The sequence below is a fragment of the Nocardia neocaledoniensis genome (assembly GCF_003182135.1).
Classification (GTDB): Bacteria; Actinomycetota; Actinomycetes; order Mycobacteriales; family Mycobacteriaceae; genus Nocardia; species Nocardia neocaledoniensis.
In genome coordinates, this window is the sequence record NZ_QGTL01000008.1 from 114,344 (window position 1) to 228,098 (window position 113,755).

The window sequence follows — 113,755 nt, forward strand, 5'->3', positions numbered from 1 at the left end:
GAACAAGATCGACCGCCTCGGCGCGGAGGCGGCTCGCCCGCATCGGGTGACCCACCGCAAGCTGACCCGCGACTGACCTCGCGAAAAGCGCTACGGCCCGGCGGAGTTGATCGGCGAACGATCGGCCCCGCCGGGCCGTTCTCGTCGTTCGCCGAACGCCGGTCAAGTTACCGGCGCGGCAAGGCGGAAATCCCTCCGCGTGTCCATGTACCCCCGGCTAGTCTCGAAAATGCGTCACCGAAGTTGCGGAATCGAAGCGAACCAAATCCATGGGAGTGGGCGAAAACGATGACGGTCTCGTCGGAAATGTCGAGCGCGGCGTGGGCCGCGGGAATGCCGCAAAGCTTGCGCGGTGATCTCGCGACACTCGAAGGGGCGTATTTCCGACACGTGGACGCCGGCGACGCGGACTTCCCGGTCACCGGCATCAACCAGATCTTCCGCCGCCACATGGAATTGGCCGCTCGCCGCCCGGCGCACACCGCGCTGGTGCGGGTCTATCATCCCGACGACGGATCGGGGATGGGCGCGGCGGTCCAGGTGGTCACCGACGACATGGGGCTGCTGGTCGAGTCCATCACCGCGGCCCTGGGCCGCATGCAGGTGAACGTCTCCGAGGTGATCCACCCGATCTTCGAGGTCACCCGCGATGCCGACGGCGTGCTGGTCGGCGCCGCGCCGCACGAGGTCGACGGCAACAACGCGCCGGGCGAACCGGAGTCGTGGATGCATCTGCAACTGCATCCGTCCACGAGCCGGGCCCAGCTCGACGAGATCGAGCGCACCCTGCCGGAGGTGATCGCCGACGTCCGCCAGGTCATCGACGACACCGAGGCGATGACCGCGGTGCAGAGCTCGCTGGCCGACCAGCTCGACCGGGCCGCGGGCAAGGGCGCGGCGCCGTTCCCGGCCGCCGACCTGGCCGAGTGCGCGGACCTGCTGCGCTGGCTCGCCGGCGGCAACTTCACCCTGCTCGGCTACGCCCGCTACCGGCGCGAGACCGACCACGGCCACACCGTCTCGACCCCGGTCCCCGGGGCCAGCCTCGGCGTCCTGCGCGCCGACATCGGCACCGACTTCCAGGTGCCGATCAACGGCGGCGACCGGCCGCTGCTGATGCTCACCCAGGGGCTGGTCCGCGCGACCGTGCACCGCTCGGTGTACCCGTACTTCGTCGGCGTCGCCGACGTGGACGACGCGGGCGCCGTCGCCGGTGTGCACCTGTTCATCGGCGTCTTCACCGTCAGCGCCGTGCACGAGAACGTTCTCGACATCCCCGTCATCAACACCAGGGTCAGCAGCGCGATCGAGGCGGCCGGGTTCGACAAGGACTCGTTCTCGGGGCAGGCGATGCTCGAGGTGATCGAGTCCTTCCCGCGGACCGAATTGTTCTCCGCCGACACCGAGACCATGCGCCGCACCGCCGTCGCCGTGCTCGGCGTCGGCCTGCGCAGGCAGGTGCGCCTGTTCCTGCGCAGCGACAGGTACGGCCGCTTCGTGGCGTGCATGGTGTATCTGCCGCGCGATCGCTACACCACCGCGGTGCGCCTGCACATGCAGGAGATCCTGGTCAGCGAGCTGGGCGGGTCGGATATCGACTACTCGGCGCGGGTGAGCGAAAGTGAGCTCGCCAGTGTGTATTTCACCGTGATGCTGCCGGGGGAGGGTGCGGTGGCGCCCGACACCTCCGAGGACAACCGGCTGCGCTTGCAGGCCCTGCTCAACGCCGCGAGTCACACCTGGGACGACCGTATCGGGGAACAGGTCGCCACCTCCGCCGCGTTGGATCCCGCTGTGGTGACACGGTATTCGGAGGCCTTCCCGGAAAGCTACAAGGAAGACTTCGGGGCCGACCGCGCGATCGCCGATATCGGCAGGCTGGAACGGCTCACCGACGGCGGCATCGACCAGTACCTCTACCGCAGGCCGGAGGCCGCGCCCGGCTCGTGGCGGTTCAGCCTCTACATCGCCGGGTCCGGCGTCTCGCTGAGCCAGGTGCTGCCCGTGCTGCAGAGCCTGGGCGTCGAGGTCGTCGACGAGCGGCCCTACCAGCTGGAACTCGACGGTGGCGCGGAGCGCTGGATCTACGACTTCGGTCTGCAGGCGAGGCCCGAACTGCTGCGCAACGCCCTCGGCGGCGATCTCGACGCCGAACTGCTCGAGCAGGCCGGCCGCGAGGACGAGCTGCACTCCCGGTTCACCGACGCCTTCGAGGCGGTCTGGTACGACCGGGCCGAGGCCGACGGGCTGAACGAACTGGTGCTGCGGGCCGGGCTGCCGTGGCGCTCGGTGTCGATTCTGCGCGCCTACGCGAAATACCTGCAGCAGGCCGGTTTCCCGTACAGCCAGGTGAACATCGCCCGCGTTCTGCTGGCGCATCCCGAGGTCTCGCGCGCGTTCGTCGACCTGTTCGCGGCCCGCTTCGATCCGGACACCGTCTCCGCCGAGACCGCCGACGAGATCGAGGCGATGGTGCGCGCCGGGATCGACGACGTGGTGAGCATGGACGCCGACCGCATCCTGCGCGCCATCCTCGGCCTGATCAAGGCGACGTTGCGCACCAACTACTACGTCCTCGACGCCGAGGAACGCCCGCGCGACTACCTCTCGTTCAAGGTGGAGCCGCGCGAGATCGCCGAATTGCCCAAGCCGCGACCGCAATTCGAGATCTTCGTGTATTCGCCGCGCGTGGAGGGCGTGCACCTGCGGTTCGGGTCGGTCGCTCGCGGCGGTCTGCGCTGGTCGGATCGACTGGAGGACTTCCGCACCGAGATCCTGGGCCTGGTCAAGGCGCAGGCGGTGAAGAACGCCGTGATCGTGCCGGTCGGCGCGAAGGGCGGCTTCGTGGTGAAGCGTCCGCCCGCCGCCACCGGCGATCCGGCCGCCGACCGTCAGGCGAGCGTGGCCGAGGGCATCGCCTGCTACCGCACCTTCATCTCCGGGCTGCTCGACGTCACCGACAATGTCGACCTGGCCACGGGCGCGGTCCTGCCGCCCGCCAGGGTGGTGCGCCGCGACGGTGACGACACCTACCTCGTGGTCGCCGCCGACAAGGGCACCGCCAGCTTCTCCGACATCGCCAACGACGTGGCCACCCGCTACGGCTTCTGGCTCGGCGACGCCTTCGCCTCCGGCGGTTCGGCGGGCTACGACCACAAGGCGATGGGCATCACCGCCAGGGGCGCGTGGGAAGCGGTCAAGCGCCACTTCCGCGAGATGGGCATCGACACGCAGAGCCAGGACTTCACCGTCGTCGGCGTCGGTGACATGAGCGGTGACGTGTTCGGCAACGGCATGCTGCTCTCCGAGCACATCCGCCTGGTCGCCGCGTTCGACCACCGCCACATCTTCCTCGACCCCAACCCCGACGCGGCCACCTCCTACGCCGAGCGCGCCCGGCTGTTCGCGCTGCCGCGCTCCTCCTGGGCCGACTACGACCGCAGCCTGATCAGCGCGGGCGGTGGCGTCTTCGAACGGACCGTGAAGTCGGTGCCGATCTCGGCACAGGCCAGGGCGGCGCTCGGCCTGCCCGACTCGGTACAGGCGCTCTCGCCGCCGGAACTGGTGCGCGCGATCCTGCTCGCCCCGGTGCAACTGCTGTGGAACGGCGGCATCGGCACGTATGTGAAGGCGAGCACGGAGTCCAACGCGGAGGTGGGCGACAAGTCCAACGACGCGGTGCGCGTGGACGGAAACCAGTTGCGGGTCAAGGTGATCGGCGAGGGCGGCAACCTCGGCGCCACCGCGCTGGGCCGCATCGAGTTCTGCCGCAACGGCGGCAAGATGAACACCGACGCGCTGGACAACTCGGCCGGTGTCGACTGCTCCGACCACGAGGTCAATATCAAGGTGCTGCTCGACGGTGTGGTGAGCGCCGGCGCGCTGGCGCCCGCCGATCGCAACCCGCTGCTGGCCTCGATGACCGACGAGGTCGCGCGGATGGTGTTGCAGGACAACGTCGATCAGAACGTGCTGATCGGTATCGCCCGCACCGACGCACCGCAGATGGTGAGCGTGCACGCCCGCGTGATCGATGATCTGGAACAACGCCGCGGCCTCGACCGCGACCTCGAGGCGCTGCCGACCGATGCCGAGCTGAAGCGGCGCGCCGAGGACGGGCGCGGCCTCACCTCGCCCGAGCTGGCCAATCTGCTCGCGCACGTGAAGCTGGGACTCAAGGCCGATCTGCTCGACACCGACCTGCCCGACAGCGTGTACTTCGCACGACGGCTTCCGCTGTACTTCCCGACGCCGCTGCGGGAGCGCTTCGGCACCGAGATCAAGAAGCACCGGCTGCGCCGCGAGATCGTCACCACGATGCTGGTCAACGAGGTCGTCGACTACGGCGGCATCACCTACGCGCACCGGCTGAACGAGGAGGTCGGGGCCAGTACCTCCGACACCGTGCGCGCCTTCGCGGCGGCGACCGAGATCTTCGAACTGCACGACGTGTGGGCCCGCATCCGCACGGCCGACGCGCCCGCCGGGGTGTGCGATCTGCTGGAGCTGGAATCCAAGCGCACGCTCGACCGCGCCTCGCGCTGGTTGCTGAGCAACCGCCCGCAGCCGATCGCCGTCGGCGCGGAGATCAACCGGTACCACAGCCGGGTGCAGGAGCTGGCGCCCCAGGTGCCGGGCTGGCTGCGCGGACACCACGTCACCTCGCTCACCCAGGGCGCCGCCGAACTGATCGCGCGCGGCGCGCCGACCGATCTCGCGACCGAGGTGTTCGGTCTGCTCGGCCTCTACCCGCTGCTGGACGTGGTCGACATCGCCGACATCGCCGACCGCGACGGCGCCGAGGTGGGCGCGCTGTACTACGCGCTCAACGAGCACCTGAAGATCGACTGGCTGCTCGAGGCGGTGAGCCACCTCGAACGCGGCGACCGCTGGCACGCGCTGGCCCGGCTCGCGCTGCGCGACGACATGTACGGTTCGCTGCGCTCGCTCACCCTGGACGTGCTGTCCGCGGGTGACCCGGAGGAGACCGCCGACGAGAAAATTGCATACTGGGAGTCGAAAAACCAGTCCCGGCTGGGCCGTGCGCGCGCGGCACTGTCGGAACTGTTCGAGTCCGGGACCCACGACCTCGCCACACTGTCGGTCGCCGCGCGACAGGTGCGGAGCATGGTGAGCGGGGTGGGCGCCCAATCGGAGGTACCACGGTGACGAGTTCGCCTTTTCATGCCAAGGTCGAGATCCGCTGGTCGGACATGGACGTGTATCAGCACGTCAACCACGCGCGGATGGTGACCCTGCTCGAAGAGGCGCGGATACCGTGGTTGTTCGACGGGGACAAGCCGACGGCGTCGATGGGTCGGCAGGGCTGTGTGCTGGTCGACCTGCACGTGAAGTACCGCGGCCAGCTGCGACACGAGGACACCCCGCTCGACATCACCATGTGGATCAAGCAGTTGCGGGCGGTCGATTTCACGATCGGCTACGAGGTGCGGGCCAACGGCACGGCGCCGGATTCGCCGCCCGCGGTCACCGCGACGACCCAGCTGGCCGCGTTCGACATCGAGACCCAGCGGCTGCGCAGGCTCACCGACGCCGAACGCGACTACCTGGCCCTGTGGCGGATCTGACGACGTGAGCTCCGAACAGCGTGTGCTGCACGCCCCCGATCCGGCCGAACGCGAGAACCTCGCCACCTTCCTCACCCGGGCGATCCGGCTCGACCCCGCCGCCGTCGTGCGCCTGCGGCGGCGCGGCTCGAGCCTGGTTTCGGCCTGGGTGGCAACGGGTTTCGAGACGCTCGCGGTGCGCACGGTGACCGCCGAACTCGGCGTCGACGATGTCACCGTCGGCGCCGACGCCGTGCTGGCCGGCCTGCGCACCGGCCATCCGATCGATCTCGGCTACTCGATGGACTCGGCCTGGCGCGGCGCCCTGCCGCCGACCGATGGCTTCACCCATGTCGACGACGTGCCGGCCCGCGCCCTGGTCGAATTGGCCGAGCGCGGCGCCGATCTCGCGCGCGAACACGGCGGCGCCCATGGCCCGCCCGCGTCGCTGCTCGATCAGTCGGTGCTCACGGTGACCGGGGCGGACGAGCTGACCGTCGATGTGCCGATGCGGGTGGTCTTCGCACTCACCGCGATGGATTTCATTCCGCACGCGGGGGAGAAGACCGAGTCGCGCCGCATCCAGCCTGCCGAGCTCGTGCGCGTCCGCGCGACACGCACATGGTTGCGGCTGGACGCGCGCTACGGCTCGGTCGCGCGCCGCCTCGGCGGCGGAATCCCGTTGTCGCCCAGCTGAAGCCGGCGGTGGACGGCGGTGCCGCACGGCCCGGCAGTGCTGATAAGGCTAGCCTGACCTGCCTTGATTAGCGTTTGCGGCGGCCTAGAGTGATATCCGACACAGCGTGACCATCGAGCAGGTGAGAGGGCTGGATATGACTTCGATCGAAATGCCGCACGTCACCGAGTGCACGGTCGGCGATTGTTCCTACAACCACGACGGCTGCCACGCCTTCGCGATCAACGTCGCCGGGCACAACGGCAGCGCCGATTGCGAGACATTCGTTCCCCTGTCGGTGAAAGGCGGTCTCGACACCGTCACCAGCATGGTCGGCGCCTGTCAGCGCGCCGACTGTGTCCACAACCGGGACCTCGAATGCGCGGCGACCGAGATCCGCGTCGGCGCGGGCTCGGCCGAACACTCGGCGCGCTGCCTGACCTACCGGTCCCGCTGACGCGGTTCGCCGCGGCGTCGGCTCTGTCTCCGCGCGGCTGGTGACGGAGGCCGATGTGCCGCGTGGTGCGCTGAGCGCTGTCGGTCCGGGAGTGCGCCGGCGACTGTAGAGCGGTGGTTCTGGTAGTCGGCTCGGTGGGTTCGATGGTCCGTCGACGGCTGATCGCGCCTGCGGTCCGGCCGGGTGACGGGTGGTTCCGCTGCGCCTGTGCTCGCTGTGCGAGCCACGGGTGACGGGACGGTGCGGCGGGTCAGTGCACGCCCGCGAGCCTGAGCACCGCCGTGGTCGCGGCGGCGGCGATCACCGTGACCAGCAGCGGTGCCCGCCGCCAGGCCAGCACGCCGCCCACGCCGACGCCCGCGGGCAGGGCGACGCCGAGTTCGCCGGAGCCGGTGGGCAGAGTAGCGGTCGCCACCAGCGCGGCCAGCAGGATCAGTGCGCCCGTATCGAGCAGATGGATCGTCCTGGCCGACAGGCGGAGTCGATGCCGCAGTGCGGGACCCGTCCAGCGCAGGGCATAGGTGCCGACGGCCAGGGCGAGCATCGCGGGCAGCAGATATGGCGCGTTCACGACGTCCCTCCGATCGCCGCAGCCCCGTGCACGACGACATAGGCGCCGGTCGGACACGGCCGTAGCGGTCGGCGACGAATGCCGAAGCGCGGAGTGTCCTGTCCACTCGGTGAGTGGATGATCGCCGGGCGCCCGGTGCGTGGTTCGCGGCGGGACGCGCGCGGCAGGTGTCCGGCGCGCCTGCCGCCGGTCGGCTGAGTGGCCGTCAACTCGTCACCACCCTGTCGGCGTCCGCGGGCGCCTCCGGTGGGCGCAGTGCGAACACCAGGCCGAGCAGCGCGATCAGCACGGGCAGGCCGGCGGGGACGAACGGCGCGACCACCACGGCGAGCGCGGCACCGACCAGGACCGGGCGCAGGGTGGCGCGATCGCGCAGAGCGGGCAGGATCAGGGCGAGCAGGATCACCGGGAACACCGCGTCCAGGCCGAGTGCCGAGGTGTCGGGGACGAGCGAGCCGAGGGCGGCGCCGAGGGTCGCACCGAGCGGCCAGCACAGCGCGACACCGATGCCGCACGCCCAGTACGCGGCCCGTTTGCGCTCCTGATCGCCGGGCGCCGCCGCGAACGCGACCGATTCGTCGTTGAGCACGTGGACGCCGAGTACGCGGCGCCAGCCCCGGCCGAACACCTCCGGCGCGGACAGCCCGTACGGCAGATGCCTGGCGTTGAGCAGCAGCCCGGCGACCACCGCGGCCAGCGGGCTCCCGCCGGCCGCGACGATGCCGAAGAACAGTAGCTCCGAGCCGCCCGCGAGCACCGTCACCGCCATCACGATCGGCATCCAGACCGGGAAACCGGCGGCGATCGTAGACGCGCCGTAGGACACGCCGAAGAGGCCGACGGCCAGGCAGGCCGCGGCCACGGCAGCCAGCGTGCCCCGGTCGAGTGTTCGGTACATCGAACGCATGTTTTACATGGTGAACGGCGGCGCTGGGTAAAGTCAACCCGACATCGCCAGCTCCCCAGGAGGCGTAGATGGACCGGCAGGACCCGGTCGCCGGACCACCCCAAGCGGTGATCGCGGCGTCGCTGCGGCGCGAGCGCGCCCGCGCAGGTTTGTCGCTGACCGAGGTCGCGAATCGCGCCGGCGTCGCGAAATCGACACTGTCCCAACTGGAATCGGGCACGGGGAACCCCAGCCTGGAGACCCTGTGGGCCCTGTGCGTCGCGCTGGAGATGCCGTTCTCGCGACTGCTCGACCCGCCACGGCCCAACGTCCAGGTGATCCGCGCCGACGAGGGCGCGCCGGTGCCCTCACCCGACGCGGACTACCGGGTGACGTTGCTCGCAGCGGGGCAGTCGCACACCCGCTGCGACGTGTACCGGGTCGCGGCCGAACCCGGGCACACCCGGCGCTCGGACCCACACCAGATCGGCGTCGTCGAGCACGTGGTGCTCGCGGCAGGACGCGCGCTGGTCGGACCTGCGGATGAGCCCATCGAGGTGGGCCCCGGCGACTACGTGCGCTACCTCGGCGATCTGCCGCACATCTTCGAAGCGCTCGAACCGGGGACCTGGGCCTCGATGGTGATCGAGAGCCCCTGACTCAGGCGGCTCCCTCGCCGAGATACTGCAACCAGACCGGATCCAGATCGGCCGAGGTCGACAGCAGCCGCCAGTGCGGCCCCTTGGGGGAGACCAGCGGGTGGCGCAGGGTCCAGCCCAGCTCGGTGAGCATCTTGTCGGCCTTGCGGTGGTTGCACGGCGCGCAGCTGGCGACGCAGTTCTCCCACGAGTGCTCGCCACCGCGGCTGCGGGGGATCACGTGGTCGATGGTCTCGGCTTTGCCGCCGCAGTAGCCGCAGCGGTACCGGTCGCGGTGCATCAGCGCGGCGCGGGTCATCGGGACCCTGGCGCGGTAGGGCACGCGGACGTAGGTACGCAGCCGGATGACGGAGGGAATGGCCACTTCGGCGCCCGCGGAATGCAGGACCGGGCCTTCGGGATTGTCGTGCACCGCGTCGGCTTTGGCGCAGATCAGCAGGACGACCGCGCGGCGCGCGGACAGGGCGGTGAGCGGTTCGTAGGTGGCGTTGAGGAGGAGAACCCGGCGTTTGCGCCAAGCGGCGGCGTCGTGGTCTCCGGCGAGGTGCAGAGGCGCGGGGTGATGCGGCTGATGGTCGGACACGATGTGCAGCGGGATGGCCCCCGAGCCACGATTGTGGACGTCGGCGGGCTGGAGTTGTCGATGCGCTCGCGCCTCGTGTGACCGGGCGCTGGGTCGCTGCTTCATCTTGACCTCAATTTCATGATTGGCAGGATCATGTGGTATCTGGGGCCGATACTGCCCCCAGTTGACCATGGTTCGCCCCGTATTGCACGGCTATTTTTCAAACTATCGGGTGAACTGTGGCTGAAGGGCGACCACGCTCGTCCTGGAGGCACAATGGAGCCTGTGACTTCCGGTGAGCAGACAGCGACCTCGTTCTACGAAGCGGTGGGCGGAGCCGAGACGTTCCGTCGTCTCGTCTCGGTGTTCTACCGCGAGGTGGCCGCCGACGAGATCCTGCGCCCGCTGTATCCGGAGGAAGACCTGGGCCCGGCCGAGCGCCGGATGCGGATGTTCCTCGAGCAGTACTGGGGCGGTCCACGCACCTACTCCGACGAGCGCGGGCACCCGCGGTTGCGCATGCGCCACCACCCGTTCGCCATCGGTCCGCTCGAGCGCGACGCCTGGCTGCGGTGCATGACCATCGCGATCGGCGAGATCGAACCGTCGGTCCTCGACAACGAACACCGCAAGGCCCTGCTCGACTATTTCCAAATGGCCGCGGCCTCACTCCAGAACACGCCCGGCTGATCCGAAGCCGTGCACCGCATTCCCGCGGCCTCCCTCCAGAACACGCCGGGCTGATCCGAAGCCATGCACCGTATTCCCGCGGCCTCCCTCCAGAACACGCCCGGCTGAGGTCTGGGTGCCCCGCGTTCGCTGCTGACCCGCAGGTGGTGGCCCTTCCGTGACCATCGTTGGAGTTACCGCGACGTTTCGGTCCGGCGTGGCGAAACGCTGACGATTTGCCGGATTCCGAGAAAGTCTCGCGCCGGAGGAATATCCCGGGCAATCTTTGGCAATATTGCGGGTGTGACACAGACACCTGCCTCGCCGGTGCCGGGGGAAGCAAGCACCGCTCCGTGGTGGACAACCGCCGTGTTCTATCAGGTCTATCCACGCTCGTTCGCGGATTCCGACGGTGACGGAATCGGCGACCTTGGTGGTGTGCGCGAGAAGATGGGGTACCTGGAGCTACTCGGCGTCGACGCGCTGTGGATCTGTCCGGTGATGCGTTCGCCGCAGGCCGACGGCGGTTACGACGTGTCCGATCCGCGCGACATCGACCCGCTGTTCGGCGGCCTGACCGCGCTGGACGAGCTCATCGCCGAGGCGCACGACCGCGAGATCAAGGTGACGATGGATCTGGTGCCCAACCACACCAGCGTCGAGCATCCGTGGTTCACCGCGGCGCTGGAGGCCGCGCCGGGCAGCCCCGAGCGACAGCGCTACATCTTCCGGGACGGCAAGGGCGCCGACGGCGCCGAGCCGCCCAACAACTGGCCGAGCATCTTCGGCGGCCCGGCCTGGACCAGGGTGACCGAGCCGAACGGCGAGCCCGGCCAGTGGTACCTGCACATCTTCGCGCCCGAGCAGCCCGACCTGAACTGGGACAATCCCGAGGTCGCCGCCGATTTCGAGAAGACGCTGCGCTTCTGGCTCGATCGCGGCGTCGACGGCTTCCGGATCGACGTCGCGCACGGCATGGCCAAGCCGGAGGGCCTGCCCGACATGGCCAGGGTCGAGACCAAGATGCTGGTGCACGACGACGACGATCCCCGCTTCAACAATCCCGGCGTGCACGCCATCCACCGCCGCATCCGCACGGTGCTCGACGACTACCCGCACGCGGTGTCGATCGGCGAGGTGTGGGTCGACGACAACGTCCGCTTCGGTGAGTACGTGCGCCCCGACGAGCTGCACCTGGCCTTCAACTTCCGCCTGGCCGAGACCCCGTTCACCGCCGACGGCGTGCGCGAGGCCATCACGCATTCGCTCGAGGCCGTGAGCGGCGTCGGCGCGCCACCCACGTGGACGCTGTCCAACCACGACATCGAACGTGAGGTCACCCGCTATGGCGGCGGACGGACCGGCGTGGAGCGGGCGCGGGCGATGATGATGGTGGAGCTGGCCCTGCCCGGCGCGGTCTTCCTCTACAACGGCGCCGAGCTCGGTCTGCCCAACGTCGACGACCTGCCCGAGGACGCCCTGCGCGACCCGGTGTGGGAGCGTTCCGGCCACACCGAACGCGGCCGCGACGGGTGCCGGGTGCCGTTGCCGTGGGAGGGCACGCAGGCGCCGTTCGGTTTCACCGACGGCGCCGAGTCGTGGCTGCCCATCCCCGCCGAGTGGGCCGACCGCACGGTGGAAGCCCAGCTGGAGACCCTGCACTCGACGCTGTCGCTGTACCGGCTGGCGATCGACCTGCGCGGGACCCGGCCGGAATTCGCCGGCGACCGGATCGAGTGGTACGGCAGCCCCGACGGGTGCCTGGCCTTCCGCAGGCCGGGCGGGCTGGTGTGCGTGCTCAACGCCTCCGACGGGCCGATCCAGCTGCCGCCGGGCGAGGTGCTGCTGGCCAGCGCGCCCGTCTCCGACGACCGGCTGCCGGCGAGCGCAGCGGCCTGGCTGGTCTGAACCGGGCGGACACGCGGGCCTTCGACATGACCGGAGGATGAACTACTACACAGCATCGTCTACCGTTGGACCGTGAGCATTCTCGAGACAGTGCTGATCTTCGTCGGCATCCCGGCCGCGATCTACTTCGCGATCGCGGGTTTGTCCTATCTCGGTAAGCCATTTCCCGGTGATAAGCCGGCCCACTTCGCGCTCGGGCAGAAGTGGACCCACCGGCCGGTGCTGTGGAGCGCTACCGACGAGGTGACCTCCGCGGGTCACCACACCGCCGAGTCGCATGGCAGTCATGTGGCTCTCGAAGCCGCCAACGCGGAGCTGATCGGAGGCCGGGCAAGTGGCAAGTTCTAAGTGGCCCGCGGTGGTCGAGGCCGACCTGCCGCACGGATTCGCGCTGACCAGCAGCGGCCGCGTCTCGGGTGTGCACGAGCCGGGCGCCGTCTTCGACGAGGTGCCCTTCACCGATCGGGAGCGCGTCGCCCTCGACAACGCGCTCACCGACGCGACCCGCGCGACCAAGGTCCGCTTCAACATCTACCTCGGCGATCTCGGGTCCGACCCGGCGACCGGCGCCGACGCGCTGCTGCCGAACACGCCGGAGGCCGCCGACTCGGTGCTCATCGCGGTCTCCCCGAATCAGGGCGCGATCGAGGTGCGCTCGGGCGCGAATGTCGCCGAGCGCGCCAACGACCGGATCTGCCAGCTCGGCGTCACCGCCGCCCTGGCCTCGTTCCGGCAGGGCAACCTGATCGACGGGCTGATCTCGGCCGTCCGCGTCATGGCCGCCTCCATCGGCCGCTAGTTCGTTCTCCCGCCGAACGGCGCGTTCACCTCCGAAGGTGAACGCGCCGTTCGTCTTTCCCGGCACGAATTCTCGTACATCGGGAATGATCGGCTCGCTTCTAACTGTTAAAGCTGGTATGAACAGTTACATGGGAACGGGCGGTGCGGCATGACGGGCCACTACGCGCAGGTCGCGTTCACGCCGCTGGTGCGTGAACATCAGCGTGCGCACGGCAGCCTGCGCAGCTACGAGCGGATGGCGCAGGTTCCCGCCGAGGCGGATCGGATCGGGCCCGACGAGGCCGCGTTCATCGGCGAGCGGGACAGCTTCTATCTGGCGACGGTCGGCGAGACCGGGTGGCCCTACATCCAGCATCGCGGTGGCGCACCGGGTTTCCTGCGGGTGCTCGATTCCCGGAACCTCGCCTTCGCCGACTTTCGCGGCAACAAGCAGTACATCAGCCGCGGCAATCTCGATCACGACAATCGGGTCTCGCTGTTCCTCATGGACTACGCCGCCCAGGCGCGGATGAAGATCTTCGGACGGGCGCGCGTGGTGGAGGCCGCCGACGATCCGGAGCTGGTCGCCTCGCTCGCGGTCGACGGGTATCGCGCACACGTCGAGCGGGCGGTGGTGATCGAGGTCGAGGCCTACGACTGGAACTGCCGCCAGCACATTCCCGCGCTGTACCCGCGGGCCGCCGTCGCGGAGGCGATGGGGGTCCTGCGGGAGCGGATCGCCGAGCTGGAAGCCGAGAACGCCCGGCTCCGAACGGATCTCGCCAAAGGCTGACCGCTGACTCGGTTCGGTCTCGACCGAGGTGTGTCCACACGTAACCGTTAAAACCAATTTATATAGTTAGGACGTGACGGGATGCGACGCGAGCATCTTGCCTGGGCCGGTCTGGCTGCGATGACCGTCTCCTTCGGCTTGAACTTCACCATGGGCGTGTTCTTCGCGCCCACCGCCGCGGCCTACGGTGTCTCGGCGACGGCGCTGGCCGTCGCCGCCGCGCTCGGCACCGCGGTGACGGGTCTCGCCCAGCAGGGCATCGGCAGGCTGCTCGACCTGCTCGGGCCCAAACTCGTGCTGATCGGCGGACTCTCGCTGATCTCGGGCAGCTATCTGGTGCTGGCCACGGTCACCGAGACCTGGCAGTTCGTCGCCGCCTACATGGTGCTCGGCGGACTCGGCTTCGCCGCCTCCTCCACGCTGACCGTCACCACCCTGCTCGGCCGGGCGCACGGCGCGCAGGCCGGACCGGCCATGGCCAGGGCCGCGATCGGCATCAACCTGGGGCAGCTGATCACGCCATGGGCGGCGACCGCGCTGTTCGACCCGATCGGCGTGCGGGGCACCTTCGCGCTGCTCGGCGCGATCGGCCTGACCGCGACGGCGGTGCTGTGGCGGCTGCTGCCCACCGATCAGCGAGCGAATTCGCCCGCGGGCGCCGGGGAGTCGCTGGCGGACCGGTGGAAGGTGCTGGTGTCGTTCGGCTTCCATGCCGCCACCCTCTACGTCGTCGTGCTGATGCTGCCGAAACACGCTGTGGAACAGGGATGGTCGGTGGCCGGAGCGGGCAGGCTCGTCGCACTGGCCGCGCTGACAGCCGGTCTGACCTCGGCGGCCATGGTGCGCCTGCTGCGCAGCCATCCGCCGGAGACCCTGCTGCGAGTGCTGTTCGCGGTGCGGCTGGTCGCGCTGGCGCCCGCGGTGTTCGTGCCGGGACCCGAGGTCCTGGTGCTCGTCGCGGTGCTGTTCGGCATCGCCTCGTTCCCCGTCATCCCGCTCACCATGGCGATCCTGTCGCGCGGTCTCGACCCCGCCCGCATGGGCCGCACCCTGGCTCCGGCCTGGGTGATCCACCAGCTCTCCGCCGCCGCCGGACTCGGCGTCGCCACCCTCGTCCACGCCGTCACCGACGGCTACCGCGGCTACTTCGCGCTCGCGCTGCTGTTCACCGTCGTCGCCGCCGCGCTGATCTCCCCGGTCCGCCCCCGCGTGCCGGTCACCGCCTGACGAAACACCCCACCAGAAAGAGAGATCCATCATGAACCAGGTCCGCCACAACACCGTCCAGATCCAGGGTCAGTCCCTGTTCTACCGGGAGGCAGGTGACCCGAACGCGCCGACCATCGTGCTGCTGCACGGGTTCCCGACCAGCTCGGCCATGTTCCGCGCGCTGATTCCCGAGCTCGCCGCCGACTATCACGTGATCGCCCCCGACCACCTCGGCTTCGGCCAGTCGGCGATGCCGTCGGTCGACGAATTCGACTACACCTTCGACCATCTCACCGAACTCACCCTCGGCCTGCTCGACCACCTCGGCGTCGACCGGTTCGCGCTCTACATCCAGGATTACGGCGCCCCCATCGGACTGCGCATCGCCTCGGCGCACCCCGAGCGGGTCACCGCCCTCGTCACCCAGAGCGGCAATGCCTACATGGAGGGCTTCACCCCGTTCTGGGAGGTGCTGTTCGCGCACGCCAACGACCGGGCCACGCATGAGCCGGAGGTGCGTAAGCTGCTCACCCTCGACGCGACGAAATGGCAGTACACGCACGGTGTTCCGGCCGACCGGCTCGCGCTGGTCAGTCCCGACACCTGGACGCTGGATCAGGCGTACCTGGACCGTCCGGGGAACACGGAGATCCAGCTCCAGCTGTTCGCCGACTACAAGAACAACCTCGACGGCTACCCGGCGTTCCAGAAGTACTTCGCCGAGCACCGCCCGCCGACGCTGATCGCCTGGGGTGAGCACGACGAGATCTTCGGCGCCGACGGCGCCCGCGCGTACCTGCGGGATCTGCCGGACGCCGAGCTGCACCTGCTCGACGCGGGCCACTTCGCCCTGGAGACGCACGGACCGGAGATCGCCGCGCTCATCCGCGACTTCCTCGGGCGGGTAGCGCGCTGACCGGCCGACGGCCGGGCGTCCGCGCGACGCCCGGCCGTCGCGGCATCGAGTACCCTGATCGGCGGTCCATCGGCGTCACGGGGGGAACATGCGGACAGGAATCGCTCGGGTGATCACGGCGGCCGCGGTGGCCTGCCTGGCGCTCACCAGTTCGGCCTGTGCCGAGGATCTGGCCGACGCGGCCGGCGTCGCGGTCGGCACACCGCAGGCGGATTTCTATGATCCACCGGCGGAATCGATTCCGGGACAGCACGGTTCGGTGATCCGCAGCCAGCCCCTGACCGGCGCGCGGGTCGTTCCCGGCGCACGCAATCACCTGACGCTGTATCGCTCGGTCGACGCGCAGGGCAAGCCCGTCGCGGTCTCGGGCACGCTCGCGGTGCCGGAGGGCACGCCGCCCGCGGGCGGCTGGCCGCTGATCACCTGGGCGCCCGGCACCAGCGGGGTCGCCGACGTCTGCGCCCCCTCGCGTTCCAGCGGGTCCTCGCCGAGCATCGACGAGCAGGCACGTTGGGTCGCCAAGGGGTACGCGGTGGCCAGGACCGACTATCAGGGCCTCGGCACGCCGGGCAACCACGGTTACCTGATCGGCGAGACCGAGCAGCGCGCGATGGCCGACCTGGCCACGGCCGCACGGGAAGTCGACAAGTCCGTGGGCGCACGCTGGGTGGCGATGGGGCACTCGCAGGGTGGTCACGCCGCCCTCTTCGCGGCGGGCGCGGCGACGGCGTGGGCGCCGGAAACCCCGCTGCTCGGCGCCGTCGCGCTGGCCCCGGTCTCGCACATCGCCGAACAGGTGCGGATGGCGAAGTGGACGGTGTCGAACCCGCTGGGCAAGCTCGGCGTCGGCGACATCGCGCTGTTCGTGCCGCTGCTGGTGCGCGGCGCGCAGACCGTCACCGACATCGACCCGAGCCGCTTCCTCACCGACCGCGCCGTCGCCCTGCTGCCCAGCGCCGACACCGAGTGCGTCGCGGGGCTGCGTGATCAGACCCGTTGGGGCGGGCTCTCGACGCGCGAGGTGTTCAGCAAGGACGGCGACCTGTCCGGCCTGCTGCGGGTGCTCGACGACAACGATCCCAGCGGCGTCCGGTTCACCACCCCGGTGCTGGTCCTGCAGGGCCGCGACGACATGACCGTGCCGCTGAAGTCGACCGACGCGATGGTCGCCGAACAGCAGATGCGCGGTCAGACGGTGGACTATCGCAAATACGACGGCACCGACCACAGCGAGATCATCGGCGCCTCTTTCGCCGACGCCCTCGGCTGGGTCGACAGCCGCTTCGGCATCACCCGCTGAGGCGATTACGCCGACAGCAGAAGAACCGGGTGTGTCGGCACGCGAGTCCCTACCCTCGCAGTATGGGCGAGCACAACGGGTTGCGGGTGATTCCGGGCGGGCGCGGTGACGGGCGGACGCGCCCCGAACCACTCTGGCGGGAGGCGCTCGGCGAGCGGCTGCGCGCCCTGCGGCTCGAGCAGCGCTCGACCCTCGTCGACACCGCCGGGCGGGCGGGGATCTCCCCGCAGTACCTGTCCGAGGTCGAGCGTGGCCGCAAGGAACCCTCTAGCGAGATGATCGCGGCACTCGCCGGGGCCCTCGGCACCTCGCTGAGTGAGCTGGTCGCGCAGGTCGCCGAGTCGATGCGGCCGGTCGCCGCCCGCGCGGTCGTCCTCGGCGGCGATCGCCGCCTGAGGACCCCTGTGCGGCCCGCCCAGGTCCAGAACTTCACCGCCCCGAACGCGGTCCTGCTCGCCGCCTGAGCTCTCGGCGTACCCCGGCGCGACGCATCCGCCCGCCACGGCGTTCGCCCGCCGGGGAACGAGTCGGGGCGGACGCGTTCTCGCCGGTGCCGGTGGCAGCGGACCCCGCGTGGCCGAGCGACGCGCGTCTTTCGCCGGACGGCGACAGCTCAGCCCGCGCGGACCGCGTCGACCAGGCCGCGGAGCATGTCGACCAGCGCGCTCACCGGCATCTCCGGATCGATCGCGCGCTGCACGCCGAGACCGATGCCGAGTGAGAGCAGTTGCAGCGCCGCGTCTTCGGCGGGGATCGGCAGCTCGAAGCCCATCTCGTCGGCCTGCACCTGCACCAGTGAGCCGAGCAGGGCGGTCATCGATCGCCTGCGGGCGGCCAGTTCGGTGCGGACTTCGGGCAGGTGCCGGGTGCTCGTCGCGAACTCGACCTCGAGCGCGGTCCAGCCGACGTCGCCGATGTTCTCGTCGGCCCACCGGGCGAACGCCTCGATCCGCGCGTCCATGTCGTCGTGTCCCATGACTGCCTCGGACAGCGACTGGGCCCGTTCCACGTGCACGACATCGATCACGGCCAGGCCCAGCTCGTGTTTGGTCGCGAAGTTCGAGTAGACCGCACCCTTCGAGAAGCCCGCCTCGGCAGCCACCTTGTCCAGCGACGTCACGTTGTATCCGTCGCTCAGGAAGAGCCGTTTGGCGGTCTCGATCAAACGCTCGCGGGTGAGTGCGTGCGACTCCTTACGTGTCATCCGGGCCACGACGGAAGTCTAGCAAATTCGGGGTACCGTCAGAACTCGAATACCGTTAGTATTCGAATCATGACTACACGACGACGTGGACTCGCCATCGGATGCGGTGGCGTCCTCGGGTTCGCCTGGACTGCGGTGGCCCTCGACGCCGTCGAGCGGGCGCTGCACTGGGACGCCCGCTCCGCCGACGTGCTGATCGGAACCTCCGCCGGCGCCGAGATCGTGGCCGCGCTGGGCGCGGGCCGTACGCCCGGCGACCTGCTCGACGCGCTCGACCAGGCGCCGGCCGCCGATCCCCTCCTCGCGGCGCATGTCGCGGTCGATCCCGGCGCGATGCCACCCCTGCCGCGACTCGGGCTGCCGGGTCTGGGGCTGATCGGCGCCGGTGTGCGGCGCGGCTCGGTCTACACCGCGCTGTCGGGCGTGCTGCCCACGGGCCGCGGGGACGCGAACTGGCTGCGTGCCTACGGCCGCGCGCTGACGCCGCGTGGCGGCTGGGTCGAACACCCAGCGACCTGGCTGGTGGCCGCCGACGCGCGGACCGGCGAACGGGTCGCCTTCGGCTCGCCGCGCGCGCCCCGCGTCGACCTCGGCTCGGCGATCGCGGCATCCTGGGCCATTCCCGGCTGGTTCCCGCCGGTCCCGATCGACGGTCGCGCGTTCGTCGACGGCGGCGCGGTCTCGTCGGTCTCGGCGGATCTGCTGGTACCGCTCGACCTCGACGAGGTCGTGATCATCGCCCCGATGACCTCGGCGGGCGGCGCCCCCGCCACCGGGCTGAGCCGCGTCGAGCGGCTGTTGCGCGCCCAGATGACCAAGGGTCTCGACGCCGAGGTGGCCGCGCTGCGCGCGGCGGGCACGCGCGTGATCCGGGTCGAACCCGGCCCCGCCGAACTCGCGGCGATGGGCCCCAATTTCATGGATTCCACCCGGCGCCCCGCCACCTTGGCCGCGGCCCGCCGTGCCGTCCCCGCCCGGGTCGCCGAGGCGATCCGGGCGTCCGTTCGCGAAGGAGAGAACGTATGAGCAGCCACCACGAAGTGGTCGTGATCGGGGCGGGAATCTCGGGCATCTGCGCCGCGATCAAGCTCGCGGAGGCGGGCGTCGAGGACGTCGTGATCGTGGAGAAGGCCGAGACCTTCGGCGGCACCTGGCGCGCCAACACCTATCCCGGCTGCGCCTGCGATGTCCCGTCGGGTCTGTACTCGTACTCGTTCGCGCCCAACAGCGAGTGGTCGCGGCTGTTCGCGACCCAGCCCGAGATCCTGGCCTACGTCGACGGGGTGGCCCGCGAGCACGGGCTCGCCGCCCGCACCCGGTTCGGTGTCGAGGTGTTCGGCTCCCGCTGGGACGACGCCGACCGGCGCTGGCACCTCGACACCAGCGACGGCGCGCTGACCGCCCGTTTCGTCGTCTCCGCGGCAGGCCCCTGGAACGAGCCACGCTTCCCCGACATCCCGGGCCTGGCCGAATTCCCCGGCGAGGTCTTCCATTCGGCGCGCTGGAACCACGACTACGACCTGCGCGGCAAGCGCGTCGCCGTGGTCGGTACCGGCGCGTCGGCGGTGCAGTTCGTGCCCGCCATTCAGCCCGAGGTGGCCGAGCTGCATCTGTTCCAGCGCACCGCGCAGTGGGTGCTGCCGAAGCTGGACCACCCGGTGCCCCGCTTCGAGAAGCGGGTGATGCGGCGACTGCCGTTCGCGCACAAGGCCTTGCGCTCGGTGGAGTACGCCCTGATGGAGGGCCTCGGCGTCGCGTTCCGCCACCCGCGCCCGCTGATGCAGACGGTGCAGACGGTGGGCTCGGCGTATCTGCGCGCGGTGGTGCGTGATCCGGAGTTGCGCGCCAAGCTGACCCCCGACTACCTGCTCGGCTGCAAGCGGATCCTGTTCTCCAACAGCTACCTCCAGTCGCTGACGAAGGACAACGTCGACGTGCACGCCACCGCCGTCGCCGAATTCCGCGGCAGCACCGTGGTCGGCGCCGACGGGACGGCCGCCGAGGTGGACGCCGTCATCCTCGGAACCGGCTTCCACATCCTGGACACCCCGCTGGCCGACATCGTGCGCGGCACCGACGGCCGGACCCTGGCCGAGCACTGGCAGGGCTCACCCGAGGCCTACCTCGGCACGGTCACCACCGGGTTCCCCAACGCGTTCAGTGTGCTGGGGCCGAGCCTGGGCACCGGCCATTCCTCGGCCTTCGCGATTCTCGAGGCCCAGGTCGACCTGCTGGTTTCGGCGATCGCGAGCGCCCGTAGACAGGGTTGGGCGATCCTGGACGTGCGCCCCGAGGTGCAGGCCCGCTACGTCGAGCAGGTGCAGGCGGCACTGCAGGGCACCGTCTACAACGCCGGCGGCTGCCAGAGCTACTACCTGGACGCCAACGGCCGCAACAGCTTCAGCTGGCCGTGGTCGACCGGCGAGCTGATCCGTCGGGTCAGCGCCTTCGATCCCACCGATTTCACGATCACCCACGACGACGAGATGGCGGTCACCGCATGAGCTACCCACGGATCGACCTCAACGGCGCGCTGGTCGCGATCACCGGCGCCGCACGCGGCATCGGGCTGGCCACCGCGCGGGCCTTCGTCGCAGAGGGAGCGCATGTCGCGCTCGGCGACCTCGACGAGGCGCTGGCCGTGCAGGCCGCCGCCGAGCTCGGGGACCGGGCGATGGGGCACGTCCTCGATGTCACCGACAAGTCCTCGTACGCGGCGTTCCTCGACGCTGCCGCGGCGTGGCGTGGCCGCCCGCTCGACGTGCTGGTGAACAACGCGGGCGTGATGCCCAACGGCGCCTTCCTCGCGCAGTCCGACCGGATCGACCAGCTCACCATGGACGTCAACGTCTACGGCGTGATCCACGGCATGCGGCTGGCACTGCCCGGCATGGTCGAGCGCGGTCGCGGCCACGTGGTGAACGTGGCCTCGCTGGCGGGCAAGTTCCCGATCAAGGGCCTGGCCGTGTACAACGCGAGCAAGTACGCCGTGGTCGGGCTGACCGCGGCGACCCGCCTGGAGATGGACGCGACCGGGGTGAGTGTGAGCGCGGTGCTGCCCTCGGCCGTGCGCACCGAACTCAGCTCGGGCATCGACTACGGCATCCTGCCCGCCGTCGACCCCGAGGACATCGCGGCCGCGGTGGTCCGCTCCGTCAAGACCAGGGCGGCCGAGACCTCGGTGCCCGGCTATGTCGGGCTCGTGGCCAACGCGGCCGGGCTGGTCCCGGAGCCGCTGCTGAAGGTCGTGCGCAAGGCCGCTCACGACGACGCCGCGATCACCCGCGTCGACGACAAGGTGCGCCGCGCCTACCTCGACCGCATCGAAAAGCAGTGAGCGCGGGCTGATTCCGGGCGCGCCTCACCCGCCGGGGTCGAGGCGCGCCCGTTATCACTCCCGCTCGTGCAGCACCTGATCGACCAGGCCGTATTCGAGTGCGGTCTCGGCGGTGAACACCCGGTCGCGGTCGGTGTCGCGGCGCAGGGTCTCCGGTGTCTGGCCGGTGTGCTTGGACAGGATCGCCTCGATGGCCGCGCGCATCCGGACGATCTCGTCCGCCTGCAGGATCAGGTCGGGGATGGTGCCCTGGCCGCGAGTCGCCGGCTGATGCAACACGATTCGCGTGTGCGGCAGCATCGATCGATGCCCTGCCGCGCCGCCGGCCAGCAGCACCGCGCCGACCGCGATGGCCTGGCCGACGCAGGTCGTGTGCACCGGCGCCTTGATGAAACTCATGGTGTCGTACACGGCGAGCATGGCCGACAGGTCGCCGCCCTCGCAGTTGATGTAGAGGCTGATCGGCTGGCCGGGGCTGTCCGACTCCAGGTGCAGCAGCTGGGCGATGAGGGCGTTGGCGACGCCGGAGTCGATGGGGGTGCCCAGGTAGACGATGCGCTCGCTCAGCAGATGCGAGTAGATGTCGGTGATGCGTTCCCCGCCGCGATGCTGGGAGACGACGTTCGGGATGGTGTAGCTGGTCATCGGAGCTCCGTCCGGATCAGGGGCGCGGCAGCGGCTTTCACGCCGAGATGCCGATGCGGTGGCGGTTGGGGATCACCTGGTCGAACGACTCGACGATGTGGTCGATGAAGCCGTACTCGCGGGCCTGGGCGGCGGTGAACCAGCGATCGTGCAGGGAGTCCTCGTAGACACGCTCGAACGGCTGACCGGTGTCGGCGGCGATCAGGCCGAGCACGGTGTCGACGGTGTAGCGCAGGTCGTCGGCCTGCACCTCGACCTCGACCGCGCTGCCGCCGATCCCGGCCGAGCCCTGGTGCATGAGGATGCGGGCGTGCGGCATCGCGTAGCGGCGGCCGGGCGTGCCCGAGGACAGCAGGAATTGCCCTGCGCTGCAAGCCAACCCGAGTGCGAGGGTGGACACCTCGCACGGGACCAGCCGCATCACGTCGCGGATGGCGAGCATGGAGGGCACCGAGCCGCCGGGGGAGTGGATCCACAGCGAGATCGCCGCCTCCGGCGACTGGGCGGCCAGGGTGAGCATCTGGGTGATGAGCAGGGTGCCGTTGTCGTCGTCGAGCGCGCCGTCCAGGACCAGGATCCGGCGGCCGAACAGCTGCTCGCGCGCCCGCCAGCTGAACATCGGAGTCTTGTCGTCGTGTGCCATGTCTCCACGGTGCCGCGCCCGCACCGTGTTCCGCGCCCTTTGCTGCCGTCAGCGGATCCGCTCACAGCAGCAGGCGGCCAGCCGGTCCGATGGCCGCAGCGCGGGCCGCACGGTCCATCCGTCGCCGAAGCGGCCGATGGCCCCGATCCGGGGGGATCGGGGCCATCGGGGTCCGCGGCTACTTGGCGTCGAATTCCCGTGCGCGCAGCGAGCGTTCGATCCCGGCGCGACCCTCCGAGACCAGGCGGTACAGCGCGGGCGGGTGGTCACCGGCGAGGAACTCGTCGGCCTTGGCGACGGCGTCCTCGGTGATCGCCCAGTGCGGGTACAGGCCGACGACCACGGTCTGGGCCACCTCGCTCGAGCGGCGTTCCCACACGGCGGGGATCTCGGCGAAGTACTTGTCCACGTACGGCGCCAGCAACTCGGCCTGACCCACCGGGGCGAAGCCGCCGACGATGGCGCGGGCGGTGATGTTGGGCACCGAGTCGTCACCCATCACCGTCTGCCAGGCCTCGGCCTTCACCTCGGCGATCGGCCGCGCGGTCGAGGCGGCGGCGGCCTGCCGCTTGCCCGCCGCGGTCGGATCACCGGCGAGCTCGGCGTCGATGGTCGGGGAGTCGACACCGTCGGCGTCGATCTGCCCGGCCGCCGCCAGCGCGGTGACGATGCGCCAGCGCAGATCCGTGTCCACGGTGAGCCCGGCCAGTCCCGCCGCGGTCGGATCGCCGTCGAGCAGCTGGGCCAGCGCGCCGGTGTGCCGCGGCTCGAGCTTGGCGCCGGTGAGCGCGTTGACGAAGGCGAGCTGATGATCCGAGCCCGGCACCGCGCCGCGGGCCAGTTCCAGCAGCCGGTCGGCGAACCCGGGCCAGCCCTCCTGCTCGGCCCACACCGGATCGGCGTAGCTGGAGATGGCGGTGGCCGCCTGCATGAGCAGCCGCTGCACCACGCCGATCTCGGACTCGGTGCCTATCCCGCGCTGCACCAGCGCGACGAAATCGCGGGCCTTCAGCTCGGCCTGGCGGGTCATCTCCCAGGCCGCCGACCAGGCGAGCGTGCGCGGGAGCGAGTCGGCGATGTCACCGATGCGCTGCACGGCGACCTCGAGCGAATCGGGGTCCAGACGCAGCGAGCAGTAGGTGAGATCGTCGTCGTTCACCAGCACCAGCTGGCCGCGCGGCACCCCGACCAGTTCGGGCACCTCGGTGCGCCCGGCGGCGTCCAGATCGATCTCGACGCGCTTGGTGCGCACCAGCTTGCCGTCGACGTCGTCGTACACGCCGACCGCGATCCGGTGCACGCGGTGCTCACCGGCGCCCGGCGCGGCGCCCTCCTGCACCACGGCGAAACTCGAGAAGGTGCCGTCGGGGGCGACGAGGAAGTCGGGGCGCAGGATGTTGAGGCCGGTGGTCTTGAGCCACTGCGCGCCCCAATCCGAGAGGTCGCGGCCCGAGGCCTTCTCCAGCGCTGCCAGCAGATCGTCGAAAGTGGCGTTGCCGTACGCGTGTTCGGCGAAGTAATCGCGCAGACCGGCCAGGAACGGCTGCAGCCCCACGTAGGCGACCAGCTGCTTGAGCACGCTCGCGCCCTTGGCGTAGGTGATGCCGTCGAAGTTCACCTCCACCGCGTGCAGATCGGGGATGTCGGCGGCGATCGGGTGGGTCGAGGGCAGCTGATCCTGGCGGTAGGCCCAGGACTTCTCCACATTGGCGAAGGTGGTCCAGGCGCTGGTGTATTCGGTGGCCTCGGCCTGGCACAGCACCGAGGCGAAGGTCGCGAACGACTCGTTGAGCCACAGGTCGTCCCACCACTTCATGGTGACCAGGTCGCCGAACCACATGTGCGCCATCTCGTGCAGCACGGTCTCGGCGCGGCGCTCGTAGGACGCGCGGGTCACCTTGGACCGGAACACGTAGTCCTCGAGGAAGGTGACCGCGCCCGCGTTCTCCATCGCGCCCGCGTTGAACTCCGGCACGAACAGCTGGTCGTACTTGCCGAAGGCGTACGGCACGCCGAAGTTCTCGTGGTAGAAGCCGAAGCCCTGCTTGGTCTCGGTGAACAGCCGCTCGGCGTCCATGTGGTCGGCCAGCGAGGCGCGGCAGAACAGACCGAGGGGGATCTCGCCGTGCGAATCCTGGTACACGTCGGTCCATTTCGCGTACGGACCGGCGATCATCGCGACCAGGTAGGTGCTCATCCTCGGCGTGGTGGCGAAGGTGTGCCGGACCACGGCGCCGATCTTGTGCTCCTCGGCGGTGGCACCGTTGGACACGACCTGCCAGTCGGCGGGCGCGGTGGCCACGACGTCGAAGGTGGCCTTGAGGTCGGGCTGGTCGAAGCAGGCGAACATGCGCTTGGCGTCGGCGGTCTCGAACTGCGAGTACAGGTAGACCTTGTCGTCGGCCGGGTCGACGAACCGGTGCAGCCCCTCGCCGGTGTGCGAGTACTCGCAGTCGGCCTCGACGACGAGCTCGTTGGTGGCGGCCAGATCCGGCAGCGCGATGCCGGTCGACTCGTCGTAGCCGCTCACGTCCAGCGGGGTGCCGTTGAGCACGGCCGAGCGGACGCGGGAGGCGACCAGATCGATGTACGTGCTCGCGCCGGGGGTGGCGGTGAAGGTGACGGTGGTCGTGGAACCGAAGGTGTCCGACACCTCCGAACCGGCGCCGCGCGGCTGGTCGGTGAGGTCGAGTTCGATCCGGTAGTTCTGCACGGCCACGGTGGCCGCGCGTTCGACCGCCTGGTCGCGGGTGAGATTCGGGGCGGACATAGATCTCCTTCGTCGTCGACGAACACGGCACACTTCGGCGCGCCGGTATCGCACCGGCGCGCGCGTCAGCGTCCACAATGCCACCTGCCGTCGGCACCCGCTCCCGAGTTTCCCCGGGTGTCCGCGCGGGCCCGGCTCCATGGCGCCGACGGCACGGCCCGGCGGTGGCCGTCGCGTGCCCGGCTCGACGCCGCGCCTCGTGCGGCGGCAACCTCGGCCCGCCCCGGCGGGGTGATCCGGAGCGGGCCGAGGTGCGCCTGCGCGCGGTGCTCACCGAGACGACGTGACCAGGCGCGGGCGCGACGGCTCAGTCGACGGTGATCACGAGCTTGCCGAGGGTGCGGTCGGTCTCGCCGAGCGCATGCGCCTTCGGCGCCTCCGCCAGCGGGAACACCCCGGCGATGGTCGGGCTGAGCGCACCCGATTCGAGCAGACCCGCCACCGCGCGCATCCCCTCGTGATCGGCCTCGACGAGCAGCGACGCGAAGCGGACGCCCCGCTCGGCGGCCAGTGCGGGCAGCTCGGCGTCGCGCAGCGCCAGGATGCTCACCAGCAGGCCGCCGGGCCGCAGCGTCGGCAGCGAGCGGCGGCAGTTCTCCGGGCCGAGGGTGTCGAGGACCACGTCGACGTCGCGCACCGCGTCGGCGAAGTCCACCGTCCGGTAGTCGATGAGCTCGTCGGCGCCGAGCGCGCGCAGGTGGTCGTGTTTGGCCGCGCTCGCCGTACCGATCACATACGCCCCGCGTGCCTTCGCGATCTGCACCGCCAGGTGCCCCACGCCACCGGCGGCCGCGTGGATCAGCACCCGTTGCCCCGCCTCGATCCGCGCGGTGTCGACCAGGGCCTGCCACGCGGTGAGCGCGGCCAGCGGCGTCGCGCCGGCCACGATGTGATCGACGCCGGCGGGCTTGTGGGCGAACGCGCGCGCGGGCCCGACGACGTACTCCGCCAGCGACCCGTGCCCGTGCGGATACGGCAGCATGCCGAACACCTCGTCACCGGGCGCGAACAGGGTGACGCCGGGCCCGACGGCCTCGACCACCCCGGAGACATCCCAGCCGAGCACGAAAGGCGGTGCGGGCAGGAACAATCCGGGCAGGGCGCGGTGCTTCCAGTCGGTGGGGTTGAGGCCCGCGGCGCGCACCCGGACCAGGAGCTGGCTCGGGCCCGGGTCGGGGCGGGGGAGTTCGACTTCGCGCAGGACCTCGGGTCCGCCGAGGGTGTCCTGACTGATGGCGCGCATCGTTTCGGTCATGCCGTTCACGGTGCCGCACAGGGATCGTCCGGGAAATGGCATGAATGTCATCATCCGATAGGATCGTGCCATGCATCGCGTGGTGGTTCTCGCGCTCGACGGCGTGTACCCGTTCGAACTGGGCATCCCGAGACGGATCTTCGGCAATCTCGCGGATCGGTACGAGGTGCTGACCTGCTCGGCCGACGGCGCTGCGGTGCGCACCTGCGCCGACTACGGGATCACCGTCGCGCACGGCCCCGACCTGCTGGCCACCGCCGACACCGTCATCATTCCGTCGTGCGATCCGGCCATGACCGAAGGCGAGCTCGACCAGGTGACCCTCGACGCGCTGGCCATGATCCGGCCCGGCACCCGCATCGTCTCGATCTGCACCGGCGCGTTCGTGCTGGCCGCAGCGGGCCTGCTCGACGGCCGCCCCGCGACCACGCACTGGCGGCTGGCCGAAGCGTTCCGGCGCCGGTTCCCGCACATCGCCCTCGACCCGGACGTGCTGTTCGTCGACGACGGCGACGTGCTCACCTCGGCGGGTGCCGCCTCCGGCATCGACCTGTGCCTGCACATCGTGCGCGCCGATCACGGCAGCGCGGTGGCCAATCAGGTGGCGCGCGTGTGTGTCGTGCCGCCGTGGCGCGACGGCGGGCAGGCGCAGTACATCGACCAGCCCGTCCCCGATCCCGCGGTGGCGAGCACCGCGGCGACCAGACACTGGGCTCTGGGACACCTCGACCTGCCGCTGACCATGGCCGAACTGGCCGCGCACGCGCGGATGAGCAGACGCACCTTCGCCCGACGCTTCGTCGACGAGGTGGGAATCAGTCCCGGTCGCTGGCTCACTCAGCAACGGGTGTCCAGGGCCAGGCACTTGCTGGAGGCCAGCGAACTGTCGGTCGAGCAGATCGCCGGCCGCGTCGGCTTCGCCACCGGTGCCTCACTGCGCCAGCATTTCCAGGTTGCGGTCGGCGTCGCCCCGCTGGCGTACCGTCGCACATTCCGCCTCGCGGATGGTGAGCGTGCGACTGCCTGACCGACGACCCGACGTCGCCGCGGCCGGTCCGGATGCGCATCGGGCGAGCGCCATCGCGGCGGAACCGCGGCCGGGCCTGGCATGAGTCCGCGACCGCCCACGCGGTGGAACCCTCGCCTGGGCGAGAGCGCGCCGGACAGAATGTGACCGCCCTCGCGTCGTGGTGACCAGGCCGGATTCGGTGCCAGGAGCGGCCGGTACAGTCTTCACATACCGAGTATGTAAGCCCATCCAGGATTCGGAGGCTCGACGTTGAAGCATGTGCACGCCGGGAAAGTTCGTGACCTCTACGAGGACGGCGACACCCTGCTGCTCGTCGCGTCGGACCGCGTCTCGGTCTACGACGTGGTGCTGCCGACGCCGATTCCGGAGAAGGGCGCGCTGCTGACCCAGCTGTCGAACTGGTGGTTCGAGTACTTCACCGGCATCCCGAACCACGTGGTCTCGGCCACCGACGTGCCCGCCGAGTTCGCCGGGCGCGGCATCCGGGTCAAGCCGCTGAAGATGGTGCAGGTCGAATGCATCGCGCGCGGCTACCTGACCGGCTCGGGTCTCAAGGAGTACCAGCAGTCCGGCACCGTCTCGGGCATCGCGCTGCCGCCCGGTCTGCGCGACGGCGACAAGCTGCCCGAACCGATCTTCACCCCGTCCACCAAGGCGTCCGAGGGGCACGACGAGGCGATCAGCTTCGCCGACGTGGTGAACCAGGAGGGCCGCGAGGTCGCCGAGAAGCTGCGCGAGCTCACCCTCGACATCTACTCGCGGGGTGCCGAGCACGCGGCGAAGGCCGGCGTCATCGTCGCCGACACCAAGGTCGAATTCGGCTGGGACGGTGACGTTCTCACCCTCGGCGACGAGGTGCTCACCTCCGACTCCTCGCGCTTCTGGCCCGCCGACGAGTGGGAGCCCGGCCGCGCCCAGCGCTCGTTCGACAAGCAGTTCGTGCGTGACTGGTCGACCTCCACCGGCTGGAACAAGGAATACCCCGGCCCGGAGATCCCCGCCGACGTGGTCGAGGCGACCCGGCGCAAGTACGAAGAGGCCTACGAGCGCATCACCGGCAACACCTGGTCCGGCATCCAGGCGTGAGGCCCGTTCCCGCGCCCCTCAGTGGACGGGCGCGGGAACGTCTTTGACCGCGCAGATGTGGTCCATGTGCTGATTTCCCCACTGGCCGAGCGTGGTCAGCGCGGCGTTGAGCGAGACGCCCAGCTCGGTGAGTGAGTACTCCACCTTCGGTGGCACCTGCGGATAGACCTCGCGGTGGATGATCCCGTCGTGCTCGAGCTCGCGCAACTGCTGGATCAGCATCTTCTCGGTGACGCCGGGCACCAGCCGTTTCAGGTCGCCGAAGCGCTGGGTGCCGGTGGAGAGGGCCCACAGGATCAGCGCCTTCCATTTGCCGCCGACCACGTCGAGCGCGGCATCGATACCGCAGGAATACGGACGCTCTCGCTGCCTCATGTTCGCCTTACTTACTTTTTGGTGAGTATCCGACTTTATTGTCGGTTCTTGTGCAGTGTAGCGCTACCGGCGAATCTAGGAGTGTGTCGCCGACCGGCGACGGGAGCTTCGAACCAAGGGGAAACATGACCAACTCTGCGACGGCACAGCGGGTTTCGGTGCTCGGTCTCGGCGCGATGGGTACCGCGCTGGCGAAGGCGCTGCTCGCGGGCGGCCATCAGGTGACGGTGTGGAATCGCACCGCCGCCAAGGCCGAGGCGCTGGCGGACGCGGGCGCCGTGGCCGCCGCGACCGCCGAGGAGGCGCTGACCGCGTCCGACCTGGTGATCCTGTGCCTGCTCGACGACGCCTCGGTGCGCGAACACGTCGAGCCCGCGGCGGCGCGCCTGAGCGGCCGCACCGTGGTGAACCTGACCACCACCACACCGGAGCAGGCGCGCGGGCTGGGCCGCTGGGCGGCCGAGCACGACATCGCGCTGATCGACGGCGGCATCATGGCCGTGCCCGCGATGATCGGGACGCCGGGCGCGTTCGTGCTCTACAGCGGCGCGCAGGCGGAGTTCGAGCGGTACCGGCAGGTGCTGGAGCTGTTCGGCAAGCCCGAATTCGTCGGCGCCGACCTCGGTGCGGCGGCCATGTACGACGTCTCGATCCTGGGCGGCATGTACGCGATGTTCGCGGCCTTCCAGCAGGGTGGACTGATGGTCCGCAGCGTGGGCGGCTCGGCGGCCCGGCTGGCCGAATTGATGACTCCCTTCCTCCAGGCCATGGCGACCTTGTTGGCCGCGGACGCCGTCGGCATCGATATGCCGGAGGACTTCACGCAGGTGCAGAGCGACGAGTTCACCGCCGCCGCCATCGACCTGATCGACAAGGCGGCCGTCGAATCCGGCAATCCCACCGAGCTTTTCGGAGTGCTGCGCCGGACGCTGACCGGGCTGTGAGACGCGCGGACGCGCGATGGCCCGGGAGAGCCACCGCGCGCGTGCGGGTTCAGGCTTCGACCAGTTCGGCGGCGAGGAACTCGTCGACATGGCCCTCGGCGGTCGCCACGAACGCGGCGTAGTGTGCCTCGCGCGCCGCCCCGGCGATGGCCTCGCCCACCTGGAAATTGCCGTGCGCGTCGAGGGTCTGCGGCTGCTCCTCGGCATCGGGCAGCACCCGGACGCGGGAATCGGCGAACCCGGAGTAGTAGGCCAGTCCCTCGCTGAGCTGTGTCGCGAGCACCTGCTCCATGCCGGGGACGATCGCGTCGTCCGCGGTCGCGCCGGCCAGGCCGAGCCACAGGATGCGCTTGCCCGCCAGCCGGGGCTTGCTGCGGCCGTAAGCGAAACCGTAGTTCCAGACCCGGTCGATCCAGCCCTTCATGATCGCCGGCACGCTCATCCAGTAGATCGGGAACACCGCGACGAGGACGTCGGCGTCGAGGATCCGGCGCATGTGCGCCTCGGTCTCGTCGGAGTAGCGCTTCTCGCGATCGCCCCAGTCGGGCTGGTCGGCGACGGTCATTCTGGGGTCGAAGTTCTCGGCGTGCAGGTCGAGCAGGTCGACGGTGTATCCCGCGGCGGTGAGCCGGGCCACGGCCCGGCGCGCGAGATGGGCGGACAGGGAATCGGCGCGATGGTGGGCGAGGACGACGAGCGCTGTGCGGGTGGCGGTTTCGTGCGGCACGGTGGGCTCCCTGATCGGTGGCGACGCGGGACCCTTCGTCCCGCACGATCCAGTCAACCGCGCGAACGGGTGGACGGTCTATGGACGATCATCTTCTCTTGATAGGAGATCGTCTACGATGGTGACATGGATCCGCTGAGTTCCCTGTTGAACGGCGTCCGTGCCGACGGCTCGGTCGTGGCCCACGCCGTCCTGCGCGCACCGTGGACCATCCGCTTCGCCGACCGCGCGCCCCTGATCATGATGAGCGTCATCCGTGGTGGCGGCACCCTGGTGCTGGCCGACGGGTCGCGGACCCGGCTCGTCGCGGGTGACACCGCGCTCGTACAGGCCGACCAGCCCTTCGAACTCACCGATGTCACCGGCGATTCGAGCAGGCCCGCCGTCGAATACGAGTTGTCCTGCTTCCTGCCCGACGGCTTCGGCGAGGCCGATCTCCAATGCGCCACACCGGAATTGGTCGATGATGTCACGGAAGACCCGGCGGCGGAACAGGCTTCGCTGGTCGTCGGCGCCTATCGCGCGTCCGACCGGCGCCACGAGCGGCTGCTGCGCGCGCTCCCGGCGGTGATGGTGGTCGGTGGCGGCACCGAGGTGTGCGAATGGCTCGAGCAGTCCGCCGCCGACGCGGTGCGGCTCAGCGCGGGGTCGCAGGCACTGATGGACCGGCTGATGGACTGGGCGCTGGTCTGCACCCTGCGCGATTGGCTCGCCCAGGACGCCGAGTGCGCACCGAACTGGTATCGGGGGATGGCCGACCCGGTGGTCGGTCCGGCGCTGAAAGCCATCCACGCCAGGCCCTTCCAGCGCTGGACGGTCGCCGGTCTGGCCGCCGAGTCGGCGGTCTCGCGCGCGCTGTTCGCCCGGCGGTTCACCGAGGTGATGGGCGAACCGCCGCTGACCTACCTCACCGAATGGCGGATGGCCGAGGCCGAGGACCTGCTCGCCGATCCCGCGCGCAGCGTCGCGCAGGTGGCGACGACCGTCGGCTATTCCGACGCGTTCGGGTTCAGCGCGGCGTTCAAGCGCTCGCGCGGCGCCAGCCCGACCGAATTCCGTTCCGCGCTGGTCTAATTCCGTGGCGTGAGCAGGACGAGCGGAATCTCGCGGGTCGTCTTGGTCTGGTAGTCGCCGTAGCCCTTGTAGGCGGCCACCACGCGCGGCCACAGCTCCGCGCGCTCCTCGGCCGTGGCGACGTGGGCCAGCATCGGCTTGCGCGGCCCCTGGGCCAGCGACACCTCGACCTCGGGGTTGTCGCGCAGGTTCAGGAACCAGGCCGGGTGGGTCGGGTCGCCGCCGCGCGAGGCCACGACCACGATGGTGTCGCCGTCGATGATCGGCGTGGTCAGCATGACCGGGCGCGGGACACCGGATTTGCGGCCGACGGTGGTGAGTTCGAGGGACGGCATCCCGAAGATCCGGTTGCCGATCCGGCCACCGGTGATCTTGAGCAGGGCACGGTGGACGCCGTTCATGGCCTTGAGCTGGAAATCGGTGGGCATGTCCGCAATCTACCCCCGCGCCGGGCCGCGCGCCCGGGTCAGTCGAGGTACTCGGCGAGGCGGCCGAGGAAGGGGCGCTGTCCCTTGCCGAGTTTCTCCGAGGCCGTGGTCAGGTCGAACCAGCCGGCCCGGTCGATCTCCGGGAACTCGCGGAGCCGGCCGGAGCGGGGCGGCCACTCCAGCTCGAAGGTGCCCGGCACGATCTCGTCCGGATCCAGATCGCCCTCGACCGCCCACACGGTGAGGTTCTTGCGTTTGCCGCCGCTGCCGTAGCGCACATCGCCGAGGTCGACCCACGGGCCGTCCGGCACGGGCAGGCCGAGTTCCTCGGTGAACTCGCGCCGGGCCGCCACGCGCGGCAGTTCCTCGCCGAGCACGTACTGGCCCTTGGGGATCGACCACGCCGAGGCGTCCTTCTTGACCCACAGCGGGCCGCCCATGTGCCCGAGCAGCACCTCGGTTCCGGCCGCCCCCCGGCGATAGACCAGCACCCCCGCGCTGAAAACTTCCGTCACGGCAGAGAGTCTGCCAGCACGGCCGTCAGTCGAGCGCGTCGACGAAGCGGTCGAGCAGCCGGGCGAAGGTGACCCGATCCGCGCCGGACCAATCGGTCATGGCCCGGTCGAAGGCGGTGCGGCGGCGCCGGTGCGCGTGCGCGAGCACCTCGCGCCCGCGGTCGGTGAGCGCCAGCAGGGAACGGCGGCCGTCGGTCTGGTCCGCTTCCCGGCGCAGGAATCCGGCGGTGACAGCGGCGGCGACGAGCTTGCTCGCCCTCGGCTGATCGACGGCCAGCGCGGCGGCCACGGTGGACACGGTCGGCGCCGTCGCGTCCTCGACGACATCGAGCACGTCGAAGGCTTGCCCGCTCGGCTGATCCGTCCCCAGGGCGCGCCGGGTCTGGCGCCGCCGGATGGCGATCATCGCCCGTTCGATCCGCTCGACCTCGTCCACGGCCACATGCTACCGTCGAGCATGTGCATGTCATAGGACATGTAATTGTCGAAAGGTATGTACAGTCATGGCGGAGCGCAGATTGATCGGCTACCAGGTCAAACGCCTGGATCAGCTCATCGAGGCGACCTTCGGCCGGGCGATCGACACTGCCGGGATGTCCCGTCGCGAATGGCAGACGCTGAACACGCTCGTCGGCGACTCCGGCGCCGACCTCGTCGATGCCCTGCGCCCGTTCTGGGAGACCACCGACGACTCCGTCGCCGTGATCACCGGCGCGCTGATCGAGCGCGGGTGGATCGTGCGCGACGGTCACCGGTACGCCGTCACCGCCGAGGGACACGCGGCACACGAGCGGGCTCGGCAGGCCGTGGCGGCCATCCGTCATCGCCTGGCCACCGGCGTCTCGGACGACGAATTCGCGGTGGTCACCGCGACTCTCGCCACCATGATCGCGAATCTCGAATCGGCGCCGGTCTGTGGTTACCCGGCGGCACGCACGCGCGCCGCACGCAGCAGCAGGTAGTCGCGCTCGGGCGTGCTTGCCGTCTGGCTCGCGGCGCGCTGATACTCGGCGACGGCCGCGGCCTGCTCGCCGGCCATCTCGTGCAGGTGGCCGCGGACGGCGGCCAAGCGGTGTGAGCGCGCCAGCGGCTCGGCGACGGTGTCGACCACCGCGAGTCCCGCCGCGGGCCCGTGCACCATGGCGGTCGCCACCGCGCGATTGAGCGTGACCATCGGGTTCGGGGTGAGGCGCTCGAGCATGGTGTACAGCACGAGGATTCGCGGCCAGTCGGTGTCCTCGACGCGGGCGGCCTGGGCGTGCAGCCCGGCGATGGCGCCCTGGATCTGGTACGGCCCGGTCAATCCCGTCGACAGGGTCGCGGTGAGCAGGCGCAGGCCCTCGGTGATCTGGGCGCGGTCCCAGCGGGCGCGGTCCTGCTCGTGCAGCGGGATCAGCTCGCCGTGCGGGCCGGAGCGCGCGGCGCGGCGCGCGTCGGACAGCAGCATCACCGCGAGCAGGCCGCTCACCTCCGTGTCGTCGGGCAGCAGGGCGTGCAGGGCGCGCGTCAGGCGCAGGGCCTCGGCCGACAGGTCGGCGCGGCGCAGTCCCGCGCCCGAAGTACTGGTGTGGCCCTCGGTGAAGATCACGTACAGCACCCGCAGGACCGCGTCGAGGCGGGCGGTGTCGTGCGCGCCGTCGGCGAACGGCCGCGGCGCCTCGGCAAGTCGCTTCTTCGCCCGCGAGATGCGTTGCGCCATGGTCGCTTCCGGCACCAGGAAGGCCGCGGCGATCTCGGCGGTGCTCAGGCCTCCGACCGCGCGCAGGGTCAGCGCGATCGCGCCCGCGGCGGGCAGGTCGGGGTGGCAGCACAGGAAGTACAGGTCGAGGGTGTCGTCGTGGTCGCTCGCCTCGGCGGGCACGTCCCTGACGAACACCGCGGTCTCCCTGCGCCGCCGCGCCACCTCGGCGCGGACCGCGTCGGCCATCCGGCGCTGCGCCACCTGGATGAGCCAGCCGCGCGGGTTCTCCGGCACACCCTCGGCGGTCCACTGGGTCGCCGCCGCCAGCAGGGCGTCCTGCACCGCGTCCTCGGCCAGATCGAAATCGCCGAACCGGCGGACCAGCACACCGAGGACCTGGGGCGCCAGCGTGCGCAGCAGGTCCTCGGTGCCGGGGGTCAGGGTCCCGGTCACTCGGTGGGGGCGCTCATGACCGGACGGACCTCGATGTACTCGCCGATGGGCGCGCCACCGGGGCCGGGTGCCGCCGAGGCCTGCGCGGCGATCTCGATCGCACGCTCGGGGGAGTCGACGTCGACGATCCAGTACCCGGCCAGGAACTCTTTGGTCTCCGGGAAGGGCCCGTCGGTGACCACCGGCGCCGAGCGGCCGTCCGAGGACACGATCAGCGCCTGCTCGGGACCGGCCAGCCCCTGGGCGTCGACCAGTTCGCCCGCGGCGGCGAGCTGTTCACCCAGCGTCCGCTGAAAGTCGATGTGGGCGGCGATGTCCTCGGGTGCCCACTCGTGGATCGGGACGTCGCAGTGGGCGGTCGGGCCGTAGGTCTTCACCAGCATGTACTTCATGGGTGGCTCCTCGTTGTCGGTGCGCCCGGCGGCGCGCTCGCTGACAGGTCGGAGCCACCACGGCCGCTTCGACACATCCGGGAAGTGAACTGGATCACAGTGGAGTGTCGGGGTCGGCCAGGCGGTCCGGGTCGACTTGCTCGCCGGACAGGATCAGCTGCTTGATCCGGTCGGTCACGTCCCAGACGTTGACGTTCATGCCCGCCCGCACCCGGTTGTCCGCGTCGAGCCAGAACGCCACGAACTCGCGTTCGCTCAGGTCACCGCGCACGACCACGCGCACGTCGTCGCCGCGGCCGACGTAGCCGGTGTACTCCATTCCGATGTCGTACTGGTCGCTGAAGAAGTACGGCAGCCGGTCATAGGTGGCGGGCTTGCCGAGCATGGTCAGGGCGGCCACCGCGGGCTGGTTGAGCGCGGTCGCCCAGTGTTCGACGCGCACGCGGCGACCCAGCACGGGGTGCTGCTGCTCGGCGATGTCACCGACCGCGACCACGTCGGGGTCGCTGGTGCGCAGTGCCTCGTCGACCAGGACGCCGCCGTCCACCGCCAGCCCGGCGGCCACCGCGCCCTCGATGTTGGGCTGGGCGCCGACCGCGACCAGCACCGCCTGCGCGGGGATCACGGTGCCGTCGCCGAGTTGCACGCCGGTCGCGACGCCGTCGTCGGTGCGGATCGCGTCGACCTTCGTGCCGGTGCGCAGGTCCACCCCGTGCGCGCGGTGCACGTCGGCGTAGAAGGCGCCCATCTCCGGGCCGAGCACACCGACCAGGGGAAGTTCCGCGGCCTCCAACACGGTGACCTCGACGTTCCTGGCCCGCGCCTGCGCGGCGACCTCGAGCCCGATCCAGCCGGCGCCGATGATCACCAGCTGCCGGTCCTCGCGCAGCACCTCGGCCAGGACATCGGAATCGCCGATGGTGCGCAGCGTGTACACGTTCGGCGCGTCGGCGCCGGGGACGGGCAGCGTGCGGGGGCGCGAACCCGTGGCCAGGGCGAGCTTGTCGTAGCCCAGGGTGGAACCGTCGGGCAGCGTCACGGTGTGGGCACGCGGATCGAAGGCCGTCGCGGTGGTGCCCAACTGGAGGTCGATGTGGTGATCGCGGTACCAGGATCCCTGGTCGACGGTGAAATCGGGCAGCTGCTGCGTGCCCGCCAGATGCTGTTTGGACAGCGGGGGCCGCTCGTAGGGCAGCTCCTCCTCGGCGGCCAGCACCGTCACCAGGCCGTCGAAGTCGTTGGCGCGCAAGGCTTCGGCGAGCTTGGCGGCACCGAGCCCGCCGCCGATGACGACGAAATGCTGATTCGAGCTCATGAACGGACTCCTTCTCGCGGGCGACCGGGACTCCTCGTCGTCGAGCCTAGTGCGCCCGGCGCCGCGCGGGAACGATTCCGCGCGTGCCGCGGTTGCATCAACCGGCGGGGCATCGCGGCCTGCCCACTGTGACCCGAGAGGAACATGCTCGTGAGCGATCAAGCCACGAAGAAGGACGTCGTCGATTTCTGGTTCGATCCGCTGTGCCCGTGGTGCTGGATCACCTCGCGCTGGATCCTCGAGGTCGAGCAGGTGCGCGACATCGAGACGAATTTCCACGTGATGAGCCTGTCGGTGCTCAACGAGGGCCGTGACCTGCCCGAGCAGTACCGCGAGCTGATGTCGGTGGGCTGGGGACCGGTGCGGGTCGCCATCGCGGCCGCCGAGAAGTACGGCGACGAGATCCTGCCCGCGCTCTACACCGCGCTGGGCACCCGCTTCCACAACCGCAGGGCCGAGTACGAGCGCGACAGCGCCGAGGCGACCTTCGCCGCGATCATCGACGACGCCCTGGCCGAACTGGATCTGCCCGCCGAGCTCGCGGCGGCCGCGGCCGATCCCGAATTCGATGCCGCGCTGCGCAAGAGCCACCACGCGGGGATGGACAAGGTCGGTCCCGACGTCGGCACGCCGACGATCCACGTCAACGGTGTCGCGTTCTTCGGTCCCGTGCTCTCGCGCATCCCGCGCGGCGAGGACGCCGGCCGGGTCTTCGACGGCGTGGTCGCGCTCGCTTCCTACCCGCACTTCTTCGAGCTCAAGCGCACCCGCACCGAAGATCCCGAGTTCGACTGACCCACCGGGCCCGCGGGTTCCGCCCAGACGGAACCCGCGGCGCTCACACCTTGGGTGGCAGCGCCGGGGGACCGGTCTGGACCGGATAGCCGCCCGGCGGCGGGATCATTCCCTGCGGAGCGCTCGGGCGCCAGAACATCGGGCCCGGCCTGCTGCGGTCGCGCAGCGCCCACATCCGCCAGGTCAGCACCGGGTGGCTCGACATCGCGTTGACCAGCATGACGAAGCCGCCGCGTTCGGTCGCGGCGCGGTCGGCCATCTCGTCGAAGCCGACCTCGGTGTTGAGGTACTTGCCCGCCGCCAGGGTCGCCATCGCGCCCGGCGCGCCCTGATGCCGATGGCAGTAGCCGTGATTGTCGGCGGTGTACTCCTGCGCCCTGATCAGCGATGATCCGAGCAGCGGCAGCCATGGCGCCACGAACATGCCGAGCTGTCGCCAGTACGAGACGTGTCCGGCCGCGATGTGACCGACCTCGTGGCCGATGATGAACGCCAGCGCGTCGGGTTCGCGTGCGGTGCCGCCGACTTCGAACAGGTCGCTGTAGACCACCACGAACCGGCGGAACCCGTGACCGGAGGCGAACGCGTTGATCTGGCCGTTGCCGAGCACCACGTACGCGTCGGGCGCCTTGGCCATCCCGAACCGCGCCGCCGCCTCCTGCACCAGCCGATACCCCTCGGGGAACTGCGTCGGCGACATCTTCACGCCGTTGATCCGCATCCGCGCGTAGTTCATGCCTCGCCCGGCCCACAGCAGCACCGGCGCGAACAACAACAGCAGGACATACGGGCTCGTCAGGATCGAACCGGTGTCCTCCGGCTTGCCGTTCTCGTCGACGGTGGGCGGTGCGACGAACTCGGCCAGCAGGATGAGCAGCACCAGCAGATACGCGACCCCGGTCAGCATGATGACCACCACCAGCAACGGGATCTCCCACGGATGCCGCGCGGGCATGCCGTAGGGCGAGAGCCCGCGCGGCGCCTGCCGCGGTGGCATCGGCGGGCCGCCGGGCGGGTAGTGGCCCGGCGCGTAGCCGCCGTACGGGGCCGGGGGATAGGTGACGGGGTACTGCGGGGCATCGGTGGGCCGGCCCGAAGGCTGCGGCGGTGGACCTGCCGAATGCGGGGAATGCGGTTCGTGCGGGTGCATGAAACGACTCTAAAGGCGCCTGACACAATCGCAGCCATGCGCGTTTACCTGGGTGCCGACCATGCCGGTTTCGAACTGAAGAATCACGTCAAGGCCCATCTGCAGGAGGCCGGACACGACGTCGTCGACTGCGGAGCTCTCGAATACGACGCCCTCGACGACTACCCCGCGTTCTGCATCGAGGCGGCCCGCCGCACCGTGGCCGATCCGGGCTCGCTCGGCCTGGTCTTCGGTGGCAGCGGCAACGGCGAGCAGATCGCCGCCAACAAGGTCCCCGGCGCCCGTTGCGCCCTGGCCTGGAGCGTGGAGACCGCCAAGCTGGCCCGCGAGCACAACAACGCCCAGCTGATCGGCATCGGCGGCCGCATGCACACCACCGCCGAGGCGCTCGCCATCGTCGACGCCTTCCTCGCCCAGCCGTGGTCGGAGGAGCCGCGCCACCAGCGCCGCATCGACATCCTCGCCGACTACGAGAAGTCCGGCGAGGCCCCCGAGGTCCCCGCGTACTGAGTCAGCACCCCATGAGTGTCGGGAAGGGTGTGTTCCTTGCCTGAGGGACACACCCTTCATCGGATCGCCCGCCTGCACCACGAACGGTTCGCCGGTGGTGCTGTACGGGTTTCGAGTCCGCAGGGGCGGTTCGCCGAGGGCGCCGCGCTGGTGGACGGGCAGGTGCTGGAGCGGGCCGAGGCGGTCGGCAAACATCTGCTGCACCACTACGAGTCCGGCCTGAGCGTGCACGTGCATCTCGGGTTGTACGGCACGTTCAGCGAGGCCGAGCTGCCGATGGGCCCGCCCGTCGGGCAGGTGCGGATGCGGATGATCGGCGCCGCCACCGATTTCGGGACCGACCTGCGCGGGCCCACCGCCTGCGAGATCCTGCACCCGCCCGAGGTCGACGCGTTGATCGCGCGCCTGGGCGCCGACCCGCTGCGCCCCGACGCCGACCACGACCGGGCAGGCGCGCGAATCCGTCGCTCCCGCAGGGCGATCGGCGCATTGTTGATGGATCAGGCGATCATCGCCGGCGTCGGCAACGTGTACCGCGCGGAAGTGCTGTTCCGCCACGGGATCTCCCCGTTCCGGCCGGGGACCGCGATCACCGCCGCCGAATGGGACGCCCTGTGGGCCGATCTCGTCGACCTCATGCCGATCGGTGTGCGCACCGGCCGCATGCACGTCGTGCGCCCCGAACACGACAGCGGCGCGCCGTCCTACGCCAAGGACCGCCCCCGCACCTACGTCTACCGCCGCCAGGGCGAACCATGTCGCGTGTGCGCCACCCCCGTCGCGCACAAGGTCATGGACGCCCGAAACCTGTTCTGGTGCCCCACCTGTCAGTCGCACTGACCGGCGGACCCGGTGCCGCCGGGGAGGTCGCGTACCGAAGAGGACTGAGCCGGACCGCGAAGTGCAGGCTTCGCGATCCGACTCAGCCCGCGACCGCGGTTCCCAGTTCCGGGTCGCCCGATTCGGCGAGCGCGAAACGCCGCCCGCCCGCGGATTTCGCCGAATACATCGCGCGGTCGGCGCGACGCAGCAGGTCGGTGAAATCGCACGTCTTTCCCGGCGCGCAGAACGCCGTGCCCACGCTGGCCGACACCGGGACCGGCCCCGCGCTCGACCACACCGGGTCGCGCAGGGCCGCGACCACGCGGTGGGCCAGCTCGCCGAGGGTGTCGCGGCGCGGATTGGCCGCGACCACGAACTCGTCGCCGCCGTACCGGCAGATCACCGTGTCGGGCGGGCACACCTCGCGCAGCCGGTTGGCCAGCTCGACCAGGACCTCGTCGCCGATCGCGTGTCCGTAGCCGTCGTTGATCTGCTTGAACCGATCCAGGTCGACCACCAGGACGCCGACGCCGCGGGTCGGGTCGGCCGCGAAGGCCCTGACTCGTTCCTGCAGCAGCGTGCGGTTGGCCAGATCGGTGAGCGCGTCGTGGGTCGCCTCGTGGCGCAAGCGGTGCTGCAGCGCGGCGATCTCCTGCACGCGCAGCGACACTTTCGCCGAGATGTTCTGTTCCTGTTGCGCGAGCGCGCGTTCCTGCAGCGCTTGCGCGTAGCTGTCGATGGCCTGGCTGGCCACCAGTGGCCAGCGGGTCGCGACCAGCGAACCCGGCACGCCGGAGGGGAAGCCGAGCAGCCAGCGGGTGGCGTGCGCCAGCATCCTGGTTCGTTCGAAGGGCGCCTCGGCCAGTCGCGCGCCGAGCATGCGCGCCTGCGGCACCGGGAACGGTTCGGTCCTGGCCAGGTGGAGCAGCCGCTCGACGATCTCGACGAGCACCGGCTCCAGCTGGTGCGGCGCCGTGGAGGAACCCGGTTCGGCGCATACCGCGCGAGCCCAGGCGCGGGCCATCGCGGCGACCGGTGGCTCGATGTGGACAGTCATCGAGATCACCGGCGGAAGGTGGCGACGGTCTTGCCACCTCGATCGTTCGCACTGCTACGCGGTTGAGTCCACCGAGTTCGGCACACGCTCACCGCCCCCTTTCCAGATACCCCCGTCCGGCAAAAAGGATCCTAGCAAGCCACCCGAGACCTAAAAGTCGCGATATAGAACGCGTTGCAGGCCTCTCGCGAATGGCGATCGGGTATGACATCGCTGCAGAAGCTCCGGCGTTACACATTTCCCGAAAAAACTTTGGGAGCACCGAAACGTGCAGCGTGTTGCCCGTCTCGCGGTGGGGGGCGTTGGTTCGCCATGCGGTTTCCTCCTGGCACGGGGGCTGATCGTGACGATGGCGCTCGGTCCGTCACGCGCCATCTCATGGTGGCCTACGCGCCGCCCCCACGGCAGGTTTTCAAGGAAAAAACTCCTATTTATTCCCCCGGTGAAGCGAGCGCTGGTTCCCCCGAGACGCGTGCCCACCATCGTGTCCGTCCGCGGGATTCGGCGGATAGAGTCATTAGGCCCTAATCGGGCATCGCCGCGGGGGTGTCGTCACCGCGGGAGGAGGCGCGTCGCCCGGCTCGCCCAGGGGGCGGATTGGCGTTTCGCGCGCGGGATTCGGTACAGTCGTGGCGCACACGACATCGTGGCGATCCCATCGATGTCGTATGCCTGCGGGTGTAGTTCAATGGTAGAACCTCAGCCTTCCAAGCTGATGGTGCGGGTTCGATTCCCGTCACCCGCTCAAACACGAATTCCCTCGACGGCGTCGCAGCCTGCGAGGCCTCGGGGTGTAGCGCAGCTTGGTAGCGCATCCGCTTTGGGAGCGGAGGGTCGCAGGTTCAAATCCTGTCACCCCGACCATCACCACTCGTTCGCCCGCGCAGCGGGCCGGGCGGCGCCTGTCGGTTCCGGTGAATCAGGCGCAGCGGAAACGGAATCCGGCCTCGGCGTCCTTGCCCACCGTCACCGTCACGCGCACCGGCGCCTCGTCCGCCAGGGCACAGCCGCCGGGCACCTTGGCGACCACAGCCTCGTAGCAGCCCGCGGGCAGTGTCGTGGTGGCGCGGCCGTCGGCGCCGCTGACCACGGTGGCGATCACCTGCTTCGCGCCGCACGGAGTGACCGCGACATCGGCCCGGTTGACCGGAATCGGCTCGCGGCCGGTGAAGGTGTGGATGGACAGGGTTCCGGCGCCGGGTGGTACCGGCTCCGCCGCCGCCGCTGCGGCGCCGACCAGGGGGCAGAGCACGGACAGTGCGAGCAAGGTACGGCGCATGAACCTCTCCTCAGCGGCGAGTCGGGTCGTCCGGTGCCGATGGTAAGCCCGTTCGGGCAGGCGCGGCCGGTGGGCGCGGAGTGTCGAGTTGACGATTCGGCGACGATCCTGGGCGGTCAGCCGGTCGGGGTGATGCCGGCGCGCTCACTCCAGACCTGTTCGGCGGGGACCGACAGCGTGCTCATCTCCGGATAGCGCAGCGCCGAGAGCGCGCCGCCGAACACCGCGCCGGTGTCCAGGCACAGCGTGTTGTTGACCCACGCCAGCTCGGTGACCGGCGTGTGCCCGTACGCGACGGTCGCGGCGCCGCGGTAGTCCCTGGCCCAGTCGTAGCGGATGGGGAAGCCGTGCTCGTCGTAGTCCCCGGTGGGTGAGCCGTAGAGGGCGAACGAACGGGCTCGTCCGGAGGCGCTGCCGTGCAGGCTTTCCGGCAGGCCCGCGTGCGCGACCACCAGCCTGCCCCCGTCGAGCAGGTAGTGACTCGGCAGCGTGTGCAGGAAAGCGCGGACGGCGCCGCGGAATTCGGCGTCCTCCTCGGCCAGCTGGGCCAGCGAGCGCTCCAGGCCGTGCGCGATCCGCACATTCCGGCCGTCGAGGGCGCGCACCAGCTTGTAGTCGTGATTCCCGGTGACGCACAGGGCGGTTCGCGCGGCGACCATGCCCATCACCAGGCGCAGCACGCCCGGCGTATCGGGCCCACGGTCGACCAGATCGCCGACGAACACCGCGGTCCTGCCCGCCGGATGGGTGGCGCCGACGGCGCGGCCGTGCGCGTCCCGGTCGAGGTGATAGCCGAGTTCGCCGAGCAGGGTCGTCAACTCGCCGGCGCAGCCGTGCACATCGCCGATGACGTCGAACGGTCCGGTGAGGTCACGGCGATCCCGGGGGAGCGCGTCGAGGGGGCGGGGCTCGGTCATCGGGTCCATCGTCGTGCAGGCGCGCCCCGCGCCGCAACCGCGTTACGGCACCGTGGGGATCGCGGCCTCGGGCCAGACCCAGTCCGCGACGACGGGGATGTCCTCGCCGTGCTCCCTGGTCCAGCGCCGCGCCGTCAGCCGCGCGTCGACCATCTCCTGGCGCAGCCCTGCCGCCCGCGCGCCTAGGCCGGGCACCCGATCGATCACGTCGAGCACCAGGTGGAAGCGGTCCAGGTCGTTGAGCATGACCATGTCGAACGGGGTGGTGGTCGTGCCCTTCTCCTTGTATCCGCGCACGTGCAGGTTGGCGTGATTGGCGCGCCGGTAGGTGAGCCGGTGGACCAGCCACGGATAGCCGTGGAAGGCGAAGATCACCGGGGCGTCGGTGGTGAACAGGGTGTCGAAATGGGCGTCGGACAGCCCGTGCGGATGCTCCTCCGCGGGCAGCAGACGCATCAGGTCCACCACATTGATCACCCGGACCCGCAGCTCGGGCAGCCGATCGCGCAGGATCGCCGCGGCGGCGAGCGTCTCCAGGGTCGGGATGTCGCCCGCGCAGGCCAGCACCACATCGGGCGTGCTGCCGAGATCGTCGTTGTGGCAGGCCCACTCCCAGATCCCGACGCCGCGCGCGCAGTGCAGCGCGGCCTCGGGCACCGAAAGCCAGTCGGGCCCCGGCTGTTTGCCCGCCACGACCACGTTCGCGTAGTGCAGCGAGCGCAGGCAGTGGTCATAGGTGGACAGCAGGGTGTTCGCGTCCGGCGGCAGGTACACGCGCACGATCTCGGGACTCTTGTTCGTCACCACGTCGAGGAAACCCGGGTCCTGATGGGTGAACCCGTTGTGGTCCTGGCGCCACACGTGCGAGGTGAGCAGGTAGTTCAGGCTGGGGATCCGGCGCCGCCACGGCACCGCCAGGCTGGCGTCGAGCCACTTGGCGTGCTGGTTGAACATGGCGTCGACGATGTGGATGAACGCCTCGTAGCAGGTGAACACGCCGTGGCGGCCGGTCAGCAGATAGCCCTCGAGCAGGCCCTGGCACATGTGCTCGGAGAGCACCTCCACCGCGCGCCCGCTCGTCGACAGGGCGACGTCCCAGCGCCCGACCTCGGCCTGCCAGTCGCGGCCGGTCACCTCGAGGATGTCCTGCAGGCGATTGCTGACCAGCTCGTCGGGCGCGAAGGTGAGGAAGTTGCCGGGGTTGCGCGCGGTGACGTCACGCAACCAGCCGCCGAGCACCCTGGTCGCCTCGTGCGTCCCCGCGCCGGGCCGCTCGACCTCGACGCCGTATTCGCGCCAGTCGGGCAGGTCGAGATCGCGGACGAGCAGGCCGCCGTTGGCCACCGGATCGAGGCTCATCGGCCGCTCGGGAATCTGGGCCAGCAGCTCGGGCACCGGCGCTCCGGTCTCGTCGAACAGTTCCTCGGGCCGATACGAGCGCAGCCACTGTTCCAGCACGCGCCGGTGTTCGGGGTTCGTGCGGGCCGCAGGCAGCGGCACCTGGTGCGCGCGGAAGGTGCCCTCGACGCGCTCGCCGTCCACCACCGGGGGACAGGTCCAGCCCTTGGGCGTGTGCAGGACGATCATCGGCCAGCGGGGGCGGGAGGTGTCGCCGTCTTCCCTGGCGGCGCGCTGGAACCGGGCGATCTGCGCCAGGCAGCTGTCCATCGCCGCGGCCATGTCCTGGTGCACCTGCGCCGGATCGGACCCGGAGACGACGATCGGCTGGTAGCCGTAACCGCGCAGCAGCTCGACGAGCTCGGCCTCGGGGATGCGGGCGAAGATGGTCGGATTGGCGATCTTGTACTCGTTGAGCGCCAGGATCGGCACCACGGCGCCGTCGCGGCCCGCGTTGAGGAACTTGTTCGCGTGCCAGCTGCCCGCCAGCGGCCCGGTCTCGGCCTCGCCGTCGCCGATCACGCAGAACACCGTCAGGTCGGGATTGTCGAGCGCGGCGCCGTAGGCGTGCAGCAGGCTGTAGCCCAGTTCGCCGCCCTCGTGGAAGGAACCGGGGGTCTCGGGCGCGCAGTGGCTTGGCACGCCACCGGGGAAGGAGAACTGGTGGAACAGCCTGCGCATGCCCGCCTCGTCGCGCGGGATGTCGCGGTAGAGCTCGGCGTAGGCGCCCTCCAGCCACGCGCAGGCGTTCGGGCCGGGTCCGCCGTGGCCGGGGCCCGCCACGAACACCGCGTGCAGGCCGCGGTCCCGGATCACCCGATTCGCGTGCGCCCACACCAGATTCAGGCCGGGCACGGTGCCGAAGTGCCCGAGCAGCCGCGGTTTGACGTCCTCCGCGCGCAGCGGTTCGCGCAGCAGCGGATTGCGCAGCAGGTAGATCTGGCCGACCGCCAGATAGTTCGCCGCCCGCCACCAGGTGTCCACCGCCACCAGCTCGGGGCGGGTCAGTGGGCCGGGCGCCTCGGTGAGCACATACGGCTCGGGCGCGACGGTCTCGCCCTCACCGCCGCCCACCGTGTCGGCGGCGGTGTCGCGTTCGAGATCGCTGGTCATCGCGGACTCTCCTCGCAGTCGGTGCGCTGCGGCGCCGGGCGCCGCCGGAAGTGCCCGTGGCGCCGTTCGACATCCGGAGCCACCGGTGCGGAAACGCACCGCCGAGCCTACCGCCGTGCCGGTACTCCGCGCCGTGCGCGCGGTCGATTACTGTGCGGGCCATGCATTCTCTCGGCAGGATTTTCGGCATCGGACTCGTCGCGGCCGCCGCGATCGCGACAGCGGCCTGCGGCTCGGACACCGAATCGGCGAGCACCTCGTCGGCGACCACCAGTGCCGCCGCGGGCGGGCCGACGGCGAGCAAGGGCCGCGAGTGCACCGCGGACGACATCAAGGTCGAGGGCGGCTTCGGCGACGCGCCGGAGATCACCATCCCCGATTCGTGCGACCCGCCCAAGACCCTCGTCGTCAAGGACCTGGTGCCCGGCACCGGCCCCGGGGCGGCGGCCGGGCAGCCTCTGACCATGAACTACGCGCTGGTGACCTGGTCGGACAAGCAGACCCTGGACAGCTCCTTCAAGCGCGGCAAGCCGTTCGGCCTGACCCTCGGCGCCGGCCAGGTCATCGAGGGCTGGGACCAGGGCCTGCTCGGGGTCCAGCAGGGCGCCCGGCGCCTGCTCATCGTGCCGCCGGAGCTCGGTTACGGCTCGGGCGGCAACGGCGTCGCGCCGAACGAGACGCTGGTCTTCGTCACCGACGCGGTGCAGGTCGGCGGCTAGTTCGCCGGCTGGACAACCGCCGATTGCACGACCGCGAGGCCGGTCAACTACCCTGGTCGGGATGCGTGCGCCGCACCGACCAAGGGCGCGTCGCCCCATGCGGGGACACCACTGAACTACGAACCAAGGAGCATGTCCGTGAAGAGCACCGTCGAGCAGCTGAGCCCGACCCGGGTCCGGATCAACGTCGAGGTGCCCTTCGAGGAGCTGAAGCCCGACTTCGACAAGGCGTACAAGGCGCTGGCCCAGCAGGTCCGCATCCCCGGCTTCCGTCCCGGCAAGGCCCCGGCCAAGCTGATCGAGACCCGCGTCGGCCGCGGCGCCGTGCTGGAGCAGGTCGTCAACGACGCGCTGCCCGCCCGCTACGCCGAGGCCGTGCAGGCCACCGAGGTGAAGGTCATCGGCCAGCCCGAGATCGAGATCACCAAGATCGAGGACGGCGACGAGCTGGCGTTCACCGCCGAGGTCGACGTGCGCCCCGAGATCGCCCTGCCGGACTACTCGGGCCTCGAGGTCACCGTCGACTCCTTCACCATCGAGGACGCCGACATCGAGCAGCAGCTCACCTCGCTGCGTCAGCGCTTCGGCACCCTGACCGGCGTCGAGCGCGCCGTGCAGGACGGCGACTTCGTCTCGATCGACCTCTCGGCCACCGTCGACGGCGAGGACGTCCCCGAGGCGGCCACCACCGGCCTGTCGCACGAGGTCGGTTCGGGTCAGCTGATCGAGGGCCTCGACGAGGCCGTCACCGGCCTGAAGGCGGGCGAGTCCGCCGAGTTCACCTCCACCCTGGTGGCGGGCGAGCACGCGGGCAAGGAAGCCGTCATCACCGTCACCGTGCAGTCGGTGAAGGAGCGCGAGCTGCCTGAGGCCGACGACGAGTTCGCCCAGCTGGCCAGTGAATTCGACACCATCGACGAGCTGAAGGAAGACCTGAAGGGCCGCGTCGAGCGTTCCAAGAAGGTCGAGCAGGCCGGTCAGATCCGCGACAAGGTGCTCGACACCCTGCTCGAGACCGTCGAGGTCCCGCTGCCCGAGGCCGTCGTCAAGGCCGAGGTCGACGCGGTGCTGCACGACGCCGTCCACGGCTTCGACCACGACGAGGCCAAGCTGGCCGAGGCGCTCGAGGCGCAGGGCTCCTCCCGCGAGGAGTTCGACAAGGACACCCAGGAAGCCGCCGAGAAGTCGGTGAAGACCCAGCTGCTGCTCGACGCCATCGCCGAGGCCGAGGGCACCCAGGTCGGCCAGCAGGAGCTGACCGAGCGGATCCTGTTCCAGGCCCAGCGCTACGGCATGTCGCCGGAGCAGTTCATCCAGCAGGTGCAGCAGGCCGGTCAGCTCGGCGCGGTGTTCGCCGACGTCCGCCGCGGCAAGGCGCTGGCCGGTGTCGTCGGTCAGGTGAAGGTCACCGACTCCGACGGCAACGTGGTCGACACCACCGAAATGTTCGGTGACCCCGCGGATTCCGCCGAGACCGAACAGGTCGAGGCCGCCGCCGAATAAGTTCTGCGATGCCGGTGTGACCGGTTCCCCCACGGGGGTGCTTGGATTGCGCTGTGAGCGAAGAAGGGCGGTACCGGGAGTTCGGTGCCGCCCTGCTTCGTTAGTGTTTGTGACGACGAACCGTAGGCCGTAAGCAATCGGTGAGAAGAGAAGGCAGGTATCCGTGACAATCAACCAGGCAGGGGTCATGACAGCCGCTACTGCTGGTCTCAACCTCAGTGATTCGGTGTACGAGCGGCTGCTGCGCGAGCGCATCATCTTCCTCGGCACCCAGGTCGACGATGACATCGCCAACAAGCTGTGCGCGCAGATCCTGCTGCTCTCGGCCGAGGATCCCACCAAGGACATCTCGCTCTACATCAACTCCCCGGGTGGCTCGGTCACCGCGGGCATGGCGATCTACGACACGATGCAGTTCGCCGAGTGCGACATCAAGACCGTCGCCATGGGGCTGGCCGCCTCGATGGGGCAGTTCCTGCTCACCGCGGGCACCCCGGGCAAGCGCTTCGCGCTGCCGCACACCCGGATCATGATGCACCAGCCGTCGGCGGGCATCGGTGGTTCGGCGGCCGACATCGCCATCATGGCCGAGCAGTTCGCGCACACCAAGCGTGAGCTCAACGAGCTGCAGGCCCAGCACACCGGCAAGTCCGTCGAGCAGGTCACCGAGGACGCGGACCGCGACCGCTGGTTCACGGCGAAGGAAGCCCTCGAGTACGGCTTCATCGACCACGTGGTCGCCCACGCGAACCAGGCGAAGTAGCGCCACCGCGCCCCACCCACTCGAGACAAGCTTGGAGACAAAGATGGCCAATCTGATCGACCCGCGCGGCCTCGGTGGCGCTGCCGCCGCGAATCCGCAGTCGCGCTACATCCTGCCGCAGTTCACCGAGCAGACGTCGTTCGGTGTCAAGACCTCGGACCCGTACAACAAGCTGTTCGAGGAGCGGATCATCTTCCTGGGCAACCAGGTCGACGACGTCTCGGCGAACGACATCATGGCGCAGCTGCTGGTGCTGGAGTCCCAGGACCCCGACCGCGACATCACCATGTACATCAACTCGCCCGGTGGCTCGTTCACCGCGCTGATGGCGATCTACGACACCATGCAGTACGTCCGCCCCGACGTGGTGACGGTCTGCCTCGGCCAGGCCGCCTCGGCCGCGGCCGTGCTGCTGGCCGCAGGCGCGCCGGGTAAGCGCGCCGCGCTGCCCAACGCCCGCGTGCTGATCCACCAGCCGTCCTCCGGCGGTGTGCAGGGCCAGGTGTCCGACCTCGAGATCGCGGCCGCCGAGATCGAGCGGATGCGCCGCCTGATGGAGGTCACCCTCTCGCGCCACACCGGCAAGACCGAGGAGCAGATCCGCAAGGACACCGACCGCGACAAGATCCTCACGGCCGAGGAGGCCAAGGACTACGGCATCGTCGACCAGGTCTTCGACTACCGGAAGCTCAGCGGACAGAAGTGACACGCCCGGGCCCGTCGCCTGATCTGGGCGGCGGGCCCACCTTTTTTCCACCGTGGGCCTCACAATGGTGAGAACCCGCACAACCCTTCACAGAAACATGCGCGAGTTGTCGACCTCTCTCGCGCACAGCAGGTACGGTCGACTCAGGGACCATTGCTCTGATTGACGGCACCGAAACGTATTTTCCGGCCCAATCGGGGACGACGGTCGCACTCGGACAAGGAAGTAGGGACCTACGAGATGGCGCGCATCGGAGACGGCGGCGATCTGCTCAAGTGCTCGTTCTGCGGAAAGAGCCAGAAGCAGGTCAAGAAGCTCATTGCGGGCCCCGGGGTCTATATCTGCGACGAGTGCATCGACCTCTGCAACGAGATCATCGAGGAAGAGCTGGCCGAGTCGAGCGAGGTGAAGCTCGACGAGCTGCCCAAGCCCTCGGAGATCCGGGACTTCCTGGAGAACTACGTCATCGGCCAGGACACGGCCAAGCGCACCCTCGCGGTGGCGGTGTACAACCACTACAAGCGCATCCAGGCCGGCGACAAGGGCCGCGATTCGCGCGGCGAGACCGTCGAGCTGGCCAAGTCGAACATCCTGATGCTCGGGCCCACCGGCTGCGGCAAGACCTACCTCGCGCAGACGCTGGCGAAGATGCTGAACGTGCCGTTCGCCATCGCCGACGCCACCGCGCTCACCGAGGCGGGCTACGTCGGCGAGGACGTCGAGAACATCCTGCTGAAGCTGATCCAGGCCGCCGACTACGACGTCAAGCGCGCCGAGACCGGCATCATCTACATCGACGAGGTCGACAAGATCGCCCGCAAGAGCGAGAACCCGTCGATCACCCGTGACGTCTCCGGCGAGGGCGTGCAGCAGGCGCTGCTGAAGATCCTGGAGGGCACCCAGGCGAGTGTGCCGCCGCAGGGCGGTCGCAAGCACCCGCACCAGGAGTTCATCCAGATCGACACCACCAACGTGCTCTTCATCGTGGCGGGCGCCTTCGCGGGTCTGGAGAAGATCATCTCCGACCGCACCGGGCACCGCGGGATCGGTTTCGGCGCCGAGGTCCGCTCCAAGGCCGAGGTCGACACCGACGACCACTTCGCCGACGTGATGCCCGAGGATCTGATCAAGTTCGGTCTGATCCCCGAGTTCATCGGCCGCCTGCCCGTCGTCGCCTCGGTGACGAACCTGGACAAGGACTCGCTGGTCAAGATCCTCTCGGAGCCGAAGAACGCGCTGGTCAAGCAGTACGTGCGGCTGTTCGAGATGGACGGTGTCGACCTGGAGTTCACCACCGACGCCCTCGAGGCCGTCGCGGACCAGGCGATCCTGCGCGGCACCGGCGCCCGCGGCCTGCGCGCCATCATGGAGGAAGTCCTGCTCCCGGTGATGTACGACATCCCCGGCCGCGACGACGTCGCCAAGGTGGTCGTCAACGCCGACACGGTCACCGAGAACGTCCTTCCGACGATCGTCCCCCGCAAGACCCAGCGCACCGAGCGCCGCGAGAAGTCGGCCTAGCGCACCCGATCTACGAGAAGGGCCCGTCCCTCGGCTCAGTGCCGAGCTGGACGGGCCCTTTCGTGTGGCAGGACTAGTTGTCGCGGAAGGAGGGGGCGGCGGCGAGCATGTCTTCCTCCTCGTCGGCGGGGATGTCGGCGGAGGCGCGCGCGATGGCGGTGCTGTAGCGGGCGCTGGCGGCGTTGTGGATCATCAGGGCGACGCCGATCATCACGGGGGCCACGGCGTGCACCGCGGCGTCGTACCAGTTGCCCGCGCTCAGGTGCGGGTAGGTGTTGAGGGCGATTGTGAGGGTGAGCAGGAAGAGCTCGGCCACCAGCACCTGGGTGCGGTTGCCCATCACGCCCCACTCGGCCACGCGGGTGGTGCCGATCATGATGATGATCAGGCAGACGCTGATCATCGCCTCCAGGCCGAAACTGGCCCAGTAGAGCGGGTCGCCTGGACCGCCGGGGGCGATGTTGTGCTGCACGTTCACCGCCGACCACAGCATGCCCGCGATCACCACGCCTGCCAGCGCGCGCAGCGACCAGGTGCGGTGCTGGTAGAGCGAGGCCAGCCGGGCGCGCGGGTTCGATTCGCGGCGCTGCGCGGCCATGGCCTTGCGGGCCAGCATCAGATCGGCCATCTCGGCCCGCTCCATCGCCGCCGTGGTCTCGCGCAGGCGGTCGGCATGGGTGGAGGCGGCCTTGATCTGCTTCCAGCGCTGGTCGCGCTCGTAGGTGCGGATCTTCTCGGCCAGTTCCCGCTCGGCGCGCAGCTCGTCCTCGGACAGCGCGTCGGTCAGCGCGGGGTCGGACTGGTACTCGATGCGCCGACGGGCGCGCTCCACCCGCACGGGCAGGGCGACGACCTCGTTATCGAGCGGGTGTTCCTCGCGCATCGCAACTCCAGACAGCTCAGGGTTCGCCGGGTCGCGTCATTCTTGCGCATCGCGCCGTGGCGAGCACAACCGCGGGCCGATTTCCCTCCGGCCCGCGGCGAGCCGGAAACGTCTGGCGCACAACTGTGTAGCTGTTCTCGCTGAGCACCGGGGACACGGTGACGACTGTCGGTGACGGTCGCGCCCGGGGTCGAGGAGCGTCGTTGATCCTCCGTGGTTCGCCGTTGAACCTTGATCCCGTGTGGTGCTTCTGCTGATGTGTCGCCGCCGACGAGCCAGGTGTTACGTCCGTTTGGTCCGTCTTGCAGGGCGTTCACCCGTAACGACGGGCCCGTCGCGCAAAACTCATCGGCGTATCCTCGCGGTGTGTCGGACTGGTGCCGCCGTTCGGGTGCTGTTTACTCGGTCCGTCAATCAGATGTTCGAGTGACGAGTGGAAGCGGAGGAGACATGGCACTGCCTACGATGACCGCCGAACAGCGCACCGAGGCGTTGGCCAAAGCGGCTGCCGTGCGCAAGGCGCGCTCGGAACTGATCGGCAAGGTGAAGGAGGGCAAGGTCACCGTCGCCGATCTGCTCAAGAAGGCCGACAGCGACGACCTGGTCAAGAAGACCAAGGTGGCCGCGGTGATCAAGGCGCTGCCGGGCGTCGGTCCGGTGAAGGCGGCCAAGCTGATGGATCAGGCCGAGATCCCCGAGGATCGTCGTATCGGCGGGCTCGGTGCCCGCCAGCGCGCGGCGCTGCTCGACGCCCTCGAGGCCTGAGCCGACCAGCGATCCGACGCCCGTGGACGCACAGCGTGCACGCCACGGGCGTCGGGACAGTTCGGCCCAGGCCGGGGTTCAGACGCAGTAGGTGAGCAGGAAATCGTTGATCCGCAGGCGCCAGCCCGGCTGGAGCTCGATGGGCAGCGTGCCGACGCGCGACCAGCGCTCGGAATCGGGGGCGGCGAAGAACGTGCCGGAGGTGGCGGGAGCCTCCCGGACGAACACCTTGCCTCGCTCGGGGGCCACGAAGGCATGGACCCGGGAGACGAGCCGGTCCCGCTCGATCAGGATCGGTGTGGCGGCGGCGGCCCGCACCGATTCGTCCCCGGAGGGGTTGCGACCCAGCACATAGGACCGGTCCAGCGGATAGCTGAGCCCGTCCTCGGTGACCAGGGCGCCACGCGGGCTGGACTGCCCGGACGATTTTCCCAGCGCGACCGGCTCGGCCAGCTTCGCGGCGTCCAGCGCCTGTGACCAGGCCAGCGGCGCGCTGGTGGCGGGGGAGTTGCGCGGGCCGGTGCTGACGGTCTCGCCCTCGATCGTGGTGGGTCGCGCGCCGGTGCTCACCGTTTCCCCGTCGGGCGCGCCCGCGTCGGCGGACGGCACGAATCCGGTGGCGGGGGCCGCCGTCTCTGTGCTCACCTGCAGACCGGCCGTGGGTGGGCGGGACCCGCCGTCCTCGGCACGCCCCGGCGCGCGCAGCGCGCGGAACCCGGTGGCCTCGGTGGGCGCGGGTTCGTCGATGGTCTCCACGCGGCGCGGCGCCGGGTTGCGCTTGCGGCCCATGGTGAGCACGAATCCGTTGCCGGTGACGATGCCGGCGCGCAGATCGGTGCGGGGGTTGGCGCTGGTGGGATCGGCCATCTCGGCGCCGATCGCGATCCGGCGGACCGGTTCGCGGATGATCTCGTCGACCCAGGTGAAGGCGCGGTCGCCCGCCACCCTGCGGTTGCCCTCGGCGCCCGAGACTTCGGCGATCACCGCGCCGCGCAACAGGATCAGCATCCCGTCGGCGGTGGGCGCGAGGACGCCGAACGGCGGCGGCGCCGACGCGCCGCCGAAGACGACGCCGGCCAGGCGCTGGGCCAGGGCCGCACCGGGCGCCGACGCCGCGGTGCTGAGTGCGACGGTCTCGACGGCGCCGAGTAGTCGATCGGTGGACGGGGTCTCCCCGGCGAGATAGATGACGACGTCGCCGAATCGGGCGACGATCCCGGTACCGGGCACGATGGCCACGGTAGACGAATGCGCGCGCATCACTGCCTCCTTGTCGGGCTGGCCTTTGCCAGCATAGATCCCCGCCGGGCGAGGGATGAGGGTTGTGCCCGCGAACAATGTTCGTGCCAAACGTCGTTCGGGCGCTGCGTATGATCAGCGCATGAACGCCGCACCCGTCAGTCGCCGGGCCAGACCGGCGAAGGCACCGCTGAGCCGCGAGGTCGTGCTCGAGACCGGTCTGCGCATTCTCGACGCCGACGGCCTGTCCGGGCTCACCATGCGCCGGGTCGCCAAAGAACTCGACACCGGCGCCGCCTCGCTCTACGTCTACGTCGCCAACCGCGACGACCTGATGTCCGGCATGCTCGACCACGTCCTGTCCACCGTGCCGGCGCCCGCCGAGGGCGACTGGCGCGAACGCCTGACCACCCTGGTCGAGGACACCGTCGACGTCCTGGCCAGGCACGAGGGCCTCGCCCTGGTGGCCCTCGGCCGCTTCCCGGCCACCGAACACGCCCTCGGCCTCGTCGAGCGGTTGCTCGCGCTGCTGCGCGCGGGCGGGCTCGACCCGGCGACCGCCGCCTGGGCCGTCGACCTGATCTACCTGCATCTCACCGCAGCGGCCGCCGAACAGTCCGCCCACGACACCGCGGGTGCCGGCCGAGCGCGGTACATCGCCGAGCTGGGCCGGCGCTTCGACGCGTTGCCCGCCGAGCGGTATCCGACCCTGGTCGCGCTCCGCGCGCAAGTGCTGGCGGGCGACGGTGACGCCAGGGCGCGCTGGGCGCTGCGCGCGCTGCTCAACGGGATCGTCGCCACCCCGGTGGGCGCGCGATGAAGCCGCAGACCACCCGGCCGCCGGTGTTCGGCGGCCCGATCCGGCCCGCCCGCGAGAACGACATCGAGCGGCTGCGCGAGATCGAGTGCCGCGCGGGCGCGCCGTTCGCCGAGATCGGGATGGTCGCGGTGGCCGAGGACGAACCGCCCGCCGCCGAAACCCTGCGCGAGTACCTCGCCGCCGAGCGTGCCTGGGTGTGGCCCGACGAGACCGATCGCCCGATCGGCTACCTGGTGCTCGGACTCGTCGACGGGCAGCCGCACATCGACCAGGTCTCCGTCGACCCCGCCCACAGCGGGCAGCGCATCGGCAAACGCCTGATCGACCACGCCGTGGGCTGGGCGAAAGACCGTGGGCTGCACGAGATCACCCTCACCACCTTCACCGAGGTCCCGTGGAACGGTCCCTACTACGCCCGCCTCGGCTTCGCCTACGTCCCCGTCTCCGAGGAGACGCCGGAACTGCGCGCGATCCGCGCCGCCGAGATCGCCCACGGCCTCGACGAATGGCCACGCGCCTGCATGCGCGCCGAGCTCGCCACGTGGATCGAGGGCTGATCTCGGGACGTCGGGCTCGACGAGACCGGTCGGCGCCCGGATGCGCGAGAGCCGTGCGGACCAGGCTGACTCGCGGTTTCGCGTGGGCCGGGCGATGGACGGGAGCCCGTCGAGGACAGCTCCGACGGGCGACTCGTGAGGTCAGCGGGTGACGGCGTTCCTGGCGAAAGCGGCCTCTGCGGCGGGGAGGGCGGCGGCGCGGTCTTCGGGCACCAGGCCGATACGCGTGCGGCGGTCGAGCAGGTCGTCGACGGTGAGCGCGCCCTCGTGGGTGATGGCGAAGTCGAACTCGGCGGCGGTGACATCGATGCCGGGCGCGACCGGCTCGCGCAGGGCCGGATCGGCCAGCCACGCCGACACGATGTGGCCCGCCTCGCTGCCGTACCGCTCGATGAGCACCGGCGGCGCGTCGATGCGGTCGCGGGCGGCCCCGGAGACGGCGCCGATCAGCGGCAGCGCGGTGGTCCGGCACGGGCCCGCGGCCAGCCCGGCGTGCGCGACGGCCGCGTCGACGGCGTCCTGGGCCATCTGCCGATAGGTGGTCAGCTTGCCGCCGACGACGGTGATCACGCCGTCGGGGGAGGTGAGTACCGCGTGCTCGCGCGAGATGTCGGCGGTGCTGTCGTCGGCGGTCTTCAGCAGCGGGCGCAGGCCGGCGAAGCGGCCGCGGATGTCGGCGCGGGTCAGCGGTTCGCGCAGCGCGGTGTTGATCGTGTCGAGCAGGAAGTCGATCTCGTCCTCGGTCGGCTGCGGCTCGTCGGGGATCGGGCCGGGGGCGTCCTCGTCGGTGAGGCCGAGGTAGACGCGGCCGTGCGCCGCCGGGAGCGCGAAGACGAACCGGCTGATGCTGCCCGGCACCGGGACCGTCAGCGCTGCGCTGAGGCCGCCGAACGCGGCGGCGTCGAACACCAGGTGGGTGCCGCGGCTCGGGCGCAGCTCGATACTGCGGTCGACCTCGCCCGCCCACACACCGGTCGCGTTGAGCACGGCGCGGGCACGCACGGTCAGTGTCTGGCCGGTCATGGTGTCGCGCAGCTCGACCGAATCACCGGTCGCGGCAACGGCTTCCACGCGGGTCAGCACCGTGGCGCCCGCGGCGGCCGCGGTGCGCGCCAGCGCGACCACCAGGCGCGCGTCGTCGACGAGCTGGCCGTCCCACGCCTGTAGACCGCCGCGCAGCCCGGCCCGGCGCACCGTCGGCGCCAGGCGCAGCGCCTCCGCGGCGGTGACCCGGCGCGAGCGCGGCAGGGTGTCGGCGGAGGTGCGGGCGGCCACCCGCAGCGCGTCGCCGGCGGCGAATCCCGCGCGGATGAGCGAACTCTGGGCGAGCTTGATCCCGGGCAGCAGCGGCACGAGCTGGGGGAGGGGGCGCACCAGATGCGGCGCGGTGGTGCGCAGCAGGACGCCGCGCTCGACCGCGCTCTCGTGCGCGATGCCCACCCGGCCGCTCGCGAGGTAGCGCAGCCCGCCGTGCACCAGTTTCGAACTCCAGCGGCTGGTGCCGAACGCGAAGTCGGCGCGTTCGACCAGCACGACGCGCAGGCCGCGCGCGGCCGCGTCGAGCGCGGCACCAGCGCCGGTGACGCCGCCGCCGATCACCAGGACGTCGACCTCGGGCCGCTCGCCGAGGGCGGTCAGCTCGGCGGCGCGGCGGGTGGCGTCGAGGGCGGAATTCGAATCAGGAGTCATCACAGTCCTTCTCGCGTGGCGGGAGCAGGTAACCCTCGATCGCCCTCGACAACTCCGCGTCGAACCGCGCACCGGCCAGCAGCGGCTCCACCGTGCCCGCGGACTGCACCGCGGACTGGGTGATGAGCAACAGCATGGTCGCCATCTGCTCGGCGTCACCGGCACGGATTGACCCGTCCTCGTGGCCGAGGCGGATCGCGGCGGTGAACAGCTCGATCAGTGTGCGCTGATTGCGTCCCAACCGGCCGAACACGTAGGTGAGCATCAGGTCGGTGTCGGTGCGGAAGATCTTGGCGAACACCGCGTTCGCCCTGATCGCCGCCGCGCCCGCCACGATGCCGCGCACGAGCCGGTCCCGGCCGAGGCCGACATCGGGCATCGTCTCGCCGACGATCGTGCGCAGTTCGCGCACGAGCAGTTCGGCGATGAGCGAGCCGGTATCGGGCCAGCGGCGGTAGACCGTCGGCCTGCTGACGCCCGCGCGCCGGGCCACCTCGGTGAGCGTGGTGCGCCGGACGCCGAAATCGACGACGCAGGCCCGCGTGGCATCCAGGATCGCCACATCGGTGGGCGAGAGCTGCTCGGCGGGTTGGGTCGCGAGTTCGATCATCGTGGCTTCACCCCGGGGTGTCGGCGACGCACGGATCCGGCGTCGTGGTCGAGCTGGGACGCCCAAGGGTATCGAGCGGACCAGCGGGGGCCTATCTGTTGATTACTGCTTGACACTATATGTCAGAATGTAACGCATGGTCGAGATGCAACCCGAAAAGTCCGGCACCGCCACCGCGCGGCCGAGTATGGTGTGGGACGCCTGGGGTGTCCCCGCCGGACACCAGCCGCTGTCGGCGCAGATCCGTGGCCTGCTCGCGCAGGTGTTCGGGATCTCGGGCGAGCCGGTGGCGCGTCGCGACGAGGGCGACGTGCCGCTGCGCCCCACCGCCCTCACCGCGGCCGATCGCGCCGGTCTGACCGCCATCGTGGGTGACGAACATCTCACCACCGCCGACGTCGACCGGCTGCGACACGCGGGCGGCAAGAGCACACCCGATCTGCTGCGCCGCCGCGAAGACGGACCGCAGGACGCGCCCGACGCCATCGTCTTCCCCGCCGATCACGCGCAGGTCCTCGCCCTGCTGGCCTACTGCGCCGAGCACGGCGTCGCCGTGGTGCCGTTCGGCGGCGGCACGAGCGTGGTCGGCGGGCTCGACCCGGTGCGCGGGCGGTTCGGCACCGTCATCGCGCTCGATCTGCGCAGGCTCGACACCCTCACCGACGTCGACCCGGTCAGCGGCACCGCCACCCTCGGCGCCGGCCTCACCGGGCCGCAGGCCGAGGAACTGCTCGGCGCGCACGGGCTCTCGCTCGGGCACTTCCCGCAGAGCTTCGAGTTCGCCACCATCGGCGGCTTCGCCGCGACCAGGTCCTCGGGGCAGGCCTCGGCGGGCTACGGCCGATTCGACGACATGGTCGAGCGGCTGCGCATCGCGACGCCGCAGGGCGCCGTCGACCTCGGGCGCGCCCCGGCGTCGGCGGCCGGTCCCGATCTGCGTGAGCTGTTCGTCGGCTCCGAAGGCACCCTCGGCATCATCACGGCGGTGACGGTGCGAGTGCACCCGGTGCCGGAAACCGTTGCGTACCAGGCCTGGTCGTTCCCCGACTTCGCCACCGGCGCGGCCGCGCTGCGCGCGCTCGTGCAGACCGGCGCGGCGCCCACGGTGCTGCGCCTGTCCGACGAGGCCGAGACCGGCCTGAACCTGGCCCGCTCCGCCGATGTCGGCGGCGAGCCCATCTCGGGCTGCCTGGCCATCACCACCTACGAGGGCACCGAGGCGCACGTCGCCGCCCGCGCGCTGGAGGCGAGCGGACTGCTCGCCGCGGCGGGCGGCACCGCGCTCGGCGAGGCGCCGGCCCAGCAGTGGGAGCACGGCCGCTTCGCCGCGCCCTACCTGCGCGACGCGCTGCTCGACGTCGGCGTGCTCTGCGAGACCCTCGAGACCGCCACCACCTGGGCGAACCTGGCGAACCTGAAGGTGAAGGTCACCGGCGCGCTCACCGACGCGCTCGGCGCGCAGGGCACCCCCGCGCTGGTGATGTGCCACATCTCGCACACCTATCCCACCGGTGCGTCGCTCTACTTCACCGTCGTGGCCAAGCAACTCGACGATCCGATCGCGCAGTGGCGGGTCGCCAAGTCCGCGGCGGGCGACGCGATCGTCGCCGCGGGCGGGACCATCACCCACCACCACGCCGTCGGCGCCGACCACCGGCCGTGGATGTCGGCTGAGATCGGCGACCTGGGCGTGCGGGTGCTGCGCGCGGTGAAGCGCGAACTCGACCCCGCCGGCATCCTGAATCCTGGAAAGCTGGTGCCATGAGTGAACTTTCGGTGCGGCGGGTGCTCGTCGTCACGAACCCGTACTCGGGTGCCGGTCGTGGCGACGGCGTCGCCGACGCCGTGCTGGAACGGCTGCTGGCTCAGGGCGTCGAGGTGGCCGAGGTACGGGCGCCGAGCGCGACCGAATCGGTCGAGCAGGTCAGGGCGGCGGTGAGCAGCGAACTGCGCAGGCCCGACGCGGTGCTCTGCGTCGGCGGCGACGGCCTGATGAACGTGCTGCTCAACGCGGTCGCGCACAGCACTGTGCCGCTCGGCCTCGTGCCCGCCGGGACCGGCAACGACCTGGCCAGGGAACTCGGCATCCCGACCGGGGATCCGAAGGCGGCCACCGACATCGTGCTGCGCGGCCGGGTCCGTCACATCGACCTGGGCCGGATCGAATCCACCTACGCAACGCCCACCTGGTTCGCAACCGTCGTCGGCACCGGTTTCGACGCGCGAGTCACCCTGCGCGCCAACAAGATGCGCTACCCGCGCGGTCCGCTGCGCTACACCGTGGCCGCCGTGGCCGAGCTGATGCGCGGCTACACGCTGCCGTTCACCATCGAGTTGTCCGGCCTGGCGCCCGGCGCGCTGGACAATCCCGACGGCGAGCACACGGTGATCCACACCGACGCGGTGATGGCGCCGATCGGCAACACCCGCACCTACGGCGGCGGCATGCTGGTGTGCCCCGACGCCCTCGCCGACGACGGTTACCTCGACATCACGGTCGTCGGCGCCGTCTCGCGGCTCGAGATGGCGCGGCTGCTGCCCGCGCTCTCGGCGGGCAAGCGCATCGACCACCCGTCGACCAAGCGCTACCGCGCCCGCCGGATCACCGTCACCGCCGACGGCGGCTACGCCACGGCCGACGGCGAGCCCGCGGGCATGCTGCCCGTCACCGTGCAGGCGATGCCGGGGGCTTTGACGGTGCTCGTCCCGTGAACCGGGCGGCGCCGCCCTGACAGGTCGCGCCGTCTGGGCGCGCGCGGCTCGCGCCGGAAACGACTCGGCCGTCCGTTGATCGCAGTCCCGGACGCGTCGGCGGACAACGGGTGGCTCGTGGGTCTGCGCCGCGTGGCGACGCGTCCGGGCTCAGGCGGCCTCGAAGGTGATCCGGGCGACCGCGCTGAGCGTCGGACGATCGACGATCACCACCGAGGCCGACGCCAGCGGAGCCGGGTTCGGCGGTACCTCGGCGCTCAGCGACCGCATCAGCCGATCCCACCGGCGGCAGTGGGCGGTGAACGCCACGCTGTTGACCCGCCTGCCCCGGGTGATCTGGCCGTGCCTGGCCTCGGTCGCCGGGACGTCGATCAGCACCATGTGGAGTTCGCGGCCGCCCTCCTCGGCCCAGCGGCTGATCAGCTCGCGGCTCCAGCCGAAAGTCGCGCAGTCGTGGATGGCGACCGGGCCGTCGGTGGTGCGCAGGGCGCGGCGAATCGCGCGATAGTGCGCGAGGTGCACCAGCGGCCGCCACAGCGGGTACGGCAGCCAGCCCAGCCGGTGCCGCAACCGGTTGCGGGTGTGATTCGAGTCGAGCACCAGCGCGCCCGAGGCCGTGCGCACCGGCTGCTCCGCCTCGGGGCCCGCGGCGAAGAAGCGGTGTAGCGCGGTGGACTTGCCCGCGCCGGGCACTCCGGCGAACACCAGCACGCTGGTGGCGGGGTAGCGGAGTTCCTCGACCTCGCCCGCACGGAGGTCGACCAGCGCGACCGGGGCCACGACTCGGGACGGGGTGGAGCGGGGTGCGGGGCTGGCTGCGGAATCGAGCGGGGGCGTCACCCTCTCCAGACTCCGGGAAAACGGACAATTCGGCAATCCGGGAAATCCCCGATCTTCGCCGGAGTCGCAAGTCTCACAACGACTTCCGCGTGTCGTTTGTGAGTGGGTGACAAACTTCCGCGCCCCGGTAGGGAGAAACTGAGAATTGCCTATGGATTCCCCGGTCGAGTCCCGATCGCCGGTAGTATCGCAGGGGTAGACGGAGTCTTCGGTGTCCCTCATCCACCGAAGATTCCGTCTCTGTTTTTCTCCGGCACTCACCACCGGAGGCGGTGGTAAGTCGCGCCGCGCGCGCCCCTTAGGATTGGGGCGTGACCAGCGCAGCCCCAGACAACTCGCGAAATCGTGCCGACGCCCTGCCCAAGAGCTGGAATCCCAGCGAGGTAGAGGCCGACCTGTACGAGGGCTGGGTAGCCGCCGGATACTTCGGCGCCGACGCGACCAGCGGCAAGCCCGCCTACTCGATCGTGCTGCCGCCACCGAACGTCACCGGCACCCTGCACATGGGCCACGCGCTCGACCACACCCTCATGGACACCCTCACCCGCCGCAAGCGGATGCAGGGCTACGAGGTGCTGTGGCTGCCCGGCATGGACCACGCGGGCATCGCGACCCAGACCGTGGTGGAGAAGCAGCTCGCCGCCGACGGCAAGACCAAAGAGGACTTCGGCCGCGAGCTGTTCATCGACAAGGTGTGGGACTGGAAGCGCGAGTCCGGCGGCGCCATCCAGTGGCAGATGCGCGCGCTCGGCGACGGCGTCGACTGGAGCCGCGACCGCTTCACCATGGACGAGGGCCTCTCGCGCGCGGTCCGCACCATCTTCAAGCGCATGTACGACGCGGGGCTGATCTACCGGGCCGAGCGTCTGGTGAACTGGTCGCCGGTGCTGAAGACCGGCATCTCCGACCTCGAGGTGGACTACAAGGACGTCGAGGGCGAGCTGGTCTCGCTGCGCTACGGCTCGCTCGACGACAACGAACCGCACGTCGTGGTGGCCACCACCCGCGTCGAGACGATGCTCGGTGACACCGCCGTGGCCGTGCACCCCGACGACCCGCGCTACGCCGCGATGATCGGCACCACCGTCTACCACCCGATCACCGGCCACCAGATCCCGATCATCGCCGACGATTACGTCGACCCCGAGTTCGGCACCGGCGCGGTGAAGATCACCCCCGCGCACGACCCCAACGACTTCGAGATGGGCCTGCGGCACAACCTGCCGATGCCCACGATCATGGACGAGGGCGGCCGGATCACCGGCACCGGAACCGAATTCGACGGCATGGACCGCTTCGAGGCGCGGGTGAAGGTGCGCGAGCGCCTCGCCGCCGAGGGCCGCGTGGTCGCCGAGAAGCGGCCCTACGTGCACAGCGTCGGTCACTCCGAGCGCTCCGGCGAGCCGATCGAGCCGCGCCTGTCGATGCAGTGGTGGGTCAAGGTGGAGTCGCTGGCCAAGGCCGCGGGCGACGCGGTCCGCGACGGCGACGTGAAGATCCACCCGGCGAGCCAGGAACCGCGCTGGTTCGACTGGGTCGACAACATGCACGACTGGTGCATCTCGCGCCAGCTGTGGTGGGGTCACCGCATCCCGATCTGGTACGGCCCCGAGGGCGAGATCGTGTGCCTGGGCCCGGACGAGGAAGCGCCCGAGGGCTGGGTGCAGGACCCGGACGTGCTCGACACCTGGTTCTCCTCGGGCCTGTGGCCGTTCTCCACGATGGGCTGGCCCGAGGCCACCCCGGAGCTGGCGAAGTTCTATCCGACCAGCGTGCTGGTCACCGGCTACGACATCCTGTTCTTCTGGGTGGCCCGGATGATGATGTTCGGCATGTTCGTCAGCGACGACCCGGCGCTCACGACCGGCAAGGGCGGGCAGAAGCAGGTGCCGTTCGAGGACGTCTTCCTGCACGGCCTGATCCGCGACCAGTTCGGCAAGAAGATGTCGAAGTCGCGCGGCAACGGCATCGACCCGCTGGACTGGATCAACTCCTACGGCGCCGACGCGCTGCGCTTCACCCTGGCCCGCGGCGCCCAGCCGGGCGGCGACCTCTCGGTCGGCGAACCGCACGCCCTGGCCTCGCGCAGCTTCGTCACCAAGCTGTTCAACGCCACCAAGTTCGCGCTGATGAACGGCGCGCGCTCGGGCGAGCTGCCCCCGCGCGAGACCCTCACCGACACCGACCGCTGGATCGTCGACCGGCTCGACGAGGTGCGCGCCGAAGTCGACGCCGCCTTCGACGCCTACGAATTCGGCAAGGCCTGCGAGGCGCTCTACCACTTCGCGTGGGATGAACTGTGCGACTGGTACCTGGAGCTGTCGAAGGTGCAGTTCGCCGAGTCCGACGCGCGCGCCGAGAGCACCGCGGTGGTTCTGGGCACCGTGCTCGACGCGGTGCTGCGCCTGCTGCACCCGGTGATCCCGTTCGTCACCGAGACGCTGTGGAAGGCGCTCACCGGCGGCGAGTCCGTCGTGGTCGCGCCGTGGCCCGCCGCGAGTGGGGTGGCCACCGACACGGTCGCCGCGCAGCGCGTCGCCGACACGCAGCGCCTGATCACCGAGATCCGCCGCTTCCGCAGCGACCAGGGCCTGGCCGACAAGCAGAAGGTGAAGGCCACGCTGGTGGGCCTGGACGAGGCCGGGCTCGGCGCGTTCGCGGGCTCGGTGGCCAACCTGGCCCGGCTGACCGAACCCGGCGACGACTTCGCCACCACCGCCGAGGTGCAGGTCCGCCTCTCCGGCGCGACGGTCACCGTGCAGCTCGACACCTCCGGCGCCATCGACCTCGACGCCGAACGCCGCAGGCTGGAAAAGGATCTCGCGGTCGCGCAGAAGGACCTCGACACCACCACGGCCAAGCTCGGCAACGAGGCCTTCCTGGCCAAGGCGCCGCAGCACGTCGTCGACAAGATCACCGGCCGCCGCGACGTGGCCGCGGCCGAAGTCGCGCGGATCGGCGCCCGGCTGGCGGAGCTGAGCGGCAAGTGAACGACGAGCCGGAACCGCAGTACGAAGCCGACGACCGCCCGGCTCCGCTCGGTGCCGGGCCGTCGCCGGTCGATCTGGCCGAGCTGGCGCTGGTCGAGGCCGAACTCGACAAGCGCTGGCCCGAGACCAAGATCGAGCCGTCGCTGACCAGGATCGCCACGCTGATGGACCTGCTCGGCAACCCGCAGCGCAACTACCCGGCGATCCACGTCGCCGGGACCAACGGCAAGACCTCGGTCACCCGGATGATCGATGCCCTGCTCACCGCGCTGCACCGGCGCACCGGCCGGATCACGAGTCCGCACCTGCAGCTGGCGACCGAGCGGATCAGCATCGACAACGCTCCGATCACCCCGGCCCGCTACGTGGAGACCTACCACGAGCTCGAGCCCTACATCGCGATGATCGACCAGCAGTCCGCCGCGGCGGGCGGCCCGGCGATGAGCAAGTTCGAGGTGCTCACCGGCATGGCCTACGCCGCCTTCGCCGAGGCGCCGGTGGACGTGGCCGTCGTAGAGACCGGCATGGGCGGCACCTGGGACGCCACCAACGTGATCGACGGACAGGTCGCGGTGATCACCCCGATCGGCCTCGACCACGTCGAATACCTCGGTCCCGACCTGCCCTCGATCGCCAAGGAGAAGGCCGGGATCATCAAGCGCGCGCCCGAGGCGCTGGTGCCCGTCGACACCGTCGCGGTGATCGCCGAGCAGGAGCCCGAGGTCATGGACGTGCTGCTGCGCCGGGCCGTGGAGGCCGACGCGGCGGTGGCCCGCGAGGGCGCGGAGTTCCGGGTGCTGGAGCGGGCCGTCGCCGTCGGCGGTCAGCTGCTGACGCTGCAGGGGCTCGGCGGCGTGTACGACGAGATCTTCCTGCCGCTGCACGGGGAACACCAGGCGCGCAACGCCTCGCTCGCGCTGGCCGCCGTCGAGGCGTTCTTCGGCGCGGGCGCGGATCGTCAGCTCGACGTCGAGGCCGTCCGCGCGGGGTTCGCCGGCGCGGCCAGCCCGGGGCGGATGGAACGGATGCGCAACGCGCCGACCATCTTCGTCGACGCGGCCCACAATCCCGCAGGCGCGCAGGCGCTGGCCAACACCCTCACCTCCGAATTCGACTTCCGCAAGCTGGTCGCGGTCGTCTCGGTGCTCGCCGACAAAGACGCGGGCGGCATCCTGGACGCCCTGGAACCGGTCTTCGACGAGATCGTGGTCACCAGCAACGGCTCGCCGCGCGCCATGGAGGTCGACCGGCTGGCCGACCTGGCCGTGCAGCGCTTCGGCGACGAACGCGTGATCACCGCCGAGACCCTGCCCGACGCCCTGGAATCGGCGATCGCGCTGGCCGAGCAGGCCGGTGACGACGGCGACGTGATCTCGGGCGCCGGCGTGGTGGTGACAGGTTCGGTCGTCACCGCGGGCGCGGCCCGCGCCCTCTTCGGAAAGGCCCCGGCATGAGCGGTCAGCGGCCGGAGGAGGAAGCGGAGCGTGACCACGCAGGCCGCCCGAGCATGCCGAATGGACACAGCATGAGCGATGTTCCACCGCCCGCCACCGACCCGTGGAAGGGTCTGCGCGGGGTCATGGCGGGCACCCTGATCCTCGAGGCGATCGTGGTGCTGCTCGCGCTGCCGGTCGTGGCCGACGTGGGCGGCGGGATCACCTGGTTTTCCGGCACCTATCTGGTGGCCCTGTCGATCCTGATGATCCTGGGCGCGGGTCTGCAGCGGAAGCCGTGGGCGATCCCGTTCAACCTCGGGATGCAGCTGCTGTTGCTGGCCGGCACGTTCATCCACCTGTCCATCGGCGTCATCGGCCTGGTCTTCGCCGCGGTGTGGGCGTTCATCCTCATGTTGCGCGCGGATGTGCAGCGCCGGATGGACGCGGGGCTGCTGCCCAGCCAGCGGATGCACCGGGAGAACTGACACGAGTTCGGCCCGCGGTGGCGCCGCCGGATAGAGTGTCGCCGTGACTGAGCAGACTTTGGTACTCATCAAGCCGGACGGCGTCTCCCGTGGCCTCGTCGGCGAGGTGCTCGCCCGCATCGAGCGCAAGGGCCTGACCCTGGCGGCCCTCGAGCTGAAGACGGTGTCCGTCGAGCTCGCGAAGGAGCACTACGCCGAGCACGCCGAGCGCCCGTTCTTCGGTTCGCTCATCGAATTCATCACCTCGGGCCCGGTCGTGGCGGCCGTGCTGGAGGGTCCGCGCGCGATCGCGGCGTTCCGTCAGCTCGCTGGCGGCACCGACCCGGTGGAGAAGGCCACCCCGGGCACCATCCGCGGTGACTTCGGTCTGGAGACCCAGTTCAACCTCGTCCACGGTTCCGACTCGCCCGAGTCCGCCAAGCGCGAGATCGCGCTCTGGTTCCCCGAGTTTCCTGCCTGATTCGCGCTGTACTCGCTCGTCGCGTCCGGTGCGGACGCGACGAGCTCGAGCGGTGCGGAGTTCGCCCGCGATGCGCCGATGGCGATCGCCGCGCGAACCGTATGGGATACTGACTATGGACGTGTTCGACGCCGATGCTCAAACAGGGCGGTTGGTGACAGCCTGTCGCGCAGGTACGCGACAGCGGTGACGGACATGACCGGATGACACCGCGGTTGGATGCCGATCATCGCTGCCACGGACGACCCTGTTGCTGGGGCCGCCCACCCCGGCACGCTGGATGAGCGCTCGGAGCGCGGCGTCACGCCGTACAGCCAGGCGCCGCGTGACCGGTTGGCCCGCCAGAAGATCGATCGAGGTGCGACCGGACACGCGGGGCGAGACCAGATGACCCTCGTACCATCGGTACGAGGTGCACGGACGATGCCCCCGCGTCGGCCGCGTCACTCCCGTACCGGGGATGGACGCGCCCGGGGGCCCGAGGAGACTTCGTGGCCGATACAGAGCCGCTGGACACAACACAACAGGATGCCGATCAATTGCCGGAGCGAATTCGAGTTCATGCACTGGCCAAGCGGTTGGGAGTGACCAGCAAACGCATCCTGGCCAAACTGGCCGAACTGGGAGCCGAAGCGCGCAGCGTGCAATCCAATGTGGATCGCGCCGTCGCCGAGACGGTGCGCGACGCCATCGCCGCCGCCGACGCCGAGACCGGCGAATCCCCGGCATCCACCCCCGTGACGGCCGCGCCGCCGTCGCCCGCCCCCGTCGCCGAGCAGCCGGCCGACCCGACCACCGCGCCCGCGCCGATGTTCTCGGCGCCCGAGGTCGCAAGCACCGAAGGCGTCTTCGCCACCGAAACGCCGCACACCGACCTGTTCACGCACCGCCCCGCGGAGACCGCGGCCCCGGCCGAGCCGGTGGCCTTCGAGGCGCCCGCCTTCGTGGCGCCGCTGTTCCTGTCGCCGGACGCCACCGCCGCCGAGGAGGCGCGCAAGCGCCGCCGTGCCGAGCGGACCAGCAAGCGGACCGAGGAGCCGGTCGAGGACATCGAGCCCGAGACCGAGCCCGAGACGGCCGAGGACGAGTCCGACAGCGCCGGTGACAACGACGCCGACGGGCAGCCGCGTCGCCGTCGTCGTGGCCGTCGTGGCCGTGGTCGCGGCCGTGGCGAGCAGTCCGCCGACGGCGAGGACACCGACACCGAGGGCGCCGAGTCCGACACCGACGACGAGACCGCGTCGGCCGAGGCCACCACCGACGAGGCCGAGCAGGCCGAGGACACCGACTCCGACGACGAGGACGACACGCAGCCCGAGGGCGCGAGCCGGCGCCGCCGCCGTCGTCGCCGCCGCAAGGTCGGCGGAGAGTCCGGCGAGGACGCCTCGTCCGAGGACGATCCGCCGAACACCGTGGTGCACGAGCGCGAGCCGCGCAACAAGAGCCGCGGCCGCTCCGGCTCCGACGAGGTGCAGGGCATCTCCGGTTCCACCCGGCTCGAGGCCAAGCGTCAGCGCCGCCGTGACGGCCGCGAGGCCGGTCGCCGACGCCCGCCGATCCTCACCGAGTCGGAGTTCCTGGCCCGCCGCGAGGCGGTCGACCGGGTGATGGTCGTGCGGGAGAAGGCGTTCGACGCCGCCGAGCACGCGGGTCACCAGACCACCACCCAGGTGGCGGTGCTCGAGGACAACATCCTGGTCGAGCACTTCGTCACGAGTTCCGGTCAGGCGTCGATGGTGGGCAACGTCTACCTCGGCAAGGTGCAGAACGTGCTGCCCAGCATGGAGGCGGCGTTCATCGACATCGGCCGCGGCCGCAACGGCGTGCTCTACGCCGGTGAGGTGAACTGGGAGGCCGCCGGTCTCGGCGGCAAGGAACGCAAGATCGAGCAGGCGCTCAAGCCGGGCGATCAGGTGCTGGTCCAGGTCTCCAAGGACCCGGTCGGGCACAAGGGCGCCCGCCTGACCACCCAGATCTCGCTCGCGGGCCGCTTCCTGGTGTACGTGCCGGGCGGCACCTCCACCGGGATCAGCCGCAAGCTGCCCGACACCGAGCGCAAGCGGCTCAAGGAGATCCTGCGCGAGATCGTGCCCGCCGACGCCGGTGTGATCATCCGCACCGCGTCCGAGGGCGTCAGCGAACCCGAGCTGGCCCGCGACGTCGAGCGGCTGCAGGCCACCTGGCGCACCATCGAGGAGGCCGCCAAGGGCTCGGTCAAGGACGCGCCCAAGGCCCTCTACGAGGAGCCGGACCTGCTGGTCAAGGTGATCCGCGATCTGTTCAACGAGGACTTCTCCCGGCTGGTCATCGAAGGCGACCGGGCCTGGAGCACCGTGGAGACCTACGTCCGCACCGTCGCGCCCGACCTGCTGCCGCGGGTCGACCGGCACGAGAACAACGGTGTCGACGTGTTCACGGCCTTCCGCATCGACGAGCAGCTGGCCAAGGCGCTCGACCGCAAGGTGTGGCTGCCCTCGGGCGGCACCCTGGTGATCGATCGCACCGAGGCGATGACCGTCGTCGACGTCAACACCGGCAAGTTCACCGGTTCGGGGTCGAGCAACCTGGAGGAGACCGTCACCAGGAACAACCTGGAGGCGGCCGAGGAGATCGTGCGCCAGATGCGGCTGCGCGACATCGGCGGCATGATCGTCGTCGACTTCATCGACATGGTGCTCGAATCCAACCGTGACCTGGTGCTGCGCCGCCTCACCGAGGCGCTGGGCCGCGATCGCACGCGGCACCAGGTGTCGGAGGTGACCTCGCTCGGCCTGGTCCAGATGACCCGCAAGAAGCTGGGCACCGGTCTGGTCGAGGCGTTCTCCACGACCTGTGAGCACTGCCACGGCCGCGGCATCCTCGTGCACTCCTACCCGGTGGACGCCGGGTCGGGCGCCGACGAGCAGGCCGGCCGGGCCAAGGAGGGCGGTTCGCGCCGTCGCCGTGGCAAGGACAAGAGCGGTCAGGACAAGCCCGCCGCGGCCGCCCCGGCGACCAACGGCACCGCCCCGGCCGAGCACGGTGAGGAGGACATCGCGGTCAAGCGGGCCCACCCGGTCGCCCTCGCGATGGCCGCCCACCACGGCGAGGAGGGCGCCGAGCAGGCGGTCGAGGCCGTCGAGCCCGAGGTCGTCGAGACCGCCGCGGTCGAGGAGGCGCCGGCCGAGCCGACGCGCTCCCGGTCGAGGTCGCGGTCGCGGCGTGCGAGCCGGTCGGCAGCCCAGGCCGAGGCGCCGGTCGAGAGTCCGGCGCTGACCGGGGTCATCACGGCCGAGGACGAGTCCGCCGAGGCGGAACCGGAAGCCGAGGTGGCGGTCGAGGCCGTCGCCGAGCCGCCGGTCGCCGAGCCGGAGCAGGCCGCTGAGCCGGAGCCCGTGGTCGAGCCGGAACCGGAGCAGGCACCCGAGCCCGCCCCGGTCGCCGAGGAGCCCGCACGGGCGCCACGGCGGCGCCGGGTGGCGCGCTCGACGGCGGCGCCCAAGGCCGACAGCGCGGGCGCGGTGTTCGTGCTCTCCGCGAGCGAGCAGCCGCCCGCGGCGGCCGTCGTGGACGTCGCCGCGGAGCCGGTCGTCGTCCCCGAGCGCAAACCGCGTCGCCGCGCGGTGGGCCGCCCCGCGGGCGCGCCTGCCGCCGAGGGCAACTGATCCCGGTGCTCGCGGACGCGGCGATCGTCGCGTCCGCGAGCACCGATCCCGGCCTGACCGGCCGAATTGGGGGACAGGGTACGGTTCTGGTAACCTAGGTCGGTCGCTGCCCAGCGATTGGGCACCTGGCTGACCAGTCGGGTGATACCGCAGGCAAGTGACCGTTGCCCTTCCCGCCTTGTAGGCGAGGATGAGCCCCAGCCAAGAACCGCGTCGCGGCTGCGACGTGAAACGAGCACGACCAACGTGAGTGGAGGAAGCCGACCGATGGCAGCGTACGCAATCGTCAAGACCGGCGGAAAGCAGTACAAGGTCGCGGTCGGTGACCTGGTGAAGGTCGAGAAGATCGAGGGTGAGCCCGGCACCGCCGTGGCCCTGACCCCGGTTCTCGTCGTCGACGGCGCCGATCTGACCACCGACGCCGACAAGCTGGCCAAGATCTCCGTGGCCGCCGAGGTCGTCGACCAGACCAAGGGCCCGAAGATCCGGATCCACAAGTTCAAGAACAAGACCGGCTACCACAAGCGCCAGGGTCACCGTCAGCCGCTGACGGTCATCAAGGTCACCGGCATCAAGTAAGCATCCCGAGGAGACGAAGCAATGGCACATAAGAAGGGTGCATCCAGCTCCCGGAACGGTCGTGATTCGAACGCCCAGCGCCTCGGCGTGAAGCGCTTCGGTGGCCAGAAGGTCAGCGCGGGCGAGATCCTGGTCCGTCAGCGCGGAACCCACTTCCACCCCGGCGTGAACGTCGGTCGTGGCGGCGACGACACCCTGTTCGCCCTCGCGGCGGGTGCGGTCGAGTTCGGCACCAAGCGTGGCCGCAAGACCGTCAACATCGTCGTCCCGGAGCCGGCCCAGGCCTGACCGCCTGGAGCGTCAGCTCTACACGGACACCGGAGCGGGTCAGGGTTCATTCCCTGACCCGCTCCGTCGTGTTCGCCCACCCTTACCGCAATCGACCAGTCAGAAGGAGGAGGATCAACCCATGTCCAAATTCATCGACCGCGTCGTGCTGCATGTTCGTGCCGGTAGAGGTGGACACGGTTGCGCCTCGGTGCATCGTGAGAAGTTCAAGCCGCTCGGCGGTCCCGACGGCGGCAACGGCGGCAACGGCGGGGACGTGATCCTCGAGGTCGACGCCAACGTCCACACCCTGCTCGACTTCCATTTCCATCCGCACGCCAAGGCGGGCAACGGCAAGCCGGGCGAGGGTGGCAACCGCGACGGCAAGATGGGCGCCGACCTGGTGCTCAAGGTGCCCGACGGCACGGTGGTGGTCGACAAGGACGGCGAGATCGTCGTCGACCTCGTCGGTGCGGGCAACAAGTTCGTCGTCGCCAAGGGTGGCCGCGGCGGCCTCGGCAACGCCTCGCTGGCCTCCAAGGCGCGCAAGGCGCCCGGTTTCGCGCTGCTCGGTGAAGAGGGCGAAGAGCTCGACCTGGTCCTGGAGCTGAAGTCGGTCGCCGACGTCGGCCTGGTCGGGTTCCCGTCGGCGGGCAAGTCCTCGCTGGTCTCGGTGCTCTCCGCCGCCAAGCCCAAGATCGCCGACTACCCGTTCACCACCCTGGTCCCGAACCTCGGTGTGGTGGCCAGCGGCGACACCACCTTCACCGTCGCCGACGTGCCCGGCCTGATCCCCGGCGCCAGCGACGGTCGCGGTCTCGGCCTGGACTTCCTGCGCCACCTCGAGCGCTGCGCGGTGCTCGCCCACGTCGTGGACTGCGCCACCCTCGAGCCCGGCCGCGATCCGGTCTCCGATGTCGACGCGCTCGAAGCCGAACTGGCCGCCTACAAGCCGGCCCTGCTCGGTGACGCGAGCCTCGGCGACCTGGCCGACCGCCCCCGCGTGGTCATCCTCAACAAGACCGACGTTCCCGACGGCGCCGAACTCGCCGAGATGGTGACCCCCGAGTTCACCGCACGCGGCTGGCCGGTCTTCGAGATCTCGGCCGTCAGCCGCGCCGGGCTGCGCCCGCTGACCTTCGCGCTGGCCGACATGGTCCGCCAGTATCGCGAAGATCACCCGAAGGCCGCCCCGAAGCGTCCGGTGATCCGCCCGATCGCGACCGACGAGTCCGGCTTCAGCGTGATCGCCGATCCGCAGGAGCCCGGTGGCTTCATCGTGCGCGGTACGCGGCCGGAACGCTGGGTGCGCCAGACCCAGTTCGACAACGACGAAGCCGTCGGCTACCTGGCCGACCGGCTGGCCCGCCTCGGTGTCGAGGCCGAGCTGGTCAAGCAGGGGGCCGAGCCGGGCTGCTCGGTCACCATCGGTGACGTGTCGTTCGAGTGGGAGCCGCAGGTCGCCGCGGGCGTCGACATCGTGCCGACCGGCCGCGGTACCGACGTGCGGCTGGAGAGCAACGAGCGGGTCGGCGCCGCCGAGCGCAAGCACGCCTCGCGGGCGCGGCGCGGGCTGCTCGACGAGAACGGGAAGTAGGGGTCCGGCCGTGCCGGCGCCGGTCGAAAACCGGTGTCGGCGACGGCCGTTCGATCGGCATACTGCGGTGGGTCTCCGGCCTCGGCCGGACGGAATCGATGGCGATCGCGGTGCAGGGAGTAAGGCAGATGCAGGTGAGTGCGGGTTCGGAGCTCAGTGAGGCGCGGCAGGCCATCGTGTCGGCGCGCGCCGTGGTGGTCAAGATCGGGTCTTCCGCGCTGACCAGCCTCGAGGGCGGTCTCGACACCGACCGGCTCGACCGGCTGGCCGACGCCGTCGAGGCGCGGATGCGCGCCGGCTCGGATGTGGTGGTCGTGTCCTCGGGCGCCATCGGCGCCGGGATCGCCCCGCTCGGCCTCTCGCGCAGACCCAAGGATCTCGCCACCAAGCAGGCCGCCGCCAGCGTCGGACAGCTCGCGCTCGCGCACGCCTGGGGCACCTCGTTCGCCCGCTACGACCGCACCGTCGGCCAGGTCTTGCTCTCCGCCGATGATTTCGCGCGCCGCGAGCACCATCGCAACGCCCAGCGCACCCTCGACCGGCTGCGTTCGCTCGGCGCGATCGCCGTGGTCAACGAGAACGACACGGTCGCCACCGAGGAGATCCGGTTCGGCGACAACGACCGGCTCGCCGCCCTCGTCGCGCACCTGGTCGGCGCCGACGCGCTCATCCTGCTCTCCGACGTCGCCGGCCTCTACGACGGTGACCCGCGCAAGGGCGCCGCCAATTTCATCCCCGAGGTGCGCAGCAGCGCCGATCTGGACGGTGTGATCGCCGGCAGCGGTGGCGCGCTCGGCACCGGCGGCATGGCCTCCAAGCTCTCGGCCGCGCGCCTGGCCGCCGATGCGGGCATCCCCGTCCTGCTGGCCTCGGCCGCCGACGCCGCGACGGCCCTGGCCGACGGCACCGTCGGCACGGCCTTCGCCGCCCGCCCGGTTCGCCTGTCCGGCCGCAAGTTCTGGGTCCGCCACGCCGCCGACACCCGCGGCTCGGTCCTGCTCGACGCCGGCGCCGTCGCCGCCGTCGCCGCCCGCCGCTCCCTGCTCGCGGCCGGCATCACCGGCGTCCGCGGCCGCTTCTTCGGCGGCGACGTCGTCGACCTCATCAGCCCCGACAACCGCGTGATCGCCCGCGGCGTCATCGAATACGACAGCACCGAACTGACCACCATGCTCGGCCGCTCCACCACCGAACTCCCCGACACGATGCAACGCCCGGTCATCCACGCCGACGACCTCGTCAAGGTCTGAGCCGGTCGGCGCCGTATCCGGTTGCGGGAGAGCGGTATCAGTCGGCGTGAAGGGCGAAGAACAGGAAGCTGAGGAACCGCATCCCGGTGTGTTCGTCGTATCCGTCCGGGAAGAGTTCCCGGGCGCTCGGCAGGGCCGAGGGTTCGCTGATGGCACCGATCCGGAAGCCCGCCGCGGTGAAGGCCCCGGTCATCGCGTGCAGTGGCCGGTCCCAGAAGGTCAGCCGGGCGGTCTGCCCGCCCATGGTCCATTCCTCGGTCCGTTCGCGGGTGCGGAAGTAGTTCGTCTCCTCGCCGGCCAGCCGCTGTCCCAGGAAGATCGCGAACGGATGCTCCACCGAGACGAGCAGGCGCCCACCGGGTTTCAGCACCCGCCGCAGCTCGCCCAGCGTCGGCACCCAGTCCCGGAGATAGTGCAGGACCAGGGACGCGACGATGTCGTCGAACGTGTCATCGGCAAACGGCAGCGGGTCGGCCAGATCGCCGACTCTCAGATCGGCGTCGGCGCCGAGGCGCATTCTCGCCTGCTCGAGCATCCCCGCACTCGCATCGATGCCGGTCACGTCAGCGCCACGCTCGCGCAGCGCGGCGGACAGCGCACCTGAGCAGCACCCGGCGTCGAGTATCCGCCGTCCCCTCACGTCCCCGGCGAGCTCGAGCATCGCCGGCCGCTCATAGTGCGCATTCAGCAGACTCGTCTCGTTCTCGGCGGTGTAGCCCTCCGCGAAACTGTCGTAGGCGCTCGCTCGCTCCGGAATCACACAGCCATCCTGGCACGAGCGCTTCCGCCGTGCTGTTCTGGTGGGACGCCTGCCGCCTCGGCGAATAGCTCGCGTAGCAACGAGTTCGGCGTCGAATGATGTCGCTCGGTATGTGCCGCTACTCCGGTCATCAGCCGCTGGACCGCCGGCGCGCAGGAGATGCCCACCCGGTGTGGCCGAGGCACGGGGCACAGGTCGGCCTATTGACTTCGTCGCGCGCCGCCGCCCGCGTGCCGCGAACCTGGTGTGGTCGCGCCTGCCAACGAGTTCGGTGGCGTGGCTACTTGGCGGCGGAGGTGCTTCCGAGGAGGGCAACTCCCGCGGCGGCCTCGTGATGGTCGTGTCTCCGAAGGTGAACTCCTGCGGCGGCTTCGCGGCGGTCGTGTCTCCGAGGGCCAACGCCTGCGGCGGCTTCGCGGCGGTCGCGCTTCGGAGGGTCAACCCCTGCGGCGACCTCGAGGCGGTCGCGTCTCCGAAGGTCAGCCTTGTGGCGGCTTCGTGGCGGTCGCGTCTACGAGGGTCAACGCCGCGGTGGGATGACTCCTGGCTGGTCCTGGTCGATGCCGGGTGGGGGAGGGGCGGGGGCGGACGGGGCTTCCGCGCCGGGGATCGGGCCGGTGACGCCCGGTTGGCCGCCGGGGTCGGACATGTCCGGGGATCCCGGGAGGGGTGCCTGTGGGGCCGGGGCGTCCGGCACGCGCGGAGGTGCCGCGGGTGGTTCAGGTTGGGGCGCGGGTTGTTCCGATGGCACGGGTTGCGGTGCAGGCTGTTCCGTTGGCGCCGGTGCAGGCTGTTCCGGCGGTGCTGATTGCGACGGTGCGGGCTGTTCCGACGGCACGGGCTGTGGTGCGGGGGGTTCCGACGGCACCGGCTGTTCTGTGCGCGGGGCAGGCTGCTCGGTGGGTGCGGGTGCCTCCGAGGTCGGAGCGGGCGCTGGCGCCTGGTGCTCACTGCTCGGGGGCGCGGGTGGGGACGAGTCCTGTTGCACCGGTGGCTGTTCCGCGGTCGGCGGGGTGGACTCCGGAGCCTGGCTGGACGGCCCGGGTGTGGTCGACGGCGATTGATCCGTCGGCCCAGGGTTTGCGCCAGGGGCCTCGCCGGACGGCGCGGGTGTGGTCGATGGCGACTGGTTCGTCGAGCCCGGGTCGCCAGGGGCCTGACTGGAAGGCGCGGGTGTGGTCGATGGCGGTTGATCCGTCGGTCCAGAGTTATCGCCGGGGGCCTGGCCGGACGGCGCGGGTGTGGTCGACGGTGGCTGACTCGACGAGCCGGGGTTCTCGTCAGGAGGGGGCGGGGTCTGCGAACCAGGCTGATCGGTACCAGGGCTCGACTCGGAGTTCGGCGGCGCGGGCGAATCGCTCTGTGGCGCACCGAGTTCCGGAGTGGAGCCGTTGCGCGAACCCTCTGGCGCGGCGGAAGTCTCGGCCCCGGGTGCGGCGGGCAGTGCCGGTACGGCGGTGCCGGCCAGGGTGTAGGCGGGCTTGTAGATCATGTTCATCGCCAGCACGGCTTCCTGGCGCAATGCCTCGGCCGCCATCTGGGCGTTGATCACGTGGGCGGCCTCGAGCAGTCGCGCGATGGTGCCGATCGGCCCGGCGCCACCGGGCGCGGCCACCGCGAACTTCACCGCTTCGGCGGCCGCGGCGACAGCGCCGAGCCGGGCGCCGACTTCGCCGAACACCGTGGCCAGCTCGTCCATGGAATCGGCGAAACTCCGGGTGCCGGCGAACACGGTATCGGCGGCGGCGCCCTCCCAGCCCGCCTCCTCGATCACCCGGTCCACATTCGACCGCGCCAGCGGCATCGACGTGGTGAGCGCGGCGGCCGACTCCAGCCAGGCCATCGAGGCGCCGAGGATCTCGGCGGCGTCGATCTGCTGGGTGCGCGCGTAGATCTGTTCATGCGGAACGGATTCGAAGTGTTCCATCGCGCTGATGTAGGTGGGGTCGGTGCCACTCATCAGCGCATCCTTGTCTCGACGGCGCGCAGCGCGGCGGCCGCGGCGGCATCGGCCTCGTCGAAGAGTCCACCGCTGAGCAGGAACGCCTCCTTCATCCGGAGGGCGGCCGCGATGTAGTGATCGAGGAGCTCGGCGGCGTCGCGCGCCTTGTGCGCGAATCCGGCCTGCAGCTGCTGCGCGGAGACGAACCCGCCGAAACCGCCTGCCTCGGACGCTGTTTCGAGACGCTGACGCAGCTGGGCGAGCTGATCGGCCTGTTGTTCGTAGAGGTCGGCGCATCGGCGCGCGGCCTCGGGTTCGAACTTCACCGTCCCCGCCGCCGCGGCGCTGCGGAACCGGGAGATCTCGGCTCTGCTGCTCTCGATCGTCATCGCGTCTCCCCTCCAGATCGTGCGTCGGACTCCAGGCTAGCCGGAGCGTCTCGTATGCGAACTGTGCGCGGGCGCGAGCTTGCGTTGCAGCTGCGCCGCGAGCTGACCGGGCGCGGCGGGCACCACGTGCACCGTTTCGCCCGCCCGCAACAGATAGCGGCCGTCCCCGGCCACGTCGATCCAGCTGTAGTGCACCGGCGGCGCGGGCGCGGGCCGGTCCAGGCCGGTCTCCACGCGGATGTGCCCCTCGGCGGTGTGCGGACGGCGCAGCAGCCGCTGGATCCGGGGGACGGCGGGATGGGCCGCGATCACCGTCTCCTCGTCGCGGACGGCTTCGGCGTCGGCCTCGCGCGCCGGCTCGCGGCCGGGCGGGGTGTCGGGCAGGCAGGCGGCGATCCTGGCGCCGATCCCGGCGGTGTGACCGATCGAAACCCGGACGCTGCCACCGTAATCGGGGCGCGTGCCGGGTTCCTGGACGACGAGCACCGCGTGATCGAACACCGAACAGGCGAGCAGCCGGATCTCGCTGCCGGGCGTGTGCCCACCGCCGACGAGCACGATCCTGGCGTGCGGCGCGGCGATGATCCGCAGGCAGGCGGCGAGATCGGGGTCGCCGCCGCCGGGTAGTCGCTCGCGCAGCTGCGCCCGCAGGCGGGTGGCGTCGTGCTCGGTGCGCGGTGATTCGAGCACCCGGATCGGGAAGGGCATGCGGTCCTGGCCGGATTCCCGCCACACATGCGCGAACTCGTCAGCGCTGAAGGTCCATCGCATTGCCGATCCCATCCTTACCTAGCCAGGACGAGCACAGCCTAACCGTCTGGTCGGATTCCGGCGCATCGATCACCCCTTCCGGATGGAACCGCGTTGAGTAGCGAGATGAGTATTTCGGCGGACGACCGACCGCGCCGGAGCTCCTACGTTCGGGACAGATCCGTCGAATGGAGGAGTCATGAGCTACGTCCAGATCACCGAGCACCCCGGCGTGGGACTCGACCAGTACCGCACGGTGCACGACGCGCTGGGCCCCGAGCCCGTCGAGGGCTGCCTGTCGCATTACGTGGGTGAGTGTGACGGCGCCCTGACCGTTGTCGACGTGTGGGAGTCGCCCGACGCCGCCGACCGCTTCGCCGCCGAACGGCTCTTCCCCGCCTTCGACCGGGTCGGCATCCGGCCGGGACCCGATGCCCGCGTGCGCGCCTTCGAGGCCGCCGTCCAGACCGCGGCCCGGGGGTGAGCACCATGCGCGCACGCAGCATCACCACCGCGCTGGCCGCCGTCCTCGTCCTGGCCACCGCCGCGGCCTGCGGCGACGACTCCGAGGCGAAGACCTATTTCGGCGACGAACGGGCTCTCGGCAACGGCCAGATCCGCACCTTCGTCACCACCGACGATGCGGGCACGCCCACCGAGGTCGGCCTGCGCATCCAGGAGTCGGCCCTGGAGGGCCTGCCGATGCCGGCCACCATGCCGGAGGGTCCGCCGCCGGCGAGCCCGCCGCTGGCCCTGCCGAAGGAGGCGTCGGGCACGGTGATCAACCACCTCACCTTCGACTGGGTGCCGCACGGCCATCCGCCGGTCGGCATGTTCGACAAGCCGCACTTCGACTCGCACTTCTACTTCGTCGACGCCGCGACCGTGGCCGCCATCGACCCGAAGGACCCGCAGTTCCTGGCCAAGGCCGCGCACACGCCGGACGCCGAGTACATGCCCGCGAACAACTCGACGCTGCCCGAACCGATCGAAGTGCAGGCAGTGCCGTGGATGGGCGTGCACTGGGTCGACATGTCCGCTCCGGTGGCGCCGGGACAGTTCACCCAGACCCTGATCAACGGCGCGTGGGACGGCCAGTACATCTTCACCGAGCCGATGTTCACCCGGGAGTGGCTGCTGACCAAGCCCTCGTTCACCGGCGACATCCCGCAACCACAGGCCTACCAGCACTCGACCAGATACCCCACCACCTACTCGATCAGCTTCGACGAGGAGGCGAAGGAATACGTCGTGGCGGTCGGAGGCCTCACCGAACGCACCGCCTCCTGACCCTTCTGTAAGCCCCTCACCTGCGAGTATGCTCGGATACTCGGAGGTGAGGCGTGATCACCGAGCTGATCGGACGCGAGTGGGAACTGGCCGATCTGCTGGCCCGGCTCGACGACGCGGCGAACGGCGCGCCGCAACTGGTGATCTGCACGGGCGAGGCGGGCGTCGGCAAGACCAGGCTCGTGGCCGAACTGGCCGGGCGCGCACGCGAACGAGGGGTGCGCACCCTGTGGGCACGTGCGCTGGAACTGCCCGATACGCCGCCGTTCTGGCTGTGGCGCCAAGCGCTGGGCACCGTCGCGCCCGCGCCGGGCGCCGACCGCGTCGCGCTGTTCGAGGGATTCGCGGCCGGCCTCGACGGCGCCGACGCGGGCGTGCTGCTGGTGATCGACGACATCCACTGGGCCGACGAGCCGTCGCTGCAGGCCCTGCTCTACGTCGTACGCGCGCTGCGTGATCGCCGGGTGATGGTGTGCGTCACCGAACGCGACGACGCGGCGGGCGTCGGCTGGTCGACGATCAAACCGGAACTGGTCCGTGAGCCGGTGGCCGCCACCCTGATCCTGCGCGGCCTCTCACCCGCGCAGTCGGCACGGTGCCTGCAACTGGAGGCGGGACGCGCACTCCCGGACGAATTGGCCGGCGAGGCCTTCGACATGACTGGCGGCAACCCCTTCTACCTGCGCGAACTCGGCCGCTCCCTGCGCGGATCCACCGACGACGCCCTGCGCCTGCCGACCAGCCTGCGTGAAGTGGTGCGTGGCCGGATGTCGCCGCGCTCGGCCCGCACGCAGGAACTGTTGCGGGCGTCGTCGATCCTGGGGGAGCGGTTCGCCATCGCCGTCGCCGCCCGGCTGGTCGCCCGCTCGGCGGCGGAGTGCCTCGGCGCGGTCGACGAGGCGATCGAGGCGGGCCTGCTGGTGTGCGCCGACGAGCCGGGCACGGTGCGATTCGCGCACGCCCTGGTCCGCGCGGCCCTGCTCGACGGCCTGTCGCTGCAGCAGCGGGTGGTCCTGCACCAGCGGGCCGCGCTGGCCATCGAGGCGTTGTATCCCGATGCGGTGGAAGCGAATTCAGCGGCTCTGGCCTGGCACTGGGCGAACGCGGCGGTGACGGGCGCGCACGAACCCGCGGTCCGCTGGGCGCGCCGCGCCGCCGACGCGGCGCTGCGTGAGCTGGCCTTCGAGGAAGCGGTGCGCCTCTACGGACTCGCCCTGACCCACGCCGCCGCCCTCGAACCCCTCGACCGGGGCAGGCTGCTGCTCCAGCGCGCCGCGGCCGCCGCCCGCGCCGGCGACCTCGCCACTGCCCGCGCCGACTGCTCGGCGGCGGAGGCGTTGGCGCGCAAGGCCGACGAGCCGGAACTGCAGGCCGAGGCCGCGCTGGTCCTCGAGCCGATCGGCGATCGCGGCTGGGACCGCGACATCGCCGACGCCTGCGCCGAGGCACTCACCGCCGACGACCTGCCCGAACAGCTGCGGGCCCGATTGCTGGCCAGGGCGACCGAGGCCGCGATCTACCTCGGCAATCCCGACGGTGTCGACGAATCCAGCCGCGCGGCACTGGAATCCGCCGATCGCAGCGCCGATCCCGCCGTCCTGGCCGCCGCGCTGCGAGCCAGGCAGCTCGCGTGCAGCGGGCCCGACCATCGCGCCGAACACCACGACCTGGCCGCCAGGATGATCGCCGCGGGCGAACTCGCGCGCGATCCCGCCGTGGAGATGTGGGGCAGGCTGTGGCGCATCGACGCGCTCTGGGAGCAAGGCGATCTCGGGGCGATCACCGGCGAGCTGTCCTGCCTGGCCTGGTGCGCCGAACGCACCGGCGGCCCGATGGCCCGCTGGCACCTGCTCACCGCGGAAGCGGCGCTGGCCCAGGCGCGGGGCGAATTCGAGCAGGCCGTCGACCGGGCCGATCGGGCGCACGCGCTCGCGGCCACCCTCGGTCATCCCGCGGGCGCGGGCGCGCACCGGGCGCTGCACGCCGTCGTCGGCCATCATCGCGGCCACCGCCCCGATGCGCTGACGCCGCCGCGCGCACCGCTGCGCGGCGAGGTCCGCAACCTGCTGTTCGCCGCGCTCGGCACGGCATTCCCGATGATCGACAGCGGGATGACGGTCGAAGCCGAACCGCTCTACCGCGGCCTCGGACGGCCCGAGAGATGGTCGATCCCACCGTATTTCCTGCTCAACGTGCTGGCGGTGGGCGGCGCGGTGGCCGCGGCCCTCGGCATCCTCGACGACGTCGCCTACTTCCGCCGACGGTTGAACCGCTACCGCGACGGCCACATCACCGGCGGTGGCGGCAACGCCCACTATCTGGGGCCGGTCACCCTGTGGACGGGGAAATTCGCCGCCGCGCTGGACGATCGGGACACCGCGCGCACAGAGCTGCGCACCGCCGCCGGCACGGCTCGCGCGATCGGCGCCCCCGGCTTCGCCGTCGAGGCCGATTGCGCGCTGGCCGAACTGCTCGTCGAGCACGGCGCCGTCGGCGAAGCGGTGACGCTCGCGGCCGAGGCGATCCCGGCCGCCGACACGCTCGGCATGACACCGTGGTCGGAGCGCCTGCGCGCCGTCGTGGCGCACGAGAACGACTGTGCCGCACTGACTCCCCGGGAACGCGAGGTCGCCGACCTGGTGGCGCGCGGCCTCACCAATCGCGAGATCGCGGCCGCGCTGGTGCTGTCGGAGCGCACCGCGCAGAACCACGTCCAGCACATCCTCACCAAGCTCGGCTTCGCCACCCGCAGTCAGATCGCGTCCTGGGTCAGCCGGGGCCGGATCGCTCAGTAGCCGCGTTCGGGTTCGATGATCGCGAGCAGCGGCTCCCCGGCGACGAACCGCGTGACATTCGCGCCGACGTGATCGGCGAAGGCCGCCAACCGCAACTGCGGCGGGTTCGAATCGTGCGGGGTGATGATCGCGTTCGGCAACGTCCACAGCGGATGCCCGTCGGGCAGCGGCTCCGGGTCGGTCACGTCCAGGCCCGCGCCACCGATGACGCCGCGCGACAACGCGTCGACGAGCGCGTCGGTGTCGATCAGGCTGCCGCGCGCCACATTGATCACCCACGACGACGGCCGCAGCCGCGCCAGCTCGTCGGCCCCGATCAGGTGCCGGGTCTCCGCGGTGGCGGGCGCCGCCACCACGACGTGATCGGTGTGCGACCACACCCGGCTCAGCTGCTCGGCGGGTACCGTCTCGACTTCGGCGGGGATCCCGGCGCCGGTCACCGGCCTGCCCGACCGGTTCACCGCGATCACGTGCGCGCCCAGCGGCGCCAGCATCGGGATCAGCGCGCGCCCGATGCCGCCCGCGCCGAGAATGGTCACCGTCTTCCCGCGCAGCGACCCGACGTGCGGGAAGAACTCGCGCTGCTGCCAGGAGGTCGCCCGCAGGTGCTCGGGCAGGTATCGCACGCCGGCCAGCAGCAGCATCAGCGCGTGTTCGGCCACGCTGTGCGCGAAGGCGCCCGCGGCGGAGGTGAACAGCACGTCGGGGTGGGCGGCGAACACGCCGGCGTCGAAGAAGTCCTCGATTCCGGCCGCGGGCAGCTGGACCCAGCGCACCGCGGCGGGCAGCTCGGTGGGGAAGGCGTCCGGCGTTCCGGTCCAGATCAGCGCGTCGGCGTCGGCGAGCTCGCCGACCTTCGCGCCTGCTCCGACGATCGCCTTCTCGAGCAGGCGCGTGGACGGCTGCTCGGGGCCGATCGCGATCGTCGTCGCGGATTCCTGCACGAGGACCTCCTGGGGTCGGCTGCTGCCCCGGGTCGTATGGTGCGACCCGGTCGGGGTGTCGTCGCCGCGGGTCACGCGGGCGGCGCCATCGATTCTTCCCTCTCGCCCCGCCTCACTCGTCGTCGAGGTCGACCGTCTCGTCGATGCCGTGGCGATCGGCCAGTTCCAGCAGCGGCGCGAGGTCGAAGACCGCGTCGTCCATGTCGGCCTGGATGTCGCCGAGCTCGGCGTAGCGGGCGGGCACGGTCTCGATCGTGAAGTCGCGGGGGTGGATGTCGTCGATCTCGTCCCAGCGCACCGGCGTCGACACCGTGGCGGCCGGGTTGCCGCGCACGGAGTACGCGGCGGCGATGGTGTGGTCGCGGGCGTTCTGGTTGTAGTCGACGAACAGCTGGGCAGGGTCGCGGTCGCGGCGCCACCAGGCCGTCGTCACGTCCTCGGGCGCGCGGCGCTCGACCTCGCGCGCGAACGCCAGCGCGGCCCTGCGCACGTCCTTGAACCCGAACTCCGGCGCGATCCGCACATACACGTGCAGCCCCGACCCGCCGGAGGTCTTGGGCCAGCCGACGGCGCCCAGCTCGTCGAGGACCTCGTGCACCACCCCGGCGACCCGCTGGACCCTCGGCCAGGGACAGTCCGGCATCGGATCGAGGTCGATGCGCCACTCGTCGGGCGATTCGGTGTCTGCGGCGCGGGAATTCCACGGATGGAACTCGACGGTCGACATCTGCACGGCCCAGATCACGTCGGCCAGTTCGCGCACGCACAGCTCGTCGGCGTGCCTGCCGTAGCGCGGGAAGTACACGCGCACCGTCGATATCCAGTCCGGCGCCCCGCCGGGCAGCCGCTTCTGATGGACCTTCCCGCCCGGCAGGCCCTTGGGGAACCGGTGCAGCATGCACGGCCGGTCCCGCAGCGCGTTGACGATCCCGTCGCCCACGCTCAGGTAGTACCGCACCAGATCGAGCTTGGTCGCGCCGAGCTCGGGGAAGTACACCCGGTCCGGATTGCTGACCCGCACCGTGCGCTCACCCACCGGCAGTTCGACCGCCGGAGTCGCAGACTTGGCCACCCGCGCAACGATAGCCGAGCGGGCCCGCTCCCGTGGGGCAGCGGACCCGCGTCGCCGGTGTGTCAGCCGGGCACTACCTGCGGCTCTGCACTGTGGGTGGCGTGTAGTGGCTCTCGGCGTCGTCGCCACCGTGTCCCGGCCACCACGCCCGCCGCCCGAGCAGCGCCGTGACCGCGGGGGTGAAGAACAGCGCCATCACGAAGGCGGCGATCGCGATGCCGACCGAGATCGCGAACCCCATCTGCGACAGGCTGCTGTTGCCTGCCAGCATCATCGAGGCGAAGGTGCCCGCCAGGATGATCCCGGCCGCGGCCACCGTCGGTCCGGTGTGGCGGACGGCCAGCGCCGCCGCCTCGCGTGGGGTGTGGCCCGCCCGTGATTCCTCGCGCAACCGGGCGACCATCAGGATGTTGTAGTCGGTGCCCAGCGCCACCACGAACAGGTACATGATCACCGGCAGCGTGAAGATCAGTCCGTGCTCGCCCCGCACCTGCTGGAACACCAGCACCGTCGCGCCCAGGGTCGCCGCGAAACCGAGGAACACCGAGGCCATCAGGTACCAGGGCGCGACGAGACTGCGCAGCAGCAGGGCCAGCACCAGCATGATCAGCACCGCCGCCACCGGGAACACGATCCGGTAGTCGTGGTTCATCGCGTCCTCGAAGTCGACGAACACCGCGGTCATCCCGCCGACCGTGGCCGTGGCGCCCGTCGGCGCCGCCTGGTGGGCGAGATCTCGCAGGGGTCCGGCCACCGTGTCGAGCGCCGCGTCGGATTCCGGCGCGTGCGCCAGCGTCACCGGGAAGTGCGCGATCATCCGGTCCGCCGCCAGCTGCGGTTGCCCGACCTGCCCGACGCCGTCGACGCCGGTCAGCGCCGTGCGGTAGGTCGCGAGCTGGTCCTCGGTGAGCGGCGACTCCGCGCGCAGCAGCACGTCCGAGGGCTGGGTGGCGCCCGCGGGCATGCCCTTGAGCAGTTCCGTCGTGAAGGCGACCGACTCGGAGGCGTCGGCGGCCGAGCCCGAGCTCATGTCGAAGGTCGGGTTGAACCCGAAGGCGAACACGCCGAGCGCCACCAGCACGCCGCCGGAAGCGACGGCGAACGCGCCGGGCCGCCTGCCCATGGCCGCGCCGATCGCGCCGAACCGGGCGCCCCTCGGCTCGACCTGCCAGGCCTTGGATGGCCAGAACACCTTGGTGCCGAGCAGCGAGACGATCGCGGGCACCAGCGTCAGCCCGGCCAGCAGCGCCACCGCGACGGCGATGGCCAGCGCCGGACCCAGCGCCCGGAACATTCCCAGGCTCGACAACGTCAGCGCCATGAACGCGATGATCACCGCGGCCGCCGCCGAGGTGACGGCTTCCCCGACCCGCGCGACGGCGTTGACCATCGCCGTCTTCGGCTCGTCACCGGCGCGCAGCCGCTCCCGATACCGGAACATCAGGAACAGGATGTAGTCGGTGCCGACACCGAAGAGCACCACCAGCAGGATCGAGTTGACGGAGGTGTCGATCTCGAAGTCGAACGCCGCGGCCGCCATGGCGATCAGGCCGCCCACCATGCTCGAGATCGCGCCGATGGTGACCACCGGCAGCAGCGCGATGACCGGGCTGCGAAAGATCACGAGCAGCAGCACCAGGATCAGCACGATCGTGGCGATGCCGATGATCGCCATGCCCTTCTCGCCCTGCTCGGTCTGATCCAGGGTCTGCGCCGCCGTTCCGGTGACGCCCGCCTTGATCCCGGTGTCGCCGAAATGATCATTCAGGTGCTCGCGCAGGCTCCGCACGGCCTCGCCCCGGGTCTTGTCCGAGGCGTCGGTCGGCTTGGTCATCTGCACCGCGATCACCTGGACCAGGCGATTCTCCGAGGGGGGAGTCGCCTGGATGCCGGTGACGCCCTTGATGTTCCGTCCCGTCAGCGCGGCCGCGACGGCGCTCACCGTCGCCGAGTCGGCCTCGGTCAGCGGGCTGCCGTCGGCGCGGACCGCCACGATCAGCGCGGCGGGCGCGGCACTCTGCGGAAAGGCCTGCTCCTGCAACTTCATCGCCTGGATGGACTCGTAATGCGAAGGCAGGAAGGCGGATTGGTCGGTCGTCGCGGTGAGCGCCGGCGCCGTGGACAGTACGGCGACGATCGCGATCACCCACAGGCCGATCACTTTCCATGGGTGGTGGACGACAACGCGCCCCAGTCTGGCGAACATGGTGGAGGTCCTTTCCGGGCCTATTTCTTATATCTCCATGCGCATATGGGCATGGGTATTCGACCGGCGAGCCCCGGTAGCTGCTCGTCGTCGCGGGCCTGTCTGTGCTGGTGCGACGGCTGTGCGCCGCCGTGACTCACTATAAGTAGATGTATACGTATAGGGCAAGGGGCAAAAAAGTCCGCACGGAATCGACTCCGTGCGGACCGCGGGCCCTGCGGCGTGAACCTACAGCTCGTAGACCCCGAACGCCCGGTTCTGGATGCACATCGGCATCACATGGACCTGCTCGGTCCACTCGAACTTGGCCGCCGCCTCGACGGTGCCGCGCTCGTCGACACACACGCTGGCGGTGCCGGGCATGGTCAGCGGGTTCAGCACGGCCAGCGGGATCCCGGCGTGGATGTTGCTGTAGAGGCCGCCGCTGAAGCACAGCGGCGTGATCGCGATCCCGCGACGCGCGCTCTCCCGATCGGCGGCGGCCTGGGCGCCCGGCACGCCGTTGCAGTCGAGCGGGTTCTCGTTCGAGGCCTGCGCGGGAGCGATGAGAAGGGTGAATCCGGCCGCACAGCCCGCGGCGACGGCCATCAGGGATCGAGCAAATGAGGTCCTGGTCATAGCCGCATTGAAGCACTGGTGGCCGGTCGGACACACAATCGCAATCGGCGTGTCGGGTGCGATCAGCGCGGGCGGGCCTCCAGCACACAGTCCGGCGCCGCCGTGGGCACCGTGCGCAGCAGCGTGAAACCGCCGCGCGCGAGCAGCTCGCGGAACTGCGCCTCGGTGCGTTCGTGGCCGCCGTCGGTGTTGACCAGCATCTCCAGGTCGATGAACTTGCCTGGATGCGGCCGCTGATGCTCGGGCAGCACCAGCTCGATCACCAGCAGCCGTGCGGACGGGTCCATCGCGGCGTGGATCGTGCGCAGGATCTGCTCGGCCTTGGCGTCGGACCAGTCGTGCAGGATGTGTTTGAGCAGGTAGGCGTCCCCGCCGGGCGGCACCTCCTCGAAGAACGACCCGGCCTGCGCCGCGCAGCGGCCCGTCAGTCCGTGCGCGGCGAGATCGGTGTCCAGGTCGGCGACCACGTCGGGCAGGTCGAACACGATGCCCTCGGCGTCGGGGGAGCGGCCCAGGATCTCCACCAGCAGGCTGCCGCGTCCACCGCCCACATCCACCAGCGTGTCGAAGCGGCCGAAATCGTAGGCGGCCAGCAGCGGTTCGATCGAGAGCGTGCTCACGCTGGTCATCGCGCGGTCGAACAGGTCGCCGATCTCGCGGTGCGTCGCGGCGTACTCGAAGAAGCTCGCGCCGTCGAGCGCGGGTCCGACGGCTTCGCCGGTGCGCACCGCGTCGGTCAGATGCGTCCAGTGGTTGCGGTGGTACGGCGAACCGAAGAACAGCGATGTGTCGCGCAGGGTGACCGGGCCGTCGGAGCGCAGTGCCTCGCTCATCCGGGTGAGCCCGTAGGAACCGTCGCGGTGCTGGGCGAACACCCCGAAACTCACCAGCAGGCGCATCAGCCTGCGCACGCCGTCCTCGTCGGCGTCCACCGCCGCGGCCAGCGCCGCCGCGTCGCGCCGGCCACGGGCGAGTTGGTCGGCGATACCGAGTTCGGCCGCGGCGCTGATCGCCTGGGAGAGGAAGCCGGCGATCTGTAGTTCGAGCAGCGCGATGTGACCGGGGACCAGTCGGCGGTGCAGCGCCGCGAGTGCGTCGCGCACCCGTTCGACAGCTCGCAGAACCAGGGTGGGCGGTGCCTTCTTCGGTGCTGCGGACGTCATGACGACTCCATCGTCGGCCGGTCTACCTGCACGGACGCAGCGAAGTTTACGGGAATCGCGCGCGGTGGGATACCGCGATGCGCGACCGCGTCGGGTCAGGTGGGCGTCGCCAGGGCGAACGGCAGCACCGCGTCCGCGCCGCTGGTGCGCAGGGCGTGCGCGGCGACCGTCATGGTCCAGCCGGTGTCGGTGAGGGTGTCGACGAGCAGGATCGGCCCGGTGACGCGGGTGAGGTCGGGGACCTCCCACGAGTCGAACAGCCCGGCCACCCGATGCGCCGAGTTGGCCGCCGAGACCGGCGGCCGGTCGGGGCGGTTGTGCAGGATGCCGAGGTTGTCCAGGCGCCCGACCTGGGCCAGCCGCGCGGCCAGACTGGCGGTGAGCTGCGGATACCTGGGCGACTCCAGCGCGAGCACCGAGGTCGGGCGGGCGTTCCAGTTCCAGTCGCGCAGCACCGCGATACAGGCTTCGAACACCGCGTCGGGCACCGGAGCATCGGGTCCGTCCAGCAACGCGCGCAGGCGCTGTCCCCAGCCGAGATCGGTGAGCCTGCCCAGCACGCGGCCGGTCTCGGCGCCGTCGGTGATCTTGCCCGACAGCGGGACCCCGAGTTTCGCCATGCCCGTCGGCCACTGCTTGCGCGGCGCCAGATCCAGGCCGGGGCGATCGAGCCTGGCCCGGGTGGCGTCGACCGTGGCCGTGTCGACGGTGGTGTCGGGCGTGGTGCCGGTGCAGTTGTCGCAGCGTCCGCAGTCGGGTGTCGCGGCGTCGAGCGCGCCGAGGCCCGGGTCGTCGAGCTGGCGGCGCAGGAAGGTCATCCGGCAGGCGGTGGTCGCCTGGTAGTCGATCATCGCCTGCTGTTCGGCGTCGCGGGCGGCGGCGAGGCGCTCGTAGCGTTCGGTGTCATAGGTCCACGGCTCGCCGGTGGACAGCCAGCCGCCACGGACCCGGCGCACCGCGCCGTCCACATCGAGCACCTTGAGCACCATCTCCAGCCGCGAGCGGTTCAGCTCGACGAGCGGCTCCAGCGCGATCGTGGACATCGGCCGATCGGTGTCGAGCGCGGCCAGCACCGCCCGCACGATGTGCTCGCGCGGGAACGCCACCGAGGCGAAGTAGCTCCAGATCCGCGCGTCCTCGGCGCCGGGCAGCAACACCACTTCGGCGCGCTCGGTGCCGCGGCCCGCGCGGCCCACCTGCTGGTAGTAGGCGATGGGGGAGGAGGGCGCGCCCACGTGCACCACGAAACCCAGGTCGGGCTTGTCGAAGCCCATGCCCAGTGCCGAAGTCGCGATCAGCGCCTTGACCTCGTTGTTCAGCAGCGCCGCTTCGAGCACCTCGCGTTCGGCGGGGTCGGTCTGGCCGGTGTAGGCGGCGACGGTGTGGCCATGGGTGTTCAGCACGTCGGCCAGGTCGTGCGCGGCGGCCACGGTGAGGCAGTAGATGATGCCCGACCCCGGCATCCGGTCCAGATGTCCGGCCAGCCAGGCCGTGCGCCGCACCGCGTCGTCGAAGCGCACCACCGACAGGTGCAGCGACTCGCGGTCGAGCGTGCCGCGCAGCACCAGGGTGTCGGTGCCGATCTGCCCGGCCACATCGGTGACCACGCGATCGTTGGCGGTGGCGGTGGTGGCCAGCACCGGGACGTCGGAGCCCAGGTCGGCGATCAGCGTGCGGATACGCCGGTAATCGGGCCGGAAGTCGTGCCCCCAGTCCGACACACAGTGGGCCTCGTCGATCACCACCAGTCCGGCGTCGGCGGCGAGCCGCGGCAGCACCTGATCACGGAAGTCCGGGTTGTTGAGCCGTTCCGGGCTCACCAGCAGCACGTCGACCGCGCCGTCGGCCACCCGCTGATGGATCTCGTCCCATTCGGTGACGTTGCCCGAATTGATCGTGTCGGCCACCACCCCGGCCCGCTCGGCAGCCGCCACCTGGTTGCGCATCAACGCCAGCAGCGGCGACACGATCACCGTCGGCCCCCGCCCCGCACGCCGCAACAGTTTCGCCGCGATGAAGTACACCGCCGATTTACCCCAGCCGGTGCGCTGCACCACCAGCGCCCGTTGCCGCCGCACCACCAGCGCCTCGATCGCGGTCCACTGGTCCTCCCGCAGCCGCGCGGCGGGCCCGGCGAGTTCACGCAACAGCTCCTCGGCGCGTTCGCGCAGGTCAGGAGCCGTCAGGTCGAGCACGTCGTTCCCGGTCGCTGAGGTCATGGGAACCATCGTGCCCGATGCCACCGACAAGCAGGTTCCCCGCCGAAAGACCTGGTCACGCGCGATGCGCATTCGGTCGGCGAAAACCCCGGTGGGCGAGGACAATAGGGGCCGGGTACCGATCGGAGGGGGACCGCCATGGCCAACAGATTCGATCCGCCTGCGGGCTGGACCCCACCGGGCTCGCAATTCCAGACCAGTTCCACGGTCTCGCGCACGGTGGTCGGCGCCTTCCTCGCGGTGCTCGTCACGCCGATCGGGATCGCGCTCGCCGCCCACGGCGCCCTCGACACCAGCCGCTGGGTGATCCTCGGCGACGCCGCCGACCGCTTCGGCTCGGCCGCCCAGATCATCGGCGGCGGCCTGCTGCTCCTGCTGGTCAGCGCGCTGGCCGGGTTCACCCCGGTCGCGACGATCCTGGCCGGGCTGGTGTGGGGCGTGCTGCCCGGGCTGATCTACTTCGTGTCGCCGGAGAGCACGTGGCGGCTGGTGGGGGATCTGCCGCTGATGACCGACGAGCTGCACATCGCGCTCAACTCGTGGATCACCAGCGGCTTCACCTTCGTGCTCGGCCTGCTGCTCGTCGGCGCCGGGGTGGCGGGCACCCTGCGCCAACGGTGAGTCAGCCCTTCACACACAGCACCTGACGCAGCGTCGCCACCACATCGACCAGGTCGGCCTGGGCCGCGATCACCTCGTCGATGTCCTTGTACGCGGCCGGGATCTCGTCGACCACACCCGCGTCCTTGCGCGACTCCACGCCCTCGGTCTGCGCGACCAGGTCGGCGACCGTGTACTGCTTCTTGGCCGCCGTCCGGCTCAACCGCCGGCCCGCGCCGTGCGAGGCCGACTGGAACGAGGCCGGATTCCCCTTGCCACGCACCACATACGACCGCGTCCCCATCGATCCGGGAATCAGCGCCAGGTCACCGGCGCCCGCGCGGACCGCGCCCTTGCGGGTCACCAGCATCGGCATCCCGTCGATGACCTCTTCCGCCACGTAGTTGTGGTGGCACGAGATCGGCGCGTCGAACCGCACCTCGCGGTCGGCGAATTCGTCGCGTACCGCGCGGCACACCAGCGACAGCATCACCGCGCGATTGCGCGCGGCGTACTCCTGCGCCCAGGTGAGGTCGCGCCGATACGCCGCCATCTCGGGCGTCCCGGCGAGGAACACCGCCAGGTCCCGGTCAGGCAGCGACTGGTTGTGCGCCAGCCCGCGCGCGATCGCCATGTGCCGCTCCGCCAGCTCCTTGCCGATGTTGCGCGACCCGGAGTGCAGCAGAATCCACACTGCGTCGTCCTGGTCCAGGCAGATCTCGATGAAGTGATTGCCCGACCCGAGCGACCCGATCTGCTTGTGCGCCTTGGACTCCAGCGACGACACCCCGGGGTGCAGCTCACCGAACTCCCGCCAGAACCGCTCCCAGCCCTTCGTCCGCGCCGACTGCCCGTGCGAGCCCGCGTGCAGAGCCGTGACGTTCACAGCTTCCTTGTGCGCGTTGAACCCGACCGGCACAGCCCGCTCGATCCGCGACCGCAGCGAGCGCAGGTCGTCGGGCAGATCCGCCGCCGTCAGGCCGGTCTTCACACTCTCCATGCCGCAGCCGATGTCGACGCCGACCGCCGCGGGCGCGACCGCGTCCCGCATGGCGATGACCGACCCCACCGTCGCCCCTTTGCCGAGGTGCACATCGGGCATCACGCGCAGTCCGTACACCCACTCCAGCTCCGCGATATTGCGGAGCTGGCGCAGCGCGGACTGCTCGATCTCGTGCTCTTCTGCCCACATGAGCGTCTGCGCCTTCGTACCGCGCAGCTCGACGGGAAACATGGTTGTTCCTCCCCTTGTTCGTGTGTACTCACGGTAGGTAACGACAGGGTGGGCTTGCATCTGGTTTTCGGTGGCACCGGAACCATGGGTGATCGGAGGAGTGGTGGCGTCCATCGGCGGCGAACGGGCAGTATTTCTCGACCCGGCGATTCCTGCAGTCGCCTATGTGATCGGTCTGCTGCAGACGGACGGTTCACACGAGGGCAGTCTCGACGGTAAGGGACGCATCTCTCTAGAGCTCGCCGTCCGCGATGAGAACGTGCTGCTACAGGTCGCGGACATTCTTCCGTGCTATTCGTCGATCGGTCGTCGCAGTCGCTCGACCAACTTTGCCGACCACTCGGAGACAGCGACACTGCGTTTCTACGACAGAGGAACTCGGCAGGCCTTGGCGAATCTCGGCGTTCCGGTCGGTCGAAAAGCGAGGCATATCGAGCCTCCGGCGCAGCCGTTCGCCCGGGCGGATTATCTGCGAGGTTTGCTCGACGGCGACGGGTCGATCGGTTTCACCCGGAAGGGCGAGCCATTCATAAGCTTTGTGACGGCGAGCCCGACGGCGGCGGAGTTCTTCTGCCGTGCCGTGCGAGACGTGTGCGGGGTCGAGCGAAGCTGTCGCCCCAACCAGCGGGACGGGGTGTGCAATGTCATGGTCCTGAACCGTGCGGCGGCCCAGCTCGCCGCGTGGGCGTGGTGTGAGCCGGTTGTGATCGGCATCGAACGCAAGCGAGCGGCTGCCGCACTGGTCGCGCAGTGGTCGCCTCCAGCCGCGAAAGAAGGTAGATACGGCGTGACGCGGAAGCAGTGGACAGCAGCCGATGACGACGTGGTTCTAGAGCACTCACCGACGGTCGCGGCAGGGTTGTTGGGACGGACGGTTTCCAGTGTTTCCGCGCGACGATGGAGGTTGCGGCGCGAAATGGTTTGACCAGCCGTCCGTCTTCCGTGGTCAACCAGTTCGGAGAAGTGCCCGAATTTCATCCTGTCCAGGGATAGACGAGCTGGCGCCGAGGCGGGTGGTGGCCACCGCGCCCGCGGCGTTCGCCCATGTCACCGCGGTGGGCGGCCCGGCTGCCCAGGTGGCCACGAGCGCGCCGGTGAACGCGTCGCCCGCGCCGGTGGTGTCGACGACGTCGACCCGGCGGCCGGGGACGGTCAGCTCGGTGCCGTCCGGAGCGCGATACACCGCGCCCGCGCCGCCGCGGGTTCGCACCACATGGGGCACCTCGGGCAGCTCGGTGGAATAGCGTTCGGCCTCCAGCGAATTCACGATGGCCAGGTCGACGTCGGCCCACAGTTGGGCCGGTAGTGGCTGGACCGGTGAGGGATTCAGGGCGACGACGGTGCCCGACGAGCGGGCGTGCCGGGCGGCGGCGGCCACGGTGTCGAGCGGAATCTCCAACTGGCACAGCAGGATGTCGGCCCTGGCGATGGCATCGAGTTCATCGCTGGTCAGGTCGGTCACCCGGCCGTTGGCGCCCGCCACGACGATGATGCTGTTCTCGCCGGTCCCGTCGACCACGATGGTCGCGACCCCGCTCGGACCGTCGACGATGCGCATCAGGGTGGTGTCCACGCCCGCGTCGGTCAGCGTCGAGCGCAAGGTCGCGCCGAACGCGTCGTCACCGACCGCGCCGAGGAAACGCACCCTCGCGCCCGACCGTGCCGCCGCGATCGCCTGATTGGCGCCCTTGCCGCCCGGCACCGTCGCGAAACCCGTCCCGAGCACTGTCTCCCCGGGTTCCGGTCTGCGCGCGGTCGTGGTGACCAGATCCATGTTGACGCTGCCCAACACGACGACGGTCTGCCCAGCGGGAGTCTCCATGTTCGCCAACCTAGCGATCGCGGGGCCCGGCGTGGCGGGGCTTGTGGACAATTCTCCCGCTGGCGCGAAACCTGTGGACAACTCGGTCCCCGCGCCGGTCGGAGCCGTATTCGGGGGTCCGGGTGGCGGCGAGCGGGCGAGCCGGACTGCGTAGGCTGGTGCCCATGACGGTAGAAGTGACCCCCGAGCTCGACATCCGCGCAGCGGTGCACGACGCCGCCCGCAGGGCTCGCGTCGCGTCCCGCGTGCTGGCTCAGCTCACCACGGCGCAGAAGAACGACGCACTGCACGCGGCGGCCGACGCCCTGCTCGCCGCCGCCGACCGCGTGCTCGCGGCCAACGAGGCCGATATCGAGGCGGCGCGGGCCGCGGGGACGGAGGAGAACTTGCTCGATCGCCTCCGGCTGACCAAGGCTCGCGTCGACGGCATCGCCTCCGGCCTGCGCCAGGTGGCCGGGCTGCCCGATCCGGTCGGCGTGGTCGTACGCGGCTCCACGCTGCCCAACGGTCTCGAGATCCGCCAGACCAGGGTCCCGCTCGGCGTGGTCGGCATGGTGTACGAGGCCCGGCCCAACGTCACCGTCGACGCGTTCGGCCTCGCCCTCAAGTCGGGCAACGCCGCCCTGCTGCGCGGTTCCTCCTCTGCGGCGAACTCCAACGCCACCCTGGTCGAGGTGCTGCGCGAAGCCCTTGTCGCCCAGGACATCCCGGCCGACGCGGTGCAGCTGCTGCCCAGCCACGACCGTTCCAGCGTCACCCACCTCATCCAGGCCCGCGGCCTGGTCGACGTGGTCATCCCGCGCGGCGGCGCCGGCCTGATCAACGCGGTGGTGCGCGACGCCCAGGTGCCCACCATCGAAACCGGCACCGGCAACTGCCACGTCTACGTGCACTCCGCCGCCGACCTCGACATGGCCGAGGCCATCGTCCTCAACGCCAAGACCCGCCGCCCCAGCGTGTGCAACGCGGCCGAGACCCTGCTGATCGACGCGGCCGTCGCCGACACCGCGCTGCCGCGGCTGAGCAAGGCCCTCACCGACGCCGGCGTCACCATCCACGGCGATCTGCCCGGCCAGGTGCCCGCCACCGAGGCCGACTGGGGCGAGGAGTACCTCACGATGGACATCGCGCTCCAGGTCGTCGACGGTCTCGACGCGGCCGTCGAGCACATCAACACCTGGGGCACCGGCCACACCGAGGCCATCGTCACCGCCGACCTGGCCGCCGCCAGGGAGTTCACCACCCGCGTCGACGCGGCCGCGGTGATGGTCAACGCGTCCACCGCGTTCACCGACGGCGAGCAATTCGGCTTCGGCGCCGAGATCGGCATCTCCACCCAGAAGCTGCATGCCCGCGGCCCGATGGCACTGCCCGAACTCACCTCCACCAAGTGGATCGTGTGGGGCGACGGCCAGACTCGGCCGGTGTGACCGTGACACTGGTAGAGGAACCGATCTTCACCTCGGTCGACGACGTCATCGCCCGCCTGGCCACCACCGGCTACCTCGCCGACAAGGCCACGGCCACGTCGGTCTTCCTGGCCGACCGCCTCGGCAAGCCCCTGCTCATCGAGGGCCCCGCCGGCGTCGGCAAGACCGAACTGTCGCGGGCGGTGGCGCAGGTCGCCGGCGCGGAACTGGTCCGCCTGCAGTGCTACGAGGGCGTCGACGAGGCACGCGCGCTCTATGAGTGGAATCACGCCAAGCAGATCCTGCGGATCCAGGCGTCGAGTGAGAACGACTGGGCCGAAACCAAAGCCGACGTCTTCACCGAGGAGTTCCTGCTCTCGCGTCCGCTGCTCACCGCCATCCGACGCAGTGAGCCGACGGTCCTGCTGATCGACGAGACCGACAAGGCCGATGTCGAGATCGAGGGCCTGCTGCTCGAGGTGCTCAGCGATTTCGCGGTGACGGTGCCGGAACTGGGCACCATCACCGCCACCAGGAAGCCGTTCGTGGTGCTCACCTCGAACGCCACCCGCGAACTGTCCGAGGCGCTCAAACGCCGCTGCCTGTACCTGCACCTGGACTTCCCCGACGAAGACCTGGAGCGGCGCATCCTGGCCAGCCGCGTTCCCGAGCTGTCGGCCGCGGTGGGTGAGCAGTTGGTGCGGATCGTGCACGTGCTGCGCGGCATGCAGCTCAAGAAGCTGCCGTCGGTGGCCGAGTCGATCGACTGGGGCCACACCCTGCTGGCCCTCGGCGCCGAGGACCTCGACGACGCGACCGTGCGCGCCACCCTCGGCGTCGTGCTCAAGCACCGCAGCGACCACCAGCGCGCGCTGGCCGAGCTGAAGCTGGTGTGAGATGAGCGCGCCCGCCCCGCACGGACTCGGTGGGCACGTCGCCGGGTTCGTGGCGGCGCTGCGTGCCCGCGGCGTCCCGGTGGGGCCGTCGGAGACCGTCGACGCGGGCCGGGTGATCACGGTGCTCGACCTGCTCGATCGCGAGTCGGTCCGGGAGGGGCTGGCGTGCGCGCTGCTGCGCCGCCCGACCCATCGCGCCACCTTCGACGGGCTGTTCGATCTGTGGTTCCCGGTCGCGGTGGGCGAGCGCAGCGCGTCGTCTCCCGAAGTGCCACGCACCCCGGACGGAAAAGTCGACCTGCCCGCGCTGCGTGAACAGCTGGCCGAGCTGCTCACCGCCGAGGACAGCGGCCCCCAGCTGCAACTGCTGGCGGGGCAGATCGTCGAGCAGCTGGGGCAGTACCAATCGGCGCGCGGCCCCTCGTTCTCCGCGTATCAGGCGCTCAAAGACCTCGCGCCGCAGACGCTGCTGTCGCGGGTGCTGGCCGGTCTCGGGCTGCCGCCCGACGCGAGCGACCGCGATACCGAGGTCGCCCAGCGCCTGGTCCGGGAACGGATCGCGGGCTTTCGCAAGAGCGTGGAAGCCGAGACCAACCGCCGCGTCGCCGAGCAGATCGGGCGTGACCGGGTCGCCACCTACGGCGTCGCCCGCCAGGCCGAGGACGCCGACTTCCTGCGCGCCTCCGAACGCGAACTGGCCGAGCTGCGGCGCGGCACCCAGCGCCTGGCCCGTATCCTCGCCTCGCGACTCGCGGTGCGGCGCAAGCGCGCCCGCCGGGGCGAGATCGACCTGCGCAAGACGCTGCGCGCGTCGATGTCCACCGGCGGCGTCCCGATCGATCTCGTGAACCGCAAGCCCCGCCCCGGCCGCCCGGAATTGGTACTGCTGTGCGACATCTCGGGCTCGGTCGCCGGGTTCAGCAATTTCACCCTGCTGCTGGTGAGCGCCTTGCGTGAGCAGTTCTCCCGCGTGCGGATCTTCGCCTTCGTCGACCGCACCGACGAGGTCACCGGCTTCTTCGACCCGCACGCCGGCCTCGACGACGTTCTGACCAGGATCTTCACCGAATCCCGGATCATCGACGCCGACGGTCACTCCGACTACGGCCAGGCGCTGACCACCTTCGCCGACGGGTTCGCCGACGCCGTCACCAGCCGTAGTTCGCTGCTGGTCCTCGGCGACGGCCGCACCAACTACCGCAATCCGCAACTGGACATCCTGCGGCAGTTGGTCGACACGGCCAAACACGCGCACTGGCTCAACCCCGAACCGCGAAACCTCTGGGGCAGTGGCGATTCGGCGGCCCGCGAGTACGGCGAGGTGATCGAGATGCACGAATGCCGGTCCGCGCGACAGCTCACCGAGGTGGTCTCGCGGCTGTTGCCCGTCTGAAGGAGCAGGTGAATGAGCGACGATCTGCTGGCCTACTGCCTGGCCAAACCCGGTGCCTGGCAGGACGAGCCCTGGGAAGGTGACGTCGTGGCCAAGGTGGGCGACAAGATCTTCGCCTTCCTCGGCACCGGCGCCTCGATCGGTCTCAAATGCGGTCGCGACCGCGCCGAGGCCGACGAACTGGTGCTCATCTACCCGGACGACGTCAGCGCGTCCGCCTATATCGGCCGCTACGGCTGGAACAGCATCACCGTGGACGGCGCCGTCCCCGCCGACGAACTGCGCGAACTGATCGACGCCTCCTACGACGCGGTCGTCGCCAAGCTCCCGAAATCCAAGCGGCCCTGACGGCTTCAGCGAACGTTAAGCGGCTCGAAGGCAGCGCCCACCAAGATCACCGCCATGCTGGCAGGGGCGTCGCGCGGCGACGAGCGGTCCGATCCGAGCTCGGATGTGGGGACCCACGCGTCACGAGCCGGAGCGCATCGGGCTCGGTTCGCTCGGTGAACGACGAGCTCGACGAGAGAACTCCCGCGGTGAGTGGTTCCGGCGACCCCGGCGCGGGCGGCGGGAGGGCCGCGGGTGCTCTCGGCCCGGATTCCGGAGTGGATGCCGCGGCCGGACCCGCGGCGCGTTTCGCGACCGGGGTTATGCGTGGGCTGACGGCGCCCGGCCTGATCACGGTGCGTGGTGCGGACGACCCGCCGCGCGAAGGCGAACGTTGCCTGCCGAGCGGGACCGGCGCCAGGGCGGCGCGCCGGCTGTCCGAGATCGCGGCGGTCCGCCTGGCCGACGCGCCCGCGGCGGCGGAGGAGCAGCTGCGGCGCGCCCTGGTCGTCGGGTACGGCGAGCTGGAGGCGCGCGAGGAGGCCGAGCTCCGCACGAGGCTCGTCACCGCGATCGCCGCGCAGCCGGACCGCGATCCCGATCTGGCGCGCGCCGCCGCGTCGGCCGCCGCCTGCTGGCAGCCGATCTCGGCGGCCGACGCGGCGCATCTCGGGGTGGTCGCGGGACGAGCCTGGCACCGGGCGGGTAGGCATGCCGAAGCGGTCGCGGCTCTCGAGGGGCCGCTGGTGCGCGGCGCCGTCGGCTATCCGCCGGGTGAGCTCGCGCGGGTGCGCGCCGAGTTCGCCGAATCGCTGATCCGGCTCGGCCGCTACCGGCAGGCCGCGTGGCAGTTCACCGAGGCCGCGCGGCTGCTTGCGGGGGACCGGTCGCACCGGCGCAGGCACGCCGACCTCGTATGGTCGGCGGCCGTGGCCCGCGAATGCTGCGGCCAGGAATCGGCGGCCCTCGGGGGTTACCTGCGCGCCGCCGGGCTGTGGGGTGAGCAGGACAAGATCGTGCCGCGTGCCCGCTGTCTGCGGGCCGCGGCCTGGTTGCAACTGCGCGGCCCCGGCGGCCGGGTGCGCGGGCCGTGGTGGGTGACGATGGACGTCCTGCTCGCCGAACTGAACCAGCGGCTCGCCGCCGAGCCCGCCGCGCACATCGCCGACGAGCTCGATCGCACCCGAGCCCAGTTCGCCCAGATGTGCGCGCAGGCGTCGCGGACCAGGTCCGGTCCGCTCGAAGGACGGCAACCCCGTTAAGCTCGGACCTCATGCACGACACAGCTCGGCCGCGCCGCAAGCTCGGCGTCATGGGCGGCACCTTCGACCCCGTTCACCACGGCCACCTGGTCGCGGCGAGCGAGGTCGCGAACCGGTTCGAGCTCGACGAAGTCATCTTCGTGCCGACCGGGCAGCCGTGGCAGAAGGCGAACAAGCAGGTCAGCCCCGCCGAGGACCGCTACCTGATGACCGTCATCGCCACCGCGTCCAATCCCAGGTTCTCGGTCAGCAGGGCCGATATCGAGCGCAACAAGGTCACCTACACGGTCGACACCCTGCGCGAGATGCAGAGCGCCCACCCCGACGCCGAGCTGTACTTCATCACCGGTGCGGACGCGCTGGCCAACATCCTGACATGGCAGGATTGGACCGAACTGTTCGAACTGGCGAAGTTCGTCGGGGTGAGCCGTCCGGGGTACGAGCTGAACACCGACCATCTCGAGGAGCATCTGCGGGACTATCCCGCCGACGCCGTGACGATGATCGAGATCCCCGCGCTGGCCATCTCGTCGAGCGAATGCCGCCGCCGCGCCGCGGAGGGTCGGCCGGTCTGGTACCTCGTCCCCGACGGCGTGGTGCAGTACATATCGAAGCGGCACCTGTATGGGCCCGCAGAAACGGAAGGTAAGGCATGAGTGCCACCGCGGAAGCGGTCGAGATGGCCAAGGTCGCCGCACTCGCGGCCGACGACAAGCTGGCCACCGATGTCGTCGTCCTCGACGTGTCCGAGCAGTTGGTGATCACCGATTGCTTCGTGATCGCCTCGGCGCCCAACGAGCGCCAGGTCAACGCGATCGTCGACAATGTCGAGGAGAAGCTGCGCGCGGCCGGGCACAAGCCGGTCCGCCGCGAGGGGACCCGCGAAGGCCGCTGGGCGCTGCTCGACTACGTCGACATCGTCGTGCACATCCAGCACAACGACGAGCGCAATTTCTATGCGCTGGAGCGGCTGTGGCGTGACTGCCCGACCGTCCCCGTCGACGGTATCGCAGCACCGGCGGCTCCGGCCGCCGCCGACGCACAGGTAGAGGGCGACACCGAGTGAGCAAGTACGCCCATGTGCGCACGCTGATCCTGTTGCGGCACGGGCAGACCGAATGGAACGCGGCCGACCGGATGCAGGGGCAGATCGACACCGATCTCACCGAACTGGGCAGGCAGCAGGCCAAAGAGGCCGCGCGCGAACTGATCTCGCGCAACGCGATCGCCATCCACGCCTCCGATCTGCGGCGCGCCAAGGAGACCGCGCAGGCGCTCGGTGACCTCAGCGACCTGCCGGTGGTCACCGACACCCGGCTGCGCGAGACCCACCTGGGCGACTGGGAGGGACTGACCCATCTCGAGGTCGACGCCGACTATCCCGGCGCCCGGGTGCAGTGGCGGCTCGACGCCACCTATCGCCCGCCCGGCGGCGAGAGCAAACTCGAGGTCGGGGCGCGGGCCCTGCCCGTGGTGCGCGAACTGTACAACGACCGGCAGGATTGGCCCGGCCGGACTATCATCCTGGTGGCGCACGGCGGGCTGATCGCGGCCCTGACGGCCGCGTTGCTGGATCTGCCCCCGGCGAACTGGCCTGCCCTCGGTGGGCTGGCCAACACGAGCTGGGTGCAGCTGTCCAGCCACGGCCCGGACATCGATACACCCGGCTGGCGCCTCGATGTTTGGAACGCAGCGGCGAAGGTAGCTCCCGATGTCCTCTGAAGAGCCCGTCCGATCGGTACCGGACGAACTGTTCCAGCAGGTGACGGCCAAGGCCGGACGGCAATTGCCGGACGCCCTGTTCGGCCCGCCACCCGCTCGCCCCGCACGCCCAGAGCGTGAGGAGCCCATCCGTTCGGTACCGGACGAACTCTTCAAGCAGGTCACCGCGCGCAGCGAACGGTCGCTGCCCGATGCGCTGTTCGGCCCGGCCCCTGCGCCGGTCGTCGCCGACCCCGACACCGCGGAGCCAGCGGCTGGCGACGTGGCCGCCGGCGACTCTGGCGGGTCGTCGGACGACAGCGATGCCGACGCCGACGATGACCAATCGGCGCGCGCGGACACCTCGGCTGACGCCGACGAGCGGACTGGCGAGGCCGCCACAGTCACGGGTTCCGCTGTCCCGCAGCCGGATACCGTCGCGGTAGCGGAAACCGTCGATGCGGTGGAATCCGCTTTCTCCGAGCGATCGGCTGATTCGGTAGTGGTCGCCGACTCGGCGGCGTCGCCCGCTGCGAGTGGCGAGGAACTGGTGCGTGCGACGGCTGGTGCGGATTCGACCGCGCCGCAGGACTTCCCGGCTGCGAGCGCCGGTGAAGATCGCGATGCTCTCGCCGAGCCGTCGGAGACGCCTTCGCCCGCATCCACCGCTGCCGTCGAGTCTTCGACGGCAGCGGATACCTCCTCGGGCAGCGCCGCTGTCTCCACGGCCGCGCCCGCCGTCACCGAACCCGGTGCGGTTGAACCCGAAACGGCCGATGCGGACACGTCCGTCGTCGCGGTGAGCGCGGATGGATCCACTGCCGAGGTGGCCTCTCCGGGCGCCGACGCGTTGTCGACAGCGGGAGGCGGATCCGAAGCAGGCGCCCCAGTGGTGCACGATGCTGCGGCAGTGGCGGACTCCACCGCCGTTCCCGTGGCGGAGGCCCCGCTCGTCGAGGTCGCCGAGGCACCGAGCCCGGTGTCCTCCGCTTCTCCCCGGCCGGTTCTGCTCGTGATCGCCGATTCGCTGGCGTACTACGGCCCCAAGGGCGGTCTGCCCGCGGATGACCCGCGGATCTGGCCGAATATGGTGGCCGCCGAACTGGATTGGGATGTCGAGCTGATCGCCCGGATCGGCTGGACCTGCCGGGATGCCTACTGGGCGCTCATCGGTGATCCCCGCGTCTGGGCCGCGGTGCCCCGCGCCGGCGCGGTCGTGTTCGCCGTCGGCGGCATGGACACCCTGCCGTCGCCGCTGCCCACCGCGTTGCGCGAACTGATCCGCTACATCCGTCCGCCGAAGCTGCGGCGCGGGGTGCGCGCGTCCTACAACTGGCTGCAGCCGAAGCTGTCGAAACTGGGTCGCCCCGTGGCACTTCCGCCACGGGTGAGCGTCGACTACTTGGAGCAGTCGCGCGAGGCGCTCAACCACCTGCGTCCGGAACTGCCCGTGGTCGCGGTGCTGCCGTCGGTGCACAAGTGCGATGCCTACGGGCGGGTGCACCGTGGCCGCGCGCGTGCGGTCAAGGCGCTGCGGGCGTGGTCGGGCCGGACGTCGGTGCCGCTGGTCGATCTGGGTGAAGCGGTGCGCGACGACATCGAGTCGGGTGCGGCGAATCCGGACGGCATCCACTGGGGCTGGGCCGGGCACGCGGCGGTGGCGACGGCGATGACCAAGGCGCTGCAGGAGGTCAGGTAGTCCGTGGCCGTTGTAGTGGTCACCGATTCGGCGTCCGGGCTGTCGGCCGATGTCGTCGCCGAGCTCGGTATCGAAGTGGTGCCGTTGCACGTGCTCGTCGGTGATCGGCAGATCCGCGAAGGTGTCGACCCCGTCGAGATCGACTACTCGACCGACTCGGTCAGCACCTCGGCGGCCTCGCCCGGTGAACTGCGCGAGGCCTACGAGCGAGCACTGACGCACAGCGACGGCGACGGTGTCGTCGCCATCCACCTCTCGCGCACGCTGTCGGCGACCTGGGAGTCCGGACGCCAGGCGGTGCGCGACATGGGCGCGGAAGATCGTGTGCGCCTGGTGGATTCGCTGGGCGCCGGCTTGGCCACCGGCCTGCCGGTGCTCGCCGCCGCGCGCCGGGCCCGCGCGGGCGAGGCGCTGGACGCGGTCTACGAGCGGGCGGTCGCCGCGGCGGCCCGCGCCCGCACCTTCATCCTGGTGAACCGCACCGAGCAGCTGCGCAAGGGCGGCCGGTTGAGCAGTGCCGCGGCCTTCTTCGGCAGTGAACTGGTGACGAAGCCGTTGCTGCACCTGGTCGAGGGCAAGCTGGAGTTGCGCGAGAAGGTGCGCACCAGGTCGCGGGCCTACGCGAAGCTGGTCGCCGCGGCGGTGGATGCCGCCGGGCGCGACGGCGCGGCGCTGGGCGTGCAGCATCTCGGCGCTGCCGAGGCGGCCGAGAACATCGCCGCCCAGCTGCGCGAACAGGTTCCGGATGTCGCGGAACTGCACGTCACCGAGTTCGGCCCCACGCTGGGCGTGCATCTCGGTGTCGGCGCGCTCGGTGTCCTCGTCGTCCCGGGCGGATGCGCGTGAGAGTGCGGCCGTGGCGGACGCGCCGGGAACCTGCGCCGTCACGCTGATCCCGGCCGGCACTACGATGCCCCGGTGACCGGTTACGACGACTTCGACTTCCCCGACACCTCGCACCTGCCGCCGCGCAGACAACACATCCTCGCGGTGATCCGGGATTCGGTGCTCGCGCACGGCTATCCGCCCAGCGCCAGGGAGATCGCCGACGCGGTCGGTCTGCGGTCCACGTCGACGGTCTCCAAGCATCTGAAAGCGTTGGAGGAAGACGGTTTCCTGCGTCGCGGCGCCGCCATGACCCGCCCGATCGATGTGCGGCTGTTCCTTCGCGACGCGCCGGGGGTCCAGTCCGAGGCATCGGTCACCGTGCCGGTGGTCGGCGACATCGCGGCGGGCACCCCGATCCTGGCCGAGCAGAACCCTGACGACCTGCTCACCCTGCCACGCGAACTCGTCGGCCGCGGTGAGGTTTTCGGCCTGCGCGTGCGCGGCGACTCGATGATCGACGCCGCCATCTGCGACGGCGACCTCGTGATCGTCCGCAGTCAGCGCGAGGCGAACACCGGTGACATCGTGGCCGCGATGATCGGCGAGGAAGCCACCGTCAAGGTCTTCCGCCGTCGCAACGGCCATGTCCTGCTCGAACCCCGCAATCCCGCCTACTCGGTCATCGACGGCGCCGAAGCCACCATCCTCGGCCGGGTCGTCTCCGTCATGCGCCGCCTCTGATCCATGGCTTTTTCATGCCGGGCCGAACCAGTCCAACCACTGACCGTGCGGCCCGGCCCAGGCCACGGGCTCCCCGTCCACCGCCACGACCATTCGCGCGGCAGTCGTCTCCTCGTGCGGTAGTCGATCGGCGAAGCCGGGGAGAACCCCCACGCCTTCCTGCGAGACCCAATGACACGGCAGCTGCCGCACGGTCGCGACGAACTGCCGTCGCGCCGGCAGCGGCAAGTAGGTGAGTACTGCGCTGTGGAACACGACAACGGTGCTGTCGCTGGGCGCGGCCGCGACCAGTTCGCCGATCCTGTCCGTCAGGTCGCCCGTCACCAAGCGCGGCGGATCCGCGGCCGCGATCGCGGCGACCGCGCGCAGCCTGGCGAGCCGGTCGTCCTGTCCGGGCCAGACGAGCGCTTCCAGCCACTCCCGATCTGCAGGATCGGACACGTCCAGCGGATTCAGGTCGACGCCGGCCCGGTGGACCACCTCCGGCGGTCGTGCGGGGATCGGCGCGGGCCCGGAGACCCTGCACGACAACCGCACCGGTGACGGGCCCTCGAGCGGATCCACGGCGACGTCGCCATATCGATAACTCAGGCGGTCCGGGAACAGGCACAGCCCCGCCGACGCGCCGGCTTCGATCAGGGACAGGGGTCCGGGAAACCGGGCGAATGCGGGCAACAGTGTCGCCGAGCGCCCGGCTTCGTTCGTCTGGGTGCGTCTGCTCCCCGCCGTCTCGCCGATTGCGGGCCAGTGGGCGATCAGCTGTTCCCGGAATTCGCGGTAGGAGGCGGCGGTCGCGCCGGTGACCCGCGCGGCGGCCAGGATCAGATTCGGCTGCTGTTTGTCGGTGGGAAGCTGGGAGATCAGGGCGAGCACGGCGTCGTCGCCGGCGATGTCGACGGCGCGCTGTTCGTAGCACGGCGAATTGCCGCGTGCCTCGCGGTGGGCGAAGTCGAGGAAGCGACGGCGCAAGTCCATGTGCCCATTCGTAGGCGGTCTCGGGTCCGGGGCACACTGTATTCGCGCAGGCGTGGCCGATCCGTTGTCGCTGTTCACGGCAGAAGGTACAGACGCTCGTTGGGCAGGCGGGGCAGCCCGCGGCAGGGGCGGGAATCGACGGCGACCGAGCACGGCCGCTTGGCAGCGATGTCCTGGACGAAGGCGAGGGCCGCGGTCCGGCACGCGGCGAATTCCATGCGGACGGCGGGGAATTGCACGAGCACGCGGATGTCGGGCTCGTCGGGGCGCGGCGAACGTCCACGCAGCGGTACGGCGGGATGTCGTCGGGCGATGCACGCGGCGAGGATTCCGCGGGGGCGGTTCGTGGTGACGGTGGAACTCCGGGTCTCGATGGCGTTGGGCATGGGCGCACCGTAGGCGAGCGAGCGAATACGTTCGGTGTTCGTAGGAGTGTCTGACCGGCAGTTGTCCACAGGCTCGGAGTTATCCACAGGTTCGATCGAACCGCAGGTCGTCGCCGGTTTCGCGGTGGGCGCCGGTCGTAGCTTCGGTGGCATGTCACGACACGAAGAGCACGAGCGGGTACGGCAGCGGCTGGGTGGTCTCGCGGTACGCGACCAGGCGGGGTCGATGCGAACTGGGCCGGACCGCGCCGGGGTGCGCGGCGGCCGTGGTACCGAAGGGCGTTGGGACGACGAGGAACTCCCGCCGGGCGAGGTGCGCGCGCCGGGCTGGCTCGACACGGGCGGCGAGCCGCGCGGGCTGCGACGCCTTGTGCCCGAGCGGTTCCGGGCGGCGCGAGTCGACCCGGGCCGGCCGGGTGCCTTCGTGCTGGCGCTGGTGGGGGTGGTCGCGGTGGTGTTCACGGGCGTGCTGGTGCTACGCGACCAGCCGACCCAGCAGTCCGTGCCGCCGGTACCGGTCGTCCGCGCGGAACACATCGGTGGCCGCGGTGAGCCGACGACCACCGTTGCGGCGGCCCCGGGCCAGGTACCGACCCCGAGCGCGGAAGTCGTTGTCAGCGTGATGGGTCTGGTCGAACGCCCCGGCCTGCACCGCCTCCCCGCCGGCGCCCGGATCGCCGACGCGCTCGACCTGGCCGGCGGCGCCCGCGACGGCGCCGACCTGGCCGGCCTCAACCTGGCCCAGCGTCTGGCCGACGGCGATCAGGTCGTCATCGGTGCGGCCGACCCCGGTTCGCCTGTGCCGCGCCACGGCAGCACCATGATCAGCGCGGGCGGTAGCCCACCTGCCACATCGAACGCCGGGAGCGCGACGGGCACCACCAGCCCCGCGCCCTCGAAGACCGGTGTGGCGCAGGACGGCAAGCGCGTCGATCTGAATACCGCCACCGAGGCCGAACTCGACGCGCTCCCCGGCGTCGGCCCGGTGACAGCCAAAGCGATCCTCACCTGGCGGTCGACCAACGGCAAGTTCACCGACGTGACCCAGCTCGGCGAAGTCGACGGCATCGGTCCCGCCCGCCTCGCCCGACTTCGCGACCTGGTCACGACGTGACCGCAGCACCGCGGGAACGACCCGCCGACGCGGTCGGCGGTATCGACAGCACAGCAGACATTGCGGACGATGCCGACCGCATCGGTGTGGTCGCTGGTGGCGCGGCTGACAGCGAACCCGACACGGCCGACGGCGCGTCGGGAGATGCGGCCACGAGGAAGTTCGTCGCCTGCTACCCGGATTGTGTCGAACACTCCTACAGCAGTGTGGAATTCGGATGCTTCGGCCTGACGTCGGTTCTCGGACCTCACGGAGCAGGTGGGGACGCTACGGATGCCGCGCAGGTCGACGGATGAGCGTGCTGCGGGAAGACGAGCGCGTGGTGGGGGAGCGGCATGTTCTCGACATGCGGCTGGTGCCCGCGGCGGTGGGCTGCTGGGTGGCGACGATCGTCGCGGTGTCGGTGGGGTGGGTCGCCGGCGTGGTGCTCGCGGTCGGCGCGGTGGTGATCGCGCTCGGCCTGTGGGTGGTGGTGTTGTGGGCGATCGCGCACGAGCGGGAGCGGTGGCGGGTGGTCGCGGTCGCGGGACTGGCGACGATGGTGTTGACGGCCGGATTCGCGGCCGCCGGCGCCTGGCGGGAGCATCATGTGCGGGCCCACCCCTTGCGGGAGTCGGTCGGGAAGTCGGTGACCGTGCTGGCGGCTGTCACCGATGACCCGAAATCGATGCGCGCGGGCGGATTCGGTGGCCAGCGGCGCTGGATCGTGCACGCGGGACTGCGCGAGTTCGGGAGCGGGACCGCGACGACCAGGGCGGGCGGAGCGATCGTCGTCCTCGCCGGTGGCGATGCGTGGGCGGATCTGGCTCCGGGGCAGGTCATCCGGTTCCGCGCGCGGGTGAGCGAGCCCCATCGCGCGGATCTCACCGTGGTCACCCTGAACGCCCTGGCCGACCCGGTTCGCCACGGCGAACCCCCGTGGTGGCAACGGGTCGCCGCGGGGATACGTGCCGATCTCGTCGGCGCCGCAGCGCGCGCACTGCCACCTGACGCGGCGGGCCTGCTGCCAGCCCTGGTGGTCGGAGACACGACTGCCCTCTCGGACGGGGTGCGTGACTCGTTCGAAACAGCGGGGCTGCAGCACTTGTGCGTGGTGAGTGGTGCGAACTTCACCATCCTGCTGACGGCGCTGTTGGCCTTGACCCGCCTGCTCACGGCTGGTCCACGTGTCAGCGCGGCGGCCGCGGCCGGTGTGGTGGTGGTGTTCATCGTTCTGGCGCGGCCCGACCCGAGTGTCCTGCGCGCTGCCGCGATGGGTTCGGTCACCGTGTTGGCGTTGCTCACCGGCCGCCGCAAACAAGCCCTCCCCGCCTTAGGCGCTGCGGTGATCGGGTTGCTCGTTGTGGCACCGGGATTGGCGGTGAGCGCTGGCTTCGCACTCTCGGTGCTGGCGACGGCCGGGCTGATCCTGCTGGCGCCGAGTTGGGCCGACTGGCTGCGTGCTCGCGGGTGGTGGCGGGCACCGGCGGAGATCGTGGCGGTCTCGGCGGGTGCGTTCGTCGTCACCCTGCCCCTCATGGTCGGGCTGTCCGGTCGAGTGAGTCTGGTGGCGATCGTCGCGAATGCTCTTGTCGCGCCGGTGGTAGGCGTGATCACGGTGATCGGCGCGGTGGGCGCGGTCGTCGCCTGTCTGTGGCATGACGCGGCGGTCCCGGTGCTGTGGTGCGCGCGTCCGCCCCTGTGGTGGTTGCTCTCGGTGGCCGATCGGATGGCGGCGATACCCGGCGCCTCCCTGAGCGTGCCTTCCGGCCTCGGCGCCGGTCTCGTCGCCACCGCCGTCGTGGTCGTCGTGGTCGCCGCGTTGCGGTGGTCGACGACGCGGCGACTGCTGGCGGTCGGCGTGCTCGGTGTCGCGATAGTCCTTGTGCCGGTCCGGCTGTGGCATCCAGGGTGGCCACCCGACGGTTGGGTCCTCGCGATGTGCGATGTCGGTCAAGGCGACGGACTAGCTCTGTCCGTCGGTCCCGGCGCCGCGGTCGTCATCGACACCGGCCCCGACCCACGTGCGATTCGCCGCTGCCTGGACCGCCTGCGGATCACCCGCATCCCCCTGCTCGTCCTCACCCACCCCCACGCCGACCACATCGACGGCCTCGCCGGCGCCCTCCGCGGCCGCACCATCGACGCCATCGCCACCGCCCCAGGCGAACTCAGTATCAGCGGCGGCACCCCACCCTGCCCAACGAACCCGACAGCATCCGCACCAAGCCATCCCACCCCACCCCCTCCGCCCACCTCGGACACCGCGCGCCCACGCCCGACCACCGAAGACGCAGCTCCCATTGCGCCGAGGTTCGCCGAAACCACCGCAACGATGCCGCGCCCAGCAACGGCGCGCTTGCCGATCACGCAGACCCAGGGGTTGCCAGTGCACCACGCGCTTACAAACGGCAACGCGCTTACGGAGAACGACGCGGCAACGGAGGCCAATCCCTCTGCCGAAGCCCGCGCGGCTACGGAGGTCAACGCGCCTACGGAGGCTCACTCGCCCGCGGAGGGCGACGCGCCTGCGGAGGGCGACGCGCCTGCGGAGGCCAGCGCGCCTGCGGAGGTCAACGCGCCTGCGGAGGTCAGCGCGCCTACGGAGGGCAACGCGCCCACGGAGGACAAGGCATCTTCGAAGGACAACGCGCCTACGGAGGTCAACGCGCCTACGGCAGTTCACGCGCCCGCGGATGGCGACGCGCCTAGGGAGGTCAACGCGCTTACGGCAGTTCACGCGCCCGCGGAGGGCGACGCGCCTACGGAGGCCCACGCACCTGCGAAGGCCCACGCGCCTACGGGGGTCAACGCGCCTACGGCAGTTCACGCGACCGCGGAGGTCAACGCGCCCGCAGAGGACTCTGCATCGTCGGAGGGCCACGCGCCCACAGCGGACCCCGTGTCGTCGGAGGACCACACGCCCGCGGAGGATCTCGCGTCGTCGGAGGACCACACGCCCACCGACGAGCGCGCGCAGAGTCAGCCCGGCGTTGTCCCTCTTCGTGCCGCGGGGCCGCCCGCGCCCACTGACGACCGTGCGCCGACTCAGCCGGGCGTTGTCCCTCCTCGTGCCGCGGGGCCGCCCGCGCCCACTGACGACCGTGCGCCGACTCAGCCGGGCGTTGTCCCTCCTCGTGCCGCGGGGCCGCCCGCGCCCACAGATGACCGTGTGCCGACTCAGCCGGGCGTCGTCTCTCCCCGTGTCGCGGGACCGTCGGCACCAGCCGTTGATTCGGCAACGCGGGTCGTTTCCGCCGGCCTGAGCGACCCCGTGACGAACGCCGCTGAAACCCGGACCGAGGTGCGGCGCGACGTGTGCCGTGGCGGTGCTGAGAACGGAGGCGAGCCGGGCTTCGAATCGGAGACGGCGCGGCACCGGCACGGTGAGGAAACCGGCGGGATCGAGCGGGTGGTCGACCTCGCGGAGTCCGAGCGGATTTCGCTGATCGAACTTCATGACGGACTCGAATTGCACTTCGGGGCAGTGAGAGTGGAGGTGCTGGCGCCCGGCCGTGACGTCCCGTCGTCGTTCGCCTTGGACGGAGCGAACGACCGGTCGCTCGTGCTACGAGCACAGACGGCCGTGGGCACAATCCTGTTCACCGGCGACATCGAGGAAGCGGCCCAGACCCGGCTCCTCGACCAGGACCTCCGCGCCGACATCGTCAAGATTCCGCACCACGGGTCGCGCACCACCACACCGGCATTCCTTCGCGCGGTCCACCCGCGACTCGCGTTGATCAGCGCAGGAACGGACAACACCTTCGGTCACCCCCACCCCGCCGTCACGACCGCGCTGGGCGCGCTGGGCGCCACCGTCGCGCGCACCGACCGGCACGGCGATGTGGTCGTGTTCGGCACCGCCGCCGACCTCCGCATTGTCACCGCGCGCCGGTAGGCGCGGTGGAAGGCACTTTCGGCCGGCCGCAACTCCGCCATGGCCTGGCCGGTCGATCCTCGAGGGCCGGCGGCGCGCACGGTGGAACCGGCGACAGGAACCGGGCCGTGAGCCCCACGTGGCCCGCATCCCGCACGTGGCCCTCCAGGGACCTGTCGGCGCGCGAACGTAGGATCGCCTGGTGAGCGAAAGCCCTGCCCCGGTGCATCTGGTTCTCGGTGACGAGGAGCTGCTGGTCGAACGCGCGGTCGCGCAGGTGATCGGTCAGGTGCGCGCCGGCGCGCCCGATCCGGAGGCGGTGCCGGTCGACCGGTTGCGCGCCGGCGACGCGAGCACGGCCGAACTGGCTGAGCTGCTGAGCCCGTCGCTGTTCGCCGAGGATCGGGTGATCGTGCTCGAATCGGCCGCCGAGGCGGGCAAGGACGCCGTCGCCGTCATCACCGAGGCCGCGGCCGACCCGCCCGCGGGCGTGGTGCTGCTGGTGCTGCACTCCGGCGGTGGCCGGGCGAAAGCGCTGGCCCCCGCGCTGCAGAAACAGGGTGCGGTGGTCCACGAGTGCGGCAAGCTCACCAAGGCCGCCGAACGGATGGAGTTCGTGCGCGCCGAGTTCCGCGCCGTCGGGGTCAAGGTCCCTGCCGACGTGGTGCAGATCCTGATCGAGTCGGTCGGCTCCGAGCTGCGCGAGCTGGCCGCCGCCTGTTCCCAGTTGGTGGCCGACACGGGCGGCAAGGTCGACGCGAACGCCGTCCGCCGCTACTACTCGGGCCGCGCCGAGGTGACCGGCTTCGACGTCGCCGAACTCGCGGTGGCCGGGGATCGGCCCGCCGCGATGGAGGCGCTGCGCTGGGCCACCGACCGCGGCGTCCCGCACGTGCTGCTGGCCGACGCCCTCGCCGACTCGGTGCACACCATCGCCCGCGTCGGCTCGGCGGGCCGCGGCGACCCCTTCAAACTCGCCCAGCAACTCGGCATGCCGCCCTGGAAGGTCAAGAAGGCCCAGGCGCAGGCCCGCGGCTGGAACCCGGCCACCATCGGCACCGCGCTCCAGGTCGTGGCCACCCTCAACGCCGACGTCAAGGGCGGTGCCGCCGACGCCACCTACGCCGTCGAGCACGCCCTGTCCCGCATCCTGGACCTGCGCGCCGCGAACTGACCGACACCCGGCGGCGCCGTCGAATCGAAATCCAATCGCGATATCCATCGGCTATCACCCCTGGCACAGTTGATCATGACATGGACGAGCCGGGTGGTGGCCGGAGTGCGGTGCGCGGGCGGGGCCGACGCGCCGGGGGAGGCGTGGGCCGGTGGGGGCGGGCGTTCGGGAGGGGATTCGCGGCGGGGTTGTCGGCGATGGTGGTGGCCGTGACCGCTTACGGATGGTCGACCGCGGGCAGTTTCGACACCGGTTTCTCGCGGTCGCAGGCACTCGAGGACGACGCGCCGCATTCGCTCGGGGGCGACCTCAACATCCTGCTGATCGGCCTCGACACCCGCCGCGACCAGAACGGCGAGGAGCTGCCGCGCGAGGTGCTCGACCAACTGCACGCCGGCGACGGCGACGAGGGCGGATACAACGCCAATACGCTGATCCTGGTGCACATCCCGGCCGCCATGGACAAGATCGTCGCGGTCTCGATCCCCCGCGACAACTACGTCCCCGTCACCGGTATCCCCGGCTACACCCACGCCAAGATCAAGGAGACCTACGGGCTGAAGAAGCAGGCCGTGCAGGATCAGCTGATCGCGCGCGGCGAAACCGATCCGCGCCGCCTGGAACAGGCGGGCCGGGAAGCAGGGCGGGCCTCCACCGTCAAGGCGGTGCGGGACCTGACCGGGGTGCCGATCGACCGGTTCGTGGAGGTGACCCTCGCGGGCTTCTACGATCTGGCCGCCGCGCTGGGCGGGGTGGAGGTGTGCCTGAACCATCCGGTGCGGGATCTCGAGTTCTCCGGTGCCGATTTCCCCGCGGGCCGCCAGCGCCTCGATCCCGCGCAGGCGCTGGCCTTCGTGCGGCAGCGGCACGGACTGGAACACGGCGATCTGGACCGCACCCACCGGCAGCAGGCATTCCTCACCTCGGTGGCCCGGCAGCTGCGCGGGGCGGGCACACTCACCGATCCAGGCAGACTGAACGCGCTCATGGCCGTCGCCCACCGCAACATCGTGCTCTCCGACGGCTGGAACATGACCGAATTCGTCCGCACGCTCGGCGGCGCCGAGAACCCGCAGATCGAATTCCGCACCCTGCCGATCGTGAGCTACGACGTGATCAACGGCCAGGATGTGAACATCATCGACCGGACGGCGATCCGCCGGGAAGTCGCCACGGCCTTCGGCCTGCCGGTGCCGACCTCCCGCGGGTACGCCACGGGTGGCCCAACGACCAGCCGCACCGGCGTGAGTACGCCCCTCTCGGGGACCCCGGACGCGGGCAGGCCGGTGCGTACCGACCTCGGCTCCGGGCAGGTCCCCTGCGTGAACTGACTACTCGCCGACGAGGGACAACTGCTCGTCGTCGTCCTCGCCGTCCTCGTAGCGGCCTTCCCACTCGTCGTAGAGCGGGACCTCGTCCTCGCGGGTGACGATCCACGCCGCGGCGAGACCGCCGTCCTCGTCGGGCACCATCACGTTCTCGATCTTGAGGCCGATCCCCAGGATCTCCGCGGCGCGGATCACCTCGGCCAGGTCGTCGCCTCGTACCACCGTCTGATTCGCGTACACCGTCAACATGCGCGGAATGGTAGCCGACGACAAAAGCCGCCGTGGTCATCGAGGCCACGGCGGCTGCGTCTTGCGAAGTCGTGCTGAGCGGGACCAGGCCCGCTCCGATCAGATCTTGTTCAGAGCCAGCGCGAGCGCGGACTTCTTGTTGGCCGCCTGGTTGGCGTGGATGACGCCCTTGGACGCGGCCTTGTCGAGCTTGCGGCTCGCGAACTGCAGCTGCTCGGCAGCCTTTTCCTTGTCACCGCTGGCGGCAGCTTCACGGAAGTTGCGGATCGCGGTGCGCAGCGCGGACTTGACCGACTGGTTGCGCTTGCGCGCCGCCTCGTTGGTACGGATCCGCTTCATCTGGGACTTGATGTTGGCCACGCCTGTATCCTCTGGTTTCCTGTCGCTGGGTGGTATGTCTTGAAAGCTCGTCGGGCGCGCGCCCACGATGCAGCAGATGGTGCTGAACTACGGGTAACACCGCGCCGAAGATCGAGGTTACCAGCTCGGCACCGAGCGACGAAATCGGGCATCGGACGACGGCTCGGTCCCGCCGTCGAATTTCACCCTTTTCAGGTGATGCGAGAAGTTTACCTGTGTCTCACACGACCTTACCTCCGGGTGATGCACAGTTTTTCCCATGACTTCCACCACAGCGCCGGGTACGGCTCGATCCGCGTCACCGGCGTTGGTGCGAACGAACGGCCATGCCACGACCACCCACG

107 protein-coding genes, 2 tRNA genes and 1 pseudogene (1 of these 110 only partly in view) are annotated in these 113,755 nt (G+C 70.6%); 68 read left to right on the forward strand and 42 right to left on the reverse strand.

Annotation, left to right across the window (positions count from 1 at the left end):
- The 5 genes from ettA to DFR69_RS21715 form a co-directional block, all read left to right on the forward strand.
- A protein-coding gene (gene ettA / locus DFR69_RS21695; RefSeq protein WP_110039452.1) for an energy-dependent translational throttle protein EttA crosses the window boundary here: on the forward strand, positions 1–76 show its final stretch. 1,601 nt of this gene lie to the left of the window's left edge; 76 of the gene's 1,677 nt are visible here — the last part of the coding sequence; its start codon lies off the left edge, out of view; it ends in the stop codon at positions 74–76.
- Between the two features lie 212 nt (positions 77–288).
- Complete coding sequence (locus DFR69_RS21700) at positions 289–5,169, forward strand: NAD-glutamate dehydrogenase (RefSeq protein ID WP_110039453.1); 4,881 nt, start codon at positions 289–291, stop codon at positions 5,167–5,169.
- Positions 5,166–5,588: an acyl-CoA thioesterase gene (locus tag DFR69_RS21705; protein ID WP_332909955.1), complete on the forward strand. Its 423-nt coding sequence runs from the start codon at positions 5,166–5,168 to the stop codon at positions 5,586–5,588. The genes DFR69_RS21700 and DFR69_RS21705 overlap by 4 nt, the downstream gene beginning before the upstream one ends.
- Positions 5,589–5,592: 4 nt before the next feature.
- Positions 5,593–6,264 carry a DUF8185 domain-containing protein gene (locus DFR69_RS21710; protein WP_110039455.1) on the forward strand — a complete coding sequence of 224 codons (672 nt, stop codon included), beginning with the start codon at positions 5,593–5,595 and terminating at the stop codon, positions 6,262–6,264.
- Positions 6,265–6,400: 136 nt separating this feature from the next.
- Complete coding sequence (locus DFR69_RS21715) at positions 6,401–6,700, forward strand: DUF1540 domain-containing protein (protein WP_110039456.1); 300 nt, start codon at positions 6,401–6,403, stop codon at positions 6,698–6,700.
- A gap of 250 nt (positions 6,701–6,950) precedes the next feature.
- Here DFR69_RS21715 and DFR69_RS21720 read toward each other — a convergent pair whose 3' ends face one another.
- Both DFR69_RS21720 and DFR69_RS21725 read right to left on the reverse strand, forming a co-directional pair.
- Positions 6,951–7,271, reverse strand: a complete 321-nt coding sequence (locus DFR69_RS21720) for an AzlD domain-containing protein (protein ID WP_186817364.1) — start codon at positions 7,269–7,271, stop codon at positions 6,951–6,953.
- Positions 7,272–7,476: 205 nt separating this feature from the next.
- Entirely contained in the window at positions 7,477–8,178 is a 702-nt protein-coding gene (locus tag DFR69_RS21725; protein WP_110039457.1) for an AzlC family ABC transporter permease, read from the reverse strand.
- A 68-nt stretch (positions 8,179–8,246) separates the two neighbouring features.
- Here DFR69_RS21725 and DFR69_RS21730 point away from each other — a divergent pair, with 68 nt between their 5' ends.
- Complete coding sequence (locus DFR69_RS21730) at positions 8,247–8,816, forward strand: helix-turn-helix domain-containing protein (protein ID WP_110039458.1); 570 nt, start codon at positions 8,247–8,249, stop codon at positions 8,814–8,816.
- Between the two features lies 1 nt (position 8,817).
- Here DFR69_RS21730 and DFR69_RS21735 read toward each other — a convergent pair whose 3' ends face one another.
- On the reverse strand, positions 8,818–9,504 hold the full coding sequence (locus DFR69_RS21735; protein ID WP_232997297.1) for an HNH endonuclease: 687 nt from the start codon (positions 9,502–9,504) through the stop codon (positions 8,818–8,820).
- Positions 9,505–9,657: 153 nt separating this feature from the next.
- Here DFR69_RS21735 and DFR69_RS21740 point away from each other — a divergent pair, with 153 nt between their 5' ends.
- The 9 genes from DFR69_RS21740 (at position 9,658) to DFR69_RS21780 (ending at position 17,420) form a co-directional block, all read left to right on the forward strand.
- The gene (locus DFR69_RS21740; RefSeq protein WP_110039459.1) at positions 9,658–10,071 is read left to right on the forward strand and encodes a globin; all 414 of its coding nucleotides are present in this window, start codon (positions 9,658–9,660) and stop codon (positions 10,069–10,071) included.
- A 282-nt stretch (positions 10,072–10,353) separates the two neighbouring features.
- Positions 10,354–11,958, forward strand: coding sequence for a glycoside hydrolase family 13 protein (locus tag DFR69_RS21745; RefSeq protein WP_244198389.1), 1,605 nt, complete (start codon positions 10,354–10,356; stop codon positions 11,956–11,958).
- Between the two features lie 72 nt (positions 11,959–12,030).
- Positions 12,031–12,306, forward strand: coding sequence for an aa3-type cytochrome oxidase subunit CtaJ (gene ctaJ / locus DFR69_RS21750; protein WP_110039461.1), 276 nt, complete (start codon positions 12,031–12,033; stop codon positions 12,304–12,306).
- Positions 12,293–12,757 carry a DUF5130 domain-containing protein gene (locus DFR69_RS21755; RefSeq protein WP_167456368.1) on the forward strand — a complete coding sequence of 155 codons (465 nt, stop codon included), beginning with the start codon at positions 12,293–12,295 and terminating at the stop codon, positions 12,755–12,757. The genes ctaJ and DFR69_RS21755 overlap by 14 nt, the downstream gene beginning before the upstream one ends.
- Positions 12,758–12,907: 150 nt before the next feature.
- Positions 12,908–13,531: a pyridoxamine 5'-phosphate oxidase family protein gene (locus DFR69_RS21760; protein WP_110039463.1), complete on the forward strand. Its 624-nt coding sequence runs from the start codon at positions 12,908–12,910 to the stop codon at positions 13,529–13,531.
- A gap of 81 nt (positions 13,532–13,612) precedes the next feature.
- A complete protein-coding gene (locus DFR69_RS21765; protein ID WP_110039464.1) occupies positions 13,613–14,758 on the forward strand; it encodes an MFS transporter in 1,146 nt (381 codons plus the stop codon).
- Positions 14,759–14,789: 31 nt separating this feature from the next.
- Positions 14,790–15,656 (forward strand): alpha/beta fold hydrolase, encoded by an 867-nt coding sequence (locus tag DFR69_RS21770; RefSeq protein WP_110039465.1) that lies wholly within the window; start codon positions 14,790–14,792, stop codon positions 15,654–15,656.
- Positions 15,657–15,744: 88 nt separating this feature from the next.
- A complete protein-coding gene (locus DFR69_RS21775; protein ID WP_110039466.1) occupies positions 15,745–16,956 on the forward strand; it encodes an alpha/beta hydrolase family protein in 1,212 nt (403 codons plus the stop codon).
- 62 nt (positions 16,957–17,018) lie between these two features.
- Positions 17,019–17,420 (forward strand): helix-turn-helix domain-containing protein, encoded by a 402-nt coding sequence (locus DFR69_RS21780; protein ID WP_110039467.1) that lies wholly within the window; start codon positions 17,019–17,021, stop codon positions 17,418–17,420.
- A 149-nt stretch (positions 17,421–17,569) separates the two neighbouring features.
- On the opposite strand, the gene DFR69_RS21785 is transcribed toward DFR69_RS21780, so the two are convergent.
- A complete protein-coding gene (locus DFR69_RS21785) occupies positions 17,570–18,169 on the reverse strand; it encodes a TetR/AcrR family transcriptional regulator (RefSeq protein WP_110039468.1) in 600 nt (199 codons plus the stop codon).
- A 60-nt stretch (positions 18,170–18,229) separates the two neighbouring features.
- Here DFR69_RS21785 and DFR69_RS21790 point away from each other — a divergent pair, with 60 nt between their 5' ends.
- Genes DFR69_RS21790 through DFR69_RS21800 form a run of 3 tightly spaced genes read left to right on the forward strand, consistent with a single transcriptional unit; the run spans position 18,230 to position 21,497 of the window.
- Positions 18,230–19,186 carry a patatin-like phospholipase family protein gene (locus DFR69_RS21790; RefSeq protein ID WP_110039469.1) on the forward strand — a complete coding sequence of 319 codons (957 nt, stop codon included), beginning with the start codon at positions 18,230–18,232 and terminating at the stop codon, positions 19,184–19,186.
- Positions 19,183–20,664 (forward strand): flavin-containing monooxygenase, encoded by a 1,482-nt coding sequence (locus tag DFR69_RS21795; RefSeq protein ID WP_110039470.1) that lies wholly within the window; start codon positions 19,183–19,185, stop codon positions 20,662–20,664. Before DFR69_RS21790 ends, DFR69_RS21795 begins: the two co-directional genes overlap by 4 nt.
- Positions 20,661–21,497 (forward strand): SDR family oxidoreductase, encoded by an 837-nt coding sequence (locus tag DFR69_RS21800; RefSeq protein WP_110039471.1) that lies wholly within the window; start codon positions 20,661–20,663, stop codon positions 21,495–21,497. The genes DFR69_RS21795 and DFR69_RS21800 overlap by 4 nt, the downstream gene beginning before the upstream one ends.
- Before the next feature lie 54 nt (positions 21,498–21,551).
- Here DFR69_RS21800 and DFR69_RS21805 read toward each other — a convergent pair whose 3' ends face one another.
- The 4 genes from DFR69_RS21805 to DFR69_RS21820 all read right to left on the reverse strand — a co-directional run bounded on the left by DFR69_RS21805 (position 21,552) and on the right by DFR69_RS21820 (position 26,810).
- Positions 21,552–22,142, reverse strand: a complete 591-nt coding sequence (locus DFR69_RS21805; protein WP_110039472.1) for a ClpP family protease — start codon at positions 22,140–22,142, stop codon at positions 21,552–21,554.
- Between the two features lie 37 nt (positions 22,143–22,179).
- A complete protein-coding gene (locus DFR69_RS21810; protein ID WP_110039473.1) occupies positions 22,180–22,785 on the reverse strand; it encodes a ClpP family protease in 606 nt (201 codons plus the stop codon).
- 178 nt (positions 22,786–22,963) lie between these two features.
- Complete coding sequence (gene pepN / locus DFR69_RS21815) at positions 22,964–25,555, reverse strand: aminopeptidase N (RefSeq protein WP_110039474.1); 2,592 nt, start codon at positions 25,553–25,555, stop codon at positions 22,964–22,966.
- Between the two features lie 307 nt (positions 25,556–25,862).
- Positions 25,863–26,810 carry an NADP-dependent oxidoreductase gene (locus DFR69_RS21820; RefSeq protein ID WP_110039612.1) on the reverse strand — a complete coding sequence of 316 codons (948 nt, stop codon included), beginning with the start codon at positions 26,808–26,810 and terminating at the stop codon, positions 25,863–25,865.
- A 70-nt stretch (positions 26,811–26,880) separates the two neighbouring features.
- Here DFR69_RS21820 and DFR69_RS21825 point away from each other — a divergent pair, with 70 nt between their 5' ends.
- Together DFR69_RS21825 and DFR69_RS21830 are read left to right on the forward strand one after the other, a co-directional pair.
- The gene (locus tag DFR69_RS21825) at positions 26,881–27,837 is read left to right on the forward strand and encodes a GlxA family transcriptional regulator (protein ID WP_110039475.1); all 957 of its coding nucleotides are present in this window, start codon (positions 26,881–26,883) and stop codon (positions 27,835–27,837) included.
- 252 nt (positions 27,838–28,089) lie between these two features.
- Positions 28,090–28,926 carry a phosphoribosylaminoimidazolesuccinocarboxamide synthase gene (locus DFR69_RS21830; RefSeq protein ID WP_110039476.1) on the forward strand — a complete coding sequence of 279 codons (837 nt, stop codon included), beginning with the start codon at positions 28,090–28,092 and terminating at the stop codon, positions 28,924–28,926.
- A gap of 18 nt (positions 28,927–28,944) precedes the next feature.
- Here the strand turns inward: DFR69_RS21830 and DFR69_RS21835 are convergent, their stop codons facing one another.
- Complete coding sequence (locus tag DFR69_RS21835; RefSeq protein ID WP_110039477.1) at positions 28,945–29,301, reverse strand: winged helix-turn-helix transcriptional regulator; 357 nt, start codon at positions 29,299–29,301, stop codon at positions 28,945–28,947.
- Positions 29,302–29,384: 83 nt separating this feature from the next.
- Between DFR69_RS21835 and DFR69_RS21840 the strand changes: the two genes are divergently transcribed.
- The gene (locus DFR69_RS21840) at positions 29,385–30,245 is read left to right on the forward strand and encodes an NAD(P)-binding domain-containing protein (RefSeq protein ID WP_261774606.1); all 861 of its coding nucleotides are present in this window, start codon (positions 29,385–29,387) and stop codon (positions 30,243–30,245) included.
- A 49-nt stretch (positions 30,246–30,294) separates the two neighbouring features.
- Here the strand turns inward: DFR69_RS21840 and DFR69_RS21845 are convergent, their stop codons facing one another.
- Entirely contained in the window at positions 30,295–30,972 is a 678-nt protein-coding gene (locus tag DFR69_RS21845; protein ID WP_110039479.1) for an NAD(P)H oxidoreductase, read from the reverse strand.
- 126 nt (positions 30,973–31,098) lie between these two features.
- On the opposite strand from DFR69_RS21845, the gene DFR69_RS21850 reads away from it, so the two are divergent.
- The gene (locus DFR69_RS21850) at positions 31,099–32,046 is read left to right on the forward strand and encodes an AraC family transcriptional regulator (RefSeq protein ID WP_110039480.1); all 948 of its coding nucleotides are present in this window, start codon (positions 31,099–31,101) and stop codon (positions 32,044–32,046) included.
- Here the strand turns inward: DFR69_RS21850 and DFR69_RS21855 are convergent.
- The 3 genes from DFR69_RS21855 to DFR69_RS21865 are packed head-to-tail and all read right to left on the reverse strand — an operon-like array spanning position 32,043 to position 33,425.
- Positions 32,043–32,474, reverse strand: coding sequence for a nitroreductase family deazaflavin-dependent oxidoreductase (locus DFR69_RS21855; protein ID WP_110039481.1), 432 nt, complete (start codon positions 32,472–32,474; stop codon positions 32,043–32,045). The genes DFR69_RS21850 and DFR69_RS21855 overlap by 4 nt on opposite strands.
- A gap of 38 nt (positions 32,475–32,512) precedes the next feature.
- Entirely contained in the window at positions 32,513–32,989 is a 477-nt protein-coding gene (locus tag DFR69_RS21860; protein WP_110039482.1) for an NUDIX hydrolase, read from the reverse strand.
- A gap of 25 nt (positions 32,990–33,014) precedes the next feature.
- Positions 33,015–33,425 carry a MarR family winged helix-turn-helix transcriptional regulator gene (locus tag DFR69_RS21865; RefSeq protein WP_208644030.1) on the reverse strand — a complete coding sequence of 137 codons (411 nt, stop codon included), beginning with the start codon at positions 33,423–33,425 and terminating at the stop codon, positions 33,015–33,017.
- Positions 33,426–33,492: 67 nt separating this feature from the next.
- Between DFR69_RS21865 and DFR69_RS21870 the strand changes: the two genes are divergently transcribed.
- The gene (locus DFR69_RS21870) at positions 33,493–33,951 is read left to right on the forward strand and encodes a MarR family winged helix-turn-helix transcriptional regulator (protein ID WP_110039483.1); all 459 of its coding nucleotides are present in this window, start codon (positions 33,493–33,495) and stop codon (positions 33,949–33,951) included.
- On the opposite strand, the gene DFR69_RS21875 is transcribed toward DFR69_RS21870, so the two are convergent.
- From DFR69_RS21875 to DFR69_RS21885, 3 genes are all read right to left on the reverse strand, one after another.
- The gene (locus DFR69_RS21875) at positions 33,909–35,123 is read right to left on the reverse strand and encodes an RNA polymerase sigma factor (RefSeq protein ID WP_244198390.1); all 1,215 of its coding nucleotides are present in this window, start codon (positions 35,121–35,123) and stop codon (positions 33,909–33,911) included. The genes DFR69_RS21870 and DFR69_RS21875 overlap by 43 nt on opposite strands.
- Positions 35,120–35,515, reverse strand: a complete 396-nt coding sequence (locus DFR69_RS21880) for a YciI family protein (RefSeq protein WP_110039484.1) — start codon at positions 35,513–35,515, stop codon at positions 35,120–35,122. The genes DFR69_RS21875 and DFR69_RS21880 overlap by 4 nt, the downstream gene beginning before the upstream one ends.
- A 94-nt stretch (positions 35,516–35,609) precedes the next feature.
- A complete protein-coding gene (locus tag DFR69_RS21885; protein WP_110039485.1) occupies positions 35,610–36,830 on the reverse strand; it encodes an NAD(P)/FAD-dependent oxidoreductase in 1,221 nt (406 codons plus the stop codon).
- 144 nt (positions 36,831–36,974) lie between these two features.
- Here DFR69_RS21885 and DFR69_RS21890 point away from each other — a divergent pair, with 144 nt between their 5' ends.
- Entirely contained in the window at positions 36,975–37,625 is a 651-nt protein-coding gene (locus DFR69_RS21890) for a mycothiol-dependent nitroreductase Rv2466c family protein (RefSeq protein WP_279629852.1), read from the forward strand.
- Between the two features lie 43 nt (positions 37,626–37,668).
- On the opposite strand, the gene DFR69_RS21895 is transcribed toward DFR69_RS21890, so the two are convergent.
- Entirely contained in the window at positions 37,669–38,775 is a 1,107-nt protein-coding gene (locus tag DFR69_RS21895; RefSeq protein ID WP_373867075.1) for a M48 family metallopeptidase, read from the reverse strand.
- A 36-nt stretch (positions 38,776–38,811) separates the two neighbouring features.
- On the opposite strand from DFR69_RS21895, the gene DFR69_RS21900 reads away from it, so the two are divergent.
- Both DFR69_RS21900 and DFR69_RS21905 read left to right on the forward strand, forming a co-directional pair.
- Positions 38,812–39,285, forward strand: coding sequence for a ribose-5-phosphate isomerase (locus DFR69_RS21900; RefSeq protein ID WP_110039486.1), 474 nt, complete (start codon positions 38,812–38,814; stop codon positions 39,283–39,285).
- A 36-nt stretch (positions 39,286–39,321) separates the two neighbouring features.
- On the forward strand, positions 39,322–40,125 hold the full coding sequence (locus DFR69_RS21905; protein WP_110039487.1) for an Fpg/Nei family DNA glycosylase: 804 nt from the start codon (positions 39,322–39,324) through the stop codon (positions 40,123–40,125).
- 82 nt (positions 40,126–40,207) lie between these two features.
- Here DFR69_RS21905 and DFR69_RS21910 read toward each other — a convergent pair whose 3' ends face one another.
- Complete coding sequence (locus DFR69_RS21910) at positions 40,208–41,164, reverse strand: GGDEF domain-containing protein (protein WP_110039617.1); 957 nt, start codon at positions 41,162–41,164, stop codon at positions 40,208–40,210.
- A 674-nt stretch (positions 41,165–41,838) separates the two neighbouring features.
- Between DFR69_RS21910 and DFR69_RS21915 the strand changes: the two genes are divergently transcribed.
- Together DFR69_RS21915 and DFR69_RS21920 are read left to right on the forward strand one after the other, a co-directional pair.
- Positions 41,839–41,909 (forward strand) — tRNA-Gly (locus DFR69_RS21915).
- A gap of 42 nt (positions 41,910–41,951) precedes the next feature.
- Positions 41,952–42,028, forward strand: a tRNA-Pro gene (locus DFR69_RS21920).
- Positions 42,029–42,083: 55 nt separating this feature from the next.
- Here the strand turns inward: DFR69_RS21920 and DFR69_RS21925 are convergent.
- From DFR69_RS21925 to DFR69_RS21935, 3 genes and pseudogenes are all read right to left on the reverse strand, one after another.
- On the reverse strand, positions 42,084–42,443 hold the full coding sequence (locus tag DFR69_RS21925; protein WP_110039488.1) for a SpaA isopeptide-forming pilin-related protein: 360 nt from the start codon (positions 42,441–42,443) through the stop codon (positions 42,084–42,086).
- A 143-nt stretch (positions 42,444–42,586) separates the two neighbouring features.
- Positions 42,587–43,324 (reverse strand): annotated as a pseudogene (locus DFR69_RS21930) (metallophosphoesterase); the annotation flags it as partial.
- A gap of 78 nt (positions 43,325–43,402) precedes the next feature.
- Positions 43,403–45,871: a phosphoketolase family protein gene (locus DFR69_RS21935; protein WP_110039490.1), complete on the reverse strand. Its 2,469-nt coding sequence runs from the start codon at positions 45,869–45,871 to the stop codon at positions 43,403–43,405.
- A 161-nt stretch (positions 45,872–46,032) separates the two neighbouring features.
- Between DFR69_RS21935 and DFR69_RS21940 the strand changes: the two genes are divergently transcribed.
- The 5 genes from DFR69_RS21940 (at position 46,033) to clpX (ending at position 51,083) form a co-directional block, all read left to right on the forward strand.
- Positions 46,033–46,590: an FKBP-type peptidyl-prolyl cis-trans isomerase gene (locus tag DFR69_RS21940; RefSeq protein ID WP_110039491.1), complete on the forward strand. Its 558-nt coding sequence runs from the start codon at positions 46,033–46,035 to the stop codon at positions 46,588–46,590.
- A gap of 138 nt (positions 46,591–46,728) precedes the next feature.
- Positions 46,729–48,093 carry a trigger factor gene (gene tig, locus DFR69_RS21945; RefSeq protein WP_110039618.1) on the forward strand — a complete coding sequence of 455 codons (1,365 nt, stop codon included), beginning with the start codon at positions 46,729–46,731 and terminating at the stop codon, positions 48,091–48,093.
- A gap of 187 nt (positions 48,094–48,280) precedes the next feature.
- Positions 48,281–48,856: an ATP-dependent Clp protease proteolytic subunit gene (locus DFR69_RS21950; RefSeq protein WP_110039492.1), complete on the forward strand. Its 576-nt coding sequence runs from the start codon at positions 48,281–48,283 to the stop codon at positions 48,854–48,856.
- Between the two features lie 43 nt (positions 48,857–48,899).
- Positions 48,900–49,562, forward strand: coding sequence for an ATP-dependent Clp protease proteolytic subunit (locus DFR69_RS21955; protein ID WP_110039493.1), 663 nt, complete (start codon positions 48,900–48,902; stop codon positions 49,560–49,562).
- A gap of 240 nt (positions 49,563–49,802) precedes the next feature.
- The gene (clpX, locus tag DFR69_RS21960) at positions 49,803–51,083 is read left to right on the forward strand and encodes an ATP-dependent Clp protease ATP-binding subunit ClpX (protein WP_110039494.1); all 1,281 of its coding nucleotides are present in this window, start codon (positions 49,803–49,805) and stop codon (positions 51,081–51,083) included.
- 73 nt (positions 51,084–51,156) lie between these two features.
- Here clpX and DFR69_RS21965 read toward each other — a convergent pair whose 3' ends face one another.
- Entirely contained in the window at positions 51,157–51,966 is an 810-nt protein-coding gene (locus tag DFR69_RS21965) for a hypothetical protein (protein WP_110039495.1), read from the reverse strand.
- Between the two features lie 450 nt (positions 51,967–52,416).
- Here DFR69_RS21965 and mihF point away from each other — a divergent pair, with 450 nt between their 5' ends.
- Complete coding sequence (gene mihF, locus DFR69_RS21970; RefSeq protein ID WP_019045768.1) at positions 52,417–52,731, forward strand: integration host factor, actinobacterial type; 315 nt, start codon at positions 52,417–52,419, stop codon at positions 52,729–52,731.
- Between the two features lie 78 nt (positions 52,732–52,809).
- On the opposite strand, the gene DFR69_RS21975 is transcribed toward mihF, so the two are convergent.
- Complete coding sequence (locus tag DFR69_RS21975; protein ID WP_146229394.1) at positions 52,810–53,991, reverse strand: FHA domain-containing protein; 1,182 nt, start codon at positions 53,989–53,991, stop codon at positions 52,810–52,812.
- Positions 53,992–54,112: 121 nt separating this feature from the next.
- On the opposite strand from DFR69_RS21975, the gene DFR69_RS21980 reads away from it, so the two are divergent.
- Positions 54,113–54,790 (forward strand): TetR/AcrR family transcriptional regulator, encoded by a 678-nt coding sequence (locus tag DFR69_RS21980; protein ID WP_110039497.1) that lies wholly within the window; start codon positions 54,113–54,115, stop codon positions 54,788–54,790.
- Positions 54,787–55,347 carry a GNAT family N-acetyltransferase gene (locus tag DFR69_RS21985; protein WP_244198391.1) on the forward strand — a complete coding sequence of 187 codons (561 nt, stop codon included), beginning with the start codon at positions 54,787–54,789 and terminating at the stop codon, positions 55,345–55,347. The genes DFR69_RS21980 and DFR69_RS21985 overlap by 4 nt, the downstream gene beginning before the upstream one ends.
- A 141-nt stretch (positions 55,348–55,488) precedes the next feature.
- On the opposite strand, the gene DFR69_RS21990 is transcribed toward DFR69_RS21985, so the two are convergent.
- Together DFR69_RS21990 and DFR69_RS21995 are read right to left on the reverse strand one after the other, a co-directional pair.
- Entirely contained in the window at positions 55,489–57,036 is a 1,548-nt protein-coding gene (locus tag DFR69_RS21990) for a glycerol-3-phosphate dehydrogenase/oxidase (RefSeq protein ID WP_110039498.1), read from the reverse strand.
- Positions 57,026–57,646: a TetR/AcrR family transcriptional regulator gene (locus DFR69_RS21995; RefSeq protein ID WP_110039499.1), complete on the reverse strand. Its 621-nt coding sequence runs from the start codon at positions 57,644–57,646 to the stop codon at positions 57,026–57,028. The genes DFR69_RS21990 and DFR69_RS21995 overlap by 11 nt, the downstream gene beginning before the upstream one ends.
- A gap of 136 nt (positions 57,647–57,782) precedes the next feature.
- Here DFR69_RS21995 and DFR69_RS22000 point away from each other — a divergent pair, with 136 nt between their 5' ends.
- Both DFR69_RS22000 and DFR69_RS22005 read left to right on the forward strand, forming a co-directional pair.
- The gene (locus tag DFR69_RS22000) at positions 57,783–59,411 is read left to right on the forward strand and encodes an FAD-binding oxidoreductase (protein WP_110039500.1); all 1,629 of its coding nucleotides are present in this window, start codon (positions 57,783–57,785) and stop codon (positions 59,409–59,411) included.
- Positions 59,408–60,358: a YegS/Rv2252/BmrU family lipid kinase gene (locus tag DFR69_RS22005; RefSeq protein WP_110039501.1), complete on the forward strand. Its 951-nt coding sequence runs from the start codon at positions 59,408–59,410 to the stop codon at positions 60,356–60,358. The genes DFR69_RS22000 and DFR69_RS22005 overlap by 4 nt, the downstream gene beginning before the upstream one ends.
- 150 nt (positions 60,359–60,508) lie before the next feature.
- Here DFR69_RS22005 and DFR69_RS22010 read toward each other — a convergent pair whose 3' ends face one another.
- On the reverse strand, positions 60,509–61,198 hold the full coding sequence (locus DFR69_RS22010) for an ATP-binding protein (protein WP_244198392.1): 690 nt from the start codon (positions 61,196–61,198) through the stop codon (positions 60,509–60,511).
- Between the two features lie 311 nt (positions 61,199–61,509).
- Here DFR69_RS22010 and DFR69_RS22015 point away from each other — a divergent pair, with 311 nt between their 5' ends.
- From DFR69_RS22015 to proB, 9 genes are all read left to right on the forward strand, one after another.
- Positions 61,510–64,188 (forward strand): valine--tRNA ligase, encoded by a 2,679-nt coding sequence (locus DFR69_RS22015; protein WP_110039502.1) that lies wholly within the window; start codon positions 61,510–61,512, stop codon positions 64,186–64,188.
- A complete protein-coding gene (gene folC, locus DFR69_RS22020; RefSeq protein WP_279629853.1) occupies positions 64,185–65,642 on the forward strand; it encodes a bifunctional tetrahydrofolate synthase/dihydrofolate synthase in 1,458 nt (485 codons plus the stop codon). Before DFR69_RS22015 ends, folC begins: the two co-directional genes overlap by 4 nt.
- 71 nt (positions 65,643–65,713) lie before the next feature.
- Positions 65,714–66,109, forward strand: coding sequence for a DUF4233 domain-containing protein (locus DFR69_RS22025; protein WP_110039503.1), 396 nt, complete (start codon positions 65,714–65,716; stop codon positions 66,107–66,109).
- A gap of 43 nt (positions 66,110–66,152) precedes the next feature.
- A complete protein-coding gene (gene ndk / locus DFR69_RS22030; RefSeq protein ID WP_110039504.1) occupies positions 66,153–66,569 on the forward strand; it encodes a nucleoside-diphosphate kinase in 417 nt (138 codons plus the stop codon).
- Positions 66,570–67,060: 491 nt separating this feature from the next.
- Positions 67,061–70,213, forward strand: a complete 3,153-nt coding sequence (locus tag DFR69_RS22035) for a translation initiation factor IF-2 N-terminal domain-containing protein (protein WP_110039505.1) — start codon at positions 67,061–67,063, stop codon at positions 70,211–70,213.
- A 267-nt stretch (positions 70,214–70,480) separates the two neighbouring features.
- Positions 70,481–70,792, forward strand: a complete 312-nt coding sequence (gene rplU, locus DFR69_RS22040) for a 50S ribosomal protein L21 (RefSeq protein WP_110039506.1) — start codon at positions 70,481–70,483, stop codon at positions 70,790–70,792.
- Between the two features lie 21 nt (positions 70,793–70,813).
- The gene (gene rpmA / locus DFR69_RS22045) at positions 70,814–71,080 is read left to right on the forward strand and encodes a 50S ribosomal protein L27 (RefSeq protein WP_022567181.1); all 267 of its coding nucleotides are present in this window, start codon (positions 70,814–70,816) and stop codon (positions 71,078–71,080) included.
- A 121-nt stretch (positions 71,081–71,201) separates the two neighbouring features.
- Positions 71,202–72,656, forward strand: coding sequence for a GTPase ObgE (gene obgE / locus DFR69_RS22050; protein ID WP_110039507.1), 1,455 nt, complete (start codon positions 71,202–71,204; stop codon positions 72,654–72,656).
- Positions 72,657–72,784: 128 nt separating this feature from the next.
- Positions 72,785–73,906, forward strand: coding sequence for a glutamate 5-kinase (gene proB, locus DFR69_RS22055; protein WP_110039508.1), 1,122 nt, complete (start codon positions 72,785–72,787; stop codon positions 73,904–73,906).
- Between the two features lie 37 nt (positions 73,907–73,943).
- Here the strand turns inward: proB and DFR69_RS22060 are convergent, their stop codons facing one another.
- From DFR69_RS22060 to DFR69_RS22075, 4 genes are all read right to left on the reverse strand, one after another.
- Positions 73,944–74,666 (reverse strand): class I SAM-dependent methyltransferase, encoded by a 723-nt coding sequence (locus DFR69_RS22060; protein ID WP_208644031.1) that lies wholly within the window; start codon positions 74,664–74,666, stop codon positions 73,944–73,946.
- Between the two features lie 520 nt (positions 74,667–75,186).
- Positions 75,187–76,626, reverse strand: a complete 1,440-nt coding sequence (locus DFR69_RS22065) for a hypothetical protein (protein ID WP_146229395.1) — start codon at positions 76,624–76,626, stop codon at positions 75,187–75,189.
- Complete coding sequence (locus DFR69_RS22070; RefSeq protein ID WP_110039509.1) at positions 76,626–76,997, reverse strand: hypothetical protein; 372 nt, start codon at positions 76,995–76,997, stop codon at positions 76,626–76,628. The genes DFR69_RS22065 and DFR69_RS22070 overlap by 1 nt, the downstream gene beginning before the upstream one ends.
- A 36-nt stretch (positions 76,998–77,033) precedes the next feature.
- Positions 77,034–77,768, reverse strand: coding sequence for an ESX secretion-associated protein EspG (locus tag DFR69_RS22075; RefSeq protein ID WP_110039510.1), 735 nt, complete (start codon positions 77,766–77,768; stop codon positions 77,034–77,036).
- Between the two features lie 178 nt (positions 77,769–77,946).
- Between DFR69_RS22075 and DFR69_RS22080 the strand changes: the two genes are divergently transcribed.
- From DFR69_RS22080 to DFR69_RS22090, 3 genes are read left to right on the forward strand one after another with little or no spacing between them, the layout of a single operon-like run.
- Positions 77,947–78,231 carry a hypothetical protein gene (locus DFR69_RS22080; protein WP_110039511.1) on the forward strand — a complete coding sequence of 95 codons (285 nt, stop codon included), beginning with the start codon at positions 77,947–77,949 and terminating at the stop codon, positions 78,229–78,231.
- A 5-nt stretch (positions 78,232–78,236) separates the two neighbouring features.
- Positions 78,237–79,037, forward strand: coding sequence for a DUF5602 domain-containing protein (locus DFR69_RS22085; RefSeq protein WP_110039623.1), 801 nt, complete (start codon positions 78,237–78,239; stop codon positions 79,035–79,037).
- A gap of 53 nt (positions 79,038–79,090) precedes the next feature.
- The gene (locus tag DFR69_RS22090) at positions 79,091–81,832 is read left to right on the forward strand and encodes an ATP-binding protein (protein ID WP_110039512.1); all 2,742 of its coding nucleotides are present in this window, start codon (positions 79,091–79,093) and stop codon (positions 81,830–81,832) included.
- On the opposite strand, the gene DFR69_RS22095 is transcribed toward DFR69_RS22090, so the two are convergent.
- The 6 genes from DFR69_RS22095 to DFR69_RS22120 all read right to left on the reverse strand — a co-directional run bounded on the left by DFR69_RS22095 (position 81,826) and on the right by DFR69_RS22120 (position 90,054).
- Positions 81,826–82,776, reverse strand: a complete 951-nt coding sequence (locus tag DFR69_RS22095) for a D-isomer specific 2-hydroxyacid dehydrogenase family protein (RefSeq protein ID WP_110039624.1) — start codon at positions 82,774–82,776, stop codon at positions 81,826–81,828. The genes DFR69_RS22090 and DFR69_RS22095 overlap by 7 nt on opposite strands.
- 112 nt (positions 82,777–82,888) lie before the next feature.
- Positions 82,889–83,848: a non-homologous end-joining DNA ligase gene (ligD, locus tag DFR69_RS22100; RefSeq protein WP_110039513.1), complete on the reverse strand. Its 960-nt coding sequence runs from the start codon at positions 83,846–83,848 to the stop codon at positions 82,889–82,891.
- A gap of 73 nt (positions 83,849–83,921) precedes the next feature.
- The gene (locus DFR69_RS22105; RefSeq protein WP_110039514.1) at positions 83,922–86,054 is read right to left on the reverse strand and encodes an MMPL family transporter; all 2,133 of its coding nucleotides are present in this window, start codon (positions 86,052–86,054) and stop codon (positions 83,922–83,924) included.
- Positions 86,055–86,282: 228 nt separating this feature from the next.
- Complete coding sequence (locus tag DFR69_RS22110) at positions 86,283–86,672, reverse strand: hypothetical protein (RefSeq protein WP_244198393.1); 390 nt, start codon at positions 86,670–86,672, stop codon at positions 86,283–86,285.
- Positions 86,673–86,734: 62 nt separating this feature from the next.
- Complete coding sequence (locus DFR69_RS22115) at positions 86,735–87,835, reverse strand: methyltransferase (RefSeq protein WP_110039516.1); 1,101 nt, start codon at positions 87,833–87,835, stop codon at positions 86,735–86,737.
- 95 nt (positions 87,836–87,930) lie between these two features.
- A complete protein-coding gene (locus tag DFR69_RS22120) occupies positions 87,931–90,054 on the reverse strand; it encodes a RecQ family ATP-dependent DNA helicase (RefSeq protein WP_110039517.1) in 2,124 nt (707 codons plus the stop codon).
- 138 nt (positions 90,055–90,192) lie between these two features.
- Here DFR69_RS22120 and DFR69_RS22125 point away from each other — a divergent pair, with 138 nt between their 5' ends.
- A complete protein-coding gene (locus DFR69_RS22125; protein WP_110039518.1) occupies positions 90,193–90,675 on the forward strand; it encodes a hypothetical protein in 483 nt (160 codons plus the stop codon).
- Between the two features lies 1 nt (position 90,676).
- Here the strand turns inward: DFR69_RS22125 and DFR69_RS22130 are convergent, their stop codons facing one another.
- Entirely contained in the window at positions 90,677–91,888 is a 1,212-nt protein-coding gene (locus DFR69_RS22130; RefSeq protein ID WP_110039519.1) for an RtcB family protein, read from the reverse strand.
- A 103-nt stretch (positions 91,889–91,991) separates the two neighbouring features.
- Here DFR69_RS22130 and DFR69_RS34155 point away from each other — a divergent pair, with 103 nt between their 5' ends.
- Positions 91,992–92,813 carry an LAGLIDADG family homing endonuclease gene (locus DFR69_RS34155; protein WP_146229396.1) on the forward strand — a complete coding sequence of 274 codons (822 nt, stop codon included), beginning with the start codon at positions 91,992–91,994 and terminating at the stop codon, positions 92,811–92,813.
- Positions 92,814–92,834: 21 nt separating this feature from the next.
- Here the strand turns inward: DFR69_RS34155 and DFR69_RS22135 are convergent, their stop codons facing one another.
- A complete protein-coding gene (locus tag DFR69_RS22135; protein ID WP_110039520.1) occupies positions 92,835–93,710 on the reverse strand; it encodes a ribokinase in 876 nt (291 codons plus the stop codon).
- A 164-nt stretch (positions 93,711–93,874) separates the two neighbouring features.
- On the opposite strand from DFR69_RS22135, the gene DFR69_RS22140 reads away from it, so the two are divergent.
- From DFR69_RS22140 to lexA, 11 genes are all read left to right on the forward strand, one after another.
- Positions 93,875–95,140, forward strand: coding sequence for a glutamate-5-semialdehyde dehydrogenase (locus tag DFR69_RS22140; RefSeq protein WP_110039521.1), 1,266 nt, complete (start codon positions 93,875–93,877; stop codon positions 95,138–95,140).
- Complete coding sequence (locus DFR69_RS22145) at positions 95,137–96,015, forward strand: AAA family ATPase (RefSeq protein WP_110039522.1); 879 nt, start codon at positions 95,137–95,139, stop codon at positions 96,013–96,015. Before DFR69_RS22140 ends, DFR69_RS22145 begins: the two co-directional genes overlap by 4 nt.
- Before the next feature lies 1 nt (position 96,016).
- Positions 96,017–97,408 (forward strand): vWA domain-containing protein, encoded by a 1,392-nt coding sequence (locus DFR69_RS22150; protein WP_110039523.1) that lies wholly within the window; start codon positions 96,017–96,019, stop codon positions 97,406–97,408.
- Positions 97,409–97,420: 12 nt separating this feature from the next.
- A complete protein-coding gene (locus tag DFR69_RS22155; RefSeq protein WP_110039524.1) occupies positions 97,421–97,756 on the forward strand; it encodes an MmcQ/YjbR family DNA-binding protein in 336 nt (111 codons plus the stop codon).
- Positions 97,757–97,911: 155 nt separating this feature from the next.
- Positions 97,912–98,997 carry a hypothetical protein gene (locus DFR69_RS22160; protein ID WP_146229397.1) on the forward strand — a complete coding sequence of 362 codons (1,086 nt, stop codon included), beginning with the start codon at positions 97,912–97,914 and terminating at the stop codon, positions 98,995–98,997.
- Positions 98,998–99,008: 11 nt separating this feature from the next.
- The gene (gene nadD / locus DFR69_RS22165) at positions 99,009–99,653 is read left to right on the forward strand and encodes a nicotinate-nucleotide adenylyltransferase (RefSeq protein WP_110039526.1); all 645 of its coding nucleotides are present in this window, start codon (positions 99,009–99,011) and stop codon (positions 99,651–99,653) included.
- Positions 99,650–100,063 carry a ribosome silencing factor gene (rsfS, locus tag DFR69_RS22170; protein ID WP_110039527.1) on the forward strand — a complete coding sequence of 138 codons (414 nt, stop codon included), beginning with the start codon at positions 99,650–99,652 and terminating at the stop codon, positions 100,061–100,063. The genes nadD and rsfS overlap by 4 nt, the downstream gene beginning before the upstream one ends.
- Entirely contained in the window at positions 100,060–100,719 is a 660-nt protein-coding gene (locus DFR69_RS22175) for a histidine phosphatase family protein (protein WP_110039528.1), read from the forward strand. Before rsfS ends, DFR69_RS22175 begins: the two co-directional genes overlap by 4 nt.
- A gap of 40 nt (positions 100,720–100,759) precedes the next feature.
- Positions 100,760–102,397, forward strand: a complete 1,638-nt coding sequence (octT, locus tag DFR69_RS35350) for a diglucosylglycerate octanoyltransferase (protein WP_244198394.1) — start codon at positions 100,760–100,762, stop codon at positions 102,395–102,397.
- A gap of 3 nt (positions 102,398–102,400) precedes the next feature.
- Positions 102,401–103,243: a DegV family protein gene (locus tag DFR69_RS22185; protein WP_110039529.1), complete on the forward strand. Its 843-nt coding sequence runs from the start codon at positions 102,401–102,403 to the stop codon at positions 103,241–103,243.
- Between the two features lie 72 nt (positions 103,244–103,315).
- Positions 103,316–103,966: a transcriptional repressor LexA gene (lexA, locus tag DFR69_RS22190; RefSeq protein WP_110039530.1), complete on the forward strand. Its 651-nt coding sequence runs from the start codon at positions 103,316–103,318 to the stop codon at positions 103,964–103,966.
- A 12-nt stretch (positions 103,967–103,978) separates the two neighbouring features.
- On the opposite strand, the gene DFR69_RS22195 is transcribed toward lexA, so the two are convergent.
- Together DFR69_RS22195 and DFR69_RS22200 are read right to left on the reverse strand one after the other, a co-directional pair.
- Entirely contained in the window at positions 103,979–104,941 is a 963-nt protein-coding gene (locus tag DFR69_RS22195; RefSeq protein ID WP_110039531.1) for a DUF2332 domain-containing protein, read from the reverse strand.
- A 74-nt stretch (positions 104,942–105,015) separates the two neighbouring features.
- Positions 105,016–105,327, reverse strand: coding sequence for a hypothetical protein (locus DFR69_RS22200; protein WP_110039532.1), 312 nt, complete (start codon positions 105,325–105,327; stop codon positions 105,016–105,018).
- Between the two features lie 151 nt (positions 105,328–105,478).
- Here DFR69_RS22200 and DFR69_RS22205 point away from each other — a divergent pair, with 151 nt between their 5' ends.
- The 5 genes from DFR69_RS22205 to DFR69_RS22220 all read left to right on the forward strand — a co-directional run bounded on the left by DFR69_RS22205 (position 105,479) and on the right by DFR69_RS22220 (position 112,805).
- Positions 105,479–106,441, forward strand: coding sequence for a ComEA family DNA-binding protein (locus tag DFR69_RS22205; protein WP_186817476.1), 963 nt, complete (start codon positions 105,479–105,481; stop codon positions 106,439–106,441).
- Complete coding sequence (locus DFR69_RS34160; protein WP_146229398.1) at positions 106,438–106,737, forward strand: hypothetical protein; 300 nt, start codon at positions 106,438–106,440, stop codon at positions 106,735–106,737. The genes DFR69_RS22205 and DFR69_RS34160 overlap by 4 nt, the downstream gene beginning before the upstream one ends.
- Positions 106,734–110,321, forward strand: coding sequence for a ComEC/Rec2 family competence protein (locus DFR69_RS34895; RefSeq protein ID WP_186817477.1), 3,588 nt, complete (start codon positions 106,734–106,736; stop codon positions 110,319–110,321). Before DFR69_RS34160 ends, DFR69_RS34895 begins: the two co-directional genes overlap by 4 nt.
- A gap of 181 nt (positions 110,322–110,502) precedes the next feature.
- Complete coding sequence (gene holA, locus DFR69_RS22215; RefSeq protein ID WP_110039533.1) at positions 110,503–111,474, forward strand: DNA polymerase III subunit delta; 972 nt, start codon at positions 110,503–110,505, stop codon at positions 111,472–111,474.
- A gap of 80 nt (positions 111,475–111,554) precedes the next feature.
- Positions 111,555–112,805 (forward strand): LCP family protein, encoded by a 1,251-nt coding sequence (locus DFR69_RS22220; protein WP_110039534.1) that lies wholly within the window; start codon positions 111,555–111,557, stop codon positions 112,803–112,805.
- On the opposite strand, the gene DFR69_RS22225 is transcribed toward DFR69_RS22220, so the two are convergent.
- Positions 112,806–113,051 (reverse strand): hypothetical protein, encoded by a 246-nt coding sequence (locus tag DFR69_RS22225; protein ID WP_110039535.1) that lies wholly within the window; start codon positions 113,049–113,051, stop codon positions 112,806–112,808. It lies immediately after the preceding gene.
- Between the two features lie 99 nt (positions 113,052–113,150).
- Positions 113,151–113,411, reverse strand: a complete 261-nt coding sequence (gene rpsT, locus DFR69_RS22230) for a 30S ribosomal protein S20 (protein ID WP_019045815.1) — start codon at positions 113,409–113,411, stop codon at positions 113,151–113,153.
- Positions 113,412–113,755 lie beyond the last annotated feature (344 nt).

Bases quoted from the DNA above. Each gene is read 5' to 3' on its own strand.
- DFR69_RS21700 (WP_110039453.1), top strand. From the start codon at position 289: ATGACGGTCTCGTCGGAAATGTCGAGCGCGGCGTGGGCCGCGGGAATG.
- DFR69_RS21715 (WP_110039456.1), top strand. From the start codon at position 6,401: ATGACTTCGATCGAAATGCCGCACGTCACCGAGTGCACGGTCGGCGAT.
- DFR69_RS21725 (WP_110039457.1), bottom strand. From the start codon at position 8,178: ATGCGTTCGATGTACCGAACACTCGACCGGGGCACGCTGGCTGCCGTG.
- DFR69_RS21730 (WP_110039458.1), top strand. From the start codon at position 8,247: ATGGACCGGCAGGACCCGGTCGCCGGACCACCCCAAGCGGTGATCGCG.
- DFR69_RS21735 (WP_232997297.1), bottom strand. From the start codon at position 9,504: ATGAAGCAGCGACCCAGCGCCCGGTCACACGAGGCGCGAGCGCATCGA.
- DFR69_RS21740 (WP_110039459.1), top strand. From the start codon at position 9,658: ATGGAGCCTGTGACTTCCGGTGAGCAGACAGCGACCTCGTTCTACGAA.
- DFR69_RS21760 (WP_110039463.1), top strand. From the start codon at position 12,908: ATGACGGGCCACTACGCGCAGGTCGCGTTCACGCCGCTGGTGCGTGAA.
- DFR69_RS21765 (WP_110039464.1), top strand. From the start codon at position 13,613: ATGCGACGCGAGCATCTTGCCTGGGCCGGTCTGGCTGCGATGACCGTC.
- DFR69_RS21770 (WP_110039465.1), top strand. From the start codon at position 14,790: ATGAACCAGGTCCGCCACAACACCGTCCAGATCCAGGGTCAGTCCCTG.
- DFR69_RS21775 (WP_110039466.1), top strand. From the start codon at position 15,745: ATGCGGACAGGAATCGCTCGGGTGATCACGGCGGCCGCGGTGGCCTGC.
- DFR69_RS21780 (WP_110039467.1), top strand. From the start codon at position 17,019: ATGGGCGAGCACAACGGGTTGCGGGTGATTCCGGGCGGGCGCGGTGAC.
- DFR69_RS21790 (WP_110039469.1), top strand. From the start codon at position 18,230: ATGACTACACGACGACGTGGACTCGCCATCGGATGCGGTGGCGTCCTC.
- DFR69_RS21795 (WP_110039470.1), top strand. From the start codon at position 19,183: ATGAGCAGCCACCACGAAGTGGTCGTGATCGGGGCGGGAATCTCGGGC.
- DFR69_RS21800 (WP_110039471.1), top strand. From the start codon at position 20,661: ATGAGCTACCCACGGATCGACCTCAACGGCGCGCTGGTCGCGATCACC.
- DFR69_RS21805 (WP_110039472.1), bottom strand. From the start codon at position 22,142: ATGACCAGCTACACCATCCCGAACGTCGTCTCCCAGCATCGCGGCGGG.
- DFR69_RS21810 (WP_110039473.1), bottom strand. From the start codon at position 22,785: ATGGCACACGACGACAAGACTCCGATGTTCAGCTGGCGGGCGCGCGAG.
- pepN (WP_110039474.1), bottom strand. From the start codon at position 25,555: ATGTCCGCCCCGAATCTCACCCGCGACCAGGCGGTCGAACGCGCGGCC.
- DFR69_RS21820 (WP_110039612.1), bottom strand. From the start codon at position 26,810: ATGACCGAAACGATGCGCGCCATCAGTCAGGACACCCTCGGCGGACCC.
- DFR69_RS21825 (WP_110039475.1), top strand. From the start codon at position 26,881: ATGCATCGCGTGGTGGTTCTCGCGCTCGACGGCGTGTACCCGTTCGAA.
- DFR69_RS21835 (WP_110039477.1), bottom strand. From the start codon at position 29,301: ATGAGGCAGCGAGAGCGTCCGTATTCCTGCGGTATCGATGCCGCGCTC.
- DFR69_RS21850 (WP_110039480.1), top strand. From the start codon at position 31,099: ATGGATCCGCTGAGTTCCCTGTTGAACGGCGTCCGTGCCGACGGCTCG.
- DFR69_RS21855 (WP_110039481.1), bottom strand. From the start codon at position 32,474: ATGCCCACCGATTTCCAGCTCAAGGCCATGAACGGCGTCCACCGTGCC.
- DFR69_RS21870 (WP_110039483.1), top strand. From the start codon at position 33,493: ATGGCGGAGCGCAGATTGATCGGCTACCAGGTCAAACGCCTGGATCAG.
- DFR69_RS21880 (WP_110039484.1), bottom strand. From the start codon at position 35,515: ATGAAGTACATGCTGGTGAAGACCTACGGCCCGACCGCCCACTGCGAC.
- DFR69_RS21885 (WP_110039485.1), bottom strand. From the start codon at position 36,830: ATGAGCTCGAATCAGCATTTCGTCGTCATCGGCGGCGGGCTCGGTGCC.
- DFR69_RS21890 (WP_279629852.1), top strand. From the start codon at position 36,975: ATGCTCGTGAGCGATCAAGCCACGAAGAAGGACGTCGTCGATTTCTGG.
- DFR69_RS21895 (WP_373867075.1), bottom strand. From the start codon at position 38,775: ATGCACCCGCACGAACCGCATTCCCCGCATTCGGCAGGTCCACCGCCG.
- DFR69_RS21900 (WP_110039486.1), top strand. From the start codon at position 38,812: ATGCGCGTTTACCTGGGTGCCGACCATGCCGGTTTCGAACTGAAGAAT.
- DFR69_RS21910 (WP_110039617.1), bottom strand. From the start codon at position 41,164: ATGACTGTCCACATCGAGCCACCGGTCGCCGCGATGGCCCGCGCCTGG.
- DFR69_RS21925 (WP_110039488.1), bottom strand. From the start codon at position 42,443: ATGCGCCGTACCTTGCTCGCACTGTCCGTGCTCTGCCCCCTGGTCGGC.
- DFR69_RS21935 (WP_110039490.1), bottom strand. From the start codon at position 45,871: ATGACCAGCGATCTCGAACGCGACACCGCCGCCGACACGGTGGGCGGC.
- DFR69_RS21940 (WP_110039491.1), top strand. From the start codon at position 46,033: ATGCATTCTCTCGGCAGGATTTTCGGCATCGGACTCGTCGCGGCCGCC.
- DFR69_RS21950 (WP_110039492.1), top strand. From the start codon at position 48,281: ATGACAGCCGCTACTGCTGGTCTCAACCTCAGTGATTCGGTGTACGAG.
- DFR69_RS21955 (WP_110039493.1), top strand. From the start codon at position 48,900: ATGGCCAATCTGATCGACCCGCGCGGCCTCGGTGGCGCTGCCGCCGCG.
- clpX (WP_110039494.1), top strand. From the start codon at position 49,803: ATGGCGCGCATCGGAGACGGCGGCGATCTGCTCAAGTGCTCGTTCTGC.
- DFR69_RS21965 (WP_110039495.1), bottom strand. From the start codon at position 51,966: ATGCGCGAGGAACACCCGCTCGATAACGAGGTCGTCGCCCTGCCCGTG.
- mihF (WP_019045768.1), top strand. From the start codon at position 52,417: ATGGCACTGCCTACGATGACCGCCGAACAGCGCACCGAGGCGTTGGCC.
- DFR69_RS21975 (WP_146229394.1), bottom strand. From the start codon at position 53,991: ATGCGCGCGCATTCGTCTACCGTGGCCATCGTGCCCGGTACCGGGATC.
- DFR69_RS21980 (WP_110039497.1), top strand. From the start codon at position 54,113: ATGAACGCCGCACCCGTCAGTCGCCGGGCCAGACCGGCGAAGGCACCG.
- DFR69_RS21985 (WP_244198391.1), top strand. From the start codon at position 54,787: ATGAAGCCGCAGACCACCCGGCCGCCGGTGTTCGGCGGCCCGATCCGG.
- DFR69_RS21990 (WP_110039498.1), bottom strand. From the start codon at position 57,036: ATGACTCCTGATTCGAATTCCGCCCTCGACGCCACCCGCCGCGCCGCC.
- DFR69_RS21995 (WP_110039499.1), bottom strand. From the start codon at position 57,646: ATGATCGAACTCGCGACCCAACCCGCCGAGCAGCTCTCGCCCACCGAT.
- DFR69_RS22000 (WP_110039500.1), top strand. From the start codon at position 57,783: ATGGTCGAGATGCAACCCGAAAAGTCCGGCACCGCCACCGCGCGGCCG.
- DFR69_RS22005 (WP_110039501.1), top strand. From the start codon at position 59,408: ATGAGTGAACTTTCGGTGCGGCGGGTGCTCGTCGTCACGAACCCGTAC.
- DFR69_RS22025 (WP_110039503.1), top strand. From the start codon at position 65,714: ATGAGCGATGTTCCACCGCCCGCCACCGACCCGTGGAAGGGTCTGCGC.
- rplU (WP_110039506.1), top strand. From the start codon at position 70,481: ATGGCAGCGTACGCAATCGTCAAGACCGGCGGAAAGCAGTACAAGGTC.
- rpmA (WP_022567181.1), top strand. From the start codon at position 70,814: ATGGCACATAAGAAGGGTGCATCCAGCTCCCGGAACGGTCGTGATTCG.
- obgE (WP_110039507.1), top strand. From the start codon at position 71,202: ATGTCCAAATTCATCGACCGCGTCGTGCTGCATGTTCGTGCCGGTAGA.
- proB (WP_110039508.1), top strand. From the start codon at position 72,785: ATGCAGGTGAGTGCGGGTTCGGAGCTCAGTGAGGCGCGGCAGGCCATC.
- DFR69_RS22065 (WP_146229395.1), bottom strand. From the start codon at position 76,626: ATGAGTGGCACCGACCCCACCTACATCAGCGCGATGGAACACTTCGAA.
- DFR69_RS22070 (WP_110039509.1), bottom strand. From the start codon at position 76,997: ATGACGATCGAGAGCAGCAGAGCCGAGATCTCCCGGTTCCGCAGCGCC.
- DFR69_RS22075 (WP_110039510.1), bottom strand. From the start codon at position 77,768: ATGCGATGGACCTTCAGCGCTGACGAGTTCGCGCATGTGTGGCGGGAA.
- DFR69_RS22080 (WP_110039511.1), top strand. From the start codon at position 77,947: ATGAGCTACGTCCAGATCACCGAGCACCCCGGCGTGGGACTCGACCAG.
- DFR69_RS22085 (WP_110039623.1), top strand. From the start codon at position 78,237: ATGCGCGCACGCAGCATCACCACCGCGCTGGCCGCCGTCCTCGTCCTG.
- DFR69_RS22105 (WP_110039514.1), bottom strand. From the start codon at position 86,054: ATGTTCGCCAGACTGGGGCGCGTTGTCGTCCACCACCCATGGAAAGTG.
- DFR69_RS22110 (WP_244198393.1), bottom strand. From the start codon at position 86,672: ATGACCAGGACCTCATTTGCTCGATCCCTGATGGCCGTCGCCGCGGGC.
- DFR69_RS22115 (WP_110039516.1), bottom strand. From the start codon at position 87,835: ATGACGTCCGCAGCACCGAAGAAGGCACCGCCCACCCTGGTTCTGCGA.
- DFR69_RS22120 (WP_110039517.1), bottom strand. From the start codon at position 90,054: ATGACCTCAGCGACCGGGAACGACGTGCTCGACCTGACGGCTCCTGAC.
- DFR69_RS22125 (WP_110039518.1), top strand. From the start codon at position 90,193: ATGGCCAACAGATTCGATCCGCCTGCGGGCTGGACCCCACCGGGCTCG.
- DFR69_RS22130 (WP_110039519.1), bottom strand. From the start codon at position 91,888: ATGTTTCCCGTCGAGCTGCGCGGTACGAAGGCGCAGACGCTCATGTGG.
- DFR69_RS22135 (WP_110039520.1), bottom strand. From the start codon at position 93,710: ATGGAGACTCCCGCTGGGCAGACCGTCGTCGTGTTGGGCAGCGTCAAC.
- DFR69_RS22140 (WP_110039521.1), top strand. From the start codon at position 93,875: ATGACGGTAGAAGTGACCCCCGAGCTCGACATCCGCGCAGCGGTGCAC.
- DFR69_RS22150 (WP_110039523.1), top strand. From the start codon at position 96,017: ATGAGCGCGCCCGCCCCGCACGGACTCGGTGGGCACGTCGCCGGGTTC.
- DFR69_RS22155 (WP_110039524.1), top strand. From the start codon at position 97,421: ATGAGCGACGATCTGCTGGCCTACTGCCTGGCCAAACCCGGTGCCTGG.
- nadD (WP_110039526.1), top strand. From the start codon at position 99,009: ATGCACGACACAGCTCGGCCGCGCCGCAAGCTCGGCGTCATGGGCGGC.
- rsfS (WP_110039527.1), top strand. From the start codon at position 99,650: ATGAGTGCCACCGCGGAAGCGGTCGAGATGGCCAAGGTCGCCGCACTC.
- DFR69_RS22195 (WP_110039531.1), bottom strand. From the start codon at position 104,941: ATGGACTTGCGCCGTCGCTTCCTCGACTTCGCCCACCGCGAGGCACGC.
- DFR69_RS22200 (WP_110039532.1), bottom strand. From the start codon at position 105,327: ATGCCCAACGCCATCGAGACCCGGAGTTCCACCGTCACCACGAACCGC.
- DFR69_RS22205 (WP_186817476.1), top strand. From the start codon at position 105,479: ATGTCACGACACGAAGAGCACGAGCGGGTACGGCAGCGGCTGGGTGGT.
- DFR69_RS34895 (WP_186817477.1), top strand. From the start codon at position 106,734: ATGAGCGTGCTGCGGGAAGACGAGCGCGTGGTGGGGGAGCGGCATGTT.
- DFR69_RS22220 (WP_110039534.1), top strand. From the start codon at position 111,555: ATGGACGAGCCGGGTGGTGGCCGGAGTGCGGTGCGCGGGCGGGGCCGA.
- DFR69_RS22225 (WP_110039535.1), bottom strand. From the start codon at position 113,051: ATGTTGACGGTGTACGCGAATCAGACGGTGGTACGAGGCGACGACCTG.